A 111,237-nucleotide genomic window follows, 5' to 3' on the forward strand; every position below is an offset into this window, starting at 1 on the left:
GCGCCGGCGGTGCCCGCGCGGGCGGACGCGGCGGGGCGGAGCCGCCGCGCGGGTCTGTGGGCGCCTGTGGCGGCGCGGCGGCGGCTGGGGACGCCTCCGGTCGGCCGGGCGCCGGTTCGGGCCGCTGCGGCGCCCTGGGCGCCTGCCGGCCGGCGCCGCCGCGCGGCGGCTTGACGCCCCGGGTCCGGGTGCGGGTGGAGGGCCCGGCCACGTGCACGTCCGTCGGGACCGGCGGCGTGGGCGTGGCGCGCCTCCGGGGCTCCTCCGGTTCGAGGAGCGCCTTGGCGTCGAGGTAGCAGGCGCTCGGCAGGCCGGGGTTGACGGCGAGCTGCCATTCGGGGTGCGGCCAGTGGCGGGCCAGCTCCGCCAGCGACGCCTCCCGGTGGTGGACGGCCTGCCCCTGCAGGGAGCGGTCCATCGCCTCGGGCGAGGTGAACGCCAGGACGAACGTGCCGTCCCCGAACTGCGCCGTGGCGAACTGGTGCCCCGCCGCCGTCGGCTCGCCCGGCGACGGCAGGTACAGCGTCGCGCGCGCGAGGATCTCCAGGTAGCCGTGCTGGTCGCCGCTCTCCCGCGCGTCGGTGAGCGCGGTCTCCAGGGCGGTGCCGGACGGACGCGCGGCCCGCGCCGCGTTCGCCGCGGAACGGCGCTCGTCCTCCGGGACGGCCAGCGGGATGCCGAGGCCGGGCAGTGCGAGCGGCCCGCCGTCCGGGCCCGCCTTGCTCGCCTGGTAGACCAGCTCCAGCGGCGACTCGATGCCGTACACGTCGCGGAAGGCGCCGACCATCTGCCCGGCGAGCATCGCGCACGCCTCCAGGTACTCGGAGGTCGCGCGGCCGCCGCGGTCACGCCAGGTGAACCGGTCCCACCAGTTCTTGCGCTCCTCCTCGTCCGGCGGCTCCCAGCCGAGCGTCCTGAGGCGCCGCTCCTGCCGCGGCGCCAGCGGGCGCGGCAGGAACGCGCTGCCGACCGACTCCGCGTCCAGCACGCCCTCGGACCGCATCGCCTGGACGTAGGGCAGCCCGCTGGGGCCCTGCACGATCAGGAACGACTTGACCGGCAGCCGCGAAAGCTCCAGGGTCAGCCGTTTGGAGAAGTCGTTCCAGTCCACTCGGGATCCACTTTCACGTCCGCGGGGCGAGGATTCCGTACTTGACGGTAGCCGACTCGACGGTAGCCGAACGGCGCGTCACTCGGCCCAGGGAGCCGGAACCGCGTCCGCCCGCACCGGCGCCCAGACGCCGCCGATGGCGTCGTACACCGCGAGCGGCGTCTCGTCGCCGTCACCCGCCGACCGCCAGAGGCGCGTGCCGTGGGGCAGCCTCATCGGCGCGCCCGCGGGCCTCCGCTCGGGGACCGGGGCCCTGGACGGCGCACGGTCGGGCGCCCTGTCCGGCGTCCGCTCCGGTGCCCGGTCGCTCGGCGCCGGGACGGCCGTCAACGGGTCGGCCGTCGGCGGGCCGATCGGGGGCGGGTCGCTCGGCGGCGGGTCGTCCGGCGCCCTGCCCGCCGGCTTGTCGGCCGGCGCGCCCAGCGGCGGCGCGGGCTCGCGCGCCGCCGGCTCCGCGGACCCGGCCTCCAGCGCGGCCCTCAGGTCCGCCGCCGTGTACGGGTCGATCGCCGTGTGCGAGTCGTCGTAGGGGCCGTCCTCGCCGGGGCCCGCGCCGTTCACACCGGGGTCCGCGCCGTTCGCGCCGAACGCCGAGCCGTTCAGACCGGGGGGCGCGCCGCCCGCGACGGGGTTCGGCCCGGAGAGGGCGTGCGGGTCGACCGTCCCGTACGGGTTCGGCGCGTCCGGCCCGGCGGCGGGGGGCGCCGCGTCCCGGCCGCCGGTCAGCCGCCCGAGGACGGACGAGTCGAGCAGCACCTCGCTCGGCAGCCCCCAGTTGATCGCCACCCGCCAGGCCGGGTCCGGCCAGCCGGACGCGAGCCGCGCGAACGACGTGCGGCGGTACAGGCCGGGATGCCGGTCGCCGGTGCGCGCCAGCGCGCCCGGAGAGGTGAACACGGTGACGTAGGTGTCGCCGCCGATCGCGATGGTGGGGAACTCCGCGCGGTCGGGGTCCTCCACGGCGGAGGCGCTCGCCGGCAGCACCAGGTCGGCGCTCTCCAGCAGCGTGAAGTAGGTGGTGTTGTCGCCGTTCGCCTTGGCCTCGGCCAGCCGGGGCTCCAGGAGATCGGCGTCCGCGCCCGGCACGCCCTCCGTCGAGAGCGGCATCGGGGTCCCCGCCGGGGGGAGACCGGCCGGCAGGGGGCCCGTCCCGGACAGGGCGCCGCCGGACGTGCCCCGCCGCTGCTTCACCCGCGACGGGTCGGCGACGTCGATACCGAAGTCGAGCAGTTCGATGAGGCCGTTCCCGTGCCGGTGGAACGACTCGTACACGAGGTCGGAGGGGCGCCGGACGCCCTGGACGTCCCGCAGGGCGGTGACCATCACGTCGGCCAGCCGCGAGTAGTCGCCGTCGGTGACGCTCAGCATCCCGCCGGGGACGCCCGCCTCCGGCAGCTCCGTCCACCAGTTGCGCGGGGCGGGGTCGGCGGGCGGGCGCCAGCCCGCGTCGCTCATGACCTCCTCGTCGGCCAGCGTCAGCAGCAGCGGCCCGTCCAGGAAGTTGTTGCTCACGGCCTCGGCATAGAGCCGGTCGGGCTCGCGCATGGCCTGGACGTAGTGACGGCTCTCATCCCGCTCGCGCACGATGAGGATCGTGTCGCGCTCGAGCCCCGCCAGCTCACGTCCCAGCCGCCGGGCGAACTCGGACCACTCCAACAAGATCACTCCCTACGACCGGGGGCCGGCCCCGCGGGCCCCCGAGACCCGGCGAGACCATGCCCGGGTCCCGATGATTGTCGCAGGGGGCGCCGCGCGCAAACCGGGAGTTCACCCGGGCGGGGGTTCGTGACGCAGCACACGCAGGGCCTCGCGGAGGGCGTCCGGATCGTCCCCCGAACGGTCCATGACGCCGATGAGCTTATGCAGGATCTCGTGCCGTTCGTACCCGACGTCCAGCAGCGCCTGGGCGGTGGTCCACAGCTGCGGCGGGCGGCCGTGCCACAGCATCTCCGCGAGCGCCTCGTGCGCTTCGAGGTGCGCCTCGTCGGCCCCCGGGTGCTCGAACTCCAGGATCGCGCGGCGGTCGTCGGGATCGGCCGGGTCCAGCTTCGACAGGTTGATGAACCCGTGCCTGCCCGACCTCCGGTGGGTGCCCGACAGGAAGGGCATCGCGAACGCGCGCCGGGGGAGCGCTTCGAGGTCGCCGTCGGGGAGCAGCCGGGCGACGAGGTCGCGGTCGAGGCCGAACGCGGCCGGGTCGCGGTAGGCCTCGGCGAACTTCGCCGTCGCGTCCCACAGGGCGTCCAAGGTGGCCCTGATGCCCTCCTCAGGAAGGCCGGTGCGCTTGCCCGCCCACCGGACCCAGGCGGCCAGCACGTGGGGGACCGCTTCCTGTTCCGACGGGGACAGCAGAACCTTCCTCGGCAGCCAGTCGAGGAGGAACATCTCGCATTTGACCGGCGAGACCCGCAGCGGCCGGCCGAAGTCGTGGGTGCAGCCGTAGTCGATGATGCGGTCCGCGCACCGGCTCGCGGCCGAGAGGTCCGACAGCCCCTCGGCCTCGTCCGAGGCGAGGAACCGGGCCGCGATCGTCGCCCGCCTGTCGCGCCCGTACACCGGCGGCTGGGGCAGCCGCCCGCCCGGAGGGAGGATGTCCACCCGCGCGCGCACGAACGCGTGGTAGGACCCGAAGTTCTCGTTCACCGGCGGGTCGTCGATGCCGTCGGTGAGCTCCAGGGCGCTCTGCAGCAGCGCCTTGGCATCGCGCGGGTCGAGCTCCTCGAACCGCATCAGCGGGTTGTCGCGGCCTTCGCGCCGGCAGTTGTCGAGGAGCGTGTCGACGCGGGAGGAGACCCACGCGTCCCGGACCATCCCGCTCACCGGCGGCGGTGCGGCCGGTGCGGAGGGGCCGAACGGGTCGGCGGACGGCCGGACGGCCCCGGCCTTGGTGCGGTCGACCACGATGACCAGGGCGTGCCGCTCGGTGCCGCCGTAGGTGTAGGTGCAGACGATGGAGTCCTGGTCGCCGTAGACGTCCCTGGAGACGAAGCACCCCTCGGGCTCGACCATCCCCACGCGGTCGGCCCATCCCGGCCGCCCGACGCCGCCCGCCATCAGCTCCAGCGCCGCGCGTTCGGCCTTGGCCGCCTGCCGGGGCGTGCCCATGTAGGCCATCCCGGTGAGCAGCGCCAGCGCGGCGGGCGTCCCGGCGGCGGCCGCGTAGTCGGCGAGCGCCTCGCCGATGACCTCCTCGACGTCGCCGCCCGGGACCCGGTGGCCCCACCAGGAGCCGAGGATCTCGCTGACGATCAGTTCGGCGTCCAGGGGGCTGCGCACGGCGAGCAGTTCGCGGGCGTGCCGGAGCATGCCGTCGAAAATCGCCGAGACCTCGTCCGGGGGGTGGGAGCCGTCCCGGGCAGGATCCCCGGAGGAGCGGCTGGGGCTGCGGGGACTCACCCTCCTAGCCTCTCAGATCCCGCGCGGACGATGTCCAGGACATGGCCGAAGATCCGCATCCGCGCGGGCGGCCGCTCGGTCGCTCGGCCGCTCAGCCGTCCGCGCCTCCGCCGGGGACGCGCCCGGACGGCGGCTCCGATTTCAGGACTCCGGTGAGATGCTCGCGCGCCATCCGCTCGACTCTGGCGGGCGTGGCCTCCAGCCCCAGGTGGGCCATGCACGCCTGGACGTCGGACACGCACCGCCGGACCGCCTCCGACGGAAAGGTGGCGAACTCGTCGCAGAGCCGTTGTGCGAGCGCGTCGCGGGTCTCGCTCCGGTGATCGGCCAGTGCAGGCATCTTGCGCACACCTCCGCGCACGGGGTTCCGGCGGGCGGGGACGCCGCCGGCCGAGGCGGAGCGCGGCACGGGCCGACCCTGGCGGAAGCCTCCGTGGAAACCCCGCCTCGATGTCCCATTCCAGCGCTTTTGCGGGGAGAGTCAAGACATGTCGGGGCGGCGTTCGGCAAATTCTGGACCGGCTTCGGCCGACGTCCCGGTGCCGGACCGGTCCGCCCGGGCCCGGCCCGCCCGGCCCGCCCGGTCCTCCCAGGCGGCGTGGTGGCGCGCCGCCCAGTCGCGGCGGACCCGCCCGGTCAGCATCCCGGTGAGCGCGTCCCGGTCCCGCAGGGCCTCCCACAGGTGCCCGGCCGTGACCACGGCGATGAGGAGGAAGAGCCAGTCGTGGACGAACGTGGCGCCCGTCCGCCACCGGTCGCCCCACGGCCCGGGGAACGCCATGATCTCGCCGGTGCCGAGCATGACCAGGACGGCGCCCGCCGTGAACGCCGCGTTGAGCTTCTGCCCGGCGTTGAACTTGCCCACCGGCAGGATCCCGCGCCCGTTCCGCACGGCCCTGCGGTCGCCGCGCCTGAGCCATTCCCAGTCGTGCGGAGCGAACCTGTTCAGCCGCGACAGATCGGCCCTGAACGCCCGGGACAGCAGCCCCAGCACGATCGGCACGGGCAGAGCGAACCCGCACCACACGTGCACGGTCTTGACCATCTCCCTGCGGCCGACCAGCGTCGACAGCACCGGCAGGTAGAGCAGCGCGGCCGTCAGCAGGCAGGCGAGCATGAGCAGCGCGGTCACGTGGTGGATCGACCGCTCGGCCCGCGTGAACCGCACCAGCCACCCGTGCGTCTCCCGGCGGTGCATGTCATGTCGGGGCATCGTCACGCCCGTTCGACCGCCCGACCCAGGCGTCCACGTCGTAGCCGAGGTTCTCCCAGTAGCCCGGCTCGACCTTGTCGGTCAGTTCGATGCCGCCGAGCCACTTGAGCGACTTGTAGCCGTACATGGGCGCCACATAGAGCCGCGTGGGCCCGCCGTGGTCGTGGGTGACCGGTTTGCCGTCCATCTGGGTCGCCACGAGCACGTCCTTGCGGCGCGCCTGTTCCAGCGTCAGCGACTCCGTGTAGACCCCGTCGAACGACGTGAACTTGACGGCGGTGGCCTGCGGTGACACGCCGACCGCGTCCAGCAGGTCGGGCAGGGCGACGCCCACCCAGTGCACGTCCGGAACACGCCAGCCCGTCACGCACTGGAAGTCGCGGTCCAGGACGGTCTGGGGGAGCCGCGCCAGATCGGCCAGCCGGAACGCCCGCGGCCTCTCCACGAGGCCGCCGACGGTCACCCGGTGGGTGGCGGCGCTGTGCCGCTTCACGCCGTAGGCGACGCTGTAGTACCGGAACCCTCCGGCGGCCGGTAGCACGTCCCCGATGGGTCCTACCGGTGCCAGGGCCTTGCTCACCTTGTCCTGGACGGACGCTCCCACGGCGACCCCCGCTACGCCGAGGCCGAGCATCCCGAGCACGACCCGCCGTCCGACGGGGCTGCCCTCCGCCCGCTCTTCCTCGCTCACCGCTCCATTCGAGCACCGCGGGCCGGGCGCCGCCAGCGCCCGGCGGCGCACGTAAGACTTCTGACAGATCTCGGGGGCGCCCTAAGCTGGCCCCATGGCCACGAAGGTTCACCTCGCACAGCGTCCGGAAGCCGACGAGCTGCTCGGACGCAGCCCGCTGGCCGCGCTGGTGGGCATGCTGCTCGACCAGCAGATCCCGATGGAGTGGGCCTTCTCCGGCCCCTACACCATCGCCCAGCGGCTCGGCACCGACGACCTGGACGCGCACGAGATCGCCGCCTGCGACCCGGAGCGGTTCGCCGCGCTCCTGTCGGAGAAGCCGGCCGTCCACCGCTACCCGGGTTCGATGGCCAAGCGCGTCCAGCAGCTGTGCCAGTACCTGGTGGAGAACTACGGCGGGGACGCCGAGCGGGTGTGGAAGGGCGTCGACAGCGGCAAGGAGCTGTTCAAGCGCCTCAACGCCCTCCCGGGCTTCGGCAAGCAGAAGGCGCAGATCTTCCTGGCCCTCCTGGGCAAGCAGTACGGCGTCCGCCCGGACGGCTGGCGCGAGGCGGCCGGCGCCTACGGCGACGAGGGCTCCCACCGCTCGGTGGCCGACATCACCGGCCCCGAGTCCCTGGCCAAGGTGCGGGCCTTCAAGCAGGAGCAGAAGGCCGCGGCCAAGTCCGCCAAGTAGGGCCGCCAAGGAGCCGCCGAGGGGGAAGACACACCCGGCGTGGGCGAGTTGACGCGCCGTCACGGCCCGGGGCCGTAACATCTTCTACTCGCCGTCCCGGGCGGCCGCCTCCCGCGTCCGCCTGCGACGGTGTCCGAATCCGACGTGTTCGCCCGAGGCCGGAGGGACAAGGATGTTCAGCAGGGCTTCCGTACACGGCGAACCATCGGGATGATGAATACCTGACTCCGACCGGTGTTGTGATGGAGGCGGGAGCGCTAGCCTGCTCCCATTCACTCATAGTGATGAAAACTTGCCGCGCGGTACGGGACCCTCTGGGGCGGAGGTGTTGTCCTTGAGCACCGAGACGTCCGTCCCGCATCCCCGCGTCTCAGGGGTGGAGGGGCAGCCCATGGATGCGTCCGACGCCGCGCTGTACGCGACCTTGCTGAAGGAGGCCCCCGGCGGGCTGGCGTTCTTCGATCGCGAACTGCGCTGCCGCAGGGCCAACGACGCGCTCGCCGGGCTGCTCGGCGTGCCCGTGCGCGAGCTGCACAAGCGCAGACCGTCCGAGGTGCTGCCCGAGCCGCTGGCCGCGGCGTTCGAGACGGCCCTGCGGAAGGTGGCCGACGAGGACCGCCCGGTCAGCGACCTGGACCTCGTGGTCCCGGGCCGGGAGGCCGGGGCGCCCGAGGACGCCTCGGGCGTCGCCACGGCCGTCGAGGAGCGCATCCTGGCGTGCACGTGGCTGCCCGCCCGGAACGGGGACGGCGAGCACCTCGGCGTCGTCCTGACGGCGCTCGACGTGACCGAGCGGCGCCGCGCGGAGGAGGTCATCCGCCGCAAGGAGCAGCGCTACCGCTCGCTCGTGGAGGCCAGCGCCCAGGTGGTGTGGGTCGCGGCGCCGGGCGGCGGCGTGATCGACGACGCGCCCGAGTGGCGCGCGATCACCGGGCAGACGCCGGACGACTACGCGGTCGGCGGCTGGCTGTCGGTGGTCCACCCGGAGGACCGCCCGCGCATCGAGGCCGCCTGGCACGACTGCGTCGAGGAGAACCGGGTCTTCGAGACCAACTACCGGATCCGCACCAAGACCGGCACCTACCGGCACTTCGACGTCCGCGCCGTGCCGATCTGGCAGGGCGACGCGGTGATCGAGTGGGTCGGCGCCAACACCGACGTCACCGGCCAGCGCGAGGCCGAGGAGATGCGCGGCCGGCTGACCGAGCAGCTGTCGGCGGCCGCGCTGCGCACCGCGCGCCTCCAGCAGGCCACCTCGATGCTCGCCGAGGCCCTGACCGTCTCCCAGGTCGTCCAGGTCATCACCGAGGTCGGACGGTCCGCCATCGGCGCCGACTACTCGGCCGTGGCGCTGCTGGACGACGACAAGCTCCGCCTCAGCATCGTGGCGCCGTCCCAGCAGGGGGAGGGCGAGACCGGCCCGCCCTCCCGCGACGACATCAAGGTCAGTGACCAGACCGTGATGTCGGTGGCGGTGCGCGAGAGCCGGCCGTTCCTGGCCGAGCACCCCGACAGCCTGCGCCTGCAGCTCGGGCACGGCGAGCGCGACCTGTTCGCCCAGCACACCGAGGAGCGCGCCTGGGTGGGCCTGCCGCTGCTCGCGGCGGGCGCCCCGATCGGCGCCCTGCGCTTCTCCTTCACCCGGCCCCGGGAGATCACCGAGGAGGAGCGGGTCTTCCTGGAGGCGCTGGCCGGGCAGTGCGCCCTGGCCGTCGAGCGCGCCCTGCTGTTCGAGCGCGAGCACAAGACCGCCGAGGAGCTCCAGCGCAGCCTCCTGCCGAGCGACCTGCCGCAGCTGCCGGGCATGGTGCTGGCCGCCCGCTACAACCCCGCGACCCGGCACGTCCAGGTCGGCGGCGACTGGTACGACGTGTTCCGCCTGCCGGACGACCGGCTCGCCGTCGCCGTCGGCGACGTCATGGGCAAGGGCGTGCTCGCCGCGGCCGGAATGGGCCGCGTCCGCAACGCCCTGCGCGCGCTCGCGCTGAACGATCCGCGCCCCGCCGCGGTCCTGGCCGGCCTCGACCGGCTGTTCAGCGCGACCGAGGACGAGGAGCAGTTCACCACGGTCGCGTACGTGGTCATCGACCCCGAGACCGGGCAGGGGGAGTTCAGCAACGCGGGCCACCCGCCGCCCCTGCTGATCTCGCCGGACGAGCCCGCGCGCGTCAGCACGCTGGAGCCGGGAACGCCGCTCGGCTGGCCCAGCCAGCGGCAGCAGACAAGTTTTTCCATCGAAACCGGCAACACTGTGGTCTTCTATTCCGATGGACTTGTGGAGAACCGTAGGCGTGGGGTGGACGCCGGGCTGCACGAGCTGGTCGCCGTGGCCGCGGACGCCCCACCTGAAGTGGTAGGAGATCCCGAGAGAGTCGTCGACTTCCTGGTCGATCGGATGCTTGCCGGATATGAGCAGGTGGACGATGTGACCGTGCTCGCCCTGCACGTCCCGCCCGAGCCCGCGTGAAATCCGCCTGAGACCGCGTGAAGACGGAGTAGCACGTTCGAAGGACCGCCCGGCGCCCTCTAAGGTGGAGAGTTACCGGGTAGGACTTCAGGGTGGAACGCGCAGCAGTGCCAGAATGCTTGACCCAGACAGAGCGGGTACGCTGCGGTCCCGCACCGGTGGTCCGCTCCGTGTGTGGTCCCACCCAGTGTGAGGCCGGGCCCGTCAGGGCACTTGGGTCAACCAAGCCACACGTTCGTTCGAGAGGTATTTGTGTCGCCTGCTAGCTCGACCTCGAAAGCGTCGGATCTGCACGATCACGTCATCGCGCAACTGATCGAGCGTGGACGGTCCCAGGGTTACCTCGAAGCCGACGACGTACGCCGTACGTTCGAGGAGGCCGACATCCCCGTGTCGAAGGCCTCCAGCATTTTGCGGAGCCTCAGCAAGGAGGGTGTGACCGTCATGGTGAGCGCTGCCGACTCCGCGGCGCCCAAGCGTCCGCGCAAGCGCGCGACGCCGGCGGCGCGCAGGCCGAAGACCGCGGCCGCCGCCAAGGAGCAGCCCGACACGGTGACCGCCGTCGTCGGCGACGAGGCGCCCGAGGAGGCCGCCGCGGAGCCGCGTCCGGCCGCCGCGAGGCCCGCGGCCAAGAAGGCCGCGCCCGCCAAGGGCGCGAAGGGCGCCAAGGCCAAGAAGGCCGCGCCCGCCAAGAAGGCCGCCGCCGTGAAGGCCGCGCCCGTCAAGGCGGCGCCGGCGAAGAAGGGCGCCGACCCCGAGGTCGAGGACGAGGTCGAGGTCGACCTCGACGAGGACCTCGCCGACCTCGACGTCGAGCTGGAGGACGACACGGCCGCCGAGGTCGAGGAGTCCGAGGCCGACGAGGAGGAGGCCGCCCCGGCCGCGCCCGCCGCGAAGGCCGCCCCCGCCGGCAAGCAGGGCGCCGACGGCGCCCCGGCCGAGGAGGAGGGCTTCACCCTCGGCGACGACGACGAGGACGCGCCCGCCCAGCAGATCGCCGCCGCCGGCGCCACCGCCGACCCGGTGAAGGACTACCTCAAGCAGATCGGCAAGGTCCCGCTGCTCAACGCCGAGCAGGAGGTGGAGCTCGCCAAGCGCATCGAGGCCGGCCTGTTCGCCGAGGAGCGGCTCGCCGTCTCCGGTCCCGCGATGTCCGAGGAGGACCTCGAGGACTTCGAGTGGATCGCCGAGGACGGCCGCCGCGCCAAGAACCACCTCCTGGAGGCCAACCTCCGCCTGGTGGTCTCGCTGGCCAAGCGCTACACCGGCCGCGGCATGCTGTTCCTGGACCTCATCCAGGAGGGCAACCTCGGCCTGATCCGCGCCGTCGAGAAGTTCGACTACACCAAGGGCTACAAGTTCTCCACGTACGCCACCTGGTGGATCCGGCAGGCGATCACCCGCGCGATGGCCGACCAGGCCCGCACCATCCGCATCCCGGTGCACATGGTCGAGGTCATCAACAAGCTGGCCCGCGTGCAGCGGCAGATGCTCCAGGACCTGGGCCGCGAGCCCACCCCGGAGGAGCTGGCCAAGGAGCTCGACATGACCCCGGAGAAGGTCGTCGAGGTCCAGAAGTACGGCCGCGAGCCCATCTCCCTGCACACGCCCCTGGGCGAGGACGGCGACAGCGAGTTCGGCGACCTCATCGAGGACTCCGAGGCCATCGTCCCGGCCGACGCGGTCAGCTTCACGCTGCTGCAGGAGCAGCTCCACTCCGTCCTGGACACGCTCAGCGAGCGCGAGGCCGGCGTGGTGTCGATGCGGTTCGGCCTCACCGACGGCCAGCCGAAGACCCTGGACGAGATCGGCAAGGTGTACGGGGTGACCCGCGAGCGCATCCGCCAGATCGAGTCCAAGACCATGTCGAAGCTGCGCCACCCGTCCCGCTCCCAGGTCCTCCGCGACTACCTGGACTGACCCGGCGGGCCGACGCTCCAACGAAGAACAGGACCCTGCGCCTACGCGCGGGGTCCTGTTCTTCGTGCGTTCGGTAGCGGGTGCCGGGGCGTCAGTCGTGCAGGATGACGTCGAGGTTGGGGCCGTTCAGCTCGACCGTGTGCCCGAGGTCGGCGACGGCCTTGAGGAGTTCTTCGGGGGTGCGGGGCGCGGCACCCGCCTTGAGGAGGTCGTGCGCGATCCGTCCGCGGGCGGCCTTGGCCATGTGGCTGACGACCGTCCGTTTGGGGGCGCCGCCGACGAGGCGTTCGCGGAACACGCGGACGGCGACGGCCGGCTGCGGCGCCTTCCACGCGGACGCGTACGGCCCGGAGCGCATGTCGACGACCAGGTCGCCGTCCTGCGGGAGTGCCTTGCGCATCGCCGGGCGCCACAGCGTCCCCAGGCGGCCCGCAGGCGGCAGGGACACCGCCATGGCCAGCCGGTAGGGCGGGACGCGGTCGGTGAGCCTCAGCGCGCCCCACAGGCCCGAGAAGACGATGATCTGCTCGGCCGCGGACCCGGCGTCCAGGTCGGGGAGGTCGAGGTTGTCGTACAGGACGCCGGTGTAGAGCCGGGCGACCGTCAGCGTGGGGGCCTCGTGCAGGACCTTGTTGCGGGCCAGCGCGTCGTCCGCCTGGCCGGGCGGCAGGGCGAGGACGTCTGCCGCGTCCTTCCGCTTGCAGGCCCTGCCCAGGGCCGACAGGACGCGCTTCCGTACCGGGTTCAGCTCCGGGAAGCTCAGCGAGGCCAGGTCGAGGGGCGGACCGTCCCCGTCGGTAGCCTTCTTCTCCGACGGCGGCAGCAGGATGTGCACGATCCCCCCGAAAGCGGTGACAGATGGCGCGTTCCCTGGAAGCACGGTTGGGCGAACTCGTCGCCGGGGCATGGCCCGCGCCGTCCACCAAGGATATGGGCGGCTGGCTGCTGCGCCATGCCGACGGGGTGACCAAGCGGGCCAACTCAGTCCTGCCCTGGGGCGACCCAGGGGACGTGGGTGCGGCCGTTGAGCGCGCTGAGCGCTTCTACACCGAGCTTGGGCTCCCCACCGTGTTCTCGGTGGACGCCCAGGCGCGGCCCCAGGGAATCGACGAGCTCCTGGAGGAGCGCAGCTACGAACTGGTCGATCCGACGATCGCGATGGCGACCGAGCTGTCCGGCCCCTACGAGCGGGACGGCGTGGAGATCGCCGAGGCGCCCTCCAGCGGCTGGCTCGACCTGTGGTGGTCGGTCGACGGCCGCTACGACCACCAGTTGCCGATGGCGGAGAAGATTTTGACCGGTGTGCCGGCCGGGTACGCCTCCCTGGACGGCGTCGCCGTCGGCCGCGGCGTCCCGCAGGGGGAGTGGCTCGGCATCTACGCCATGGCCGTCGCGCCGGAGGCGCGCAGGCGGGGCCTGGGGCGCCGCGTCCTGCGGGCGCTCCTCGGCTGGGGACGCGAGCAGGGGTGCGAGTCGGCGTACCTGGTCGTCGTCGAACGGAACGCCCCGGCCAGGGCGATGTACGCGTCCGAGGGCTTCGCGGAGGCCGGGGGCTATCACTACCGAGTGAAGAATGTCACCGGCAGGTGAGAAGTGCGTGGTATCAGTGATCGGCGTCACAAGGAACGACCGGATCTAGTGACAATATGTAGTCGAACAATGACTCTGTGAAGTTGACCTGATTCGGCTCCGCAAAGGGTCGAACGGGCGAAATGCGAACGGCGGCCACCGTCTCGGGTGACCGCCGTCCCTGGGGTTTCTATTTGGGAGAACTACCGCTCCTCGGGGGACGCGGTGGCCGGGCTTTCGATGAGCCGGTCGGACTCGTCCTGTATGTCGGCCCCGTTGGCACGGAGCGCCTCTGCGTACTTGCGTCCATGGTGGGCGCAGAACAGAAGGTCGCCGCCGCCTACAAGGACAGCTCGGACGTAGGCCTGGGCGCCGCAGCGGTCGCATCGGTCGGCGACGGTCAACGGCTTGGTTGGGGCAAGGGCTCCAGTCACGGCACCTTCCTCATGCTCGGGGTCGGTACTTAGGACAACATCTAACCCGACGCTGGCGTTCCCAACCTGGTTCTTCGTACGCCCACAGCAGAATGGCCCAATTAGTGACCGAGGTCACATTAGGCGGCCTCCCATCGGAAGAGGCGCACGGCGATCAGCGCGCCGACCACCGCGACGCCCACCAGGACGCCGATCTGGGGCAGTGCGGACATGGGCCCGAGACCGCGTCCCATCACGTTCAGCATCCCCTCGTTCAGGTACCGCAGCGGGAAGATGTAGGACAGCGTCTTCATCCAGCCCGGTGCCGCGTCCAGCGGGAAGAAGGAGCCGCCGAGGAACGCCATGGGCAGGACGACGAGCTGGGTCACCGCCTGGGCGGTCTCCTGCGTCTTGGCCCACGCGCCGATCAGCATCCCGATCGACAGGAAGGCGAGCACGCCGGCGATCACCATCGGGATGGACATCCACCAGGCGCCGCTCAGTTGCAGCCCGAACATCGGGAGCTGGGCCACCAGCACGAACAGCGCGAACTGCACGAGCGCGATGGCGAGGCTGACCGCGACGCGCGCGGCGAACACGGTGGGGATCGGGGCGGGGGAGAGCTGGAGGCGGCGCAGGATGCCCTTGGTCCGCCAGGACACCAGCGTCTGGGACGCCCCGAAGACGCCGGCCGACGCCAGCGCCCACCCCAGGAGGCTGGGGGTGAAGAACTGGATGGCCTTCAGCGAGTCGTCCTCCACCTGCTGCGCGGACATCGTGTAGGTGGGCGGTTTGCCCGTCGCCTCCTGGTTCGCGGCTTGGACGATCGAGTCCATCAGCCCCCGCACCGTCCCCGACTTGACCTGGTCGGCGGCGGAGTAGTGGACGACCAGCCGGTCGCCGCGCTGCTCCACGGCCGCGTCCGCGTCGCCCTTCTCCACCTTGCGCAGGGCGGCGGCGCGGTCGGTGGTCCTGGTGACCTTCATGACCTTGCCGAGCTGCTCGGCGCCCTGCGTGACGGCCTGCTCCAGGATCGGCGCCTTGCCGACCTCCACCACGTTCACCTTGGACGTCGTCTGGTGCCCGAAGATCCCGCCGAAGATGAGCAGGAACATCAGGGGGAACAGGATGGTGAAGAACAGCGCGGTCCGGTCCCGCTTGAAGCCCAGGTACATCGCCCTGGACAGGCTCTTGAAGCTCTCGAACGTGCTCACGCCCTGTACTCCCGTCCGGTGAGCTCCAGAAAGACGTCCTCAAGGGTGGCGCCGCGGATCTGGACGCCGTCCAGGGCGTCCTTGGCCGCCATGGCCGCGACCACCGCCGACGGGTCGCGGGTCGTGATGGTCAGCGAGACGCCGTCGTCGGCTGCCTCGTCCGCACCCGGCAGCAGCCGCGCGTCCGCGAGGTCGAGGACGCCGCTCGCCACGCTGATCCGCGCCGGGGCGTCCAGGCCGCGCACCAGCACGGCCGGCGGGCCCAGCCGGAGGATGCTGCCCGCGTCCATGATGGCGACGCGGTCGCAGAGGATCTCCGCCTCGTCCATGTAGTGCGTGGTCAGCACGACCGTGCGGCCCTCGGTGTTGATCCGGCGCAGCAGGTCCCAGAGGTTGCGGCGGGCCTGCGGGTCGAGCGCCGCGGTCGGCTCGTCGAGGAACACGAGCTCCGGGTCGTGGACGAGCGCGCAGGCGATGGACAGGCGCTGCGCCTGCCCGCCCGACAGCTTCTCCACCCGGACGTCGGCCTTGTCGGCCAGCCCCACCAGCTCCATCATCGCGTCGGCCTTGCCCGAGGGGACGCCGTAGAGGGAACCGAACGTCTGCAGTTGCTCGCGGGTGGTCAGCCGCTCGAAGAACGACGACGCCTGCAACTGGACGCCGATCCTCGGCAGCAGCCTCGGATTGCGCGGCCAGGGGGAGAGCCCGAGCACCGAGACGTCCCCCTCGTCGGCCTTGCGGAGCCCCTCGACGATCTCCAGCGTCGTCGTCTTCCCCGCGCCGTTCGGGCCGAGGATGCCGAAGAACTCGCCCTCCTCGACCCCGAACGTCACCCCGTCCACGGCCTGGACGTCCCCGTAGCGTTTACGGAGGCCCGAGACCTCGATCGTTTGCACCATGCCCAGGACGGTAAGAGCGGATCAGACTCCTGCACACCCACCTAAAGGTGGACGTCAAGGTCTAGAAGTCGAAGGGCGGGAGGCCCGGCTCCGCCGTACGGGCCGCCTTCCCCGGGACGTCGGGCGGACGGGGTCACGAGGCGTCGTCGATCATCGAGGCGTACACGATGATGTTGTCGACGTAGTGGCCGCGCGCGTGGTCGAACGCCCCGCCGCAGGTGACGAGCCGCAGTTCGGGGCGGCCGCGCCCCCTGTCGTCCCCGCCGTCTCCGTAGACGGCCCGGGTGGGGAACTCGTCCTTGGCGACGCGCTGGATCCGGTCGATCCGGAACCTCGGCGCCGTCCCGTCCGTGCGGACGACCTGAACGGTTCTGCCCGGCCGGAGGGCGCCGAGTTCGAAGAATGCGCCGCGCTCCTTCTTGGAGTCGACGTGCCCGACGAGAACGGCCGGTCCGTTCTCGCCCGGAGTCGGGCCGTTCTCGTACCAGCCCACCTGGTAGACCTTGCTCAACGGCGGGACCTCGATCGCTCCGTCCGGTCGAATACCGACCGGAACGACCGGAGCATTGATTTTCACGGCCGGTATCTTTATGCGTCTCGGAGTCGATGGCGGAAGTGCGCGTTCCGCGGCATCGGCGCTCGTGTCCGCCGGCCGCGGTGCCGTGACGTCCGCCGCCGGCGGCTGGGGCGGGTGCTCGGGACGGCCGGTCCACCAGCCGACGACCAGGACGAGCGATCCGATCGCGATCAGGGCGGCGGCCACCCGGAGCCGGGCCGGGCGACCGCCGCCATTTCCTCTGATCATGCGATCAGGACTGCCCCTCCGAGCGCCGGCGCCGCGCCGTGAGCGCGATGCCGCCGCCCAGCGCGATGGCGCCCAGGCCCGCGCCGGTGGTGGCGAGCATCGGGCCGGTGACCTGCGCGGACATGCCGCCCCCGCCGGTGTCCGCGCCGCCGCTGGGCTTGATGGGGCTCAGGTAGGCCCCGTCCACCCACTTGCCCACGAGGTTCTTCGCGACACCGCCGCGGAGGCGGGTCCAGCTCGTCGGCTTGGCCTTGCAGTCGGCCGTGACGTGCTGGCCGTCCTTCACGGTCCCGACCACGCGGAACTTGACGCTCGGACCCGTGCGGACGTTCAGGTTGCGTCCCCTGGTCACGACCTTGTAGGCGCAGGTCTTCGCCACTGCCGCGTGGCCCGTGGTGGGCGCGGCGTACGCGGTCCCGCCGCCCAGGAGAGCGAAGCCACTGGCGGCCACGCCTGCGGCCGCGAGGGCGATGCCGCCGCGTGCGGTTGTCCTCATGTTCCATCCTCCAAGTGATGCTCACGGTGATGCCGGAGGTGTCCGACATCTCGCAAGACGCCTCCCCGCGTTCTCTTCGGCACATGGTTCCCGGCCAGCAAATATTGGTGCTGGCGGAAACGTCCGCTCCCAAAAGTCGATCACCTGAAGGCCAATATGAAGCGGGGCTTCAGCGGAATAAAACGTACATTGCACATCAAATGCATCAAAGGGTGTGCTGATTGCTCTATTAACGACTTACGCCCGTGGAAGCGACGATGCTCGCGGGCATCCGTTGGGTCGCGGCCGCTCGGGTCCTCGATGGCGGACCCGCCGGGCGCCGTCCGGGCACCGGGTCGGGTGGTCGCGAAGCGGCGGGAGACCGGCGGGGGGCGTGCCCCGGCGCCGGGCTCCGCCGGGTCCGGGGGCGGGGCGCGGGTCGCCCGCCGGAGGGCCTTTCGGGCGAGCCTTGCGGTGGATTGTCGGCGGCCGGGGGTACCCTGCTGCCGACTGTCCTACCCCCGAGGAGCGCACGCACGTTGACCGCCGCGACCGCCGAAGCGACAACCGAAGACCCGCACGGCTACTCCGCCCGGCACCTGTCGGTGCTGGAGGGGCTGGAGGCCGTCCGGAAACGACCCGGCATGTACGTCGGGTCGACCGACAGCAGGGGTCTCGCCCACTGCCTGTGGGAGATCGTCGACAACTGCGTCGACGAGGCCCTCGCCGGCTACTGCACCCACATCAGCGTGACGCTCCACGCCGACGGGTCCTTCGAGGTGGGCGACAACGGCCGCGGTATCCCCGTCGACCTGGAGCCGAAGACCGGCCTGCCGGGGGTCGAGCTGGTCATGACGCGGCTGCACGCGGGCGGCAAGTTCGGCGGCGTCTCCTACACCGCGTCCGGCGGGCTCCACGGCGTGGGGGCGTCCGTGGTCAACGCCCTGTCCGCGCGGCTGGACGTCGAGGTCGACCGGGACGGCCACACCCACGCGATCAGCTTCCGGCGCGGGCTGCCCGGCGAGTTCGCCGACGAGGGGCGGCCCAACGCCCGGTTCAAGAAGAAGTCGGGCCTGCGGCAGACCCGCAAGGTCGCCAAGAAGGTCACCGGCACCCGCGTCCGCTTCTGGCCCGACCTGCAGATCTTCCTGAAGGACGCCACGGTCGAACAGGAGCTCGTCCTCGACCGGATGCGGCAGACCGCGTTCCTCATCCCGGGCCTCACCATCGACGTCCGCGACGAGCGCGGCGAGGAGATCGTCGACGAGACGTTCCGGTTCGACGGCGGCATCAGCGAGTTCTGCACCTACCTCGCCAAGGACACCGCGATCGTCGACGTGCTGCGCCTGCGGGGGCGCGGCCACTTCACCGAGACCGTCCCCGTCCTGGACGACCAGGGCCACCTGACCCCGACCGACGTGGAACGCGACCTGGAGGTCGACGTCGCGCTGCGCTGGGGCAGCGGCTACGACACGATCACCAAGTCGTTCGTCAACGTGATCGCCACCCCGAAGGGCGGCACGCACCTGCGCGGCTTCGACCGCGCCGTCCTGAAGGTGCTCAACGAGCAGCTCCGCGCGACCAAGCTGCTGAAGAACGGCGACGAGGACGTCATCAAGGAGGACGTCCTGGAGGGCCTCACCGCGGTGGTGACGGTCCGGCTGCCCGAGCCGCAGTTCGAGGGCCAGACCAAGGAGGTCCTCGGCACGTCCGCGGCCACCCGCATCGTGTCGCAGGTCGTGCTGCGCGAGCTCCGGGCGGTCTTCGAGAACCCGTCGCGCGGGCAGAAGCAGCAGCTCCGGGCCGTCCTGGAGAAGGTCGTCGGCGCGGCCAAGACCCGCATCGCCGCCCGCACCCAGCGCGACAACCAGCGGCGCAAGAACGCGCTGGAGAACTCGGCGCTGCCGGCCAAGCTCGTCGACTGCCGCACCACCGACGACCGCAGCGAGCTGTTCATCGTCGAGGGCGACTCGGCGCTCGGCACCGCCAAGCTCGCCCGCAACTCCGAGTTCCAGGCGCTGCTGCCGATCCGCGGCAAGATCCTCAACGTGCAGAAGGCGTCCGTCGCGGACGTGCTGAAGAACGCCGAGTGCGCCGCGATCATCCAGGTGCTCGGCGCCGGGTCCGGCCGCACGTTCGACGTGGAGGCGGCCCGCTACGGCCGCGTGGTGATCCTCGCCGACGCCGACGTCGACGGCGCGCACATCCGCACGCTGCTCCTCACGCTCTTCCACCGCTACATGCGGCCGATGCTGGAGGCCGGGCGGGTGTTCTCCGCCGTCCCGCCGCTGCACCGCATCGAGCTGATCAAGCCGCGCAAGGGCCAGGACAAGTACATCTACACCTACTCCGACGCCGAGCTGCGCAAGCGCCTCGTCGAGCTGGAGCGCAAGGGCCAGCGCTGGAAGGAGCCGATCCAGCGCTACAAGGGCCTCGGCGAGATGGACGCCGACCAGCTCGCGGAGACGACCCTCGACCCGCGGCACCGGGTGCTCCGGCGCGTCCGCATCGAGGACGCCGAGGAGGCGGCGAAGGTGTTCGACCTGCTGATGGGCAGCGACGTCGCGCCGCGCCGCGCGTTCCTCACCGCCAGCGCCACCGAGCTGGACGTCGAGCGCATCGACACCTGACCGCACGGGTGGCGGGGGGCGGGGCCGCACCCGTGGTGGACGGCCCCGCGACGACGTGGATCAGTCGCCGATCTTGAGGTTGCGGAAGGTCTGGACGGGGTCCTGCGCGCTCCGGGCGGACAGCGTGTTCGCCGACTGGTACGGCGCGGTGGCCATGTAGAGCTGGAACGACGCCGCGTTGTTCCCGGACGCCGACGGCAGGCCGGCCTTCCAGTCGATGACCGGGCCGAAGAGGCCGCACCCGTTGGTCTTCGGCACCGCGAACGTCGTGTCCTCGGTCGGCATCCGCAGGATCGGCGGCCTGCTGAACGGGTCGTTGACGTCGCCCTCGGTCACCACGGTGATCTTGGCGAAGTCGATGCCGAGGTTCAGCTTCAGCGGGTCCTTGTTCGAGCCGATGAAGCAGCCGTTGCCGATCGCGTCGTTGAGCAGCTTGATCTTCAGGTTGATCGCGGTGGTCGGCAGGTTGAAGTCGAACCCGCCCGCGTACTTGGCCTGCACCCGCACCCGGTTGTACGGCAGGTCGTCGATCCCGCCGATCGGCAGGCCGAGCAGGCCGAGGACGCCGCCGGGCACGGTCATCGGCTTCCCGGTCATCGTCACGCTGGTGTAGACGGCCGGGTCGGACCACGACGACTGCACCGCCTGGATGACGGTCCGCATCGGCTGGGTGATCTCCTGGGTGAGGCCGCCGAGCTTCATCGAGCCGCCGGTCACGACCAGCTGGAGGCAGGTCGCGAGCTTCGGGTCCTGACCGGCGGGCAGCGGCGGGCACTGCTTCGCGAAGTCGAACGACGGGACGTCCGGCGGCAGATCCCGCGGGGCCGCCGGCGGGGCCGCCGGGGCGGCGGGGGCCTGCGGCGCGGCGGCCTGGGCCTGGGCCGGGGCCGCGGCCATGCCGAGCGCGAGGCAGGCGGGCGCCGCCGCGAGGGCGGCGCGGGAGAGGAGTTTCACAGGCGTCGAGGGCCTTTCTCGCGAGGTGGCGCGGGACCGGTGTTTGGAGCGGTCCACGCACGAACCTCGATCTAAAAACAACATCGTGTCTAATAACAAGATCGTTAAGGTGTCCACATCCGGTCAGGCCGTGCGGGGTGTCCACCCCGGGGTGGAGAGCGGGATTCCAGCCGTGCGGCGATCCGCTCCGGGGGTGCCGGTCCTTAGCGTCGGGGCATGAACACGCTGGACAACGTTCTGCTGGGCCCCGCGGCGCCGGCGCTCGTCCTCTACCGGCAGCTGCGGACGCGCCCGGTCGACGAGCGCCGGATGTACACCGTCCCGCTCGTCCTCGCCGTGGTGGCGCTCGCCCAGGGCGGGCTGATCGACAGGGGCCATCCCGCCCTCAGCGCCGCTCTGCTCGCCGGTGAGGCCGTCGCCGCCGTCGGGCTCGGCGTGCTGCGCGCGGTCACCGTCCGGCTGTGGCGGGAGGACGACGGCACGCTCTGGCGGCGCGGCACCGGCTGGACGCTCGCGGCCTGGCTCGTGTCGGTCGCGGTCCGCGCGGGGTTCGCCGGCGCCGGATACGCCGCCGGGATCAGGCCGGCGGCGGGCGGCGTCCTGCTGTTCCTCACCGCGATGCTGCTCGCGCAGAGCCTCGTCGTCGTCCGCCGGGCACACGGGCTCGCCCGGTTCGCACCGGTTAACGTCGGATCGTGAACTGCAAGGCGGGGGCCAGGGAGCGGCTCGTCCGGCTGCTCGTCATCGGCATGCTGGTGACATGGGGCCTGGTCGCGTACGTCCGGGGGCTGCTGAGGGGCGACCCGGCCCCGGCACTGCACGGCGTCGGCCTGGCCCTCGTCGTCCTCAACGTGGTGATGTTCGCCCTGCTGGGAGCCGGCATCGCGATCGGACGGGACAAGGGCTCGCCCTGGCGGGGGACGGGGATCGCCCTGCTGCTGCTGGCCGTGGCCACGGGGATGGCGCTGTACGCGATCGTGCCGCACGCGGGCGGCGGGTTCTTCTTCTGCATGGCCGGCCTGTGGGTGCTGCTGATGCGGCTGCCGCTGCCCTGGGGCATCACGGTCAGCGTGCTGACCGTCGCCGTGATCGGCGGGCTGGGGGAGGCGCTCCGGACGGGCGGGGCCGACTTCGGCCTCATGTCGGCGTTCGCGGGCCTCACGCTCGGCGCCGTCGCCAGCCGCCAGGGCGCCGCCGCGCAGGAGGCCACCCGCCGCGCCGAGGCCGCCAACGCCGTCCTCGCCGAACGGTCGCACCTCGCCCGCGAGATCCACGACATCCTGGCGCACTCGCTGTCGGCGCAGATCGTCCACTTGGAGGGAGCGCGGTTGCTCCTCTCGCGCGACGGCGACCGCGTCCAGGCCCTGGACCGCGTCGAGCGCGCGCGGAACCTGGCGCGCTCGGGCCTGGAGGAGACGAGGCGCGCCCTTGCCACGCTCCGTGGTGAGGTACCGGAGCCCAGGGAGGTGTTGGCGGAACTCGCCGAGGAGTTCTACGCCAGCACGGGCCGTCCTTGCGACGTGCAGGTCACGGGTTCACCGCGCGAACTGTCACCCCAGGCGGGGCTCGCGGTGGTGCGCACCGCTCAGGAGGCGCTCACGAACGTCCGCAAGCACGCGCCGGGCGCGCGTGCACGGGTCATCCTGCGCTATCTGCCCGGCAAGGTGGAACTTGAAGTGACCGACAGCGGCGGCACCGAATCGGTCATCGAGCTGAACGGAGGCGGATACGGCCTCGTCGGCATGCGGGAGCGCGCCGAGCTGATCGATGGGACCCTGGTCACCGGACCGGACGGCAAGGGGTTCCGGGTGTCCCTCCAAGTGCCGGCGTGACGGGAGACGCGGTGAAGACGAGGATCCTGGTCGTCGACGACCAGACCGTGGTGCGCGAGGGCCTGGTCCTCCTCCTGGAACTGCTGCCCGGCATCGAGGTCGCCGGTGCCTGCGGCGACGGCGAGCAGGCGGTCGCGATGGTGGCCGAGCTGCGTCCCGACGTCGTCCTGATGGACCTGCGGATGCCGCGCATGGACGGCGTGGAGGCGACCCGCCGCATCAAGGAGGCCCACCCGGACGTCGGGATCGTCGTCCTCACCACCTACGCCGACGACGACTCGATCTTCGCCGCCCTCCGCGCCGGCGCCCGCGGCTACCTCACCAAGGACGCCGGCGCCGACGAGATCGCCCGAGCCGTCGCCGCCGTCCGGGACGGGGCGTCCCAGCTCGACCCCGCCGTCCAGCGGCGCCTGGTCGAGGCCGTCACCGCCGACGCGCGCCCCCGCCGCGGCGGCCTGCCGGACGGCCTGACGCGGCGCGAGGCGGAGGTCCTCGCCCTCATCGCGCAGGGGCGCTCCAACGGCGAGATCGCCGGCGACCTGTTCATCTCCGAGGCCACCGTCAAGACGCACATCAACAACCTGTTCGCCAAGGCGAACCTGCGCGACCGCGCCCAGGCCGTCACCTACGCCTACAAGCACGGCCTCACCGGCTGATCATCGGTCATCGTCCGGCAAGGCATCGGTCAAACCGGGCACTGGCGTGTCGTCGCGGGCCCACGATGAGGACCGTGCTGAGAACCTGCATGATCGCGGACTACCTGCGCCCCTACGCGCAATGGCGGATCGACCGCCCCGGCCCCCGCAACGCCCGCGCCGCGATCGGCCTCATCGACGCGGCCGCCTACGTGACGCACCTGGACGACAGCTCCCGCGTCATCGTCCGGATGGCCGTCGCCGGATGCTTCGCCCTGGGCCGCTTCAACCCGGGAGCCGAGGGCGAGGAGATCATCCGCTCCTGGCACTACGACGACGCGACCGGCGGTCCGTCCGAGCTGCTGGAGGCCCTCGCCGCGTCCGCCGAACGCGGCCTGCAGCCCCGTCCCCGCGAGCCCGAAACCACGCCTGCGTAACTAGCCCGCTGTGATTCCGCGGCTGCCATTCACTCCTGTAATTACGCCCGGCTCTCCTTAACCAATCGATCGCTTGTTACGCTTCGCTCCATGCCGACACAGGAGCACATGAAGCAGGCGCTTCAGACCTACATCGACGCCTTCAACGCCGCCGACGCCGCGACCATCTCCGGCCTCTACGCCGACGACGCCGTCGTCGAGGACCCGGTCGGCAACCCTCCGATGACCGGCCGCGCCGCCATTGAGGAGTTCTACGCGAACGCGATCGCCAGCGGCGCCAAACTCACCCTGGACAGCCCGATTCGCGGCTCCCACGGTGCCCGCGCCGCCATGGCCTTCACCATCGACGTGTCCGGCATGCGCATCCGCGCCATCGACGTCATGACCTTCGACGAGGAAGGCAGGATCAGCCGCATGGAGGCCTACTGGGGCCCCGACGACATCGAATCCTGACCCTCCACTCCGTGAATAATGCACGCGGTGCGGAGACGTTCGACCTGGCCGCCAGATTCCCCGACCAGGTCTTCAGGCGAGATCTCGGAGAGTCGCTCTTCTGCGAGTTCGATGCGGTTCTCACCCCGGAATTCTGGCCGGCGCTCAGTGAGATGGCCCGACGGCATGGTGACGATCACGTCGAAGTGCTGGTCCTCGAGCCGGACTGTGATTCGTTCTACCTGCCGGAGCACCGGATGTATCCGGCGGCGTCGCTGCCGGTCGACGCCGGACCGGACGGCTACTGGGCTGCGATCGGCTACGAGCCGGGGGATGACGCCCTGGGCCCGATCGCTATATCAGCCCAGGTCATAGCCATGACCGGAGCTTCCGGGCGGTGGGGCTGCTGGGGTGAACGGGATCCTGAGATCGCGGTCTTCCAGGGATTCCCAGATGCTGCGACGAAAAATTCCTGGCGTGAGCGGTTCGGGCCTTTCGCGGCGGTGGCGGGCGCGTTGCAGACGTATCTTCCGCTGACTTTCGCCAACCGGACCGTCCCGGACGAGTACGCAGAAACCCTGACCGCCAACTATGCCTGAGTGTACCCTCTCGCTCATGGACAAAAGCATTGAGCGAGCCGCCAAGGTAAAAATCTCAACGGAAGTCGATGCGCTCTACATCCAATTGGCCGATGAAATCGATCCCGGCGAGTCGGTGAGAAACGAGTCGTTCAGGCTGAAGACCCGCGACTCCGAGATGATTCTCGATTTCTCGGCCGACAAGCGCCTGCTCGGGATCGAGATACTCGGTGTGGAAGACCTGCTGAAAGACTGAGCGTCACCCCGGGGCGTCCCATGGGAGGCTGGGACGGTGGCCAACGACCCAGTGCTCTATGTGATCGCCTGCGGCGGACGGCCCGCTGCCGACCTCCCGCCGTTCGTCGAACGGCTCAAAGCCGACGGGTGGACGGTGTGCGTGGTCTCCACCCCGTCCGGCATGAAGTTCCTGGACGCCGGACGCCTGGCCGGGTTGACGGGCTTCCCCGTCCGCTCCGACTACAAGCGACCGGACGAGCCCGACGTCCTGCCACCCGCCGACGCGTTCGCCGTGGTGCCCGCCACGTTCAACACGATCAACAAATGGGCCCATGGAACGAGCGACACCCTGGCCCTCGGCCTCCTCAATGAGGCCGTCGGCCTCGGCCGCCCCATCATCGCGGCCCCCTGGCCGAACGCGGCGCTCGCCCGCCACCCCGTCTTCGTCCGCAGCATCGCCGAACTGCGCGAGTGGGGCGTCACCGTCCTGCTGGACCCCGTCAGCCTCCCGACCCCCGACTCCGGCGACGGCCCCAAGGGCGTTTTCCCGTGGTCCGAGATCCGGCAGAACCTCGCCGAGCTTCACGCCCGCCTGAGCTGAGAGCCCGAGCCGCCCCGGTCCGGCGTGCGGTCAGACCGGCTTCGCGGTGACCTCGGTGTCGGCGGCGTAGGCCGCGTCACGGCGGGCCTCGAACGCGGCGAGCCGTTCCCGGAGCGCGGACGTCACGTTCTCGTAGGCATCGGAGTTGAGCAGGAGCCGGCGCGGCGGGTCGTCGGAGAGCGAGGCCTCGATCGTCGCGTGGACGACGCCGGACTGGCTGGCGGGCATGTCCTCCACCGGCGGTGACGGGGTGTCCGCCGGGCCGCCCCGGTACGGGGCGCTGAGGGGGACGCGTTCCGCGGCGTCGTAGAAGCTCGTCCGGACCATGCCGGGCTCGACCAGGATCGTCTTGATGCCGAAGGGCTCGACTTCCGGCGCCAGAGCTTCGAAGTACCCTTCGATGCCCCATTTCGTCGCGTGGTAGATGCCGAACTTCGGAAACGCGATGTGGCCGCCCATGCTGGACATCTGCACGAGCACCCCGCCGCCCTGCTCCCGCAGGTGCGGGACGACGCGGCGCGCGAGGTGGATGGACGCCGTCAGATTCGTGGCGATCGATCGCTCCACCTGGTCGTCGGTGAGGTCCTCGGCGGCCCCCAGCACACCGAAGCCGGCGTTCGAGACGACCACGTCGATCCGTCCGAGATCGGCGAACGCCGTGCCGACCACCGCGTCGAGCCGGGCGGTGTCGGTGACGTCGAGCCGGTACCGGCGCAACCGGTCGCCGTGTGCGGCGGCCAGATCGTCCAGTTGCTCGGGCCGCCGCAGCGTCGCGGCGACGCGGTCCCCGCGCGCGAGGATCCGCTCCGCGAGTTCGCGGCCGATGCCGCGCGAAGCGCCGGTGATGAACCAGGTCTTCGAACCGTGTGAGGTCATCCCGCAAACTTCCAACCCGGAGCGTGCTCCAGGTCAAGCCGCAGACCGCGCCCGACCCGCCCAGGCCCCGTCCGCCACCGTCGAGGCGCGACGCTACCGACAACCAAATAGTTCTTGACAAATTTTTTTGTCCAGGACATGCTGTGACCGTACCGCCGGACCCAAGGGAGACCACGATGCGCACTCTGATCAGCACCGCCTTCATCTCGCTCGACGGCGTCATGGAGGGGCCGGGCGGCGAGCCCGGCTACCGGAACAGCGGCTGGACCTTCAAGGACATCGAGTTCGTCCCCGAGGCGTACGAGATCAAGGGCCGGGAACAGGAGGAGTCCACCGCGCTGCTCCTGGGCCGGGCCAGTTACGAGGCGTTCAGCCCGGTGTGGCCCGGCATGGAGGAGTTCGCCGGCTACAAGGTGATGCCGAAGTACGTCGTCTCCACCACCCTCACCGATGACGATCTGGTCGCGGGCTGGGGCGAGACCACGATCCTGCGTTCGCTCGACGAGGTCGCCGCGCTGAAGGAGACCGAGGGCGGCCCGATCATCCTCCACGGCAGCGCGGCCCTGAACCATGCCCTGTCGGACGCGGGCCTGATCGACCGGTACCACCTGCTCGTGTTCCCGCTGCTGCTCGGCGCGGGCAAGCGCCTGTTCAGCGCCACTGACAAGGACACGCAGCGGCTCAAGCTCGTCGAGCACGAGGCATACTCCAACGGCATCCAGAAGAACGTCTTCGACGTCATCCGCTGACAGCCGTCCGTCGCCGCGTTCCAGAGGTGCTGACCAAGACCGGGTTCGTCCCGGCCGGCCCGGCGAGCACGGACTTCGGGACGATCGAGGCGGCTGGCCGGCCGCCCTCCAGGTGCATGGGGGAGCCGTACGATGATCGGCATGACGAGACATATCGCGTTCGACGGCCTGTGCAACTTCCGCGACCTCGGCGGATACCGGGGCGCCGACGGCCGCGAGGTGCAATGGGGCCGGCTGTATCGATCCGACTCACTCGGCAAACTGAAGAACGACGACTGGGAACGGCTCCGGGGACTGGGTGTCGGCACGGTCATCGACCTGCGCTACCCCTGGGAGATCAAGGCGCAGGGCCGGGCCCCGGAGCATCCCGACATGGCGTACTTCAACTTCAGCATCGAGCACCGTCCCTACGACCAGGCGGAGCTCGATCCAGAAGTCGATCCATGGAGGTTCCTGGCCGACCGCTTCGCCGAAGTGGTTTCCGATGGCGTGGACGAACTGAGCCGAACATTGGAGGTCATCGCCACCTCCACGCGGCCGACGGTTTTCCACTGCAAATCCGGCAAGGACCGGACGGGCATAGTCGCCGCGCTCGTCCTGTCCCTGCTGCATCTGGGTGCGGGACGAGACGTTCTTCGTCACCTTGCCGGGGAGGGGTGTCTGCCGGCCGGTTGGTGATGTTGTCGAGGTGGCGGAGGGGATCGTGCGGTGCAACGAAAATCTCAATGCCCGGGTTCGGCCGGGAGTGTGGAAAGGGGAGGCCCCGGGTGACGTACCCGGGGCCTCTTTGTCACTCTTCGGTTGGTTCGTCTTCCTCGGGGGGCGGGCCTATCGGGCCGCTGATGGAGACGATGGGCTTGTCCAGTTTTTCGCCGGAGCCGTCTCGGCGGCCCATCGTGACGTTCAGCATGGCCGGCTTGCCGTTGGCGGCCGCCGCGCGGAGCGGTGTCGGGGCCGCCCATGCCTGGAGCAGGACGTCCTCGCCCTTCAGGAAGCGGTGCGCTCGGACGCCGCCCGTCGCGCGGCCCTTGGACGGGAAGTCCGCGAAGTCGGCCAGCTTGATCGCGCCCGTCTGCGTGCCAGGCAGTGCCGAGGACGAGCCCGAGATCGTGATGACGCGGGCCTCGCGGTTCGGGTCCAGGGCGCCGAACCACATGACGCTCGCCCCCGCGCTCAGCTTGATGCCCGCCATACCGCCGGCGGCCCGGCCCTGAGGACGGACGAGCGATGCGGCGAAGTGCAGGAGTTGGGCGTCGGTCGTGATGAAGACGAGGTGCTGGTCTTCGGAGAGCAACTGGACGGCGCCGACGACGCGGTCGCCGTCCTTCAGGCCGATCACCTCGAACTCGTCACGGTTCGCCGGGAAGTCGGGGACGACGCGCTTGACCACGCCGTGGGCGGTGCCGAGGGCCAGGCCGCCGCCTTCCTCGCCCACGGCGGCGATGCCCACGACCGTTTCGTCCGGTTCCAGGTCGACGTACTCCGCCACCGGGGCTCCGCCCGCCAAGGAGGGCGGTGTCGCCGAGGGCGGCAGTGTCGGCAGGTCCAGGACGTCTATGCGGATCATGCGCCCGTGGGATGTCACCGCTCCCACCTGGCCGCGCGCCGTGGCGGGGACGACCGACGTCAGGACGTCGTGCTGGGCGCGGGGGCCGCTGTCCGGAAGGGGCGACGCGTCGTGCGTGCGGGCCATCAGGCCGGTGGACGAGAACAGCACCGTGCACGGGTCGTCCGCCACCTCGAGCGGGACGGCCGTGGCCGCCGTCTGGCCCGAGGATTCGAGGAGGATCGTCCGCCGGGGGGTGTTGAACTCCTTGGCGACGTCGCCGAGCTCCTTGGAGACCACGCCGCGGAGCTTGCGCTCCGACTCCAGGATCGCGGTCAGGCGGGCGATCTCCTTGGCGAGCTGCTCCTTCTCCTTCTCCAGTTCGAGCCGGTCGTACCGGGTCAGGCGGCGCAGCGGCGTGTCCAGGATGTACTGCGCCTGGATCTCCGACAGCTCGAAGATCTGCATGAGGCGCTGCTTGGCCTGGGCGGCGTCGTCGCTCTGCCGGATGACCTGGATGACCTCGTCGATGTTCAGCAGCGCGACGAGCAGGCCGTCCACCAGGTGGAGGCGGTCCTCGCGCTTCTTGCGGCGGAACATCGAGCGCCGGCGGACGACCTCGATGCGGTGGTCGACGTAGACCTGCAGCATGTCGCGCAGGCCGAGCGTGCGGGGCTGGCCGTCGACCAGCGCGACGTTGTTGATGCCGAACGTCTCCTCCATCGGCGTGAGCCGGTAGAGGTCGGCGAGGACGGCCTCCGGGTTGAACCCGTTCTTGATCTCGATGACCAGGCGGAGGCCGACCATGCGGTCGGTGAGGTCCTTCAGGTCCGAGATGCCCTGGATCTTCTTGTTGTTGACCAGTTCCTTGATCTTGGCCTTGACGCGCTCGGGACCGACGGAATACGGGAGTTCGCTGACGACGATGCCCTTGCGGCGCGGCGTGACGTTCTCGATGGAGACCGTGGCGCGGGTGCGGAAGGTGCCCCGGCCGCGCTCGTAGGCGTCCCGGATGCCGTCCAGGCCGACGATCTTGCCGCCGGTGGGCAGGTCGGGGCCGGGCACGAAGCGCATCAGGTCGTCGAGGGTGGCCTCGGGGTTGTCGATCAGGTGCCGGGCCGCCGAGATGACCTCGCCGAGGTTGTGCGGCGCCATGTTCGTGGCCATCCCGACCGCGATGCCGGACGCGCCGTTCACCAGCAGGTTCGGGAACGCGGCCGGCAGGACCTCCGGTTCGCGCTCCTGCCCGTCGTAGTTGGGACGGAAGTCGACCGTGTCCTCGTCGATCGACTCGACCATCAGCATCGCTTCGCGCGACATCCGGGCCTCGGTGTACCGCATGGCGGCGGGCATGTCGTCGCCGCCGAGCGAACCGAAGTTGCCGTGCCCGTCCACGAGCGGCATCCGCATCGCCCACGGCTGCGCCATCCGCACCATCGCGTCGTAGATGGCGCTGTCGCCGTGCGGGTGCAGCTTGCCCATGACCTCGCCGACGACGCGGGCGCATTTGACGTGGCCGCGGTCGGGGCGGAGCCCCATCTCGTTCATCGAGTACAGGATCCGGCGCTGGACGGGCTTCATGCCGTCCCGTGCGTCGGGGAGCGCCCGCTGGTAGATGACCGAGTAGGCGTACTCGAGAAAACTGCCGCGCATCTCGTCGGAGACATCGACGTCGACGATGTTCTCTTCGAAGTCCGGCGGAGGTGGAGGGGCTTGGGATCCGCGTCGTGCCATGCCCCACATTGTGGCCGGTCCCGGGGACATCTTTCGCCCGCCCCACCGAGTGCGCCGTCCAACTCGGGGGATTGGTGCCGTTCCGTCACCTTCCCGGACCTGGCAGATTGAGGGTGGACGGTTTCCATATCCCCAGGTGGAGGTTCCCGTGAGCGGGCTGGCCGACTTCCAGAACTCGATCTATCTGCAGGGGCTCGGCGACGTCGTCCCGTCGCTGCCGACGGACCTGACGAAGCTGGAGGGCCTCGCGGAGCGCGCCCTGTCGGCGCGGGCGTTCGGGTACGTGGCGGGATCGGCGGGCAGCGAGGCGACCGCGCGGGCCAACCGGGAGGCGTTCGACCGGTGGCGGATCGTGCCGCGCATGCTGCGGGACGTCGCCGACCGGGACCTGTCGGTGGAGGTGCTGGGCACCGCGATGCCGTCCCCGGTGCTGATCGCGCCCATCGGCGTCCAGTCGATCTTCCATCCGGACGGTGAACTGGCCGTGGCGCGGGCGGCGGCGGCCGAGGGGGTGCCGATCGTGCTGAGCACGGCGTCCTCGTTCACGATCGAGGACGTGGCCGAGGCCAACGGCGAGGGCCCGCGCTGGTACCAACTGTACTGGCCCAAGGACCGGGAACTCGCCGTGAGTTTCCTGGAGAGGGCCAAGGCCGCCGGCTACACGGCCCTTGTCGTCACCCTCGACACGTTCACGATGGCATGGCGCCCGCGCGATCTGAATCAGGCGTACCTGCCGTTCCTGCGCGGGATCGGTGTCGCGAACTATTTCAGCGATCCGGTCTTCCAGAAGGCCGTCGGCGGTGAGATCACCGATGCCAACAAGGACACCGCGATCCTGCACTGGGTCGCCAACTTCGGAAACCCCAGCCTCACCTGGGACGACCTCATCTTCCTCCGCGACCACTGGGACGGGCCCATCGCGCTCAAGGGCATCCAGCATCCCGATGACGCGCGCCAGGCGGTCGACGCCGGCATGGACGCGGTCATCGTGTCCAACCACGGCGGACGCCAGGTGGACGGGGCCATCGCCTCACTGGACGCACTGCCCGGCGTCGTCGAGGCCGTCCACGACCAGGCGACCGTGCTGTTCGACAGCGGGATCCGGACGGGCGCGGACATCGCCAAGGCTCTCGCACTCGGCGCCAAGGCCGTCCTGGTCGCGCGTCCGTACGCCTATGGGCTGGCGCTCGCCGGTCAGGCCGGGGTCCAGCACGTCCTGCGCTGCCTCCAGGCCGAACTGGAACTGACCATGGCGCTCTCTGGAATCAAGACTCTGGACGGGCTGACTCCCGACATTCTGGTGCGGGGGTAGGCGAAGCGTAGATGGCGTAGATCGCGGCCAAGGCCGCCTCTATGTCGCTGACGCCCTCGAAAGCAGGGGCATCGCGGTCTGGCCGAAGTACCCGTAACCCCAGTTCCCTGGGGCGAATGTTCCTGCAACAAGGGTCGCCAGGCATGTCCCGCCGGTCGCGCCAAGCGCGCGCAGCAGAGCAGCACGAACGCCGCCGCCTGCATGACGATGTCCGCACCGAGATGGGCGAGCCGTTCCAGCAGCCATGCCGAACCGAGGGCCGGGAGGACCGCCGCCATCGTGGCGGCGGAGCCCGCTCTCCCGCGCGCAATCCGACGTCGGCCCTGATCGCCTCTCGGGTTTAGTAAGTGATAGCGTAACACTGTGGACGGTGTTCCGATGGAGGCGGTTGCGGAGATCCGGCACGGGATCATGCGCATGTCGCGCCGCATGCGCGCGGCCCGCTCGCCCGACGCGCTGAGCAGCAACAAGCTCGTCGTGCTCGGCCACCTGTACCGGGACGGCTCCGCCACGCCCGGCGAGCTGGCGGCGGCGGAAGGCCAGAAGCCCCAATCGCTGACGCGCGTCTTCGCCGAACTGGAGGCCGACGGGCTCGTCTCCCGGGCGCGCGGCGAGCGCGACCGCCGTCAGGTCGTGCTGACCATCACCGAGCAGGGCGTGGAGGCGCTCCGCCGCGACACCGGGGAGCGCGACGCCTGGCTCGCGGGCGCGCTGGCCGGCCTGACGGAGACCGAGCGCGACGTCCTCCGGATCGCGGCCCGCCTGATGGGACGCCTCACGGAATAGTTCGTGAGTACGTACTACTTTTCCGGGTAGGGGAACGGGCATGCGCTGGCCCGATCACGCCATCTGGTGGCACGTCTACCCGCTCGGTTTCGTCGGCGCCGAACGCGAGGCCCCACCCGGAGGCGCGTCCACCGCGCACCGGCTCGCAAGGCTGACCGGCTGGCTCGATCACCTGGTCGGGCTCGGCTGCAACGGGCTCGCGCTCGGCCCCGTGTTCGCGTCCGAGACGCACGGCTACGACACCGTCGACCACTACCGGATCGACCCGAGACTCGGCGACGAGGACGACCTGCGGCGGCTGATCGACGAGGCGTCCCAGAGGGGAGTCCGGGTCCTGCTCGACGGAGTCTTCAACCATGTCGGGCACGGCTTCGAGCCCCTCGCCGACCTCATGGCCCACGGCTACGACTCCCCGTACCGCACCTGGTTCCACCCAGACCTGCGCACCTTCGAAGGGCACGACCGGCTCGTCACGCTCAACCACGCCGAACCCGAGGTCGCCGCCTACGTCACCGACGTCATGACCCACTGGCTGGAGCGCGGCATAGACGGCTGGCGTCTCGACGCCGCGTACGCCGTCCCGCCCCCGTTCTGGCGGACGGTCACAGACCGCGTCCGCGCGCGCTTCCCGGAGGCGTGGTTCGTCGGCGAGGTCATCCACGGCGACTACACACGCCTCGTCGAGCACACCGGATTCGACTCCGTCACCCAGTACGAGCTGTGGAAGGCCATCTGGAGCTCACTTAACGACCGCAACTTCTTCGAACTGGCCCACGCGCTCGACCGGCACAACACGATGCTCGACACGTTCGCCCCGCAGACCTTCCTGGGCAACCACGATGTGACCCGCATCGCCAGCCGCCTGGAGCGGAAGGAGCACCGGCAGCATGCACTCGTGATCCTGCTGACCCTCGGTGGTGTCCCGTCCATCTACGCCGGTGACGAGTTCGGTTTCGAAGGCATCAAGGAGGAACGCGTGGGCGGGGACGACGCCATACGCCCGGCCTTCCCGGAACGTCCCGACGAGACCCCCGGCTACGCCTCGGCCCACCACCGGCTGTATCAAGACCTGATCGGCCTAAGACGCCGTCATCCGTGGCTAGTACGTGCCCACACCACGGTCGCCACCTTGACCAACACGGCTCTCTCCTACACAGTGGGCCACGGCGCAGAGCGACTCGCGGTCGTCCTCAACCTGGACGACAAGCCGGCCACCACCGCTCTGCCCACCGCCGACTGGACGTGCGCAGCCGGTGAAGCGAGCTTCACCGCCGACGGCGCCACCATCCCGCCGACCGGATGGGCGATCGCCGAACCATGACATTTGTCATGGCCCACCCATGGATTCCTCACGACCGCCTTCTGACGCCTGTGACTGCACGCCCGCGCGCCTGGCGGCAAGCATGGATGCCATGAAGGCACCCGTGATCGAGGTACGCGACCTGGACCTGAACGAGGCCGTGCGGAACGTCTCGTTCACCGTGGCCGAGGGCGAGGTCTACGCACTGCTGGGCCGGTACGGCTCGGGCAAGACCACCCTCCTGGAAATGCTCGCCGGTCTGCGCCGCCCCACGAGCGGAACCGTCCGGTTCCGGGGCGCGGACCCCTACGACGACCGTGACTCCGCGCGCGCTGGGGTCGTGTGGCGTGACGGTGGCCTGTTCCCAGGGCTGACCGTCACCGAGGTCATCGACACGTGGCGGCGCTGGACCCTCGACCCGATCACCCGCGACGAGGCCCTGCGCCTGGCCCGCCTCACCCACGTCGCCGACGTCCCGTTCGAGCGGCTCACCGCCGGGCAGCGGCGCATGCTCGACCTCGCGCTCGCCCTGGTCGGACGGTCGGACGTCCTGTTCCTCGACGAGCCCACCGCCGGGCTCGACGCAGGCGCCGCCCGCGAGGTGTGGTCCGTGCTGCTCATGCTGGCCGCGGGCGGCGTCAGCGTCGTGATCACCACCCGCGACCCCGACGAGGCGTGCCGCGCCGACCGGGTCGGCATCCTGGATGAGGGCCGATTGGTCACCGCCCGGGACTCCGTCCGGCTCCGCGCCGCCTGACCGGCCGCGCCCCCCGGTCCGCCACCGACCCGCCGCCACCGTGTCGGCCGCATACGCTGGGCGCGTGCAGCCCGGCATCCCGCGTCCCACCGTCATCGCCGCGATCATCGTGGGGATGACGGTGCTGACGATGTCCGGGCTCCTGCTGCCGGCGCTCTGGTACGAGATCGCCGAGCGGCGGGAGGCGGGCCACCTGCTCCTCGCCCTCACCGGCGTCGGCGCCGCGTTCGGCCTCTACGGCCGGCTGCTGTGGCAGAACCTGATGCGCCGCACCGCGCCCGTCCACCGGCTCGGGCTCGCCGCGATCGCGCTGATCTGCTGGGCGCTGCCGCCGCTGCTCGACACCGGCCCCGGCTGGGGCAACGCGCTGCTCGTCCCGGCCGGGCTGATCGCCGTCGTCCTGCCGGTGCGGCAGGCGGTCGCCGTGACGGCGGCGGCGGCCGTCCTGACCCCCGCCTACGGGCTGCTGCTCGGGCTTCCCGCCCTCGGCGTCCTGTACGAGATCGCGGGGGTGCCGCTCGCCGCGTTCTCCGGGTATCTCACGGTCTGGCTGTTCCACGTCGTCCAGGAGCTCCGGGAGGCGCGGGCCGAGCTGGCCCGGTCGGCCGTGGGGGAGGAGCGGCTCCGCTTCGCCCGCGACCTGCACGACGTCCTCGGCCACAGCCTCCAGGCGGTCGCGCTGCGCGCCGAGGTCGCCGAGCGGTTCGTGGAGCGCGACGACGGGCGCGTCCGCAAGGAGCTGACCGAGATCCAGACGATGGCGCGGGACGCCGTCCGGGACGTGCGCGAGGTCGTCCGCGGCTACCGGACGACGTCCCTGCGCACCGAACTGGACGGGATGTCCGCCGTGCTGCGCGCCGCCGGGATCCGGTGCGAACGCCCCGAGGTGTCGCCGTCGCTGCCCGCGCACGTCCACGAGCCGCTCGGCTGGGTCGCCCGCGAGGCGGCCACGAACGTCCTGCGGCACTCCAGCGCCACCTGGTGCGAGATCACCGTCCGGGCCGACCGCGACCGCGTCCGGATGGAGATCGTCAACGACGGCGCCCGGCGCCGCCCCGGCACGGCCGGCAGCGGCCTGGCCGGGCTCGCCGAGCGGATCGGCGCGGCCGGCGGCGAGTTCGGCGCCGGCCCGGCCGGCGACGGGACGTTCCGGGTGACCGCCGCCGTCCCCGCGGCCGCCCCGGCGCGAGCGAAGGGTGAGGCATGATCCGCGTGCTGCTGGCCGACGACCACCTCCTGATCAGGGAGGCGCTCGTCCTGCTGCTGGAGACCGAGGACGGCATCGAGGTCGCCGCCGACGTCGGACGCGGGGACGAGGCCGTCGACCGCGCCCTCGCCCTCAAGCCCGACGTCGCCGTCCTCGACATCGACATGCCCGGCCTGGACGGGCTCGCCGCCGCCGAGCGCCTCGCCCGCGACCTGCCCGGCTGCCGGCTGGTGATCGTCACCGCGCACGGGCGCCCCGGCAACCTGCGCCGCGCCATGGCCGCCGGCGTCCGCGGCTTCCTCGGCAAGGACGCGCCCGGCCGGCGGCTCGCCGAGGTCATCCGGCAGGTCGCCGCCGGCGCCCGCTACATCGACCCGCAGCTCGCCGCCGACGCCCTCGCCGCCGAGGAGTGCCCGCTCACCCCCCGCGAGCTGGACACCCTCCGCGCCGCCGCCGACGGCGCCCCGGTCTCCCGCATCGCCCGCGACCTCGGCCTGTCGGAGGGCACCGTCCGCAACTACCTGTCCGCCGCCGTCACCAAGCTCGGCGCCGCCAACCGCCACGCCGCCGCCCGCACCGCCCGCGACCTCGGCTGGTTCTAGCGGCGGGCTACTACCAGGGAGCCGCGTTTTGTTACTGGGAGCGGGGTGTGGAGGTGTGCGGCGGCCTCGGCGGCCATCGGGCGGGGGACGTGCCGGGCGACCAGGTAGTCGCGGATCGCGGCGCGGTCGGGGAGCGTGATCAGCGGGGCGTCCCAGCGCTCCACCTCGACCTCGCCGAACACCTCGCAGACGCGGTCGGGGGCGTCCTCGGCGTCGAACGGGCCCGGTTCGGGACGCCAGACGGGCGCCAGTTCGGGGCTGTCGTCCCGGCAGGTCGCCGAGGCCAGCAGGAGCCCGCCGGGGGCGAGGACGCGGCGGGCCTCGCGCAGCGCCCGTCCCGGGTCGCCGACGTGCTGGAGCATGTTCACGGCCACGGCGGCGTCGAACGTCCCGTCCCGGAACGGCAGGCGCAGCGCGTCCGCCCGCACCCGCGCGCCCGGGTGGGCGCGCAGCAGGGCCGCGGACGCGTCCAGGCCCACGAGCCGGAGGGGCGGCGGGTGGGGGAGGGCGGCGCTGAGGGCGCCCTCCCCCGAGCCGATGTCCAGGACGAGGGAGGCGCCCGCCCTCAGCAGTTTCGCGGCGATGTGGTCGTGCAGGCTCCGCGCCCCGATCAGGTACTTCCTGACGACCCTGCCGGCGAGGCGGAAAGGCTCAGGGGCGGAGTCGTAACCGGGTTCGAGGGCCATGAAGTGAGTCTGCCCGGTGACACGCCGGGAAAAGCGTTGTCACGCGGTGGCGCCGCCGTCGATGACGAGGTCGTGCCCCACCACGTGGCTGGACGCGTCAGAAGCGAGCCATAGGACGGTCGAGGCGACCTCGGACGTGTCCGCCACGCGTCCTGCCGGGATGGCCGTACGCATGCGGGCCGCCCGGTCGGCTTCGCTCTCGTCCGGCAGGAGCGACATCGGGGTGTCGCTCGCCCCGGGGCTGACGGCGTTGATGCGGACACCGTCGGCGATGTGGTCGAGCGCCGCCGTGCGCGTCAGGGTGCTGACCCCGGCCTTGGACGCCGCGTACGCCGCCATGCCCCGACGCCGCCCGTGCGCGCCGATGTTGGACGAGACGTTGACGATCGTCCCGCCGCCGTGGGTTCGCATATGGGCGATCTCGTGCTTCATCGACAGGAAGACCCCGGTCAGGTTCACCGCGAGGACGCCGCCCCAGGCGTCGGGGTCGAGGTCGGCGACCGGCCCGACCGGGCCGAGGATCCCGGCGTTGTTGACCGCGACGTGCAGGCGGCCGTGGCGTGCGGCCACCGTCTCGACCATGCGGGCGGCGGACGCGGGGTCGGCCACGTCGGCGACCACGGTATCGGCCGTGTCCGGGCCGATCTCCTTGACGGCGTCGGCGAGCGCGGTCACGTCGCGTCCGGCGAGGACGACCGTGGCGCCGTCGCGGGCGAAGGCGCGCGCGACGGCGCGGCCGATGCCGCCCGCGCCGCCGGTGATGAGGACGGTCGTGCCGCTGAAGGCCATGGCTGGGCTCCAATTCTAGATCGATCGGTCTTGAATGAGGGCGAGAAGAAGCCCGGCCGGGTGGCCGGGCGGCGGAAGGGTCAGTCGAACAGGGCGAGCGCCTCGCGCGTCGCGTCCCGGAGGCGGCCCTCGTCGGCGGGGGCGCGGCCGAGGACCCGCATGCCCTGGAACAGCACGAGCAGCAGGCGCGCCAGGGACCGCGGGTCCTTGTCCGGCGGCAGCTCGCCCTGGGCCCGGGCCCGCGTCAGCGCCGACGTCAGTGTCCCCTCCAGGAAGGCCCAGCTCGCCTCGACGAGCCGGGCGGCCTCGGCGTCGCGCGCGGCCAGCTCGACCGCGGTGTTGACCACGAGGCAGCCGCGTCGTGCCTGGTCGCCGACCGATTCCTCGGCGTAGTGCTCGATCAGCGCGCGGACCGCCGGCAGGACGGGACCCGGCTGCGACAGCGCCTCGGCGATCTTCGGATCGGTGTCGCCGAGGTAGCGTTCGAGCGCCTTCAGGTACAGCTCGCGCTTGCCGCCGAACGTCGCGTAGATGCTGGCGCGGGCGATGCCGAGACGCTCCACGAGATCGGCCATGGACGTCGCCTCGTAGCCGCGCTCCCAGAACAGCTCGAGCGCGCGGCGCAGTGCGAGATCGGGGTCGAACTCCTTGGACCGTGCCATGGCGGCACGGTAACCCGTTCAAGAACGAACGGTCAAATATCGGCTCTGCGGGCGGGGACGGCCGGGTGGTCGAGGTCCATGGCGTCCAGCACCGAGCCGTCGGCGGCGAGGGCCTCCACGACCGGCCCCCGGCGGGCGCCCCACACCACGACGACGTGCCCGTGCTCGGGGACGTCCAGGATCCGGGTGCCGACCCGGATCCGCGCCACCTCGGCCGAGGCCCGCAGCCGCGCCTCGTTCACCCACTTGGCACCCCACGGCAGCAGCCGGTTGGAGTTGCGGACGGTCCGGCCCGACCCGTACTTCAGCAGGTGCCGGCCCATCTCCCCGGACGAGCGGCGCGACAGCGGCTCGGCCGGCGCGAACCCGCCCGCGCCGCCCAGCTCCCGCCACTCCCCGTCGCGCTTGTGGAACGTCCAGCCCTCGACGAACGCCGACGCGTCGCCCCACTGATGCAGGAACGTGACAACGGCGACGTCGCCGTCCATGTCGAGTCCGAGCGGAAGGAAGTCCCGTCCCTGCTCGAAGGCGGCGGGAGCGGGAACGGGCAGGCCGTCCCTGAGGAGCCGCATGCACTCCTCGTGCACCTCGTGGTCGTTCATGTTCGGGACCTCTGGATCATGCAGGCAGGACAAAGGGCCCTCCCGCGAGAGGGCCCCCACGTGGCACTCACTCTAGAGGTCCGGCTCGTCTGGTTTCACCCATCTGACGTACTCCCTTTCATGCTTTGCCGAGCACCGTTCACCGGAACGTCGATCAAGGCGGCACGCTGGGTGAACGCCCACGGCGGCGCGGCCGCGGCCCGGCGCGATCGACGTCACACCGTGCGGAGTTGCCGCCAGGCGCGTGAAGCGGGTTAACTGCTGACATGTCCTCCGTACGCCCGTGCCGTGAGCACCGCCCGCCGATGCCGCGGGCCATGCGGCGTACGTGTTGCCGGCGAATGTGTGACCGCTGAGGGCCCCTGCCCGAGCCTCGCGCCCCGAAGCGAGCCCGTCCTCCGCACCCCTGAGTCGCCGATGTTCTTCGAACGCCACCTGCTGAGCCACGCCCCGTTCCCGCCCGGCCGCTCCTAGACGCCCTCTCCGAGCGTCCGCGCGCCGCGCATGCCGTACGCGCATGCCGTGCCGTAGCGCTGCGCTCGCGCGCCCGCTCGCCGTCCCGCCGACCGTCGCCGCTCGTCCGGCGTCCCGTGCCCGCATGGATGTTTTCCTGTGATTCAGATCGAGAAACTAAGAAAAAGCTACCGCGACCGCGGCCGCGAGGTGATCGCCGTCGACGGGGTCGATCTGACCGTCGCCGAGGGCGAGGTCTTCGGCGTGCTCGGACGCAGCGGCGCCGGCAAGAGCACCCTGCTGCGCTGCGTCAACCTCCTCGAACGCCCCGACGCGGGCCGCGTCGTGGTCGGCGGGCAGGACCTGCTCGCGCTGCGCGGCGCCGGGCTGCGCCGCGCCCGCCAGGGCATCGGCATGATCCACCAGCACTTCGGCCTGCTCGGCAGCCGGACGGTCGCCGGGAACGTCGCGTTCCCGCTGGAGGTCATGGGCGTCCCGCGCGCGGAGCGGGCCCGGCGCGTCGCCGAACTGCTGGACCTGGTCGGGCTCGACGAGCACGCGAAGGCGTACCCGGCGCAGATCTCCGGCGGGCAGAAGCAGCGCGTCGGCATCGCCCGCGCCCTCGCCGGACGTCCCAAGGTGCTGCTGTCGGACGAGGCCACGTCCGCGCTCGACCCGGAGACGACCGCGTCGATCCTGGAGCTGCTGCGCGACCTCAACCGGCGGCTCGGCCTCACGGTCCTGCTGATCACCCACGAGATGGACGTGGTGAAGCGCATCTGCGACTCGGCCGCGGTCATGCGGGACGGCCGGATCACCGAGTCCGGGCCGGTGAACCGGCTGCTCGCGCGGCCGGGCTCGGAGCTGGCGCGGGACCTGTTCCCGCTGCCGCCGGCCGAGCCCCGCGACGGGTGGACGCTCATCGAGGTCACCTTCACCGGCGGCACCACCGACGAGCCGTTCGTGTCGGCCCTCGCCCGCAAGTACTCGCTCGACGTGAACATCCTCGGCGGCGCGGTGGAGACGGTCGGCGGCGAGCGCGTCGGACGCCTCCAGCTCGAACTGCCCGGCGACCCGGACACGAACGCCGCGCAGCTGGCCTTCCTCCGCGACTCCGGCCTGACCGTCGACGTCAGAACCCCCACCGCGGCCGGCCCGGCCGAGACGGCCGACTCCACCGCCGCGGCACCCGCCACCACGAAGTCCGCTGACGACGCGAGTCGGGAGGATGTGCGATGACCTGGGACGAAGTCGCCCCGCTGCTGTGGCCCGCCACGGTCGACACCCTCTACATGACGGGCGTCGCCACCCTGTTCACGGTCGTGCTCGGCCTGCCGCTCGGCGTGCTGCTGGTGGTCACCGAGCGCGGCGGGCTGCTGCCCGCGCAGCCGGTGAACCGGGCGCTCGGCGTGGTCGTCGACATCGGCCGGTCCCTGCCGTTCCTGATCCTGATGGTGGCGATCATCCCGTTCACCCGGATCGTCGTCGGCACCAGCATCGGCAACGCCGCCGCGATCGTCCCGCTGACGATCGGCGCGATCCCGTTCTACGCGCGGCTCGTCGAGATCGCGCTCCGCGAGGTCGACTCGGGCGTGGTCGCCGCGGCGGACGCGATGGGCGCCACCCGCCGGGAGATCGTCGGCAAGGTCATGCTGCGCGAGGCGCGGCCGGGCCTGGTGTCCGGGCTGACCGTCACCGTCATCGCGCTGATCGGCTACACGGCCATGGCCGGGACGGTCGGCGGCGGCGGGCTCGGCAACCTCGCCGTCGTCTACGGCTACGAGCGCTTCGAGACCAAGGTCATGGTCGCGACCGTCGTGCTGCTCGTCGTCATCGTCCTGCTCGTCCAGGCCGCGGGGGACCTCGTCGCCCGCCGCCTGAACCACCGCTAACCCACAGAAAGGCACTTGTCGTGCTTCGCAAGATCACTGTCGCGCTGGCCTCCGTCGGTCTCCTCGTGGGGCTCACCGCGTGCGGGAGCTCGGAGGCGTCCGACGATCCGGACGCCCCGCTGAAGGTCGCGGTCAACCCCGTCCCGCACGGCGACATCCTCGCCTACGTCAAGGACAATCTGGCCGCGAAGGCCGGGCTCAAGATCGAGATCGTGACGTTCAACGACTACCAGCAGCCGAACACCGCGCTGAAGGAGAAGCAGGTCACGGCGAACTACTTCCAGCACGTGCCGTTCATGGAGGAGTTCGAGAAGCAGACGGGGACGAAGCTGACGTTCGTCGCGCCCGTCCACCTCGAGCCGCTCGGCGTGTACTCGAAGAAGGTGAAGAACCTGCAGGACGTCCCGCAGGGCGCGGAGGTCGCCGTCCCGAACGACCCGGCCAACGAGGGCCGCGCGCTGAAGCTGCTCGCCGCCAACGGGCTGCTCACGCTGAAGCCGGACGCGCCGGCGACCGCGACCCCGCGCGACATCGCGACCAACCCGAAGAACCTGAAGTTCAAGCCGGTCAAGGCGGCGCAGCTGCCCCGGTCGCTGGACGACGTGGACCTGTCGGTCATCAACGGCAACTACGCCATCGAGGCCGGTCTCGCGCCGAACAAGGACGCGCTCGCCGCCGAGAAGGCCGAGGGCAACCCGTACGCCAACGGGATCGTCACCCTGCCGGAGAACAAGGACGACGCGCGCGTGAAGAAGCTCGTCCAGCTGCTGCAGGGCCCCGAGGTGAAGAAGTTCGTCGAGGACAAGTACAAGGGCTCGGTGCTGATCGCCTCCTGACGCACCGGTCTCCGTCCGGACGGCGCCCCGCCGCGATGCGCCGTCCGGACGGAATCCCGCGCGGTTTGTCCGCAGGTCCTGATAGGACATGTGCCGACGAACTCGCAAAAGGGGACCCATGGGTATCTACCAGCACCTTGAGGAATACGCCGGCCTGCCGGTGCAGACGTTCAACGAGGACACCCGGCCGGAGGACGAGGGCGCCGGAGCCGTCGATCCGAAGGTCGCGGAGGGCCTGCCGGCGGCGGGCGAGGCCGCCTGGTTCGTCGGCACGTCCTTCGACGAGGAGGACTTCGGCGACGTCTTCGCGCGGTTCCTCCGGGCGGTCGACACGACCGAGGTCACCGCGCTGATCATCGGCTACTGGGGCGCGGAGTACGACAGCGGGGCCGCCGACCCGGTGGCGCTGCTCACCGAGGCGGCCGCGTCCTTCCCGAAGCTGCGGTCCCTGTTCCTCGGCGACATCACCGGCGAGGAGTCGGAGATCTCCTGGATCGAGCACTCCGACATCACGCCGCTGTTCGCCGCGTTCCCCGGCCTGGAGCGCTTCGAGGTGCGCGGTTCGCAGGGTCTCGTGACCGACCCGATCAAGAGCGACGCGCTCAAGGTGCTGCGGTTCGAGTCGGGCGGGCTGCCCGCCGCGATCGTCCGGGCCGTGGGGGCGAGCGAGCTGCCGAACCTGGAGCACCTCGACCTGTGGCTCGGCGAGGACAACTACGGCGGCGACGCGACGGTCGCCGACCTCGCGCCGCTGCTCAGCGGCGAGCGGCTGCCGGCCCTGCGCCACCTCGGCCTGGAGGACAGCGAGATCCAGGACGAGATCGCCGCCGCCGTCGCGGGCGCGCCCGTCGTGGCGCGCCTGGAGTCGCTCAGCCTCGCGATGGGGGTCCTCACCGACCAGGGCGCCGAGGCGCTGCTGGCCGGGCAGCCGCTCACCCACCTGCGCAAGCTCGACCTGCACCACCACTTCCTCTCGGACGCGATGATCGAGCGGGTGAAGGCGGCGCTGCCCGGCGTCGAGGTCGACCTCGGCGACCAGGAGAAGCCGGACGGCGACTGGCGCTTCATCGCGGTCTCCGAATGAACGACGAGCGCCTCTCGACGTTCGCCGGGCTCCCCGTCCACGCCTTCGACGGGGACCCGGAGGGCGGCCCGCTCCCCGCGCCCGGGGAGGCCGCCTGGGGGATCTACCACCACGTCCACGACAACGGCGTGTGGGGGGCCGAGGTCCCGGAGAACTTCGACCGGTTCCTCCGCGAGGTCGACACGACGCAGGTCACGCACCTCGTCATCGGCTTCTGGGGGTTCGACTGCAGCGAGTTCGACCCGGTGGAGCGGCTGGTGGACGCCGCCGCCCGCCTGCCCCGCCTCCGGGCGCTGTTCCTCGGCGACATACGCGACTGGGACCTGCACCTCTCGTGGATCAAGCACACCGACGTGTCGCCGCTGTTCGAGGCGTTCCCGGAACTGGAGCACTTCGAGGTCCGCGGTTCGGACGGGCTGTCGTTCGCGCCGCTGACCGGTGACGCCGGCGCGCGGCTGCGGACGCTGCGGTTCGAGGCGGCCATGCTGCCCGCCGAGATCGTCCGGTCGGTGGCGGACAGCGATCTGCCGGGGCTGCGCCACCTCGACCTGTGGATGGGCGGCGTCCCGGTGGACGGGCCCGCCTTCCTCGACGACCTCGCGCCGATCCTCGCGGGGGAGCGGCTGCCGGCGCTGCGCCGGCTCGGACTGGAGAACGCCGCCCGCCACGACCGGATCGCCGAGGCCGTGGCGGACGCGCCCGTCGTCGCGCGGCTGGAGTCGCTGAGCCTCGCGCTCGGCACGCTCACCGACGCGGGCGCGGAGGCGCTGCTGTCCGGCCGTCCGCTCGGCCACCTCGCCGAACTCGACCTGCACCACCACTACCTGACCGAGGAGATGGGCGCGCGGGTGCGGGACGCGCTGCCGGGCGTCCGGGTGAACCTGGACGATCCGCAGGGCCGTCCCGAATGGCTGAAGCCCGAGTGGCTCCGGTTCGATTTCGACATGAGCGGCTCCTACATCGCGGTCGCCGAATGAGCCTCGTCGTGGTGGGGACGCCCGGCGACCGGCGCCCCGCGCTGTTCGCGGCGGCGTGCCGGTCCGCCGGGCTGCCCGAGCCGCGGCTCGTCCCGTGGACGGACGTGCTGCGCGGCATGCCCCTCGACGCGCGGGCGGGCGACGTCGTGCGCATCGACTCGCCTGGGGAGGACGGCGCGGCCGACGCGCTGCTGCGCGGCCCCGGCGACCCTTCCCGGGTGGGCGGCGGCGCACGCTGGTACCGGACGTTCACGGCGGCCCTGCGGCGGCTGTCCGCGGAGGCGTCGGCGGCAGGGGCGCGGGTCCTCGGCGACGTCGAGGAGATCGCGGTCATGTTCGACAAGCGGCTGACCCACGCGCGCCTCCAGGCCGCGGGGGTGCCCGTTCCGGCCGCGCTAGCGGGAATCGACTCCTACGGGGCGCTCCGGTCCCGGATGGACGAGTCGGGGGAGCGCCGGGTGTTCGTCAAGCCGGCGCACGGCTCGTCCGCGTCCGGGGTGGTCGCCCTGCAGACCGCGCCGGGCGGCCGGGTGCGGGCCGTGACCTCGGCGTCCATGACGGGCGGCCGGTTGTTCAACTCGCTGCGCGTGCGCTCCTACGAGACCGAGGAGGAGGTCGCGGCGCTGGTCGGCCTGCTCGCACCGGACGGCCTGCACGTGGAGCGGTGGCTGCCCAAGGCCACACTGGACGGCCGCGTGTTCGACCTGCGGGTCGTCGTCATCGGCGGCGAACCCACGCACGCGGTCGTCCGGACGAGCCGCACACCGATGACCAACCTGCATCTGGGCGGAGCCAGGGGAGACCTGGAGGCCGTGCGGCGCGCGCTCGGCGAGGACCGGTGGCGGCGCGCACTCGACGTGTGCGCGCGGGCCGCAGCCTGCTTCCCGGGCAGTCAGATGGTCGGCGTCGACCTGCTGGTCGGGGCCGGCCTGAACCGGTTCGCGGTGTGCGAGGTCAACGCGTTCGGTGACCTGCTCCCCAGGCTGACCGGTCTGCCTGGTAGTCCCGCCGAGGGGCTCGACACCTACGCCGCGCAGGTCGGGTTGCTGCAATGCACGATATGAACGCGATCATCGGCAGCCACGATCTGCTGCTGGTGACGCTCGACACGCTGCGCTATGACGTGGCCGCCGAACTGGCCGCCTCCGGAGAGACGCCCACGCTGACCGGCCTGCTGCCGGGGGGCGCCTGGGAGCGGCGGCACACGCCGGGCAGCTTCACCTACGCCGCGCATGCCGCGATGCTGGCCGGGTTCATGCCGACGCCCGCGTCCCCTGGGCCGCACCCTCGCCTCTTCGCGGGAGCGTTCCCGGGGAGCGAGACGACCGCGTCCGGTACGTGGACGTTCGACGCCGCCGACCTGCCCTCCGGGCTCGCCGCCGCCGGGTACCACACGGTGTGCGTGGGCGGCGTCGGGTTCTTCAACAAGCTGACGCCGCTCGGGTCGGCGCTGCCGTCGCTGTTCGCCGAGAGCCACTGGGAACGCGAATTCGGCGTGACCGACCCTGAGGCCCTGCCCAACCAGATCGACCGCGTCGCCCAGATCATGGGGCGGCTGCCCTCCGATCGGCGGCTGTTCCTGCTGGTGAACGTCGCGTCCCTGCACCAGCCCAACTGGTTCTACCTGCCCGATGCCACGCGGGCGGACGGGGACACGCGGGCCAGCCACGCCGCCGCCCTCCGCCACGTCGATGCCCACATCGGCCGCCTGTTCGCACTGATGCGCCGCCCGTGCTTCGTCATCGTCTGCTCCGACCATGGGACGGCCTACGGCGAAGACGGCCACACCGGGCACCGCATCGGCCACGAGGTCGTCTGGACCGTTCCGTACGGGGAGTTCGTTCTGCCGTGAAGCCTTACCAGGGATACGTGTACGCGTACCCGCACAAGACCGCCTACCGTCCGCTGGAACCTTCCCCTCCGCTGAGCGATGTGTGGGCCGGGGAGTCGCTGGATTCGCTCTTCCTCTACCTCCACGTCCCCTTCTGCGAGATGCGGTGCGGCTTCTGCAACCTCTTCACCCGCACTGGCGCACCCGAAGAACTGACCCGTGCCTACCTGGACGCCCTCGACCGGCAGGCGACCGCCGTGCTCGACGCACTGGACGCTCCCGTCTTCGCCACGGCCGCGTTCGGCGGCGGCACACCCACCTACTTCACCGCGCCCGAACTGGAACGCCTCTGCGACATCGCAGGACGGTTCCGGGGGTTCGGCTCCATCCCGCTCGGCGTGGAGACGTCGCCGGCGACCGCCACCACCGACCGGCTGACCGTCCTCGCCGAACGCGGAACCACCCGGATCTCCATCGGCGTGCAGAGCTTCCTGGACGACGAGGCGCGCGCGGCCGTCCGGCCCCAGAAACGCGCCGAAGTGGAGGCCGCGCTGGACCGCATCCGTGCCGTGGGCTTCCCGACCCTCAACATCGACCTCATCTACGGCATCGACGGCCAGACGGCCGCGACATGGATGCATTCCCTGGACGCCGCTCTCGCGTGGTGCCCGGAGGAGATCTACCTGTATCCGCTGTACGTCCGTCCGCTGACCGGTCTGGGACGGCGCGCCCAAGACTGGGACGACCAGCGCCTCACCCTCTACCGCATCGGCCGTGACCACCTCCTGGCCGAGGGCTACGAGCAGGTGTCGATGCGGATGTTCCGGCGGCAGGGAGACGCCGCCAACGGCACCGAGTACTGCTGCCAGACCGACGGCATGGTCGGCCTGGGGTGCGGGGCGCGTTCCTACACGTCCTCACTGCACTACTCGTTCGAGTACGCGGTCGGCGCGAGCCAGGTGCGCTCCATCATCGACTCGTATGTGAGCGAGACCGACTTCACGACCGCCCGCGTGGGCTTTTCCCTGGACGGTGACGAACAACGCCGTCGCCATTTGGTCCAGTCGCTTCTCCAGGCGGCGGGCGTCGACCGAGCCGCGTACCGCGCGCGCTTCGGCACGGACCCGCTGGACGACTTCGCCGCCGTTCTCGCACCGTTCGGGGAGCGCGGCTGGCTGGAGACGTCCGACACCGTCCTGCGGCTGACGCCGGAGGGGCTCGCCTACTCCGACGCCATCGGCCCCGCGCTCTTCTCGTCACGCGTCCAGAGCCTCATGGACGCCTACGAGGCCCGCTGATGGACCACCTCACGATCCTCTACCGGGGCCCGCTGGCGAGCTGCGACTACGACTGCCCCTACTGCCCGTTCGCCAAGCGCCGCGATACACCGACCCAGCTACGGGCCGACCGTGCCGCGCTGGAGCGCTTCACCGCATGGGTCGCCGCCTGCGAGCATCCGGTCTCCGTCCTGTTCACGCCGTGGGGCGAGGGGCTGGTGCGCTCCTGGTACCGGCAGGCGCTGACGACGCTGAGCCACCTGCCGCACGTCGAACGGGTCGCGATCCAGACCAACCTCAGCCACCGCGTGTCCTGGACGGCCGATGCCGACCTCACCCGGCTCGCGCTGTGGGCGACCTACCATCCGGGCCAGGTCCCCTACGAACGCTTCCTCGGCAAGTGCCGCGACCTGGCCGACCGCGGCGTCCGCTTCAGCGTCGGGATCGTCGGGCAGCCCGACCACCTCGACGCCGCCCGACGCCTGCGCGCCGACCTGCCCGCCGGCACGTACCTGTGGGTCAACGCCGCCGAAGGCCGCGTCTACGACGACGCCGAGGCCGCCTCCTGGACGGAGATCGACCCGCTGTTCCCGCTCAGCCGCCGCCCGCACGCCAGCCGCGGGCTCCCGTGCCGGACGGGTGAGACGGTGGTGTCGGTGGACGGCGACGGCACGGTGCGCCGCTGCCACTTCGTCCCGTCCGTCTTGGGCAACCTCTACGACGGGACGTTCCGCGACGCCCTGGCCCCGCGCCCTTGCCCTCTGGACACCTGCGACTGCCACATCGGCTACGTCCACTTGGAACCCTTGGGCCTCTACGAAACCTTCACCAACGGCATCCTGGAGCGAATCCCCACCCTCCGGGCCCTCACCCAGGCCTCCAACAAACCAACCACCCCGTCTCCCTTTCGTTGATCTGCGGCGTGTTGTTGTTATGAGCGCGCCGGAAGCAACAACACGCCGCAGATCAACGAAACCGGTGAGCCCTGGTGGGCGTCGCGCTCGATCGCGGAGGCTGCCGGGCTGATCGGTGTTTGACCGAGGGTGGTCACTCCGGCGGAGTTTCGTGATGCGGCAGGTGGCGAGAGACGGGAACGGGGTACGGCAGGAGCCGGACACCGGAGTGCGAGCGGAGGCCGTGCAGGGCGGGCGCTGAGAGCGCATGCTTGCGTTGGCCGGCGAACTTAGGCGGTTCCGTGGAACATCGACATCGACCCCGTTGCGTCCTCGCGCTGGAACCGGTCGAGGGCGCGGTGCGCGCCGCGCGCGACACGGTCCGCGCGGCGCTGGAGGGCTGGAACCGCCAGGACGTCCACGGCGACGTCGAACTCATCACGAGCGAACTGGTCACGAACGCGATCCGCCATGCGAACTCGGTCACGCTCGTCCTGTACCTGCCCGACGACAAGACCGCGATGGTGGAGGTGTGGGACGACAACCCGGAGGGGCCGTCCGTGCCCATCGTCGACGCGCAGGCCGAGGGCGGCCGGGGCCTCCTGCTCGTCGGCGCCCTGTCGAACTCGTGGGGCTGGCGCGCCACCGCCGGCGGCAAGGTCACCTGGGCGCAGGCCCCGGCGCCCGGGTGACGGCGGGCGTCCCTTGGTGACTGGGGAAGTGCGACCAAGGGACGCCCGCGGGCTCAGGTCTGCTTCTCGGGGGCGTAGTCGGCCTCGTCCACACCGAACGTCCAGGCGACGCCCGCGCGCGCGGTGCGGGTGCCGGGCGGGACGCGCAGGTAGTAGGTGCGATGCGTCCCGTCGGGCTCGGGCGTGGAGTTGACGACCTCCACCATGACCACGGGCTCGTCGCCGGGAAGGTCGATCGACCACAGGACGCCCGTCTCGTCGCGGTGCAGGGGGCGCGCACCCGTTTCGGCCAGGTAGCGGTCGTATCCGAAGATCTCCAGCATCACCCGGCGCAGCTCGGCGTTCGCCTCCGACGAGATGCGGGCCGCGGTCAGGTCGGTCAGTGAGGAGACGAAATCGGGCGGGATGGGCATGCCGCGCCAGGCGTGCAGCGCGAACCCGTCCGGATACGCCAGCGCGGGGCCGTCGCCCCGGTGCAGCCGTCCGGGCTCGTCCCGGTGCAGCTCGCTGGGACGTTCCGACAGGATCACCAGCCGCTCGTAGGGCCACCACCAGCCCGCCGAACGGGCGGCCTCGGCGAGCCCGGCGAGCGGGCCGTCCAGCCGTCCGAGCGACTCGAACAGCGCCAGCCACGGCGCGTCGTGCTGGCCGAGGACCGCGTCCAGGGCGGCGGCGCGCAGGAGCGACGCGACGCGCTCCTGGTCGGGGGCGGGGGAGAGGTTCCCGGCCGCGAGGGAGCGGGTGTGGGCCTGCTCCCCGACGGCGGCGCGGACCCTCGTCACCAGCGACTGGACCTGGGTCCAGAGCAGGCCCCCGGTGTCGGCCCAGGTGCGCGGCCACTGCTCCGGCCCCTGTTCGGAGCAGGCCGCCGCGCGTTCCGCCTCCCAGGGGCGGGTCCGCACGTCCGCGAGGACGCTCCGGCCCGCGGTTCCGTCGCCCTGATCGGCGCGGGCTTGCCCGACCAGGTCGCCGAGCCCGGCCTCCTCCAGGGCGCCGCCGTGCCCCGCCAGGACGGCCGCCGCGACGGCGCCGCGCGCGGGGGACGGAACCCAGAGGTACCGCTCCGGGGCATCCAGGCCCGCGGCCGCGTAGGCCGCGGCCACGCCCGCCTCGGCGCGGGCGCGGTCGGCGGGGCCGGTGCCGAACGCAGCCGACTGCCAGTCGCCGACCACGTAGTGGGTCTCGCGTACCGTTCCGGTGAGCATCCCGTCCCCCTAGTCGGCCACGACGCGGACGGCGCCGGGCACGTACTCGCGCTGGCGGATCACCCGGTACCACCCCTTGGGCAGCGTGATCGCCGCGTGCTCCTCGTGGACCAGCCGCCCGCCGGACGGCAGGTGCAGGTGGTCGGGGGAGAGCGGGTCGGGGACGCGCAGCAGCGAGCCGGGCGCGGACAGCGCGTGCGCGTGCCCGGTCGCCTCCCCGAGCGCCAGCACCATGCGGCCGCGGCCGTCGCGCGGGGCCGGCGGCAGGTCGCGGACGGCCCGCGGGACGGCCTCCTCGGGCACGGGCAGGATCAGGATGTCTCCCTGTCGGTACATGCGGCGAACGTAACCTCCGCCACCGACAAAATGCGGAACCGCGAGAAGCCCCAGGTCGGCGCGGTAGAGGGGCGTCAGAAGCCCCGGGTGCGGCGGGCCGCCGGGCGGGCCCACCGGCCGGATCCGCCGAGGCCCACGTGCTGGAAGGCGCGGACGAACTCGCCGCCGAGGTTCACGCCGGCGCCGAGCGCCAGCGCCACCGAGACGGCCCCGATGAGGCTCAGCACCCCCGTGTTCGGCGAGCCGGTGTTGAGCTCGACCATGCCGCGGTAGAGCGCCGTCCCCGGCAGGAGTGGGCCGATGGCGGGCACGACGAACGGCATGACCGGCTGGTTGTGCCGCCGGGCCAGCCAGTTCGCCAGGACGCCGACCACGATCGCCGCGATCGCCGCCGCCAGCACGGGCGGAACGTCCCACCCCCGCGCGAGGACGTACAGCACCCAGATCAGCGCTCCGCCCAGGGCCGCGGCCGTGAGGACGTACCTCGGCGCGGCGAGGGAGATCGCGAACGTCACCGAGATGGCGGCGGCCGCGATGACCGCGACCGGCCGCAGCTCCGCCGCCGGTGTGGGCAGGTGCTTGACGTCGATCGGCACGCCCAGGTTGACCGCGAGGTAGACGATCGCGCCGAGCCCGGCGACGATCGCGGCGATCATGAAGAAGACCTCCAGCACCCGGGCCCCGGCGCTGACCAGGTCGCCGGTGATGCCGTCCTGGATGCTGGCGACGAGCGGGCGCCCGGGCAGCAGCGCCAGGATCGCCCCGGTGACGATCGTGGCGGCGTGCCCCGGGTTGCCCATGGCCACCACCAGGGCCGCGGCGCCGGCGCCTATCGCGGCGGCGACCGTCAGCTGGAAGAACTCCGCGATGCCGCGCCGTGCGAGCGCGGCGGCGGTGCGGTCGCCGAGCAGCGTGGCGATGAACGCGGTGGTCGCCACGAGCGGACCGCCACCGGACAGGACACTGCCGGACGCCGCGATGAGCCCCAGCGACACGACCATGAGCCAGGCCGGGTACGGGGCGCGGCCCGCCTTGATCTCCTTGAGCCGGTTGTGCGCCTCGTCCAGTTCCAGCATGCCGATGGAGGCGTCCTGGACGAGCTGGTGCAGCGCGGTGAGCCGCCAGTAGGCGGGGGTGCGGCGCCGGATGGCGCGCGTCCCCGTCATGGGCGGCGCACCCTTCCCCGGGTGGGCGGAGACCAGAAGGCTGGTCAGTGTGACCTGCACCTCGCAGCGGGGAAGCTCATAGGCCACGGCCAAGCTGAGCATCGCCTCGTTGACGCGTTCCGTGGTCTCGCCACTGGCCAGCAGGAGCTCGCCCACGCGCAGCACGAGGTCGACCGCTCGGGGGTCGACGGTTTCACCGGGTTCTTCTTCGGGCGGTTCCGGGGGAGACCCGTCCATCAGGACCTGCCATGTCCGCCGCAAGCGTTCGGCCGCGCGCATCCCCCCGCTCGTGCCCCCTTTCCCGCCTTGTCGCCCTTGTCGCCGATCTTGCTTGGCAGGCTACCCACGGCCTGCCTGCTCCAACGTCCCGGCTCCCTACCCGGTTGTCCACAGAACGCGATTCTGGTGCGGGCTCTTCCGCGGCGCTGGTACGAAGGACGCATGAGCACTCCAGACGGGCTACGGGACGATGCCGAGCGGTGCCTGCGCGCCCTCGCCGGCGACCACGCGCGCCTCCGCGACGACCAGTGGACGGCGATCCGCGCGCTCGTCGTCGAGCGGCGCCGGGCCCTGGTCGTGCAGCGCACCGGCTGGGGCAAGTCCGCCGTCTACTTCGTGGCGACCCGGCTGCTGCGCGAGCGCGGCGCCGGCCCGACCGTGATCGTCTCGCCGCTGCTGGCGCTGATGCGCAACCAGATCGAGGCCGCCGACCGGGCCGGCATCCACGCCCGCACGATCAACTCGTCCAACACCGACGACTGGGACCAGATCTTCGCCGAGGTCGAGCAGGGCGCGGTGGACGTCCTGCTCGTCAGCCCGGAGCGGCTCAACAACCCCGACTTCCGCGACCTCGTCCTGCCCAAGCTCGCCGCCGGCGCCGGGCTGGTCGTCGTCGACGAGGCGCACTGCATCTCCGACTGGGGCCACGACTTCCGCCCCGACTACCGGCGGCTGCGCACCCTCCTCGCCGACCTGCCGCCCGGCATCCCGGTGCTCGCCACCACCGCGACCGCCAACGCCCGCGTCACCCAGGACGTCGCCGAGCAGCTCGCCGGCGACGACGCCCTCGTCCTGCGCGGCCCCCTCGAACGCGAGTCCCTGCACCTCGCCGTCGTCACCCTCCCGACCGCCGAGCAGCGCATCGCCTGGCTGGCGGAGCACCTCGCCGACCTGCCGGGCTCCGGCATCATCTACACGCTCACCGTCGCCGCCGCCCACGAGATCACCGGCCACCTCCGCGACCGCGGCCACGAGGTCGCCGCCTACTCCGGCCAGACCGAGCAGGCCGAACGCCTCCGCGCCGAGCAGGACCTCCAGGACAACAAGCTCAAGGCCCTCGTCGCCACCAGCGCCCTCGGCATGGGCTTCGACAAACCCGACCTCGGGTTCATCGTCCACGTCGGCGCCCCGCAGTCGCCGGTGGCCTACTACCAGCAGATCGGACGCGCCGGGCGCGGCGTCGACCGGGCCGAGGTCATCCTGCTCCCGGGCCGCGAAGACCGCGACATCTGGGCCTACTTCGCCAGCCTGGCCTTCCCGCCGGAGCCCACCGTCCGCGCCACCCTGGAGGTCCTCGAAACGGCCGACCGCCCGCTGTCCACCGGCGCCCTCGAACCGATGGTCGACCTGACCCGGTCCCGCCTGGAGATGATGCTCAAGGTCCTCGACGTGGACGGCGCGGCCCGCCGCGTCAAGGGCGGCTGGACGTCCACCGGCGAACCCTGGCCCTACGACCGCGAACGCTACGAGCGCGTCACCGCCGAACGCCGCCGCGAACAGCAGGCGATGCTCGACTACATCGCGACCCCGTCCTGCCGCGAGGAGTACCTGCGCCGCCAACTGGACGACCCGGACGCCGCCCCCTGCGGCCGCTGCGACAACTGCACCGGCCGCCACTGGCCGACCGACGTCACCCGGGAGAGCACCGCCCAGGCCCGCGACCGCCTGCACCGCCCCGGCGTCGACATCGCCCCACGCCGCATGTGGCCCACCGGCGTCAAGGACGACCTCGGCGTCTCCGGCCGCATCAAACCCGACCTCCAGGCCGAGACCGGCCGCGCCCTGGGCCGCCTCACCGACATCGGCTGGGGCAACCGCCTCCGCGAACTGTTCGCGGCCCCCGACACCGACGTCCCCGCCGACCTGGTCGACGCCGTCGTCAAGGTCCTGGCGGCCTGGGACTGGCCGGCCCGCCCCACGGCGGTGGTGACGATCGGGTCCCGCTCCCGCCCCCGCCTGGTGACGACCTTCGGCCGGCGCATAGCCCAGATAGGCCGCCTGACCTACCTGGGCGAACTGACCCCTCTGGGCGACCCCGCCCCCCGCCGCCACAACAGCGCCCAGCGCCTCCGCTCCGTCTGGCACACCCTCGCCGTCCCCGAAGACCTGGCCACGGCCCTCCGCACCACCCCAGGCCCCATCCTCCTGGTAGACGACCGCATAGAGACCGGCTGGACCATGACAGTGGCCACCCGCCTCCTCAAGGAAGCAGGCGCCGAAACGATCCTCCCCCTAACCCTCGCAACCCCCAGCTGACGAACCCCGCGGACTCCGGCCGCCGGGGGCCTGCCGAACTGGAGTCCGCCCAGCTCAGGAGACATACCGCCGGGGCGTAGTGTGGTGCGCGATATCGACCACGCCGCCAGCGCCTGCGGTCGTCGGGCGGCTTTCCCGGCAACGGCATCATCAGCGACTCGGGTCGATCGCCGAACCCGCACCGGCTCCCGGTGCCTCGGACCGGCTCCGTCGCGGGCAGCGGTGGGGGCGGCCTTAGACACACTCGTCTCAGCCGCCGCCGTGGGCGTTCGGCATGTGATCCGCCCATCGCCGAAGGCGGCCGGCAGGTGGCGACGTGGCGTGGGCGGACGGAGCGCGGCTACTCGGCAGGCGTGTAAGTGGTCTGGGAGAAGGCGCCCTTGGTGAAGGCGAGGATCTTGGCCGGACGCACCGCGAAGACCAGCGCGACACCCCCATCGGCATGGGAGAAGCCTTCCTCGGTCGCTCGGAACTGCCATTGGCCGTCCCACTTGCCTGCCCAGGCGGCGGCGAGCCGTTCGAGGACGGCGCGCTCGGTGACACGCTCGGCGACGCCCTCGACGACCACATCGAGCCCCTCGTCCCACCGGCTGCAGCCGGTGGTCAGGGCCACCCGCGGGTTGCCGTCGAGGTTCACGGCCTTCTGCTCCTCGGGACCTGTCGTGAAGTAGAGCGCCTCATCGAGCCACACGGCCACGAGGGGCGTCACATGGGGGCGCCCGTCGGAGCGGACGGTCGTGATCCAGGACAGTTGCGCGGACTCCAGCGCCTCCCGGGTCGTCGCCCAGGGCACCGCTCGGGCAGCGGGAGCGCTGAAACGCTCGTCGAGCCGGGACATGGGTTCCTTCATGATCACTCCGATCGGTCGTGTGTGGACGAGAAGTCGCCGACGATGCGGTCGATACGGGACGCCGCCGCCATGTCGGGAGTGAAACGGTTGCGCATCACCGCGACGGCCACGCCGGAGTCGATGTCGGCGTAGGCGGCCGAGCCGTTCATGCCGACCATGCCGAGAGTCGATCCGGACCGGGTGAGGACGCCGCCGGGACGGAAGGTGCTGAAACCAAAGGCCCACGTCGCCGCCACGCCCATGACCTCGTCCATGCCCTCGTAGTGCACTGCGGCCATATCGGCGAGGCGAGCGGGCGAGACCAATCCGACCCCGTCGGCATGGCCCAGGAGGGCGGCGTAGACACGGGCCGCGCCACGCGCGGTCATGGTGCCGCCCGAGGGAATGTCCGAGCGCAGGACCTCGGCCCGATTGGCGAAGCGGGCATCAGGCCGGATACCCGGCGGAACAGCCTTGTCCTGCGGCGACCCTGGCTCTGGTTCGCCCGGAGGTTCACCGGTTGCTTCCTGATGTGCCACCCGATCCAGCAGGGTCTCGGGCACGCCAAAGTGGACTTCGTCCTCAACACCGAGCGGACGCGTGACGGCCTCCCGGAGCCACCACGCAAGGCCATGCCCCGTCGCCCGCCGCACGATCTCACCAAGCAGGAAGCCGAACGTCTGCGCGTGGTAGCCGAAGCGTGTCCCCGGTTCCCACCACGGCCTGGACGCGGCGAGCACCGCGCACATGTGCTCCCAGTCGCACAGATCCTCAACCGTGGTGCCGTAAGGCGGCGCAGGGACACCCGCGGTGTGCATCAGGACGTGGCGGAGCGTAACCCCACCCTTCCCATGGACGCCGAACTCCGGCCAGACATCGACCACCCGCATGTCGTACGCGAGTTCCCCGCGCTCCACGAGCACATGAGCCACCACCGACGCGATCCCCTTGGCAGTGGACGCCGCGTAGAAAAGCGTGTCCGCCGCAACGGCCCGCCCAGATGAACGATCAGCTACGCCGGCGACGACGTCCGCAACCACCCGCCCCCGCTCCAAGACCGCGACCTGCAGCCCGACCTCGCCCCCCGAAGCCACCAACTCATCGACCAGGCCCTGAACACGCCCTTGCAGCGACCTCACAATCCACCCCCACCCCTAATACGCGACACCAAGAAACCCATCACGCAAGCCCCACCCCCGAACCCAAGGAGCCCCGCCACCCACACACCCACCGGCCCCATGCCCGACCCTCGCGTCCCTCCACCTCCACGTCCCCCAGCACACTGCCCTGTGCCCGCGCTGCCCCGAGCCGCGCTGGCCCGAGCCCCGCTGGCCCGCGCTGCGCCGAGGGGCATGCGCCACGAAGGGGGCGTGCCACGGTGGGCGTGTGCCACGGGCTTTCGTGTTGGACGTGCGCGGTTGCATTGCCAAGGGCGCCGTCCCGCGCTGTCCCGGGCCTGGGCTGGTCCGCGCTGTGCCAGGGGCATGCGCCGCGAAGGGGGCGTGCCATGGTGGGCGTGTGTTGGGGGCGCCTGTGTCGGGTGTCTGCCGCCGTGTTGCGGGAGCTGGCGCTGCGGGCCTTCGCGTTGGACGTGTGCCGCTGCGTTGCCGAGGGCGGCGTCCATCGCTGCACTGCCAGGCGGACACGGCATGGTGAGTATGGGCGCGGAGTTGCCGCTGTGAGTTCGTGTTTTGGGCATCTGCCGCCGTACTTCGCAGCATGGCCGCGACGAGGACGTGTCGCCGTGAGCAACCATGGTGGCGCCGCCGCTGCATTGCCTCGAGTGCACGCCATGGTGAGTTCGCGGCTCAGGCGTGTGCTGCGGGGTGGGTGGTTTGGCGGGCACGCTTTTGGCTCCTCTGGTTGGTAGGGCGTGAGGTGCCTGGTTGGTGCGGTCTTCGTATGGACCTGCGTGGCCCGAGATATTCATCGGCCGGTCTTCGGGTTCTTGGACCGTGGCTGGTGGCTTGGGTGTTTGTGGCGAGTGGGGTGCCGAGGCGTGCGCGGGCGGCATGCCCGAGGGGTTCGTGCTCGGGGTGGGGATCGTCGGCCGCCCGCGCGCCCCCGCCGGGCGCGGGCGGGACGATCGTGCCGGCCCGTGCGCGCGGCCCCGCGCACGGGCCGGCGGCCTGGCCCGGCGCCGCGGCGGAGAAGGGCCGCGGCGAACGGGAGTCGGGGCGCCGAGCGGCGGCCCCGGCGGCCGGCACCGCCGGGGCACGCCCGGAGCGCCGCCGTCCTGGGTGGGACGGATGACGGCGGCGGGGAGCGGCTCGGGAGAAAGTGTCCTAGAGATTAGAAAACTCTGTCCACTTGTTTGCAAGAACATCTTGAGATAAGTTCAGGGGGAAATGTCATCATTTCCCGCTGAGTTGGCCGTACGGCCATTTCCGCGGGACGGCGGAACGGGTAGTAATGTCCCTCAGCGTGTCACCGAGTCTCGATGCCCTTGTGGACTGCCCGTCCGGGCTGCTCGACATGACGTTCGATCAGCTGCGGACCCTCCTGGTGGTGCACGAGACGGGGTCGGCGCTGCGGGCCGCGCGGGTTCTCGGGCGCGAGCAGTCCAGCGTGCAGAAGCAGCTCGACATCCTGAACCGCAATAGCCAGATGCTGTGCGGTGAGGTGCTGACCGTCCGGCAGGGGCGCGGCAAGGACTACCTGTTCACCCCCACGGGCGAGACGACGGTCGAGCGGGCGCGCATGACGTTCGACAAATGGCTGGAGTCCATTCATCTGAGCCGCCGGCGCCTCGGGCGGATGCTGACCGTGGGCACCACCGAGTTCACGCTGCCGATCGTGTCCCGGGCCTGGAACCGGGTCTCGGAGGAGTTCCGGCAGCGGGAGGTGGAGTTCAAGGTCGCCCACGTCCGCACCAAGGACGTGTGGTCGCGCCTGGAGAACCGGCAGGTCGACCTCGTGTGCGGCAGCATCGTCAGCACACTGGAGGGCGACCTCCGCCTGAAGGAGTACGAGGTCATCGAGTACGCGCGGGGCCAGGCGCTGCTGCTGACCAACCTGCCGGAGAACGAGCTGCCGGACAGGCCGGTCGAGACGAGCGGGCTCGGGCGCGTCCCGCTGGTGCTGCCGCCCGCCGGCCTGGTCGCCGATCTGCTCGCCACCTGGTACGGGACGAACTTCCGGGAGCGCCTCAACGTCGTCGCCGACATCGACGACGTCCACTACGGGCTGTCGCTGCTGCGGTCGGGGTTCGTGCGCGGCTGCATGGTCGTTACCGGGTCGATCGGACGCGGCATGGCCGCCCAGGACGACCCCGATGCGGCCCCCCTGCGCGCCATCCGGCTGCATGACGATCTGGAGCCCAAGGCCGAGCTGATGACCGGCGCGTTCGTCCGGCGCGCCGACCTGGAGCGCTACGACGCCGGCCACCCTCTCAACCGCCTCTGGGCGGCGGTCAAGGAAGACGTCCGCACCTACACCCCACTCGCCTGACCTGGCAGCCGACGGGCCGGTTCTCCGGTGTCGTGGATCTCCGGTGACGGCGGCCTATGAGGATCGCTGAATGGGCTCCAGGGGTCGCCCCCTGGAGCGGCACATCCTCTACTTGATCTGGTTGTCGACCACGTCGAGCGTGGGGCGGGCGCCCAAGTGCTTCATGGCCTGGGCGGCGAGGCGGCAGCCGGCGGTGAGGGCGTCGGCGGGCTGTTTGCCGTCCAGCCAGGGCGGCAGGAAGCCCGCGACGAACGCGTCGCCGGCGCCGGTGCCGTCGATGACCTTGTCGACGGGCTCGGCGGCGACGGTGACGGGCTCGGGGCGGCCGTTGGTGTACCAGAGGGCGCCGTCGGCGCCGTTCTTGATGACGACCTGCGGGTACCAGGCGGTCAGCACCTTGGCGGCCTGCTCGGCCGTGTCGCGGCCGGTGAGGATCTCGGCCTCTTTGGCGTTCACGACGAGGAGGCGCGCGCCCTGCGTCCACTCCAGGAAGGGCTCGGCGCCCATCCGCTTGAGCGGGGAGGACGAGCCGCCGTCCACGGAGACGGACATCTGCGCCTTGCGGGCGAGGTCCAGGGTGTGGATGGCGGCCTTCCGGGAGCCCTCGTTGATCAGCGAGTAGCCGGAAAGGTGCAGGTGGGTGCCCTGCGTGAACAGGTCCTTGCAGCGCTCGATGTCCTCGGGGAGGAGCGCGCCGTTGGCACCGGGATCGGACAGCATCGTCCGGTCGCCTTTGTGCGTGACCATCACCACGCAGGTGCCGGTGGGACGCTCCTGGTCCATGACGAGGCGGGCGTCGACGCCGTACCCCATCATCTCCATGTCCCGGTTCCGGCCCGCGATGTCGGAGCCGCGGCGTCCGACGAAGGCGGTGTCGACTCCTTCCAGGGCGAGCCAGGCGGCCACGTTGGCGCCCGAGCCGCCCCCGTGGGTCGTCACGGCGGCGGGCGTGTCGCTCCCCTTTGCCAAGGGGTACGCGGCACGCGCCACGGTGTCTGTCATAAGATCGCCGACCACGACCACGCGCGTCATGGAGTCATCACCTCGATCAACACGGCCCGCGCGAGCGGCAACACTGGGCGTGTGGTCGACCGTAACAGCTCTTGAGCCCGGATTAGGTCTCGAACGCGCAGCGAAACCCGGGGAAGCCCGTTTTTTCCCCACGCGGGGCCTGAAGGGTCCGTGCCTTACCCTCGGGTACGTGACCGAGCGTTATCCGGATCAGTGGGAGGCCGACGTCGTCCTGAGCGACGGCGGGACGGCCCATCTGCGTCCCATCCGGCCCGATGACGCCGACCTGCTGCGCGCGTTCCACGCGCGGCTGTCCCCGGAGTCGATCTACTACCGGTTCTTCTCGCCGCGCCCGCACCTGTCGGACCGTGACGTCGAGCACTTCACGACCGTCGACCACGACCGGCGTGTCGCGCTGATCGCCACGATCGCGGGGGTGATGGTGGCGGTCGTCCGCTATGACCGGCTCGGTGAGCGGCCCGAGACGGCGGAGGTCGCGTTCCTCGTGGAGGACGCGCACCAGGGCCGCGGCCTCGGCGCGGTGCTGCTGGAGCACATCGCGGCGGCGGCGCGGGAACGCGGCGTGCGGCGGTTCGTGGCGAGCGTGCTGCCCGACAACCGGCGGATGACGCGGGTGTTCCGGGAGGCCGGCTACCGGGCGGAGCAGCGGTTCGAGGAGGGCGTGATCGAGCTCGTCCTCGACCTGGAGCCGACCGAGACCTCACTGGAGGTCATGACGGCCCGCGAGCACCGGGCCGAGTCGCGGTCGATCCAGCGGCTGCTGTTCCCGGGCTCGGTCGCGGTGATCGGGGCGAGCCGCGCGGAGCACAGCGTCGGGCAGACCGTCCTGCGCAACCTGCTCGGCGGCGACTTCACCGGGCCCGTCTACCCGGTGCATCCGACGGCGGTGGCGGTCGCGGGTGTGCGGGCGTACGCGTCGGTCCTGGAGATCCCGGACGATGTGGACCTCGCGGTCGTCGCCGTCCGCGCCGACGCCGTCCACGAGGTCGTGGAGCAGTGCGCGGGCAAGGGCGTCCGCGGGCTGGTCGTGGTGTCGTCCGGCTTCGGCGAGGTCGGTGAGGAGGGGCGCGCCGCCCAGAAGGAACTGGTGAGCCTGGCCCGCGCCTACGGGATGCGCGTCGTCGGCCCCAACTGCCTCGGCATCGCCAACACCGACACGGACGTGCGGCTCAACGCGACCCTGGCGCCGACCATGCCGGGACGGGGGCCGGTGGGCTTCTTCTCCCAGTCCGGCGCGCTGGGCATCGCCATCCTGCAGCGGACGGCCGAACGCGGCCTCGGCCTGTCGACGTTCGTGTCGGCCGGCAACCGGGCGGACGTCTCCGGCAACGACCTCATGCAGTACTGGGAGGAGGACCCGGCGACCAAGGCCGTCCTGCTCTACCTGGAGTCGCTGGGCAACCCCCGCAAGTTCGCGCGGCTGGCGCGCAGGCTCGGCCGCCGCAAGCCGATCGTGGCGGTGAAGAGCGGGCGCAGCACGCAGGGCGTCCCGCTCGGGCACGCCGCGCAGGCCCTCACGCTGCCCGACCACGCGGTCAGCGCGCTGTTCGAGCAGGCCGGCGTCATCCGGGTCGAGGACCTGGCGGAGCTGTTCGACGTGGCGCAGGTGCTGGCCTACCAGCCGCTCCCGGCCGGCGACCGCATCGCGATCATCGACAACTCCAACTCGCTCGGGCTGCTCGCGCAGGACGAGGCGGTCGCGCTCGGCCTGGACGTCCGGCCGCGCATCGACCTCGGCCCCCGCGCGGACGCCGACGACTACGAGGCCGCCCTCGCCGGCGCGCTCGCCGACGACACGGTCGACGCCGTCGTGGCGCTGTTCACGCCGCCGACGATCGGCGGGTACGACGTCCGCGTCCCGCAGAAGATCCTCCGGCTGGCCGGCGGCAGCGGGAAGCCGATCGTGGCGACCTACCTGGGCAGCGAGGGCATGCCCGCCGAGCTGCGCGTCCCCGGGCCGGACGGGATGCCCGCCGAGGGCTCGGTACCGTCCTACACCGCGCCGGAGGACGCCGTCCGGGCGCTGGCGTACGTGATCAGGTACGCCCAGTGGCGGCAGCGCCCCGCGGGGCGGACGCCGGTGTTCGAGGACGTCGACCGCGCCCGCGCGCGCGTCCTCGTCGCGGACTGGCTCGGCGACGGCGACGGCGGCCCGGTGGACGTCCCGCCGAAGCAGGCCGCGGAGCTCCTCGCCTGCTACGGCATCGAGGTCGCCGACGCCGGCGACGGCGTGCCGACCCGCATCGTGGTCCGGGAGGACCGCTCGTTCGGCCCGCTGATCTCGTTCGGCATCGCCGACGAGACCGCCGAGCTGCTGGACGACCGCGCCTACCGCCTGTCGCCGCTCGCGGACGTGGACGCCGCCGAGATGATCCGCGCGATCCGCACCGCCCCGCTGCTGCTCGGCCACCGCGGCGCCGAACCCGTGGACGTGGCGGCGCTGGAGCAACTGCTGCTGCGCGCGTCCCGCCTCGGCTACGACCTGCCCGAGGTGGCGCGCCTCGAACTGGACCCAGTCATGGCGGACGGGAGCGGCGCCACCGTGTGCCAGGTGGCGCTGACGCTGGAGCGCCCCCTCGGCCCCCGCACCGAAATGGGCCCCCGCCGCCTCTGACACCGGCCCGGCGGCCCGGGCGGCCCGGTGCGAGATCAGCCAGGCGGGCCCGGCGGGCGCGGTTCCGGAGTGGGCGGGACGGGGTCAGGCTCGGGCCCCGGCGGGATCGGCTCCGGCGGCGGCGCCGGAGGCGTCGGATCCGGGGCCGGACCGGGCGGCGTGGGCTCCGGCGGCGGGCCGGGCGGGACGGGCTCGGGCGACGGGCCCGGCGGGACGGGCCCCGGCGGCCGCGGCGGGGGCCCCGGGTACGGGCCGGGCGGCGGCTCGGGAGGCACCGGCGGCTGCGGCGTCGGGGCCGGGTCCGGAGTGGGCGGCGGCACCGGCGGCGGGGTCGGCAGTGGATGCTCGTCCATGCCCTGCCCCTACCCCGCGGGCGCGCGGCTGACCGCGCGGCCGGGCGGTCATGTGCGCGGCCGCCCCGGACAGGGCAGGATGGGGCCATGAGGGAAACCCGAGCGACCGCAAGCGGGTTGCGCACGGCGATCGAGCGCAGCGGTTACTACCCGGCCCTGGTCGCGGACGCGGTCGAGTCGGCCGTCGGCGACGAGCGCGTCGTCGCGTACGTCGTTCACCACGAGGCGACGTTCGACCCCGCGATGGAGGTGCGGCGCCACGTGACGGTGCTCGTGCTGTCCGCGACCCGGCTGCTGGTATGCCACACCGACGAGCATCCGCCCGGAGAGGGAATGGCCCAGCCGCACGCGTCCACCACCACCGAGGCCGTCAAGCTGGAACGCGTCCAGTCGGTCGCGGTGACGCGCGTCGTCCCGGACCCCGCGTCCTACGTGCCGGGGGTGCCGCCCACCGAGGTCGTGCTGACCATCGGCTGGGGCGCCATCGCCCACATCGACCTCGAACCGGCGACCTGCGGCGACGAGAACTGCGAGGCCGACCACGGCTACACCGGCAGCGTCACCGCCGACGACCTGTCCCTGCGGGTCAGCGAGGCGGCGGACGGCGCGGACGCGGTGGCCCAGGTGCTGGCGTTCGCCGAGGAACTGTCCGCCGCGACCGCCCGGTGACCGGAGTGGCACGACCCTCCGTTCCGCGGTACGGGGCCGGGGCGCTCTCCGATGTGCCCACGTCGGTGCTGGCGGGGATGGGCGTTCCGGACGAGGTCAACGTGCTGGGCGTGCCCGAGGTGCCCCGTGCGTGCGTCCTGATCGTCGACGGGCTCGGCTGGGAGCAGCTCAAGGCGCACCCCGACGAGGCGCCGTACCTGAACGCGATGGACGGCGGTCCGATCACCGCCGGGTTCCCGGCGACGACCGTCACCAGCCTCGCCTCACTGGGGACGGGCGCGCCGCCCGGCGGGCACGGGCTGCTCGGCCTGCAGGTCGCGATCCCCGGCGCGGGCCGGCTGCTGAACTGCCTGCACTGGAAGGGCGACGACCCCGACCCGGCGACGTTCCAGCCCGTCCCGACCGCCTACGAGCGGGCGGCGGCGGACGGCGTCGAGGCCGGCTACGTCTCGCTCCGCCAGTACAAGAGGTCGGGGCTGAGCCGCGCGACCGCCCGCGGCGCCGAGTACCTGTCCGCCGACGGGCTCGGGCAGCTCGTCGGCCGCACCGAGGCGGCCCTGCGCCGCGGCGACCGCGCCTACGTCACCGCCTACCACGCCGACCTCGACGGCACCGGGCACCGCTTCGGCGTCGACTCGGCCGACTGGCGGCACCAGCTGCGCTTCGTGGACATGCTCGTCCAGCAGATCGCGGCCGTCCTGCCGCCCGGTTCCGCCCTGCACGTGACCGCCGACCACGGCATGGTCGACCCGTCCGAGCGGGTGGACGCCGACACCGTCCCCGACCTGCGGGACGGCGTCGCCCTCCTCGGCGGCGACGCCCGCTGCCGCTACGTCTACAGCGAGCCGGGCGCCCACGGCGACGTCCTCGCCGCGTGGACGGCCCTGCTCGGCGATCGCGCCTGGGTCGTCGAACGCGAGCAGGCGGTGGCGGACGGCTGGTTCGGCCCGCTCGGCGACGGGATGGCCGACCGCATCGGCGACGTGATCGCCGTCCCGCACGGCGACCTCGCGATCGTCGCGTCCGAGCGGGAGCCGTGGCTGAACCGGATGGTCGGCATGCACGGCTCCCTCGTCCCGGCCGAGCAGCTCGTTCCGCTGCTCACCGCGTCCCGCCCCTGACACCCCGCCCCTGACACCCGCGGATGTGAGATGAACCAGGCTTCGCCCCTCCCTAATCCGGGCATCGGCGGTCAAACTGGCCGTGTGCACCCTCTCATCGAAGTGCCCGCACTGGACCGGCTGCTGCGACGCCAGACGCCCGTGATCCTGCTGGACGTCCGATGGCACCTGGCGGGACCGCCGGGGATCGAGTCCTACCGCAAGGGGCACCTGCCCGGCGCCGTCTTCGTCGACCTCGATCGCGACGTGGCCGGGCCGCCCGGCCCCGGCGGCCGCCATCCCCTCCCCGAACCGGTCGTCTTCGAGTCGGCGATGCGCCGCGCGGGCGTGTCGCAGGACGGCCTGGTCGTGGTCTACGACGACGCCGACTCCATGTCCGCGGCCCGCGTCTGGTGGTCGCTGCGCTACTTCGGGCACGAGCGGGTCCGCGTCCTGGACGGCGGCTACCGCGCCTGGACGGAGGCGGGCCACCGGGTGGACACCGCCGAACCCGAGGTGAAACCGGGCGACTTCATCGCCAACCCGGGCCGCCTGCCCGTCCTGGACGCGGAGGGCGCCGCCGAACTGGCCAAGGCGGGCGTCCTCCTCGACGCGCGCGCCGCCGAACGCTACCGCGGCGACCAGGAACCGGTCGATCCGGTCGCCGGGCACATCCCGGGCGCCCGGAACGCCCCGACGTCCGGCAATGTCGGCGTCGACGGCCGCTTCCTGCCGCCCGAACTGCTGCGCGAGCGCTTCGCCCAACTGGGCGCGACCGACGCCCTCGACGTCGGCGCCTACTGCGGCTCCGGCGTCACCGCCGCCCACGAGATCCTCGCCCTCAACCTCGCCGGCATCCCGGCCGCGCTCTACGTCGGCTCCTGGTCCGACTGGGTGACCGACCCGTCCAACCCCGTAGCCACCGGCGACACCTGACCCTCCGACCCGACCACACCAACCTCCGCCTGCGGGGGCTGCGGGCATTAGTCGGCGCCCATGGCGAGGAAGCCGAGGGTTGCCGGGGTGCGGGGGACGGCCGCCAGGGCGCGTGATGGGGGCTCACCGGACGCGACGGCGGCATGGAAGGCCGACATGAACTCCGGGGTCGCCTCATCGCGGACGGGAGTGACGCTGGCGACAACCGCGGCGGTTCCGAGGGCGAGGAGGGCGCCGGCCATGCCGAGGACGGCGTCGCCCCCGTCCGCGCGGCCGATGTCGCAGGCGGACAGGACGACCAGGCGCGGCGGGGCGGTCAGCTCGTCGAGGTCGTGCACCATCAGCGGCCCGTCGGCGAGGCGCAGCCGGGAGAACAGGGCGTTGCCCTCGCGGAACTCGCCGTGGGCGGCGATATGGGCGAGGGCCGCGCCGTCCAGGGCGTCCCGGACGGACACGGCGCGGGCGGCGGGGCCGGCGAGCAGGCGCGCCTGCGGGTGCAGGACGTGGAGGGCGGCGACCTCCCGTTCGGCATGATCCAGGTCGGGCCCTGCGACGAGCACCGTGTGCCCGCCGGAGGGCGTGGCGGCGTGGGCCTGGAGCCACGCACCGGCGGACGGGACGATGGTGAACGGGCGCCCGTCCAGTGACGGGAGCGCCGCCCACGGGAGGCCGTGCAGCGCGCCTGTCGGGGCGATGACGAGTTCCCGGTCGCCGAGCACGGCGTGCAGCGGGGCGAGGAGGAGGCGGTCGAGGCGTCCGGCCGCGCCGGTGAGAGTGGCCAGTGCCTGTGGGCAGTCCTCCTCGGCGAGGCGGCGTGCGGCGAAGCGGATCAGGCCGCTCTCGTGGTCGATGCCGTCGCATGACCCGAGGCGGTGGCGGCTGGGGCGGCCTTCCGCGACGGTGACGGCGTGCAGTTCGCCGCCGATCGCCACCATCTCGACGAGGGCGCGGTCGCCGAGCGCGGCGGCGATCTCGGTGGCCTCGGCGGAGCGGGGAGGCGCCGCACCGGACGGGCGGCGCCGCGTCCGGGAGCGGATCCGCGCCTCCAGGCCGGCCATGTCCGGCACCAGCACCGACGGGACGCCGCTCCGCGCGGTGTCGGCCGTGTGGTCGACGCTCAGGGCGCGGAGCGCGGCCAGCGCGGCGGCCCGCTCCGGATCCCTCGGCGGACGGACCCGCACCGGCCGCGCGATCGCCCGCCGCCGCTCCTCCACGGCGAGCAGCTCCCGTGCCGACCGGGCCAGGCCGAGACCCAGCTCGGCCAGCTCGGCGGCGAAACCGGCCGCGCGGGCGCGGAGGTCGAGCGCACCGAGTGCCTCCGCGTGCTCCTCGGTCACCTCCAGGCCCGCTCTGACCGCAGCCACCGCGCCCCCGTGATCGTCCCGCGCCGCGCGTTCGAGGGCGAGGGCGTGCCAGGCCGCGATCTGGGCGGACGCATGCCCGCGCGACCGCCCGACCGAGGACAGGAGATGCCCGGCAGGCCGGCCCAAGGCCAGCGCCACCCGCGCTGCCACGATGCGGGCCTCGTCGGCGGCGTCGGACCAGCCGCCGTGCTCCAGCCGTTCGGCGGTGGCCACCGCCGAACGGAGCAGGACGGGAGAGCGTTCACCGGACGCCCACCTGGCCTTGAGCAAAGTGTGCTCGGCGAGGAGCATCCATCCCGTTCGTTCCTGCTTGGCGAACATGGTGCTGGCGTGCTCGGCCGCTTCCGTCGCCTGCTCGGGGTTCCCGTCGGCCAGTTCGGCGTTGGCGAGGAGTAGGAAACCGTCCGCGACATCGCATCTGTAGCCGTTCGCCATGGCCTCGTCCAAGGCGGCGGCGAGGACGGGACGTGCCTCACCGGGCATGCCCGCCATGATGAGGGTCTCCGCCTGGTCGAACCGGCATTGGGCCAGGCGTTCACCGGTCAGGCCCGGTTCGGCCTCGGCGAAGAGGCGAAGCGCGCGCGGGACGTCCCCACGCCGCGAAGCCACGAACGCCAGGTTCCCCTTGGCCATGGCCGTCTGGTGACGCAGCCCGGACGCCTCGCCCACCGCGACGGCCTCCGACAGGGCGTCCTCTGCACGCTCGTAGTCACCGCGGAAGGCCAGCGCCAGACCCAGGTTGGTGAGCAGGCCATTCAACACGGCCGGGTCATGGCCTTGGCGAAGCCGGGGTAAGGCGTCCGCGGCCACCTCGCGTGCCTCGTCCAGGCGCCCCGCCCGCGCCAGGGCGCACGCCTTGTTCGCGGCAAGGCGGTCTGCGTCGGGGCCGTCCAGGATGGGCTCGGCCTCACTGGCACGGGCGAGCGCTCCGTTGACGTCACCTCGTGCAGTGAGCAGTCCGACAAGGTTCATCCGCACCTGTGCCGCCGCATAACCCTCGGCTAGGCGCAGCGCACGGTGGAGGAAGGCGAGGCCCTCGTCCAACCGCCCCAGCTCCTTGGCTGCCAGCCCGGCCACGCGAAGGGCCAGCACGCCGTCGCCGCGCTCCAGCAGCCCGCTGTCTTCCAGCATGTCGCCGCCGTCAAGCAGGCCGTCACTATGCAGCGCGTCGGCGTCCTCCAGCAGGCCGCTGCACTCCAGCAGATCGTGTGCGCGGGCGTAGGCGGTCGCCGGGTCCATCGCCGCCATCCACAGCAGGGCGCGCTCGTCCCGCCCGGTCAAAGGCGGATCCAGCTCGTCACGATCGAGGAGCCGTCCTCCATCTGGAACACGAGGCTGACCAGGCCCTGCGGCACGCGCGGGACGCGGAACAGCCCGGCCGGCTCGGCGTGCGCGGTGATCCCGTCCGGCGGCAGGTCACGGTGCCGGACCTGGACGACCGCCGGCGAGGACGGGACGAGCCGCCCGCTGATCTCCCGTTCCCGGCCGTGCTCGGCCACCTCGATCTCCACCGCCCGGCCCGGGCATGTGAACGTCAGCGTCCGGCCCGCCGCGCCCCGCACGCCCGCCGCCGCTCGCGCGGCCCGGTCGTGCGACAGCTCGGCCAGCTCCGCCGACGGCGTCCGCCACGCGATCGACGCGCGGGCGGCCGCCAGCACGTCCGCGGGCACGGGGTCCAGGACCTCGAACGCGTCCCGGACCCCGGACATCAGCTCGTCGTCGTTCACGGGACGAGCCTCCGCAGCGCCTCCAGGCACCGCGCCCGCGTCGGGGCGACGCTGCCGACCGGGATGCCGAGCGCGGCGGCCAGCTCGGCGTGGCTCGGCGCCAGCGCGAACAGCCGCAGCAGCGTCCGGCAGCGCTGCGGCAGCGTGTCGAGCGCCGTGCCGACCCGGCCGAGCCGCTCGCGCGCCGCGGCGACCCGGTCGGGGCCGGGCTCCGGCCGCCGGGGCGCGGGCACCAGCGGCATGTCGCGGCTGCGCCGCCGCACCAGCCGCAGGCTCTCGTTCCGCGCCGTCGTGGCCAGCCAGCAGCCGATCGCGGACGGCTCGCGCAGCCCGTCGATCCGCTCCACCAGCCGCAGCCACGTGGTCTGCACCACGTCGCCCGAGTCGGCGTCGTTCAACCCGTGCGAGCGGGCGATCGACCACAGCAGCGCGCTGTGCCGCTCCACCAGCCGGGCCCACGCGTCACCGTCGCCGTCGCGCGCCCGGACCACCAGCTCGTCCGTTCCGTCCCTCTGGGCCACCGAAGTCTCCTCCCGAGGCCCCCCGCTTTGCTCACCCTATGCCATCGCATGCTGACAGTCAGTACCTTTGGCGGAGTCGACGGCCACGCCCAGATCCGGCAGGACGCGATGAGAGTCCGGATCGAGGACGCGGTCCGCCGCCGCGGGCGCGTCGACGCCCTCCTCCGCCGCCCGTCCGGCGATCAGGCCCGCGACCCTCGGCGCCGCGAACGACGTCCCGCTCCACGTCGCATAGCCCTGGAAACGGTCGGGGTCGGCGCCGTCCACGGGCGGACGCGTCCCGTCGAACGACACGAACGTGCTGGCCACGTCGACGCCCTGCGCGCACGCGTCCACCCACCAGCCGTGGTTGGAGAACCAGGCCCGGTCGGCGCCGTCCAGCGCCGCGACGCCGATGACGGGCTTCATCGCGGCCGGCCAGAACGGGCGGTCGGTCGCCGCGTTGCCCGCGCACGCCACCACGACCGTCCGGCGGCCGAGGGCGGCGATCGCCCGCCTGAGCACCGGCGACGGGCGGTCGTCGTACGTATGGCAGCCGAGGGAGAGGTTTCATCTATCTCACGAAGACGGCCCCGCCCGGTGCTGCGAACACCAGAACGGGGCCTAGGAACCGGACCTACACAGGAGGCCGACCCCATGGCAACGGAGCCTACCGACCGCAACGGCCTGTCCGCCGAGACCCGCGCCATCATCGACGTCGTCCTCGAAACGCTCGACATCCCGTACGCGGCGACCGTCGGACACGAAGAGACCCGCGGCCGGATCCTCGATGAGCGGATCATGCAGATGAAGGTCAGCCTTCAGCACCTCGCCGAGGCCGCCGACCGGGGCGACCAGTACATGGACGAGAAGTTCGCCGACGGCCTGACCTACCTGCGGGAGCGGCTCGCCGAGATGCCGCCGACCGGGTACGTCACCGCCGATCAGGCGCGGGCCCGGTGCGACGCGGGCGCCACGTGGACCGAGGCCGTCAGCCTCGACTACGACGGCCCGGACGGCGACGAGGGCGACGGCCCGGCGCCGGACGAGGACGAGCAGGACGCGCACGTCGTCAAGCTCGCGGAGAACATCATCGCCCTGAGCCGTCGGGCCCCGTTCTACGGCGACCTCGCCGAGCAGGCCCGCCACGACGGCGACGAGCAGGCGGCCACCGTGTTCGACACGGCGCGGGCCGCGCTGGAAGCGATCGGCACCGGCAACGGGCTGGAGGCCGACCTGACCGCGTCCGGGGCGGCCCTGCGGGACGCCGTGACCGTCCTGCGCGCCCGGGAGGCCGCCGACGTGCCGCCGGTCGTCGTCGAGCGCGACGAGGGCCGGTCGGGCGGGTTCCTGATCCCGCCGCCGCCGGACCCGGTCGAGCGCGCCGAGTGGGAGGCCGGTGTCGCGGCCCGCGAGGCGGCCGGCCTGCCCGGATTCGTCGGCGAGGACTACCCGAACGGCGGCCGCCGGTGACCGGCGACCAGTACGCCGCGGCGGGCCGTCTCGACCCCGTTCAGGGTCGGGGCGGCCCCCGCCGCGGGGACGGCACGGGCCGCGGCTGGGCGACGGTGGCGTTCGGGCTCGGCGTCGCCGTCTCGGTGGCGGCGAACGTCGCACACACCTACTACATCCCCGGAGCGTCCGGCCGTCCGCCGGTCGGCGCGCAGCTCGCCGCCGCGTTCTACCCCCTCGCGCTGCTGCTCGTCGTCGAGATCCTCGCGCGCGTCCCCTGGCCCTCGTCGCCGTGGTGGACGGTCGCGCGGTTCGGGGGTGCGTCGGTGGTCGCCGGGGTCGCCGCGGTGGTCTCGTACCGGCACATGGCGGCGCTGCTCGCCGCGTACGGCGAGGACGCGTTGACGGCCGCGATAGGGCCTCTCGCGGTCGACGGGCTCATGGTCGTGGCGTCGTTCGCGCTGCTCGCGATCGGCCGCACCGCGCACGCTGAGGCCGCGCCCGCGCCGGCCGGGTTGACGTGGTGGCCGCCCTTTCCCGCGGTGACCCCGCTCGCGAGCGCTCCCGGCCCGGACGGTCCGCAGGTCAACGGCAGCGCACCCGCCGTCGAGCCCGAAGACGATCCGCAGGTGATCGCGACCGCCCGCGACCGGTTCGCCGAGGTGCTCGCGACCGGTGACCTCCCCTCGGTCCGGGCGATCCGCCGGGAGCTGCGGATCGGGCACCCCCGCGCCGTCCGCGTCCGCCAGGCGCTCAACGAGTACACAGGTCTCGAGCCGTCCCCGGGTGGGACGGTGGAGCGGTGAACCTGGCCGACTGCGTGCGCGCTGTCATCGCCGGCCGGGCGGCTGCCCGCGCGGGCGAACCCGTGACCGCGTGCCCGTACGACCCGGACGGGTCGACGGCCGTCGAGCGAGCGCAGGCGCGTCTCTGGCTACGCGGGTACGACCGAGAGAACCCGGCGAACATCGACTACAGCGAATGATGTCGGCACACAGATGAGGAGAAGGACGAATGACGTTCTACGATGACGCGGAACTGCGGGCCCTAGCTGTGGTCAGGGAGTCGCTCGCGGAGGACGAGGACGGCGACAGCCGCACTCAGGCCATGCACCGGCACGCGGTGGAGATGTTCGAGCAGCACGGCTCGGATGGGTTGACGGCGCTGGTTGTGGCGCTTGGACGGTTCGGCGGCAACGCCTTGACGGTGCTGGCGCGGCGAGACAACCGGGACCCGGTGTCCATGCTGGAGGAGTTCGAACTGCACAAGCTGGAGCAGCACGCCGAAGACGACGAGTTCGGAGACTGACGCCTCTTGCTCCTCGTCGAGGGCCTCGTTCCGGTCACGCGCCGGCGGGGCCCTCGATGCCGTTCCCGGGCCGGGCGCACAGCTCCCGGTACGCCTCGTTCAACTCGCCCGCGGGAACGTTGCGTGCCTCCACAGCGGCGATCACCTCGGCCGCACGCCAGTAGTTCGACGGCACCAACCGCCCGCTCGTGACCGCCTCCAACGCCGTGTGCGCGGCCTCGTCCGGCTGATCAGCGGCGAGCAGCGCAAGCGCCAGGTCGAGCCGTGCCGACGCTGCCCGCCGGGGCCGGGCCGGGCCGGTGGACGGCTGCTCCAACCGTGCCAGCACCCCCCGCGCATACGGCGCGGCGGCGGGGTCCCCGACCCATGCGAGCGTGGTCGCGGTGTAGGCGTCGCTCTTGGCCGGGTCGTACCGGTAATGGTGCTCGGGACGGTCCGGCATCGGGAGAGGCTCAACGAGCCGCTCGACGCGCGCCAGGGCATCCCGTGTCTCCGGGGCGGCGCCGACCCGGGCCCACGCACGCCCCTCCTGCGCAGTCGCCTGGATGTACGCCGAGCTGCCGCGCGGCGCGATCTCCTGCGCGCCCCGGGCGAGCGTGACCGCCTCGCCGTACTCGCCATCGGTGAGGCGCTGCCAGGCGCGGGTCTCCAGTGTCCACGCGAGGATCTCGGGATGGTCGGCGTGCTCGGCGAGCTGCGCGGCGGTGCGGAGCCGGGCGGCGGCGGCCGGGAGCTGCCCGAGGTCGATGTTGCAGGTTGCGGCGAGCAGCGACAGCCACCCTCCGACGACGATCAAGCGGCGGCGCTCGGCGAGGGTCATGCGGGCGTCCATGAGCGCAGAGACGTGGCTGAGGTGCCGCCTGACGCGCGTCAGCAACTCGCCCGGCGGGGTCTTCGGGTAGGCGGACGCCATGTCGTCCACGGTCATTTCCAACGCGGTGAGGGTGTCGTCTCCGACGTCGCTCGCGGCGACGCGGCGCACCAGCTCCAACGCCTCGATCTCGTCATCGAACGGCACGGCGGCGACCGGCTGAGGTGGGGGCGGCGGGAGGAGCGCGGCGAGGCGCCCGCCGGCGTCGAGGATCTCATCGAATCTGGCCGCCATCCCCGGTGACGGGGCCTTGAGATCGCGGGCGACCCGGGACACGTACCCGTCGTTGCAGGGTACGAGCGCCGCGAGCTTTCGTTGGCTGATGCCGCGCTCGGTCATGAGCCGGCGGAGTTCCTCACCGAAGGTCATCGCCTCACCCGTTTCGCCCCGGGTTGACCTGCTGTCTGGCGCTGCCTGGCCGGGGAGGCAGCAGGCAGCACCTTCCAAGCTAACGCCCGGCGGGGTCGAGTGGAGAGCGAAAGGTGTCACCAGACACGAAGACGGCCCCGGACGGTGGGCGAACACCGCTACCCGGGGCCTGACCGGAAACGAGGTCCGGCTATGGAAACCGTACCGAACCCGACGAACGCGCCCGCCCCGAAAGCGCGCCCCGCCTCGCCGAGCAGACCGCGGCCGGCAGTGGGCGAGGACACGGCCCGGCTCGACGTCACCCCCATTCAGCGGTCCGAGGTCGCCGAGCTCCAAGCCCGGTACGGGGTGACGGCATGGTTCGGGTTCCACACCCGCGAGTGGTGGGCCCTCGTCGACGGGACCCGGCTCGTCGAGGCGCCGACCCCCGCCCGGCTCGGTGAGGCGGTCATAGCGGCGCGCAGGTGGACGCAGTGAGCGCGCCCGTCGAGGTCGGCTCCTACCTGCTCGTTGAGCAGGGCGGCGTGTGGTTCTTGGAGCAGGACGGCCGGATCACGGCGACGCTCATCGACATGGGCGGCGGGACGTGGCGTGCCCGGACGCCGGAGGGGAACGTCCGGACCGTCACCGTCCCGCCCGAGGTCGAGGACCCGCCGCTGTACGTGGCGAAGTTGATCGCCTAGACCAGGGGCGGCGCCGCCGGTGGACTGCCCCCGTTGTCCCGGCCGCCGCCCCTCCCAGACGCCACGACCCCGGTGCCCCGGGACGCGCGACACGGGGCCCGGGGTCGTGGCCTGTACGCGATGAGGGCGTGCCCGCCGGGAGGGGACGGCGGACACGCCCTCACAGTTGGCAGGGATCGATCACCCCTCCCCACGGTAGTGGGCGAGGGCGTGAACGACGTGGTCGACCGGCGCCGACCCCCCCAAGATGGCGAGCGGCATGGCCGTGCTACCGGTCATCGACGACGGCCAGCGGAGCGCGACCGTGAGCCCGGGCTCCCGCTCGATCACCCGGTCACGGGCGAACCGGCGCGCCTGGCTCAGCCACGCCTGACGGTGCGCCGTGGTGTCGAGCGCGGCCAGCACCCGCGGCAGCTCCTCCAGCAGCTCGGCGAGCCGGGCCCGCGCCGCGGTCTCGTCGGCGTCGAGAGCGGCCGCCAACTCGCCCATGACGGCGTTGTCGGCGGTGCGGGTGACGACGTCCGTCCACACCGCGCGGAGCGCGTCAGCGGCGCCCTGGGCGGCGCGCCGCGCGGTCTCCTCGTCCGCCTGCCACTTGCCGAGCGCCACCGGACCGGGGTCGGGCTTGCCGGCGCGGATCGCGTCGGCGTGTGCGTCCCGGTCCGCCTGGATCGCGGCCTGACGGGCCCGGTCGTTGGCGATGGCCCGGTGCGCGGCGGCGGCATCGGCGTACACGCGCCTGACGCGGTCGTGTTCGGCGGCCAGGGTCCCGAACGCGGCGCCGAACCACTCCGGGAGCGGCTGACCGGCCGACAAGTCGACGGCGGGGGTGGCGGGGATGGGGGCCTTGACGGTGGTCATGGGCGGTGGGTTCCTTCCGCGACGGCGAGCCCGAGGGGCTCAAGGTGGTGGTGGTTGATGAGGCGCAGCGCGGCGCGCCAGTCGCCGTCGGCCTGGGCCTGGGCGATCTGCTGCGGGATCGTGGGGCCCGGCAGGGTGGGGGCGCCGTGGAACGCGGCGCCGGACGTGGGCGGGATCGGCGGCGGCCCGGCCGGGACGGGCGCCGGCGGCTGCTCGATCGGCGCCGGGATGGGGTGGCCGTTGTGGTCGACGCGGGCCCGGTAGGTCTGGAGTTGGCCGGTCGCCTGCCGGAGCGCGTCGCGCACGGTGCGGTGCCGGACGGCGGGGTCCGGGAGTTCGTCGCTCATGGGGGTTCCTTCCTGGTTGTGGGCGGGTTCGGAGAGGTGATCGGGGAAGTCAGCGGCCCCCTTCCTCGTCGGCGGCGCGTAGCGCCATGCCGCGGACGGTGGCGAGGGCGGCGGCGCGGGGGTCGCCGTGCCCGGCCTGCTTGGCATCGGAGACGAGCAGCCCGGCGACGGTCGACAACACCCCGGTGAGAACGAAGTCGAGTTCGTCGCGGTCGAGTGGCGCGAGCAGCTCGTGTAGCCCGTCGGCGTCTTCGGCGAGTTCGGCGGCGAGGACGGCGTAGACGCGCTGCCCGATCTCGGCGTTGGTCATCACGTCGCCTCGCCCCCGTTCCCGCCCTGCGTGAAGTCCTCGCCGGTGTGGCTGATCCGTAGGGCGTCCATCAGGTTGCCGAGCACGGACTTTGCAGCTTCAAGGCCGGGGTCGTCGCCGTCGTGGCGGACGAGCATCACGTGCGCGTGCGTGAGCGCGGCGACCGAGCGCGCCAGGTGGAAGAAGTCCCGTGCCGAGTCGGAGTCGTGCATCCGGGCGCGTGCCTCGCCGACGTCGCCGAGCAGGTCACCCGACAGGGAGACGCGCATCGCCTTGAGGTCGACGAGCCGGGCCGCGGTCGCCTTGATGGTCTTGGTCCGGTCGAAGGTGTGGCCGGCGGCCTTGCAGATCCGCGAGACGGATGCGGTGGAGACGCCGGTGCGGCGCGCCACCTCGTTCCGCGACGCGCCCGCCCGCGCTTCCTCCAACACCCGCTTGCGGGTCTCGTCATCGATCGGAACGGCCATTCCGTTCCCCTTCCTGAGGCTGTACCGCCTCGCACGCGGGGGCCGTACCGGGACCCGGCCGCGCGGCGGTTTCGTTGTCCGGGGTCGAGGGCTCGTCGTCCGTCCTGTCCCCCTCTATAGAGAGGGGGACGGGGACAGGTCGCCGCGGTTGCCCTGGGGTGCTGTCCCCGACCTGTCCCCGACCTGTCCGGGACAGGTCGGCAACGCCGTGACGTGTGGGAACACGGTTCGGCGTGGTGACCTGTCCCGGACAGGTGGCGGTCATTGGTCGGAAACCTGTCCCCGACCTGTCCCGGACAGGTCCACGGTGTCGGCGGCGACGTTGCCGCGTTCCCGGCGGACCTTGAGGGCGGCGGAGAGGACCTCGTTACGGACCTTGTAGGCGTTCGCTCGGAGGACCTCGGCGGCGCGGTCGCGGCCCCATCCGGGCGGGACGTCGCACTCATCGAGCTTGGCGACGCACGCGCGGACGTCTGGGGTGAGGACGTCGGTCGGCTTCGCCTCGGTGTGCTCGTGGCGGAGCGGGTTGGTGAGGCGGGTCAGTTCGACGAGGTCGGGGCCGCGGCCGGTGCGGGACTTCTTGCGCTCCAGCCGTAGGCGGCCGTTGCTCTTGACGGTGAGGAGCCACAGCACGTCGACGTTGTCGACCTTGCTGGATCCGCCGCGGGGGCCCCGGCCCAGTTCCTTGCCCGCGTGGTCGATCGCGATGACGGTCACGCCCTTGCGCCGTAGCGGCACGATCGCGAGGTTGTACGCCTCCGTGTGCGTCGACGGGGAAGCCTCGTCGCCGGCGAGGAACTTGGACCAGGTGTCGAGGATGATCACGTCCGGCTTGAGATTGTCGGCGAGGGCGTGGAGCTTGGCGGCGCCGTCGGGGGTGTCGAGGGCGGTCACGGGCGGGAAGCTGAGGTAGGTGAGGGTGTCGGGTGGGGCGCCGTGGTGGCCCATGTCGCGGCGGCGCTTCTTGACCTCTGCGGCGGGGTTCTCGTGGTCGAGGTAGAGGACGCGGGCGCCGCCCGCAGCGAGGCGGAACGCGTTGTCTTGCGCCCACAGGCTCTTTCCGATGCCGGGGGGCCCGTAGAGGTCGGCGAACTGGCCGCGCTCGATGAGAGGCTCGATCAGCCACGTTGCGGGGGCCTCGTCGGCGTCCCAGTCGATGGCACCGTGCGACTCCTGTAGGGAGTGCTCGGTGACGATGCCGAGGGCGGGCAGCGGGTCGTGCGCCTGCTCTGTGCATATGACCCGGAGTTGTCCGAATGAGGTGTCTCCGCTGGGTCGGGCGGGATCGAAGGCGCTAACGAATGCCTCAAGGTGGTGCTTGGTGTCGCCTTTCCCCAGGCAGAGGGGGCATTGCGCTTGCACCGCCATGTCTCCCCATGCCTCAGCGCCTGCGTCGAGGCGCGGGAGGTCGTAGGCGAGGTTCTGAGTTCGGATGGCCTTCCATACGCGGTCGAAGTCGCGGCGGCCTCTGTCGATTGCGTCCATGAGCTTGGTCCTTACGCCCAGCTCGGCGCCGATCGCGTACAGGACGTGTTGTCCCGCCACGCAGTAGACCCCTGCACTTCCCCACAGTCCGGAGTAGATGACGAGTTCGCTCGGCGTGCCGTTGGCGGCGCACAGCGGGCACACGCTCAGGCAGTTGGAGGCCGGCGCGTCCGGGTCGATGTAGACGGGGTAGCCGCGGGCCGCGAGTGCGGCGGCGAGCTGGGTGAATTCGGCGACGCCTTGCGGGCTGTAGCCGTGTTCGGGTGGAGGGTTCGCGATGTGGCGCCCGGTCGCAACCGGGTCGTCTACCATCGTGGTCATCCGGTACTTCCTTCCTGTCGCGGGTGAGGGGTGCGGGTTGTGTCGGCGGCGGCCTGGTCGGGCGAGGACCAGGCCGTTCGCGCGTTCGGGGGTGGGTCAGGCTGCGGGGGGGGCGCTTGGCGCGGGCGCGCTGCGGTGGTGCCGTGGCGAGGATCGCGGCAGCCTCTTGCCGATCGGCGTCAGTGAGCGGCGGTAGTTTGCCGAGCAGCTCGTCGATCCGCCGGTCTATGGCGGTGGGGGGCGGTGCGTCAGGCTGCATCGCTCACGCTCCGCAGCTCGAAGAGATCGTCGGTCGCGCAGCCGAGAGTGTCGGCCAGGCGTGCGAGCACGTCGACTGAGGGAATGACGCGTCCCCGCTCGTACTCGCGGACGGAGAAGGCGCTACGCCCCACCATGTCGGCGAGGCCGTCCGGGGTGATGTTGGCCGCGGTACGCAGTGTGCGGAGGCGGCGGCCGGAGAAATGCCGAGCCATTCGTTAGACCCATTCCGGGAGGTACGGACACCGGACTAAGCAATGGGTCGGGTCTGGCCGGGTCGGGTCTGGCCGGGGGGATCTGGCTGGGTCGGGTCGGGGCCCGCAACGCGGGGGGAGTCTGCCTACATCATCGCATGATGATCACGGCGTTGGGGCGGCGGCGCGCCCCGGGGAGGCGATCAGGTGCGGGAGATCGGCACCAGGTCGACCCGGTCGGGATCGAACCTCCCGCGGAGCTTGGTCGGGTTGATGACGACCCGCTCGATACCGGCCACACGGAGAAGCCCGGCTTTCTGGGGGAGGTCGATGCGTTCCCAGCGGTCGGCGAGGTCGTCGACGTCGACACCGATGAAGGGTTCGGCGCCGGCGAGGCGGGACAGTTCGTCTCGGCGGTCCTTGATGCGGCTCCGGACCTTCCGGATCGCGGCGCGGGTATCAAGGATGTCGTCGGGATCGGTGTCCTCGTCTTCGAGGTCGGCGCGGAGCGCGACGAGGCGGCGCTCGTCTCGCTCGATGGCGTCGAGCAAGGCTTTGGATTCGCCCTGGCTGGCGCTTTCCCGCCGGGCGAGGTCCGCGAGGATACCGGGGTCTTGGAGTCGCTTGATGACGAGTTTGCTGATCATGCGGTCGAGCTCGGCCAGGTCGACGACGCGGGCTCCGCACCCGCCTTCAAGGCGGGGGCGGCATACGTACCGGCGACGGCCATTCTTGGCCTTCCCTACTTGCATGGAGACACCGCACGAGCAGTAGACGTGTCCGGTTAGCCAGAACTTGCGTGCATTGCTGCTGCCACCTGGCCGGCCGCGTTTGGTCAGCAGGGCATGGAGTTGTTCGTGTGTTTCGCGGTCGAGGATTGCGGGCCATTGTGCTGTGACGCCGTCGACGACCTGGCGGTTGTGCATTAGGAGACCGGCGAGGCGCCCGGAGGTCATCATCTGGCGGAACGAGGTGATGGACCAGCGGTTGCCCCTGCTCGTGAGTAGTCCGCGCTCGTTCCATTCGCCACTGATCGAGCGCATCGACTCGCCGCGGAGGAGACGCTCGGCGGCGTCCCGGATCGCGGCGGCCTCCTGCTCGTTGATCGTCTCCTTGAGGATGCGGCGGCGGGGGCTGTCGGGGTCGTCGTAGTGGCGGTCATAGCCGAACGGGCGGGGCCCGCCGCATGGCCGTTTCCCATCTGCGATCATCTGCGCCGCCTTCGCCTTAAGCCGCTCCGACTTCCGTCCGCTCTCGAACCTAGCGACGCTGCCCGTGATCCGGGCGCGGAGCTGTCCCTCTTCGGTGTTGAGGTCGAGTTCCCCGCCGGTGACGGTCTGCACGGCTACGCGGTGCGACACGAACACCTCGACGACCCGTTCCAACTCCATGGGGTGCCGGGTGAGCCGGTCGAGCGCGAAGCACAGCACGGCGTTGACGCGGCCGGACTGCACGTCGACGAGCATCCGCTCGTACTGCGGACGTGTCTTCCGCCGGTCGTATGCGCTCTTGCTGTTGTCGGGGTAGACGTCGATGACGGTCCAGCCGACGCGTTCGGCGAGTTGGCGGCAGGCGGCTACCTGCCGGGTGATGCCGAGTCCTTCGCCCTCGTCGTCGCGGCTGATGCGGGCGTAGATGGCTGCCCGGCGTCCGTTGCTCTCCATAGTGTGAATAGAGTACGTTACCGAGGGAGAGGTTGACGACGTCGGCGCGGCCCCATTCGGCGAGCCAGTGCAGCGCCCGGACCACCTCCAGCTCGTCGCCGACCCCGTCCCCGCCGATGACCCGGCGGGCCCGCAGCCGCGCCGCCGGCGCCTGGGCCAGCACCACGCCCGCGATGAACGTCCCGTGCCCGGCCTGCGCGTCCAGTTCGAAGTCGAGATCGGCGTCCAGGACCTCCGCGACCTCGGCGCGCTGCTCGCGGTACCAGTCGGCGTCCGCGTACCAGGGGTGCGGCGACAGGCCCGTGTCCAGGATCGCGACCGTCACGTCCCGGCGTGCGGGGGCGGCCCGCGGCGCCGGCAGGGGCGCGGCCGGACGCGGCCGGTCCGCGGGCCCGCTCCACCACATCGGCTGGCCGAGGACGAGATGGTTCGGCGCCGCGCCCACCCGCCGCGACCGCCCGCCCGCGGTGAGCCCGCCGCCGGTCAGCAGGGCGGTGAGCTCGCACACGTCCACCTTCGCGGCGGGACGCAGCCGCAGCCGGGCGACGCCCCGGCCCTCGTCGCGGGAGTCGTACCAGCGGCGGACGAGGTCCCCCGCGACGCCCGCGTCCCGCCCCGCGACCAGGATCTGGTCCCGCCGGATCAGCGCGGGCCGTCCCGGCAGCGGCTCCACCACCACCGCGTCGGGGTGGCGCGCCAGCACCCGGTCGAGCCGGGCCTGTTGATCGAACATCGTCCTCGCTCTCGCCCGTGACCGCCCCCGCGGACATGGTGCCGGATCGCCGACGTTCCGTCACCGCCATCGAACGGAAAGTCGCCGCCCCCGCCGTCCGGCCGGGGCCGTGCGCGCTCGTGCGCTTTCGGCGCCGAACCCGCCGATGAGGGCCTACTCTTGTCGGTCGGGCCCGGGTGAACGACGTGCATCGCATGGTCAAGCGTTCAATAAACCACCGCCTCCCGGTGGTGCGAGACGGGCCGATGATGCACAATGAGGGACGCGGACGCCGACTTGGGACGTACGAGGCCGTAGGGGAAGACGAGCCTCGGTACAGATCCAGGAGGTCCGGTGACCGCACGTGGCGTCTTTTACGTCCACTCCGCGCCGCCTGCGCTGAGCCCGCACATCGAGTGGGCCGCCGCAGGTGTTCTAGGTGTGCCCGTTTCCCTTGAGTGGGCGGACCAGGCGGCCGCGCCGGGAACGCTGCGCGCCGAACTCCATTGGGAGGGCAGGCCCGGCACCGCCGCGGGGATCACTTCCGCGCTGCGCAATTGGAAGCTCGTGCGGTTCGAGGCCACCGAGGACCCGACGCCCGGCACCGACGGCGTCCGCTTCAGCTTCACCCCGTCCCTCGGCGTCTTCTCCGGCGTCATCGGGGCCAACGGCGACATCCTCGTCCCCGAGGACCGGCTCCGCTCCGTCATGGCCAACGCCGCCGTCGGCAAGACCACGCTGGAGCACGAACTCGACCGCCTCCTCGGCACCCCGTGGGACAACGAGCTGGAGCCCTTCCGCCGGGCCGGCGACGGCGCCCCCGTCCGCTGGCTCCACGCCGCCGTCTGACCCGGGGCGCCCGGCCCCCGAGCGTGCCCGCCCCGCAACGCGCACGCCCACCGGCCGCCCCACCCCGTCCCACGCCGCCCGCCCGTTCCGGCACCGGGCGGCCCGATGCCGCCCGGCCGCCCCGCCCCGGCGGTGCTGACGCTGTGCGGGCGCGCTGATGCTGCGCGGCGGCTCCGGCGCTGCGTGGGGGCGCCGCACGGCGGTGTCGTCGTGGTCGTGGCGACCGGTGGCTGTGGGCTTGGTCGGTGCGGTGTTGAGGGGACGTGGGAGTGCGGAACGGCCCGGCGAGTCGTCCTCGCCGGGCCGTTCCGTTGCTCGTGTCGGGCCGTGGGCGGCCCGGAGCGTGTCAGAGGGGCATGTGCCGCTGGAAGGCCACCGAGACGTTGTGGCCGCCGAAGCCGAACGAGTTGTTCAGGGCCGCGGCGGGGCCGTCGGAGATCTTGCGGGGCTCGTCCCGGACGATGTCCAGGTCGGCCTCGTCGTCGAGGTCCTCCAGGTTGGCGACGAAGGGGATCAGGCCCTCCTTCAGCGCGAGGACGGTGAAGACCGACTCCAGCGCGCCGGCGCCGCCGAGCAGGTGGCCGGTCATCGACTTGGTGGCGGTGACGGCGACCTGGCGGGCGGCGTCCTCGCCGAGGCCCGCCTTGATGGAGGCGAGCTCGGCCACGTCGCCGGCCGGGGTCGAGGTGGCGTGCGCGTTGATGTGGACGATGTCGGCGGGCTCCAGCCCGGCGTCCTTGAGGGCGCGCTGCATCGCCTTGGCCTGGCCCGCGCCGGACGGGTCGGGCAGGACGATGTCGTAGGCGTCGCCGGAGTAGCCGCAGCCGGCCGCGACGCCGTGGATGCGGGCGCCGCGGGCGACGGCGTGCTCCTCCGACTCCAGGATCAGCGCGGCGGAGCCCTCGCCGAGCACGAACCCGTCGCGGTTCTTGTCGTAGGGCCGGGACGCGCGCGCCGGGTCGTCGTTGCGGGTCGACATCGCGCGCATGGAGCCGAACGAGGCCATCTGCAGCGGGTGGATGCACGACTCGGTGCCGCCGCAGATCACCACGTCGGCGCGGCCCGCGCGGATCATGTCGATGGCGTAGCCGACGGCCTCGCCGCTGGACGCGCAGGCGCTGACGAGGGCGTGCGACCCGGCCATCGCGCCGAACTCGATGCCGACGTGCCCGGACGCGCCGTTCGGCATCAGCATCGGGACGGTGAACGGCGAGACCCGCGCCCAGCCCTTCTCCTTGAACACGTCGTAGCTGTTGAGGGCGGTGTGCAGGCCGCCGATGCCGCTGGAGAACACGACGCCGAGGCGCTCACCGTCCACGGTGAAGCCGCCGTCCACGCCGGCCTTCTCCATGCCCTTCTGCGGCTTGCCGCCGGTCGACGGGGCGAACCCCGCGTCGGCCCACGCCTCGCGCGCGGAGATCAGCGCGATCGCCTGGTTGCGGTCGAGGCGGCGCATCGACTGCCGGGGGACGACCTCCTCCGGCTGGACCTTCAGCGTGGCGGCGAACCGGACCGGCAGGTCCTCGACGCCCTCCCAGTCCAGGGGGCGGACCCCGGACTCTCCTGCGAGCAGGGCGGACCAGGTCGACGGAAGGTCTCCGCCGAGAGGGGTCGTTGCACCGAGACCGGTCACCACGACTCTGGTCTGGCTCTTGCTCATAGTGGGTGCTCCTTGCGGACTGTGAGGGGGAGGAAAGGTCGGACGCGCCGCCTCCGGCCGGAGCGGCGGCGCGCCCTCCCCGCGGATCTAGCTCTTGGCCGTGGTCTGCAGGTTCTGGACGAAGTTGATGACGTCCTTCACCGTCTTCAGGTTGCGCAGCTCGTCGTCGGGGATCTCGACGCCGAACTGGTCCTGCGCGGCGACGGCGATCTCGACCATCGACAGCGAGTCGATGTCGAGGTCGTCGATGAAGTTCTTCTCGGGGGTCACCTCGGACTTGTCGATGCCGACGATGTCGTCGATGATCTCCGCGAGGCCGTCCAGGATCTGCTGTTCGGTGGCGACTTCTGCCATGGTCTGCGTTTCTCCTTCGGTGGGTTGGTCCAGAGCCTGCGAGAGGCGTGACGGCCTACGGGATCTGGATGACTTGGGCAGCGTAGGACAGTCCGGCGCCGAATCCGACCAGCAGGGCCGGGGCGCCGGACGGCACGTCGCCGCGTTCGATCATGCGGGACATCGCCAGCGGGATGGAGGCGCCGGAGGTGTTGCCCGAGTGCACGATGTCGTCGGCCACGACGGCGTTGGTGGCCTTCACCTTGCGGGCGATGGCCTCGATGATGCGCAGGTTCGCCTGGTGCGGGACGATCGCGGCGAGGTCCTCCGGCTTCACGCCGGCGCGCTCGCAGGCCTGCAGCGCGATCGGGGCGATGGCGGTGGTGGCCCAGCGGAACACCGCCTGCCCCTCCTGCCGGATGAACGAGTGCCGGTCCTCAATGATGATCTTGTCGTACTTGTCGCCGGCGCTGCCCCACACCACCGGGCCGATGCCGGGGGAGTCGCTGCCCGCCACGACCGCCGCGCCCGCTCCGTCCGCGAAGATGATGCAGGTGGAGCGGTCGGTCCAGTCGATCCACTGGGACATCTTCTCGGAGCCGATGACCAGCACGTTGCGGGCGCTGCCGGCCTGGACGGCGGCGCTGGCGGTGGCGAGCGCGTAGCAGAACCCGGCGCACGCGGCGTTGAGGTCGAACGCGCCGGGCGCCTCGATGCCGAGGCGGTGCGCGACGAGCGCGGCGTGGCTCGGCATCGGCGACTCCGCCGAGCAGGTCGCGAGGATCACGAGGTCGATGTCGGACGGGGCGAGGCCGCTGCCCGCGAGGGCCTTGCGGCCCGCGTGCACGCCCAGCTCGACGATGCCCTCGTCGTCGCCGGCGATGCGCCGCTCGGTGATGCCGACGCGGCTGCGGATCCACTCGTCGTTGGTGTCGACGGTCTGCGCCAGCTCGTCGTTGGTGACGACGCGGGACGGCCGGTAGTCGCCGAACGCCAGGACACGGGTCCCGGCGGTGGCCTGGGGGATCTGCAGCGCGGCGGTCATGACGCGTCCGCCTTGATCAGCTCGCGGGCCTTGTCCAGGTCGGCGGGGGTCTTGAGGGCCACCAGCTCGATGCCCTTCAGCTCGCGGCGGGCGAGGCCGGTGAGCGTCCCGGCGGGCGGCAGCTCGATGATCGCGGTGACGCCGAGGTCCCGCATGGCGGCCATGCACGAGTCCCAGCGGACGGGTGCGCTGACCTGGTCGACGAGCCGCGCCACGAAGTCGCGCCCGTCGGCGACGACGGCGCCGTCGCGGTTCTGCAGCAGTGTCGTGCGCGGGTCGGCGACGGGCGCGCCGGGGGCGAGCCGGCGGAGCGTCGCGACGGCGGGCTCCATGTGCTCGGTGTGGAACGCGCCCGCGACCGACAGCGGACGGAGCCGCGCCTTGGCGGGCGGCTCGTCGGCGAACTTCGCGAGCTGCTCCATCGTCCCGGCGGCGACGATCTGGCCGGCGCCGTTGACGTTCGCGGGGGTGAGCCCGTGCTTGTCGATCGAGGCGAGGACCTCGTCGGGGTCGCCGCCGAGGACGGCGGTCATCCCGGTCTCGGTGACGGCGGCGGCCTCGGCCATCGCCCGGCCCCGCTCCCGGACGAGCACCAGCGCCGCCTCCGGCGACAGCACCCCGGCGATCGCGGCGGCGGCGAGCTCGCCGACGCTGTGCCCGGCGACCGCGTCGGGGACGGAGTCCTCGTAGAGCACCTCGTAGGCGGCGAGCGCGGCGGCGACCAGCAGCGGCTGCGCCACCGCGGTGTCGCGGATCTCCTCGGCGTCCGCCTCCGTCCCGTACCTGACCAGGTCCAGCCCGGTGACGGCCGACCACCACGCGAGACGGTCGGCGACTCCGGGTATCTCTAGCCATGGCTTCAGGAAGCCGGGGGTCTGGGCGCCCTGGCCGGGCGATGCGAGGAGAATCACAGCGTCCAGCATTCCGTCAATGTCCGGTGACCTCGATACCGATCAGCACGAACTTTGGTGAGCGGCCTTTGTACGACCCCTACAAGGGGGCCTCGGCGCTTCTTGGATCTCAGCGCTTCTCGAAGCGGCCCAGGACGAGGGCGATGCGGAGGGTGAAGGCGTTGCGGCCGTCGGTGGGCGCGAGGCCGGTGAGTTCGGTGACCCTGCGCAGGCGGTACCGGACGGTGTTCGGGTGGACGAACAGCAGCCGCGCGGTGGCCTCCAGCGACGACCCCTGCTCGAGGTAGGTGGTGAGCGTGTCGAGGAGGGGCGCGCCGGCGGCGAGCATGGGGTTGTAGACGTTCTCGACCAGGTAGCGGCGGGCGTCGTCGTCGCCGTCGAGGGCGCGTTCGGGCAGCAGCTCGGTCGCCTGGACGGGACGGGGCGCGTCCGGCCACCCGGCGGCGGCGCGCAGCCCGGCGACGGCGGCCTGCGCGGAGTGGGTGGAGTCGTACAGGTCGGCGACCTGCGGGCCGACGACCACCGGACCCGGGCCGCACTTGGCGGCTATGGGGCGGGCCGCCTCCATGGGGTCGGTGTCACCGCCCACGATGACGATGACGCGGCGCCCCTGGACGCCCGCCAGCACGTCGGCGCGCGCGCGGCGCGCGGCCAGCTGCATCTGGTCGATGGTGACCTCGGGCTCCTCGTCCTCAGGGGTGAACCCCGCGATGACGGTGACGGGCTTGGACGTCCAGCCGAGGGCGGCGGCCCACGAGTGCATGCCGTCGTCGACCTCGCCGCGCAGAACCGCGTTGACGACGAGGGCCTCCAGCCGGGCGTCCCACGCGGCGCGGGTCTCGGCGGCACGCGCGTAGACCTGGGCGGCGCCGAACGCCACATCCCGCGTGTAGCGGAGGATCGCCTCGCGGAGCTGGGCCTCGCCGCCGGGCGCGGCGAGCTCGTCCAGCCGGGTCTCCACCACCTCGATGATGACGCGGATCATGTCGATGGTGTGGTGCAGCTTGATCGAGCGCAGCAGCTCGCGGGGGGCGGTGCCGAACACCTCGCCGGCGATGGCCGGGCGCGTCTTCTCGTTGTTCTTGAACCACTCGACGAACGCGGCGATGCCCGCCTGCGCGACGAGGCCGATCCAGGAGCGCTGGTCGGCCGGCATGCGCCGGAACCAGGGGAGTTGCTCCTCCATGCTCGTCAGGGCCGCGGTGCCGAACGTCCCCATGGCCTTCTCCAGGCGCTGGGTGGTGCGGTCGCGGATTTCGGCCTCGTTCGCGGTGTCCACCCCCCCAGGGTGCCACCACCTCGGCCGTGACCCGGTCCCAAGCGGGCGATCCGGCGCGGTCGCGGGCCGCCGGCGGTCAGCCGTGGGTGACCTCGGACGGGCGGCCGAGTGCGATGCCGGTGAGGTTGCGCAGGGACGTCGAGCCGGGGGCGAGGTAGTCGCTGTGGCCGCCGGAACCCGCGTCGAACACCCGCGCGCCGAACTCGCGGGAGACCGGGTCGGGGCCGAGGCCGAGGCCGAAGATGCGCACGTGGGGGACGTCCTCCATCCAGTCGGTCGCCCCTCGTCCCGCCCAGATGCGGGCCGTTCCGCTGAGCTTGGACGCCGACCACGCCGTCGTGCCCGGACTTCCGTAGAGGGCGATGTCGGTGACTTGGCGCCAGGCCGCGCTGTCGGGGCCGTCCAATGCCGCACGGCCGCACACCACCGAGCCATAGCTGTGGCACAGCAGACCCACGCTCGCGTTGGGGTTGACCCTGTGCAGACCCTTCAGGAAGTGGCGCAGCCTCCCGGCGCCTTCGGACGCCCTTCCGTCGGTGAGGACGTCACTGCTGAACGTCTTGGGCGCCGCGTACCCGAGCCAGGCGACGACCGCCAGCCCGGAGCCCGGTGCCATGGACCGGGCCTGCGCGTAGACGGCGCGCGCGCCGCCGCCCGGCGTCGACCACGGCTTGCCGCCCCGCCGGTCGAACGCGGACAGCGTGGTGTCGGCGCCCGGGACGAGGACCGCGATCCGCCGCGCCCTGGTGATGTCGCCGACGACCTCGATGGCGCGCCCGCCGCCGCGCGGGTCGAAGTAGAGGAAGCGGCGTCCGGGCTGGAGGAACGCGCCGAGCGCCTTGCCCCGGTCGGTGTCGCCGACGTCCTGCGCCGTCCGCAGCGCCTTCTCGATGGCCCGGCGTTCGGTGGCGTAGCGCGCGTCCAGCGTCGACGGCGCGAGCGTGGGGAGCGCGACGGGCGCGGCGTAGGGGTCGGCGTGCCCCGTCCCGGCCGTCGTCAGCATGATCACCCCGATGGACGCGGCACCGGCGAGGAGTCGCCGCGGCCGCCGGGAACGCCGCCATCCGGCGGGCGCGTCCGGCATCGCATGCTGCGGCGGCTTCCTGCGTATCTCGACCATCCACGATCTCTACGGGGCCGGCGCGGCCCGCGTTCGAAGCGGCCCGCCAGGACCGTGATCACGGTCAGCGCGGCCGCGCAGACGGCCAGCCACGGAAGGCGCATCATGATCCATTCCGGCCGGCCGGGTGCGGTGTGCACCCCCTGCAGGCTACCCAACGTGAGCAGTGACACAGCGGTGACACCCATCAGCGCGGTCTGGTGCCAGAGGAACACCGTCATCGCCGACCGGCCGAACGCGCCGATCACCGACCGTGTCCGGGCGTGCCGCGTCCAGCGGGTGAGCGGCCCGTGCAGCAGCACCGCGAGGCCCGTCTGGGCGAGGCCGAACGCGACCGCCGCGAGGGTCGGCGGGCTGAGGTTGGAGACCGCGGCACCCGGCACGCCGACCATGCTCGCCGGATACCCGGCGAAGACGATCAGCAGCGCGGTCGCGGCGCCGCCGCCGGCCAGCAGGGCGGCTCCGGCCCGCCGGGAGCGCAGCGCGCCGCCCGCCCAGCCGATGCCGAGGTAGAACGGCAGGAGCCAGGCGGTGAGGACGGTGGCCCAGCCCGTCCAGCCGGGCGTGTCGAGCGCGAAGCGGCCGAGGTCGACCACGGCGGTGGCGGCGGCGAGGACGGCGGCGCCCCGCAGCCCGAAGCGGTCCCAGGCGGCCGCGATCAGCGGTGTGCACGCCGTCAGCACCACGTAGACGCACAGGAACCACAGCGGGCTGAGGACCAGTTCGATCATCGTCCGGACGGTGTCCGCCGAGAACCCCGCCCACCGCAGTGCGGCGGCGGCCGGCACCCAGGCGACGGCGAGGACGGGCAGCGGCCGCGCGAACCGGGTCAGGCGGCGGCGCATCAGCGACGTCCACGCTTCGCCGGGACGCCGCGCCTTCGCCGCCGAGTAGCCGCCGACCAGGAAGAACACGGCGAGCGTCTGGAAGACCGAGGAGATCGGCGTCAGTTCCGGCATCGTCTTCAGCGGGCTGGTCACCTGCAGGTCGCGGCCGGAGGCGTCCGCGACGAAGGCGGTGACGAGCCAGTGCCCGAGGACGACGCCGAGAATCGCGAACACCCGCAGCGCATCCACCGCATGGTCACGGCCTGCGGCAACCCCGGGCCGAGCGCCACTTTCCCGCGTTGCCGACGCCTCCCGCGCTTCCCGCCGTTCCCGCGTTTCGTGCAGTTCCCGCGTTTCGTGCAGTTCGCGGGTTTCGTGCAGTTCGCGGGTTTCGTGCAGTTCTCGTGGTTTCCGAGCTTCGTGCGGTGCCCGTGCTTCGTGTGGTGCCCGTGCTTCGTGTGATTTTCGTGCTTTGCGTGGTTTTCGTGCTTTGCGTGGTCTCTGGGGTTCGGTGTCAAGCACGGGAGACCTCCGCGGTGCGGCCGAGGGCGATCAGGGAGAGGTTGCGGAGCGCGCGGGTCCCGGGCTTGAGGTAGGCGCTGTGCGGGCCCGTCCCGGCGTCGAAGCGGAGGGCGCCGAAGCCGGGGGAGACGGGGTCCGCGCCGAAGCCCACACCGGTGAAGCGGACGTTCGGCACGAAACGCATCCAGTCGCCGTTCGCCCGCCCCGCCCAGACGCGCGCGGACGTCCTGAGATCGGCGGCCTTGTCCTTGGTGGTGCCGGGACTGCCGAAAAGGGCGATGTCGGCCACGGGGAGCGGGGTCAGGCGCGGGGCGGCCTTCGCGCAGACCACCGAGCCGTAGCTGTGGCAGAGCAGGGCGAACCGGGCGTGTCCGTTCACCCGGTGGACGCCCGCGAGGAGGGTCCGGAGGCCGCGGGCACCGTCCTCGGCGCCGCCGTCGGTCAGGACGGAGGCGCTCAGCGTCGAGGGCGAGTCGTAGCCGAGCCAGGCGATCACCGCGAACCGAGCGCGCGGTGCGGCGGCCCGTGCCTCCAGGTAGAGGGCGTGGGCGCCGCCGCCGACGAACTTGGGCGAGTCGTAGTTGGCCAGCGTGTTGTCCGCGCCCGGCACGACAACGGCGATCCGGTCGGCGTGCTCCAGATCGCCGATGACCTCGACGGCCCGTCCGCCACCGCGCGGGTCGAACGCGAGGAACCGCCTGGCCGGAGCCAGGAAGGCGGACAGCGCCGGCGCGCGGTCCTCGTCGCGGAGGCGCTCCGCGGTGGCGAGCGCCCGGCCGATGTCCCGGTCGGCGGCCTGGTAGCGGGCGTCGAGGGTCGCGGACGACAGCGCGGGCGCGGGCACCGGGGCGGCGTACGGTTCGGCGGTCCGGGTCGCCGGCGCGGCGGCGCCGACCGCGAGCAGCGAGACGGCGGCGACGATCTTGCGGGCGCGCGGCATCCGGCACGTCCTTCCTGGTCAATGGCTTGCGGCACTGACCAGGACGCTAGAAACCGAACGATGCCCCGGAGATCAACCGGCGGAGTGAACTTGGGAGGTGCGACCTGGATCCGACATCTCGCGCGCAGGTATCAGGGCGGCCGTCAGTCGCCGGGCCGGACCAGCCCCACCTCGTAGGCGTAGACGATCGCCTGCGGCCGGTCGCGGAGCCCGAGCTTCATCAGGATCCTCCCGAAATGGGTCTTGACGGTCTGCTCGGCGACGACGAGCTTCCCGGCGATCTCCCCGTTGGACAGCCCCCGCGCGACCAGCGTCAGGACCTCGGTCTCCCGCTCGGTCAGCTCGTCGAGCCGCTTGCGGGACGGCGCGCGCGGCCCGCCGAGCCGGGAGAACTCCGCGATGAGCCGGCGGGTGACCGACGGCGACAGCAGCGCGTCGCCCGCCGCGACGACCCGCACCGCGTCGGCCAGCTCGGTCGCGGACGCGTCCTTCAGCAGGAACCCGCTGGCCCCCGCCCGCAGCGCCGCGTACACGTACTCGTCCAGGTCGAAGGTCGTCAGCATGAGGATCTTCGGGACGCCCTCGCCCGCACCACCACCGCCGGCGCCGTCGAGGATGCGGCGCGTCGCCTCCAGGCCGTCCAGCACCGGCATGCGGACGTCCATCAGCACCACGTCGGGGCGCAGCTCGCCGACGCGGCGCACGCCCTCCTCGCCGTTGACGGCCTCGCCGACGACCTCGATGTCCGGCTGCGCGTTCAGCAGCACGCCGAACCCGGCGCGCACCATGCCCTGGTCGTCGACGATCACCACCCGGATCGTCACGTGGTCTCCCGCGCCCTCACCGGCAGCGTGGCGGTCACGGCGAATCCTCCCTCGGACGTGGGACGGGCGGTCAGCTCACCGCCCAGCGCGGCGGCCCGCTCCCGCATCCCGAGCAGCCCGTGGCCGCCGCCCGGCAGCGGGGGGCGCGGCACCCGCCCGCCGCCCGGCGGGCCGTTGACCACGCCCAGCCATACGATGCCATCCTCCCCGGCATCCCGGGAAACCTGGACTTCCACCTGCGAACCGGGCGCATGCCGCATCGCGTTGCTCAGCGCCTCCTGCAGGATCCGGTACGCGGTGAGGCCGACGCCCGGCGGCAGCCCGGCGAGGTCGCCGTCCAGCCGCGTCGCCACCCGCAGCCCCGCGCCGCGCGCGTGGCCGATCAGCTCGTCCAGCCGCTCCAGGCTCGGCTGCGGCGCGGTCTCGGCGCCGTCCTCCGCGCGCAGGACGCCGAGGACGCGGCGCAGCTCGGTCAGCGCGTCCAGCGCGGTCGCGCGGATCTCGGCGAGGTCGAGCCGGGTCTCCTCGGGCATGGCGTCCACCTTGTAGGGGGCCGCCTCCGCCTGGATCGCGATCATCGACATGTGGTGGGCGACGACGTCGTGCAGCTCCCGCGCGATCCGCTGCCGCTCGGTCAGCACCGCCTCGGCGTCCTGGTGCCGCCGCTCCTGCTCGGCCAGCTCCCGCTTCGCGGTCCGCCGGACCCGGACGGCGTAGCCCACCGCCAGCGGCACCAGGATCAGCACCGACGCGCCGGGCGCCGAGTCCGCGTCCTTGATCCACACCCCGGCGAGCGAGAGGACCGCGACGCCCAGGGTGACGTCCCGCGAGCAGCGCACCGTCACCGTGAAGAGGCACATGAGCGCCGCGAAGGCCCCGCCCTCGGTGTACTCGATGCCCGGCGGCCACGGGCTCAGTGCGAGTACCGCGAGGCCCGCGAAGCTCATCCGCCAGGCCGCGAGCGGGTGCCGGTCGCGCAGCGCGAGCGGCGCGGTCACCAGGACCGCGACCAGCAGGGCCGTGCCGTCTCCTGGGTAGCCGGCGGCGTCGGCGCGCACGGGCTCCCTGAGCATCGAGCTGGTCCCGCTGATGATCAGCAGCGTGAGGAAGGACCAGAACAGGTTCACGACGAGCCCGAACGGCAGCCGTCCGATGCCGAGGAACCGCGTCCACCGCAGCCCCGCCGGCCAGGGCCGGTCGAGTGGTGGCGCGGGCTCGGCCCGGCCCGTCACGAGGGCGGCCAGGATCCCGTCGCGCAGCACCGCGCGCAGCAGGTTCGGCTCGTTCCCGATCCTGCCGTCGGTCGCGTCCACGGTCTTCTCCCCGGCCATGACGACCAGGCTAGAGACCTGGCGGGCAGGGCGGATGGGACCGTGGTGGGACACGTCCCGTCATACCTGGGTACGGTGCGATGCGTGGAGCCCGTCGAAGCGCTGCGCCGCATCGCGTTCCTGCTGGAGCGCGCCCACGAGCCGACCTACCGCGTCCGGGCCTTCCGCACGGCCGCCGGCCTCGCCGAGCGGACGCCTCGGGACGAGCTGGCCGGCCGGGCCCGCGACGGGACGCTGACCGCGCTGCCGGGCATCGGCAAGGTCACCGCGCTGGTGATCGAGGAGGCGCTGCGCGGTGAGACCCCCGTCTACCTGCGGCGCCTGGAGGCGACCGAGGGCGAGCCGCCGGACGAGGCCGCGGCCGCGCTGCGCGCCGCGCTCAAGGGCGACCTCCACACCCACAGCGACTGGTCGGACGGCGGCTCGCCCATCCGGGAGATGGCCGAGACCGCCCGCGGCCTCGGCCACGAGTACCTGGCGCTGACCGACCACTCACCGCGCCTGAAGGTGGCGAACGGCCTGTCCGCCGACCGCCTGCGCCGCCAGCTCGACGCCGTCGCCGAGCTGAACGCGGAGCTGGCGCCGTTCCGGATCCTCACCGGCATCGAGGTCGACATCCTGGACGACGGCACCCTCGATCAGGACCCCGACCTGCTCGAACGCCTCGACGTCGTCGTCGCCAGCGTCCACTCCAAGCTCCGCATGGACCGCGTCGCGATGACGAAGCGCATGGTCGCCGCGATCGCGAACCCGCGCGTGAACGTCCTCGGGCACTGCACCGGACGCATCGTGAAGGCGGGCGGCAGGCGCGGCGGGCTGCGCCCCGAGTCGGAGTTCGACGCCGCGCTCGTCTTCGACGCCTGCGCCGCCTACGACGTCGCCGTGGAGATCAACTCCCGTCCGGAGCGCCTCGACCCGCCGAAGCGCCTGCTGCGCCTCGCCGTCGAGGCCGGCTGCCGCTTCTCGATCGACTCCGACGCCCACGCGCCGGGCCAGCTCGACTGGCAGCCCTTCGGCTGCGAGCGGGCCGCCCGGTGCGGGGTGCCGGCGTCCCGCGTCGTCAACACGCTCCCGCCCGACGACCTCCTTGCCTGGACGCGTCCCTGACCTGCGCCGGGACGCCTTTCCGCGGCGCCGCCCGCTCCCTCAGGAGGTGAGGGAGCAGGTGTTGACGAGGTCGCCGGACGCGGGGCGGGGGAGCGTGGCGCTCGGCGGCGGGGGTGTGCCGTTCCGCGTCCAGGATTCGAGGGCGGTGAAGGCCGTGCGCATGCAGGGGAGAAGGGGCCGGAGGCGGTCCGGGTAGGTGTCGTAGAGGCCGTCGACGTGGTTGGCGGCCTCCAGGCGGTAGTAGCGGTAGGGGGCCTTTCCGCGGTCGCGGACGAGTTTCGCGTAGACGTCGGAGTCGGTGCTGATCGGCAATAGCGAGTCGTAGGTCCCCTGGAGTGTGATCAGGGGCTTGCCGATTCGGCCCGTGAGGGAGATCCGGGCGACGGCCCGGTGCACCTTCTTCGGGCGGGCCGCGTAGTCGTAATCGGCCTCCGCCCCCGTGTACGTGGGGTCGAATTCCTCGCGGTAGATGCGCTGGGTGAGTTCCCAGTAGACCTGGTCGTGGAACGGCCAGAGGAATTCCGAGCCGGGCGCGAGCCCCGCCTTCAGGAGCGCCTTGTGCGCGGACGGGTCGCCGGTGGCCGCGTACGGCGGGTAGGCGCGCAGGATGGGCGGCAGGTAGGTGAACAGGTTGGGGCCGTTCGCACGCCAGAGCGTGCCTTCCGCGTCGATGCCGCCGTCGTAGAGCTCCGGACGGTTCTCCAACTGCCAGCGGACCAGGTAGCCGCCATTGGAGATGCCCGCCGCGAAGGTACTGCGGGGGGATTTCCCGTAGTGCTCGCGGACGGCCTTCTTGGCCGCTCGGGTGAGCTGGGTCAGGCGCTGGTTCCATTCGGCGACGGCGTCGCCGGGGCGGCGGCCGTCCTTAGAGAACTCCAGGCCGCTGTTTCCCTTGTCCGTGGCCGCGTAGGCGTAGCCCTTGCCGAGCGCCCAGTCGGAAATGGTGACGTCGTTGGCGTACTGGCGGCGGTTGCCGGGGGAGCCGGCGACGACGAGCCCGCCGTTCCAGCGGTCGGGCAGGCGGATGACGAACTGCGCGTCGTGGTTCCAGCCGTTGTTGGTGTTGAAGGCCGAGGTGTCCGGGAAATAGCCGTCCACCTGGATTCCGGGGACGCCGGCCGGATTGCGCGTCCCGGCGGCGTGCAGGCCGGCGAAGTCGGCGGGGACGGTGTGCCCGGACGCGATCGTGCCGGCGGTCGTGAGGTCGTTCAGGCGGGCCGACACCTGCTTCTCCGCGCCCGGCACGGCGGGCCCGCGCTCCCGCGCGTGCGCCGGCGCGGCAAGGGCGGCCGTGACCGCGGCGGCGGCCGCGGCGGCGGTAAGGACGGTGCGGACGGGCATTCCGCCTCCTCGGGAAGGGGACGTCGGGTCGCCCGCTATGGTGAGCGGCCCCTGTGACCGCGACCACGTGGCCGGTCCACATATCGCGGAAGTCCGGCATGTGTCGATGGGCGTGACCTGCGCGTGATGTGGATCACAGCCGTATCGGCCGGTCCGAATGTGGGGTCGGCTCACATGGTTCGCCTCGCGGGCGCGACCTAGCGTTCCCGGTCACGGCGACCCGGATGTGGTTCGGGTCACCTGCGACGAGCGTGAGGAGGGCGCATGGGCGGTCCCGTCCCGGAGGCGCCGGTTCCGGAGGCCCCGGTTCGCGAGGCACCGGTTCTTCGAGCACGGGGGCTGGTGCGGGAGTTCCGCGGCTTCCGGGCCGTGGACGGCGTCGACCTCGACATCGGGGAGGGCACCGTGCACGCGCTGGTGGGCCCGAACGGCGCCGGCAAGACCACGCTGTTCAACCTGCTCACCGGCTTCCTGAAGCCGACGGCCGGCAGCGTCCGGCTGGGCCGGCACGAGCTGGCGGGCCGGAGCCCGGAGCGGATCGCCCGGCTGGGGCTCGCCAGGTCGTTCCAGATCACGAGCCTGTTCGCGGAGCTGACGCCGCGCCAGCACGTGGAGCTGGCGCTGGCCGGGCGGACCGGGCTCGGCTGGCGGTTCTGGCGGTCGGACCGGGCGCTCGGGCGCTACTCCGACCGCGCCGCCGAACTGCTCGGCCAGGTCGGCCTCGGCGACCACGCGGACATCGCCGCCGGCGCGCTGGCCTACGGCCGCAAGCGGGCCCTCGAACTGGCGCTGGCCCTCGCGCTCGACCCGAAGGTCCTGCTGCTGGACGAGCCGACCGCCGGCATGGGCGTCGAGGACGTCGGCCGGACGGTCGACCTCATCAAGAAGGTCCGCGCCGGACGTACCGTCGTGCTGGTCGAGCACAACATGAGCGTCGTCTCCAGCCTCGCCGACCGCGTCACGGTGCTCCAGCACGGACAGGTCCTCGTCGAGGGCCCCTACGCCGAGATCCGCCACGACCCCCGCGTCGTCACCGCCTACCTCGGAGACTCCGATGCTGCGCATTGACGGACTGTCCGCCTGGTACGGCGAGGCCCAGGCCCTGCGCGACGTGTCCCTGCACGTCGATGAAGGCGAGATCGTCACGCTCGTCGGCCGCAACGGCGCCGGCAAGACCACGCTGCTGCGCTCCCTGATGGGCCTCCATAAGGGGACGTCCGGAACGATCCATTTCCTGGACGAGGACATCTCCGCCATGAGCTCCCACAAGCGCGCGCGGCGCGGCCTCGGTTACGTCCCTGACGACCGTGGCATCTTCGCGACGCTCTCCGTGGAAGAGAACTTGACGCTCCCGCCGCGCATGGGCCCGGATCCGTGGTCGCTGGACCGGGTGTACGAGACGTTCCCCCGCCTCAAGGAACGGCGCCGGTTTCCCGGGACGAAGCTGTCGGGCGGCGAGCAGCAGATGCTCGCGCTGGCCCGGGTGCTGCGGACCGGTGCCCGGCTGCTGCTGTGCGACGAGCCGACCGAGGGCCTGTCGCCGCTGATCGTCCAGCAGATCGGCGCGATCCTCCGCGAGGTCAAGGCGGCCGGGGTGACCGTCCTGCTCATCGAGCAGAACGTGCACTTCGCCGCCACCGTCGCCGACCGCCACCACCTGCTCGCCGAGGGCCGGGTCGTCGAGTCCATGGACAACGACGAGGTCCGCGCCCGCGAGAGCGAACTCCTGCAGTACCTCGGAATCTAGGGAGAACCCCCATGAGAACAATCGGACGCACGGCCGCGCTCGCGACCGCCGGAGCGCTGCTGGCCGGCTGCGCGGGCGGACCCGGCGGGGGCGGGGGCAAGATCAGCGACGACAAGATCGTCCTGGCGGTGCTGACCGACCAGTCCGGCGTGTACGCCGACCTGTCGGGCAAGAACGCCGTCGAGGCGGTGAAGATGGCGGTCGCCGACTTCAAGGCCAAGTACGGCGACAAGGCGGTCACCACGAACATCGAAGTGGTCTCCGCCGACCACCAGAACAAGCCGGAGATCGCCAACTCCAAGGCGCAGGAGCTCTACGACCGGCAGAAGGCCGACCTGATCGTGGACGTCCCGACGTCCTCGGCCGCGCTCGCCGTCGCCACCGTCGCGAAGAACAAGAAGAAGGTGTTCATCGACGTCGGCGGCGCGACCACCGAGCTGGAGGGCAAGCAGTGCAACAAGTACACCTTCCACTACGGCTACAACAGCTACATGCTCGCGCACGGCACGGGCACTGAGGTCACCAAGGACGGCGCCAAGAACTGGTACATCGTCTACCCCGACTACGCGTTCGGGCAGGACATGCAGAAAACGTTCACGGCCGCCGTGAAGGGCGCCGGCGGGACGGTCGTGAAGAGCGACCCGACGCCGTTCCCCAACGACAACTTCTCCACGTTCCTGCTCAAGGCGCCCAACCTCGACCCCAAGCCGCAGGTCATCGGCGCCATGCAGGCGGGCGGTGACCTCGTCAACCTGGTGAAGCAGTACAACGAGTACAAGCTGCGCGACAAGGGCGTCGGGCTGGCGGTCGGCCTCATGTTCCTGACCGACATCCACTCCCTCACCCCGGACGCGCTGGCGGGGACGTACTTCACCGACTTCTGGTACTGGAACGCCAATGCCGGCAACCGCGCGTGGGCCGACAAGTTCCAGGCCAAGACCAACACCCGCCCGACGGCCGTCCACGCGGGCGACTACTCCGCGGCGCTCCAGTACCTGGAGGCGGTGCAGCGCGGCGGCACGGACAAGTCCGACGACGTGGTGAAGCAGCTCGAAGGCCACAAGGTCGACGACGTCTTCACCTCCACCGGGACGATCCGGGCCGAGGACCACCTGCTCGTCCACGACGCCTACATCGCGCAGGTGAAGCCGGCCGGCGAGGTCAAGGAGCCCTGGGACTACGAGAAGATCGTCAAGACGATCCCGGCGGCGGAGGCGTTCCAGCAGCCGGACGCGTCCTGCACCCTCTGAGGCGGGTCTGACGTGCTGCAACAGGCGTTCAACGGGCTGGTGGGCGGGGCGTTCTACGCCCTGCTCGCCCTCGGCCTGGCCGTCATCTTCGGGATGCTCGGCGTGGTCAACTTCGCGCACGGCGCGTTCTACATGCTCGGCGCGTTCGGGGCGTTCATCGCGCTCGACTCGCTGGGCCTGAACTTCTGGCTGGCGCTGCCGATCGTCCCCGTCGTGCTGGGCGCGGTGGGAGTCGTGCTGGAGCGGCTGTTCATCCGCCGGCTGGCGCCGCTGGACCCGCTCTACAACTTCCTGTTCACCTTCGGGCTGGCACTCATCCTGCAGGACCTGGTCAAGCGGCAGTACGGCGTGCAGTCGCAGCCGTACCCGCGCCCGTCCGCGCTGGGCGGGTCGGTCGACCTGGGCCTGTTCACCTACCCCGCCTACCAGGTGTTCGTGCTGGCGGTGTCGGTGCTGGTCTGCGGGGCCGTGTGGGTGATCCTGACCCGCACCCGCGTGGGCATGATCGTCCGGGCGGCGACCGAGAAGCCGGAACTGTCGCGGGCGCTCGGCATCGACGTCGGCCGGTGGGTGACCCCCGTGTTCGGCTTCGGCATCGCGCTGGCCGCGTTCGCCGGGGTGCTGGCCGCGCCGATGCGGGCGGTCAACCCGCTGATGGGCTCCGACCTCATCATCACCGTCTTCGCGGTCGTGGTGATCGGCGGGCTCGGGTCGGTGTTCGGCTCGGTCGCCGCCGGGTTCGCGGTCGGGCTGGTCTCGGCCCTCGGCAACTACTACGTCCCGTCCCTCTCGCAGACGCTCGTGTTCATCCTGATGGCCGCCGTGCTGCTGTGGCGTCCGGCCGGCCTGTTCGGACGCGAGGAGGCCCTGTGATGGAGGAGAAGCCGTGATCCTCAGCAAGCTCGCCGGACGGCCGATCCTGCTGGCCGTCGGCCTGGTGGCGGCGCTGGTCCTGCCGTGGTTCATCTACCCGCCGGTCGCCCTGGACATCGTCTGCTGGGCGCTGTTCGCCGCCGCCGTCGACCTGCTGCTCGGCTTCACCGGGCTCCTGTCGTTCGGGCACGCGGCGTTCTGGGGAGGGTCCGCGTACGTCACCGGACTGATCGCGCTGCACTCCGGGCTGCCGTTCTTCGTGGCCGTCCTGGGCGGGGCGCTGTTCGCCGCCGCCCTCGCCGTTCCGATCGGGTTCCTGTCGGTGCGGCTGCGCGGCATCTACTTCGCGATGGTCACCCTGGCCTTCGCCCAGATGGTCTACTTCGTCGCCAACCAGTGGCGGGACGCGACGGGGGGAGAGAACGGTCTCCAGGGCATCCCCAGGGAGTTCTTCGGAGTCGACCTCTCCGACCCGTTCTTCTTCTACTACGCGGCCCTGCCGTTCGTGCTGGTGGGAATGTTCGTGGCCTGGCGCATCGTCCGCTCACCGTTCGGACGGGTGCTGGTGTCCATCCGCGACAACCCGAACAGGGCGCGGGCGCTCGGATACAGCATCGACCGCTACAAGCTGGTCGCCTTCGTCCTGTCGGCGGCCCTGTCGGGCCTGGCGGGCGGGCTGTTCACCGTCGGGCACGGCTTCGCGTCCCTGCAGGGCGTCTACTGGACGACCTCGGGCCAGGTCGTGATGATGGTCGTCCTCGGCGGCATCGGCACCCTGTGGGGCGGCGCCATCGGCGCGGCCCTGGTCGTGGAGCTGAACGACTACCTGGCGACGGCCGGGTTCGAGGAGACCGGGATCATCACCGGCGCGATCTTCATCATCGTCGTGCTGCTGTTCCGCCGCGGCGTCTGGGGCACGGCGCGCGACCTCATCGCCGCCCGGTCGTCCCGCGGGCGCCCGGCGCCCGAGCCGGACGAGGCGAAGGTGGGCGCTCCCGTCTGAGAGGCCGGTGTGCGGAAAGCGGCGTGCCGCCCGCGGTCGCGCGGGCGGCACGCCGTTGCCTTCCGGCGGTTGCCTTCCGGCGCCGTGCCTTCAGTGGGAGAGGCGGTTCAGGCGCAGCGCGAGCTGGAGTTCGAGGGCGCGTTCCGGGGTCTGCCAGTCGTCGCCGAGCAGGCGGGCGATGCGGTCCAGGCGCTGGCTCACGGTGTTCACGTGGATGTGCAGGCGCTCGGCCGTGCGCGACAGGCTCCCGCTCGTCCCGAAGTACGCCTCAAGGGTCTGGACGAGGGACGTCCCGCGCCGCTCGTCGTAGTCGAGGACGGGACCGAGCGCGCCGGTGAGGAAGCCCGTCACGTCCCGGTCGTCCCCGATGAGCAGGCCGACGAAGCCGAGCTCGGCCGCGCTCGCGCCGTCGCCGCGGCGGCCGAGGGACAGCAGGGCGTCCGCGCAGCGCTGCGCCTCCCGGTGCGCGTCCGCGACCGCGGCGGCCGCGTGCACGGGACCGGCCGCGCCGACCGTCGCCGGCCCGCCCAGCGAGGCGCCCAGCTCCTTCGCGACCCGCCGCGCCGCGTCGCCGGGGCGGTCGCCCGGCAGGAACAGCACGATCTCCTCCGCGCGGTCGGCGGCGAGCCCGTGCTCCACGGCCGCGTAGGACGACGCCCAGAACGCGGCCCGCTGCCGGTGCTCGAGCGACTCGTACTTCGCGCACAGCACGACGTGCGGGGCGCTCAGGTCCACGTTCACGCGCCGGGCGCGGGCCGACAGCGCCTCCGCGCCCGTCCGGCGGCCGGAGAGCAGGTCGTCGAGCAGCTCGCCGCGCACCCGCCCCTCCGCCTCGGTGACGCTGCGCTGGAACAGCAGCAGCAGGGCGGTGACGAGCGCGGCCCGCTCCAGGATCCGCTGGTCGGCGTCGTCGACCTCGTCGGAGGTGCGCAGGACGAGCGTCCCGAGCATCTCGTCGCCGGTCGACACCGACGCGATCCACAGGTCGCCGCGCCGGACCGTCCTGCCCTGCGCGCGCGCGGAGTGCGCGGAGGCCGACACACCGGCCAGTTCGTCATCGGTCAGGCCCGGCGACACGGCACCCGTCGTGGCCAGCTGCCGGCCGTCCGCGTCGAGCACGTGCAAGGTGCCGCCGAGCAGCTCCGTCACGATCGCGCCGACGTCTTCCACGCCGCCGCCGCGGACCACGACCGCCGTCATCCGGTCGTGCGCGCGCGCCGCCCGCTCTACGGCCGCGCTACGCGCCTTGACCTCCTCGTTGGCGGCGCTCAGCTCGTCCAGGGCGGTACGGGTCTCCTCCAGGAGGCGCGCGTTGTCGATGGCGATCGCGGCATGCGCGGCCAGCGACCCCAGCAGCGCGACCTCTTCCTGGTCGAACGGGCGCTCGCTGCGGTTCGCGGCGGTCAGGACGCCGATGACGCGGCTGCCCAGCCGCATCGGCACGCCGAGGATGGCGACCAGGCCCTCTTCGGTGACCGCGTCGTCGATGTAGCCGCGGTGCTGGAACTGTCCGTCCCCGAGGTAGTGGTCGCTGTTGTAGGGCATGGCCGTCTGCGCGACCAGCCCGACGAGCCCGGTGCCCATCGGCAGCCGCAGCCGCCGGAACGCCGCCGACACCGACCCGTCCGTCACCCGCATGTAGGTGTCGCCGTGCTCGTCGTCGTTCAGCGTCAGGTAGGCGATGTCGGCGTTGAGCAGCCGCCGGGCGCGGCGGGTGATCGCCTCCAGCACCGCGTCGAGGTCGCGCAGCCCGGCGAGGTCGCCGGCGGTGTCGAACAGCGCCGCCAGCTCGGCCTCCCGCCGGGCGTGCCGCCGCATGATCATCCGGACCCGGAGCGCGGCCAGCTTGGCCGCCTCCAGCTCCTCCAGCACGGCGGGCGGCGCGCCGTCCGCCCGCGCCTGGACGAGGGGACCCTCGAACTCGACGGGGGAGGCCTCTCGGGCCAGCAGTTCGAGGAAGACGCCGCAGGACATACGGGCCATTCTCAATGGGCCGTCCAGCCGCCGTCGAGTGCGAGGGACGCGCCGGTCACCATGGACGCCGCCGGCGAGCACAGGTAGCCGACCAGTTCGGCGACCTCGTCCGGCTCGATCAGCCGCTTCAGGGCCGCGTGGTCGAGCATCACCCGCTCGACGACCTCGCTCTCCGGCATGCCGTGCGCGCGCGCCTGGTCGGCTATCTGGCTCTCCACCAGCGGCGTCCGGACATAGGCCGGGTTCACGCAGTTGGACGTCACGCCGTGCGCGGCGCCCTCCAGCGCCACGACCTTGGACAGGCCCTCCAGCCCGTGCTTGGCCGTCACGTAGGCCGACTTGTAGGGCGAGGCCCGCAGCCCGTGCACGGACGAGATGTTGACGATGCGTCCCCAGCCCCGCTCGTACATGCCGGGAAGCGCGTCCCGGACCAGCCGGAACGGCGCCTCCACCATCAGCCGCAGGATCCGCGCGAACATGTCCGGCGGGAACTCGTGGACGGGCGCCACATGCTGGATGCCCGCGTTGTTGACGAGGATGTCGACGCCGGACGCCAGCCCGTCGAGCGCGTCCATGTCGGCCAGGTCGGCGCGCAGCGGGACGCCGCCGAACTCGGCCGCCGTCCGCTCCGCCGCCGCCCCGTCCAGGTCGGCCACCACCACCTCGGCGCCCGCCGCCGCCAGCCGCCGCGCGCAGGCCCGGCCGATGCCGCCCGCGCCGCCGGTGACCAGGGCGCGCCGCCCCGACAGATCCAGCGTCCCCGAAGTCCCCGCGCCCGGCCGGGGTGTCACGCTCGTCATGGGCAGAACCTACGGAGCGCGACCCCGCCCTCCCATGTGTCCCGGGCACACAATCCACCACCGGGCGGTATGGGCGGAGGGGACCGGTGATTTTCGGCCGTCCCGGCGCACGGACCGGAACTGGTGGGGCTACCGTTGGCCTCGCACGGTCCCGCCCACCGCGAGGGGTTCCGATGACCGAGATCACGCATCGTTCCGTCCAGTCCGAGAGCGGCCTGCGCATGCACGTCGCCGAGGCGGGCGAGGGGCCGCTCGTCCTGCTCCTGCACGGCTTCCCCGAATGCTGGTACTCCTGGCGGCACCAGCTCACCGCGCTCGCCGAGGCCGGGTTCCACGCCGTCGCCCCCGACCAGCGCGGCTACGCCCGGACCGGCGGCCCGGCGGAGACCGACCAGTACACGATCCTGCACCTGGCCGGGGACGCGGTCGGGCTCATCGACGCCCTCGGCGCGGACCGGGACCACGGTGCGAACCGGGCCGTGGTCGTCGGCCACGACTGGGGCGCGCCCGTCGCGTGGGCCGTCGCGCAGATGCGCCCCGACAAGGTGCGCGGCGTGGTCGGCATGTCCGTCCCGCACCGCCCGCGCTCCAGCAGGCCGCCGGTGGAGTCGATGCGCCGCCTGTTCGGCGACGGCTTCTACATGGTGCGATTCCAGCAGCCGGACGCCCCCGAAGCCGAACTCGACCGCGACCGTGCCGCCACCTTCCGCCGCATGCTGGCCGGGATGTCCGGCGACGGCCCCGCCCCGCCGCTGATCGCCCCCGAGGGCGGCGCGTTCCTCGACACGCTCCCCGAGCCGGAGAAGCTGCCCGGCTGGCTCACCGACGCCGACATCGCCGCCTACGTCGAGGAGTACGCCGAGAGCGGGTTCACCGGGCCGATCAACTGGTACCGCAACCTGGACCGCAACTGGGAGCTGACCGCCGCCTGGCACCGCGCCCCCATCGGCCCGCCCGCGCTCTACATCGCCGGCGACCGCGACATCGTCGCCGTCGGCGCCCGGAACGTGATCGACTCGATGACCGACTTCGTGCCGAACCTCCGCGACACCGTCTGGCTGCCCGGATGCGGCCACTGGACGCAGCAGGAGCGCCCCGCCGAGGTCAACGAGGCGATCCTCGCCTTCCTCCACGCCCTCTGACCCACCCCCGCCGGGTGCGCCCGCCGCGCGAGCAGCACGAGTACCTTGCGGTGCTCCGTCACGCGTCCGGTGGCTGAGTGGGGCGGGTGGGGGACTGCGGGAGTCGTTCTGTGCGGACCCAGCCGTTCCAGCCGCGTTCGCGCATCAGTTCCACCATGCGCACGGCGCGCGGGTCCGATTCGACCGCGAGTGCCTCCAGGAGGTCGAACGGCAGGTCCTCGTCCGCCATCTCGCCGAGGTCGACCTCGCCGGCGGCGCAGGCCTCCTCGGCCAGGTCGGCCATGATGTCGGCGGCCTCCTCCAGCAGTGGCGAGTCGGCCGCGTCGGTGTCGACGAGCTCCGACAGGACCCGGTAGAGGCGGACGACCCGCGGGTCGTCGAGCTGCGCGAACTTCCCGGGCATGAGCTCGCGGACGCGATCGGGCCAGCGGGCCGTGACGAGGATCCACCCGTCCCGCTCGCCCTCCACCATCCGCTCCGACACCCCGAGTTCCCGCAGCCGGTCGAGGTAGGAGACGATCTCCGGCGGGAGCACCAGGCCGTCCCCCGCGGCGAGCCGCGCGATGTTCTCGCGGCCGGCCTCCAGCCGCGCGATCTCGTCGCGCAGCCGGGCGTCGATCCGCCGGACCGCCTCGGCGAAGGTCGCGGCGTCAGCCGCCAGCAGGTCGTCGATCCGGGAGAGCGGCACGCCGGCGTCGGCGAGGGTGCGGATCTTGATGAGGGACACGACCGCCGTCGCGCCATACCTTCGGTACCCCGAGGCGTCCCGCTCCGGCTCCGGCAGCAGCCCGATCTGGTGGTAGTGCCGCACCGCACGCACCGTCACGCCGGCGTAGGCCGCCAGTTGACCGATCGTCAGCATGCTTCGATCCTGCCCCGTCCGGGCCCGGGCCGGCACCGGTTCAGGACGTCCGGCGGCGGTGGCAGGCACCGGCGAGGACGTAGGCGGCGGCGAGGATGCCGGCGCACCAGGCGAGCGCGGTCCACACGCCGGTCCCGACCGGCTGTTGCGTGAGCAGGGCGCGGAGCGTGTCGACGATGGAGGTCACCGGCTGGTGCTGCGCGAAGGCGCGCACGGGGCCGGGCATGGTGTCGGTCGGCACGAAGGCCGAGCTGATGAACGGCAGGAAGACGAGCGGGTAGGAGAACGCGCTCGCGCCGTCCACGCTCTTCGCGGTGAGGCCGGGGATGACGGCGATCCAGGTCAGCGCGAGGGTGAACAGGGCGAGGATGCCGGCGACCGCCAGCCAGGCCGCCACGCCCGCGCCCGAGCGGAAGCCCGCGAGGAGGGCGACGCCGACGACCGCGGCGATCGAGACGGCGTTGGCGGCCAGCGAGGTCAGCACGTGCGCCCAGAGGACGCCCGACCGGGCGATCGGCATCGACTGGAACCGCTCGAAGATCCCGCTCTGCATGTCGGTGAAGAGCCGGAGCGCGGTGTAGGAGATGCCCGACGCGATCGTGATGAGCAGGATGCCGGGAAGCATGTAGTCCACGTACGAGACCGGTCCGGTGTCGATCGCGCCGCCGAACACGTAGACGAACATCAGCATGATCACGATCGGCGTGATCGCGGTCGTGATGATGGTGTCGAGGCTGCGGGTGACATGGCGCATCGTCCGTCCCGTGAGGACGGCGGTGTCGCCCAGGAAGTGCGCGTCCATGGCGGTTCCTACTCCTTGCCCGTGAGGGTCTCGGGGTCCTGGCGGTCCTCGCCGACGACCGCGAGGAAGATGTCTTCGAGAGAGGGCTGCTTCTCGACGTACTCGACCTCGGCGGGCGGCAGCCGCCTGAGTCCGGCCAGGGTGTCGTTGACGATGATCCGGCCCCGGTGGAGGATCGCGATCCGGTCGGCGAGGTGCTCGGCCTCGTCCAGGTACTGGGTGGTGAGCAGCACCGTCGTGCCGCCCTCGGCGAGCCCCTTGACGGACTGCCACACCCCGATCCGGGCCTCCGGGTCCAGCCCGGTCGTCGGCTCGTCCAGGAAGACGACGGGCGGGTTCCCGATGAGGCTCATCGCGATGTCCAGGCGGCGGCGCATGCCGCCGGAGTACGCCGCCACCCGCCGGCCGCCCGCCTCGGTCAGCGAGAAGCGCCTCAGCAGGCCGTCGGCGATCGCTCCCGGGTCCTTGAGATGCCTCAGCCTGGCGACCAGCACGAGGTTCTCCCGCCCGGTGAGGCTCTCGTCGACCGCCGCGAACTGCCCGGTGAGACTGATGGACGCGCGCACGTCGGCGGCCCGCGCCGCGACGTCGAAACCGTTGACGCGGGCCGTCCCCGCGTCGGCCTTGAGCAGCGTGGACAGGATCCGCACCATCGTGGTCTTGCCCGCCCCGTTCGAGCCGAGCAGGGCGAGGACCTCGCCCCGTCCCACGTCGAGGTCGACGCCGCGCAGCACGCGCAGCTCCTTGTAGGACTTCTCAAGGCCCCGCACGTGGATCGCGGGCCCTTGGACCTGATCGGTGCCGGTGGCCGGGGGGATGCTCATGGCGGCCAGCATGGAGGGCTGACGCTGCGTCAGGGTCAACCCGGCGACGGCGCGGAAATGTCGGAGGCGCCGCGTACGGTCGGCGCGTGAACCGCACCGACCGTCTGTACGCCCTGGTGGAGGAGTTGCGCGCGTGCGCGCCGCGCCGCCTCGCCGCGCGCGAACTGGCCGCGCGGTACGAGGTGAGCGTCCGCACGATCGAGCGCGACATCAGCGCGCTCCAGCAGGCCGGCGTGCCGATCTTCGCGGACGTCGGCCGGGGCGGCGGCTACACCCTGGACAAGAGCCGCACGCTGCCGCCGCTGAACTTCACCCCCGCCGAGGCCGTCGCCGTCGCGATCACGCTGTCGCGCGCGGGCGGCTCGCCGTACTCCCGCTCGGCCCGCACCGCCCTGCACAAGATCGTCGCCGCGATGTCGGCGGACGACGGCGCCTCGGCCCGAGAACTGGCCGCCCGCATCCGCTTCCTGGCCCCCGCCGGGGACGGCGACCCGGCCGCGTCCGTGCCGGCCGTGCTGGAGGAGGCCGTCCTGGCCCGACGGGTGGTCCGCCTCACCTACGTCGACCGGACGGGCACCGAGACCGAGCGCGACGTCGAGCCCGTCACCTTCACCGCGTCCGGCAAGGGCTGGTACCTGACCGCCTGGTGCCGGATGCGGGGCGGCTGCCGCGTGTTCCGCACCGACCGCGTCCGCCGCGCCGCCCTCCTGGAGGAGACCGCCCCCGACCGCTCCACCGAGGCCATGCACGACGACATCCCCGCCGACTACGTCGTCCGCCCTCTGGAATTCGTCTGACAACCCCGACACGGGGCTGTCGCCTGCTCCGCCCAGCGTCGGTCCACGACACCGACAGGGAGGACACCATGAGCATTCCCGCCCACAACACCGTCGCCTGGTTCCAGATCGGCACCGGCGCGCCAGGGGAGGCCCGCCGCTTCTACGGCGACATGTTCGGCTGGCGTTTCGCGGACGACACCGCCGACGAGGGCTACGAGCTGATCACCTACGCGGGCGCGCAGGCCCCGAGCGGCGGCCTGGCCTCGCAGGGCGGCGACCACGCCGAGTTCTTCGTCCTGGTGGCGGACGTCGACGCCGCCTGCGCCGAGGCCCAGCGCCTCGGCGGCAAGGTCGCCGTCTCCCCGAAGACCGCCGCGAGCGGCCTCCGCTTCGCCCACCTTCAGGACCCGGCGGGCAACCGCTTCGGCGTCTTCACGGAGCCGTCCGCCTGACGGCCACGGCCGCGCGGGCCGCCTCACCAGCCGGTACGCGTTCAGGCGGGCTGGTGAGGCGCCGCGCGACCCGGCCGGGCGGCGCCATGCCCGGTCAGCCGACCGCGCTCGGAGCAGGGGCGGCCGGCCGGACGTGGGGGAGCAGGAAGCCGGCGAGGGCGGCGAGCAGGCCGAGGGCGACCACGACCCAGGCGGCGACGCCGAACGCGCCGCCCAGGTCGCGGCCGGACGCGGCCGAGTCGAAGAACACCGTCCCGACGATCGCGATGCCGAGCGCCCCGCCGGCCTGCTGGAAGGTCGAGAGCGTGCCGGACGCCGACCCGGCGTCGCCGACGGGCACCGCGGCGAGGACGACATCGGTCAGCGGGACCAGGACCAGGCCCAGCCCGGCGCCCGCGACGGCCATCGGCCCGATGAGCCCGGCCACCGTCGGGTCGGAGCCGCCGGCGACGACCGCGATCGACCAGCCGGCGCCGACCGCCTGCAGCAGCGCCCCGGCGCCGACCAGCGTCCGGCCGGCCTTGGCGACCAGCGCGGCCGCGGCCCCGCTGGTCATCGCGGCCGCGATGCTGAACGGGAGGACCACGAGCCCGGCCTCCCAGGCGCTGAAGCCGAAGCCCGACTGCACGGTGATGCTCAGGACGAACAAGAACCCGATCACGCTGGCCTGGAAGGACAGCTGGACGATCAGCCCGGCGCTGAACCCGCGGTCGGTGAACAGGCGGAGCGGCAGCAGGAGGGCGCGTCCCCTGCGGGCCCGGCCGCGTTCGTGGACGACGAAGGCGGCGAGCAGGACCGGCGCGAGCACGAACAGGGCCGCCGTCCACCAGGGCCATCCCGCCTGGCGGCCCTCGATGAGCGGATAGACCAGGGCCACGACGCCGCCGACGGCGAGCACCGTCCCGAGGACGTCCGGGGAGAGCGGGTGGTCGGACTTCGTCTGCGGGATCAGCGCGAGGGCGCCTGCCACCACGAGGACGCCGACCGGGACGTTGACCAGGAAGATCGCCCGCCAGCCGAGCCCGAGCACGTCTCCGGACACGAACGCGCCGCCCAGCAGGGGCCCGGCGACGGCCGCCAGCCCGGTGACCGCCCCGGCGATCCCGTACACGCCCGCACGCTCCTTGGGCGCGTACAGGGCCTGGACGGTGCCGAGCACCTGCGGCACCATCGCCCCGGCGAACAGCCCCTGCGCGAGCCGCACCACGACCAGCTCGGTGCCCGAGCCGGCGACCCCGGCCCACAGCGACGCCAGCGTGAACCCGGCCGTGCCGGCGATGAACACGGTGCGCCGGCCGAGCATGTCGCCCAGCCGGCCGCCGGCGACCAGCATCGCGGCGAAGGTCAGCACGTACCCCGACACGACCCACTCCAGCTGGGCCGCCGTGGTGTGCAGCGAGTGCTCGATCGACGGCAGCGCGACGTTGACGATCGTGCTGTCCATCAGGTCCATGAACGACGCCAGCAGCAGTACCACCACCGCCGCCGTCCGACCGCGTCCCGTGCCTTCCATGGAGCCACCTCCAACTACAATCGATGTGCGACTTTCCCAAGGCGGGTTAGTTGCGTACTGCGATTATCCCACTGTGGGACGATAATGCAAGGGGGTCCGATGGCGAATCCGCACGGCGACCGCATCCAGCGCGCCTTCCAGGTGGCCCTGGTGAACGCGGTGCTCGGCAACGACCGCATCGCCAGGGAGTTCGGGCTGACGGTCACCGACACCCAGGCCCTGCACCTGCTCGTGCTGCGCGACGACATCCGCAACGCCAAGCAGCTCAGCGACGCCACCGGGATCTCCACCAGCACCGTCAGCCGCGCCATCGACCGGCTGGAGCGCGCCGGATACCTCCAGCGCGTCCCGGACCCCGACGACCGCCGCAGCGCGCGCCTCGACGTCGACATGGCCAAGGTCAAGCCGCTGTTCGACCGGTACGCCGGGTACGTCACCCACCTGGAGAAGGTCAACGCCGACTACACCGACGAGCAGCTCGACCTCATCGCCGGCTACCTGGAGAAGACCAACGGCCTGTTCTGAGCGCGGGCGGGTGCCGGCGGGCGCGGGCGGGCGACTCCGGGCACGCGGGTGGCAAAACGTGCGGAAACCCCGACAGGGGGCTGTCGGCATGCTCCCCGACGCTGGTGCCCGCAGCGTTCGAAGGAGGAGATCGATGAGCGTTCCCGCGTTCAACACCGTCACGTGGTTCCAGGTCGGCACGGACGCCCCGGAGGAGGCCCGCCGCTTCTACGGCGACATGTTCGGCTGGCGGTTCGCGCTCGACCCGGACGCCGACGGCTACGACCTCGTCAGCTACCCGGGCGCCGCCGCGCCGAGCGGCGGCATCTCGCACGAGCCGGACGCCTCCCGCAACCACGCGATGTTCCTCGTCCTGGTCGAGGACGTCGAGGCCGCCTGCGAGCAGACGGTGAAGTGCGGCGGCAAGGTCGCCATGCCGGCCCTGAGCACCGCGAACGGACTCACGTTCGCCTACCTCCAGGACCCGTCCGGCAACACCTTCGGGGTGTTCACGCCCCCGGCGCCCTGAACGCGAGCGTCCTGAACGCGAGCGTCCTGAACGCGAGCGTCCTGAACGCGAAGGGCCCCGAGGCGAACCTCGGGGCCCTTGCGGTCATCGCGGCCTACACCTCCGCGATCACCGCGTCATTCCGATGTCAGGCGTCTCCGCCCGTGTTGCTCTCCGCGCTGCCGACGCCGCCCGCGAACACGTCGCTGACGGCCGCGTCCAGGCGATAGCGCTCGATCGCCAGCGGCAGCGTCTCCGGCTTCACCTCGCCGTGCCGGGCGAGCCGGGTGAGCACCGCGAGGACGATCGACGCGGCGTCCACGTGGAAGAACCGGCGCGCGGCGGCGCGGGTGTCGGAGAAGCCGAACCCGTCGGTGCCGAGGGCGGTGAAGTCGGCGTGCACCCACGGGGCGATCTGGTCCGGGACGGCCCGCGTGTAGTCCGATACCGCGACGATCGGCCCGGCGACGTTGTCGAGCGTCCGGGTGACGTACGGGACGCGCTGCTCGCCCTCGGGGTTCAGCAGGTTCCACTCGTCGCACGCGCGGGCCTCGCGGGCCAGTTCGTTCCACGAGGTCGCCGACCAGACGTCCGCCGCGACGCCCCAGTCCTCGGCGAGGAGGCGCTGCGCCTCCAGCGCCCACCGTCCGCCGACGCCCGACGCGAGGATGTTCGCGCGCGGCGCCTCCCCGTTGCCGGACTCGGCCGCCTTGTACCGGTACAGGCCCTTGAGAAGGCCGTCGACGTCGAGGTCCTCCGGCTCGGCAGGCTGCTGGTAGGGCTCGTTGTAGACGGTGAGGTAGTAGAAGACGTCCTCGCCGTTCGGGTGCTCCTCGGACGTCCCGTACATGCGGCGCAGCGCGTCCCGCACGATATGGCCCAGCTCGAACGCCCACGTCGGGTCGTAGTGGACGCAGGCGGGGTTGGACGCCGCGAGCAGCGGGGAGTGGCCGTCGGCGTGCTGCAGGCCCTCGCCGGTGAGCGTGGTGCGGCCGGCGGTGGCGCCGAGCAGGAACCCGCGGCCCATCTGGTCGCCGAGCGCCCACATCTGGTCGCCGGTCCGCTGGAACCCGAACATCGAGTAGAAGATGTACACCGGGATCATGTGCTCGCCGTGCGTGGCGTACGCGGTGCCCGCCGCGATGGCGGACGCCATCGAGCCGGCCTCGCTGATGCCCTCGTGCAGCATCTGGCCGCTTTCGGACTCCTTGTACGACAGCAGCAGCTTGCGGTCGACCGCGTCGTAGGTCTGCCCGTGCGGCGAGTAGATCTTGGACGTCGGGAACAGCGAGTCCATGCCGAACGTGCGGTACTCGTCCGGGGCGATCGGGACGAACCGGGCGCCGATGTTCTCGTCCTTGATCAGGTCCTTGAGCAGCCGGACGAACGCCATGGTGGTGGCGACGTTCTGCTTGCCCGAGCCCTTCTTCATCTCGCTGTAGACCGGGTCGCCGGGCAGCTTCAGCGGCTTGGCCCGCACGACCCGCTTCGGCAGGAACCCGCCGAGGGCGGCGCGGCGCTCGCGCATGTACTGGATCTCGTCGGAGTCCTCGCCCGGGTGGTAGTAGGGCGGCAGCGGCTCCTCCAGCGCCGAGTCGGGGATGTCCAGGTAGAGCCGGTCCCGGAACTCCTTCAGCTCGGCCTTGGTGAGCTTCTTCATCTGGTGGGTGGCGTTGCGGGCCTCGAAGTCGGAGCCGAGCGTCCAGCCCTTGATGGTGTGCGCGAGGATCACGGTCGGCTGCCCGACGTGCTCGCGGGCCGCCTTGAACGCCGCGTAGACCTTGCGGTAGTCGTGCCCGCCGCGCGACAGCTTGCGCAGCTCGTCGTCCGACAGGTGCTGGACGATCTTGCGCAGCCGGGGGTCGGCGCCGAAGAACGTCTCCCGGATGTACTCGCCGGACTCGACGCTGAACGTCTGGAACTGGCCGTCCGGGGTGGTGTTCATCTGGTTGACGAGCACGCCGTCGACGTCCTGCGCGAGCAGCGGGTCCCAGTCGCGGCCCCAGATGACCTTGATGACGTTCCAGCCGGCGCCGCGGAAGAACGACTCCAGCTCCTGGATGATCTTGCCGTTGCCGCGCACCGGGCCGTCGAGCTGCTGCAGGTTGCAGTTGACGACGAAGGTGAGGTTGTCGAGCTCCTCGCGGGCGGCGAGGCCGATCGCGCCGAGCGACTCCGGCTCGCCCATCTCGCCGTCGCCGAGGAACGCCCACACGTGCGAGCGGGACGTGTCCTTGATCTTGCGGTTGTAGAGGTAGCGGTTGAACCG

110 protein-coding genes and 2 pseudogenes (1 of these 112 only partly in view) are annotated in these 111,237 nt (G+C 72.2%); 56 read left to right on the forward strand and 56 right to left on the reverse strand.

The genetic code is table 11. The features are described 5' to 3' along the window. The 6 genes from ABFX46_RS30480 to ABFX46_RS30505 all read right to left on the reverse strand — a co-directional run. Window positions 1–1,111: SseB family protein (locus tag ABFX46_RS30480; protein ID WP_346047372.1), on the reverse strand; the 1,111-nt coding region annotated here is incomplete at its 3' end. Window positions 1,112–1,189: 78 nt separating this feature from the next. Then, window positions 1,190–2,770, reverse strand: a complete 1,581-nt coding sequence (locus tag ABFX46_RS30485; RefSeq protein WP_346047373.1) for a TY-Chap domain-containing protein — start codon at window positions 2,768–2,770, stop codon at window positions 1,190–1,192. A 108-nt stretch (window positions 2,771–2,878) separates the two neighbouring features. Next, window positions 2,879–4,417, reverse strand: coding sequence for a hypothetical protein (locus tag ABFX46_RS30490; RefSeq protein WP_346047374.1), 1,539 nt, complete (start codon window positions 4,415–4,417; stop codon window positions 2,879–2,881). 181 nt (window positions 4,418–4,598) lie between these two features. Continuing rightward, complete coding sequence (locus ABFX46_RS30495) at window positions 4,599–4,847, reverse strand: hypothetical protein (RefSeq protein ID WP_346047375.1); 249 nt, start codon at window positions 4,845–4,847, stop codon at window positions 4,599–4,601. A 141-nt stretch (window positions 4,848–4,988) separates the two neighbouring features. After that, on the reverse strand, window positions 4,989–5,720 hold the full coding sequence (locus ABFX46_RS30500; protein ID WP_346047376.1) for a cytochrome b/b6 domain-containing protein: 732 nt from the start codon (window positions 5,718–5,720) through the stop codon (window positions 4,989–4,991). Beyond that, the gene (locus ABFX46_RS30505; protein WP_346047377.1) at window positions 5,707–6,411 is read right to left on the reverse strand and encodes a molybdopterin-dependent oxidoreductase; all 705 of its coding nucleotides are present in this window, start codon (window positions 6,409–6,411) and stop codon (window positions 5,707–5,709) included. Before ABFX46_RS30505 ends, ABFX46_RS30500 begins: the two co-directional genes overlap by 14 nt. A gap of 94 nt (window positions 6,412–6,505) precedes the next feature. Here ABFX46_RS30505 and ABFX46_RS30510 point away from each other — a divergent pair, with 94 nt between their 5' ends. From ABFX46_RS30510 to ABFX46_RS30520, 3 genes are all read left to right on the forward strand, one after another. Beyond that, the gene (locus ABFX46_RS30510) at window positions 6,506–7,087 is read left to right on the forward strand and encodes an HhH-GPD-type base excision DNA repair protein (protein ID WP_346047378.1); all 582 of its coding nucleotides are present in this window, start codon (window positions 6,506–6,508) and stop codon (window positions 7,085–7,087) included. 334 nt (window positions 7,088–7,421) lie between these two features. Beyond that, entirely contained in the window at window positions 7,422–9,554 is a 2,133-nt protein-coding gene (locus ABFX46_RS30515; protein ID WP_346047379.1) for a SpoIIE family protein phosphatase, read from the forward strand. Between the two features lie 252 nt (window positions 9,555–9,806). Continuing rightward, complete coding sequence (locus ABFX46_RS30520; protein WP_346047380.1) at window positions 9,807–11,474, forward strand: RNA polymerase sigma factor; 1,668 nt, start codon at window positions 9,807–9,809, stop codon at window positions 11,472–11,474. Between the two features lie 91 nt (window positions 11,475–11,565). Here ABFX46_RS30520 and ABFX46_RS30525 read toward each other — a convergent pair whose 3' ends face one another. Further along, window positions 11,566–12,309, reverse strand: a complete 744-nt coding sequence (locus ABFX46_RS30525; RefSeq protein ID WP_346047381.1) for a YaaA family protein — start codon at window positions 12,307–12,309, stop codon at window positions 11,566–11,568. Between the two features lie 47 nt (window positions 12,310–12,356). Here ABFX46_RS30525 and ABFX46_RS30530 point away from each other — a divergent pair, with 47 nt between their 5' ends. After that, window positions 12,357–13,064, forward strand: a complete 708-nt coding sequence (locus tag ABFX46_RS30530) for a GNAT family N-acetyltransferase (protein ID WP_346047382.1) — start codon at window positions 12,357–12,359, stop codon at window positions 13,062–13,064. Window positions 13,065–13,246: 182 nt separating this feature from the next. Here ABFX46_RS30530 and ABFX46_RS30535 read toward each other — a convergent pair whose 3' ends face one another. From ABFX46_RS30535 to ABFX46_RS30555, 5 genes are all read right to left on the reverse strand, one after another. Beyond that, window positions 13,247–13,477, reverse strand: coding sequence for a DUF7455 domain-containing protein (locus ABFX46_RS30535; RefSeq protein ID WP_346047383.1), 231 nt, complete (start codon window positions 13,475–13,477; stop codon window positions 13,247–13,249). A 119-nt stretch (window positions 13,478–13,596) separates the two neighbouring features. Further along, the gene (locus tag ABFX46_RS30540; protein WP_346047384.1) at window positions 13,597–14,670 is read right to left on the reverse strand and encodes an ABC transporter permease; all 1,074 of its coding nucleotides are present in this window, start codon (window positions 14,668–14,670) and stop codon (window positions 13,597–13,599) included. Then, window positions 14,667–15,569, reverse strand: coding sequence for an ABC transporter ATP-binding protein (locus ABFX46_RS30545; protein ID WP_346047385.1), 903 nt, complete (start codon window positions 15,567–15,569; stop codon window positions 14,667–14,669). Before ABFX46_RS30545 ends, ABFX46_RS30540 begins: the two co-directional genes overlap by 4 nt. Window positions 15,570–15,702: 133 nt before the next feature. Beyond that, window positions 15,703–16,374: a class F sortase gene (locus ABFX46_RS30550; protein WP_346047386.1), complete on the reverse strand. Its 672-nt coding sequence runs from the start codon at window positions 16,372–16,374 to the stop codon at window positions 15,703–15,705. 4 nt (window positions 16,375–16,378) lie between these two features. Further along, window positions 16,379–16,870: an SH3 domain-containing protein gene (locus ABFX46_RS30555; RefSeq protein ID WP_346047387.1), complete on the reverse strand. Its 492-nt coding sequence runs from the start codon at window positions 16,868–16,870 to the stop codon at window positions 16,379–16,381. Window positions 16,871–17,388: 518 nt separating this feature from the next. On the opposite strand from ABFX46_RS30555, the gene ABFX46_RS30560 reads away from it, so the two are divergent. Beyond that, window positions 17,389–19,479, forward strand: a complete 2,091-nt coding sequence (locus ABFX46_RS30560) for a DNA gyrase/topoisomerase IV subunit B (RefSeq protein ID WP_346047388.1) — start codon at window positions 17,389–17,391, stop codon at window positions 19,477–19,479. A 60-nt stretch (window positions 19,480–19,539) separates the two neighbouring features. On the opposite strand, the gene ABFX46_RS30565 is transcribed toward ABFX46_RS30560, so the two are convergent. Beyond that, window positions 19,540–20,433 (reverse strand): hypothetical protein, encoded by an 894-nt coding sequence (locus ABFX46_RS30565; protein ID WP_346047389.1) that lies wholly within the window; start codon window positions 20,431–20,433, stop codon window positions 19,540–19,542. Between the two features lie 216 nt (window positions 20,434–20,649). On the opposite strand from ABFX46_RS30565, the gene ABFX46_RS30570 reads away from it, so the two are divergent. The 8 genes from ABFX46_RS30570 to ABFX46_RS30605 all read left to right on the forward strand — a co-directional run bounded on the left by ABFX46_RS30570 (window position 20,650) and on the right by ABFX46_RS30605 (window position 25,185). Then, entirely contained in the window at window positions 20,650–21,132 is a 483-nt protein-coding gene (locus tag ABFX46_RS30570; RefSeq protein WP_346047390.1) for a hypothetical protein, read from the forward strand. Next, window positions 21,129–22,265: a sensor histidine kinase gene (locus tag ABFX46_RS30575; RefSeq protein WP_346047391.1), complete on the forward strand. Its 1,137-nt coding sequence runs from the start codon at window positions 21,129–21,131 to the stop codon at window positions 22,263–22,265. Before ABFX46_RS30570 ends, ABFX46_RS30575 begins: the two co-directional genes overlap by 4 nt. An 11-nt stretch (window positions 22,266–22,276) precedes the next feature. Next, a complete protein-coding gene (locus ABFX46_RS30580) occupies window positions 22,277–22,921 on the forward strand; it encodes a response regulator (protein WP_346047392.1) in 645 nt (214 codons plus the stop codon). A gap of 74 nt (window positions 22,922–22,995) precedes the next feature. Next, on the forward strand, window positions 22,996–23,337 hold the full coding sequence (locus ABFX46_RS30585; RefSeq protein WP_346047393.1) for a hypothetical protein: 342 nt from the start codon (window positions 22,996–22,998) through the stop codon (window positions 23,335–23,337). 90 nt (window positions 23,338–23,427) lie between these two features. Continuing rightward, window positions 23,428–23,790, forward strand: coding sequence for a nuclear transport factor 2 family protein (locus tag ABFX46_RS30590; protein WP_346047394.1), 363 nt, complete (start codon window positions 23,428–23,430; stop codon window positions 23,788–23,790). 11 nt (window positions 23,791–23,801) lie between these two features. Continuing rightward, window positions 23,802–24,368, forward strand: coding sequence for a hypothetical protein (locus ABFX46_RS30595; RefSeq protein WP_346047395.1), 567 nt, complete (start codon window positions 23,802–23,804; stop codon window positions 24,366–24,368). Window positions 24,369–24,384: 16 nt separating this feature from the next. Next, a complete protein-coding gene (locus tag ABFX46_RS30600) occupies window positions 24,385–24,603 on the forward strand; it encodes a DUF2283 domain-containing protein (protein ID WP_346047396.1) in 219 nt (72 codons plus the stop codon). A gap of 36 nt (window positions 24,604–24,639) precedes the next feature. Continuing rightward, the gene (locus ABFX46_RS30605; RefSeq protein WP_346047397.1) at window positions 24,640–25,185 is read left to right on the forward strand and encodes a flavoprotein; all 546 of its coding nucleotides are present in this window, start codon (window positions 24,640–24,642) and stop codon (window positions 25,183–25,185) included. A 30-nt stretch (window positions 25,186–25,215) separates the two neighbouring features. On the opposite strand, the gene ABFX46_RS30610 is transcribed toward ABFX46_RS30605, so the two are convergent. Next, window positions 25,216–26,061 (reverse strand): SDR family oxidoreductase, encoded by an 846-nt coding sequence (locus ABFX46_RS30610; protein ID WP_346047398.1) that lies wholly within the window; start codon window positions 26,059–26,061, stop codon window positions 25,216–25,218. 176 nt (window positions 26,062–26,237) lie between these two features. On the opposite strand from ABFX46_RS30610, the gene ABFX46_RS30615 reads away from it, so the two are divergent. After that, window positions 26,238–26,810, forward strand: coding sequence for a dihydrofolate reductase family protein (locus tag ABFX46_RS30615; RefSeq protein WP_346047399.1), 573 nt, complete (start codon window positions 26,238–26,240; stop codon window positions 26,808–26,810). Between the two features lie 132 nt (window positions 26,811–26,942). Further along, on the forward strand, window positions 26,943–27,488 hold the full coding sequence (locus tag ABFX46_RS30620; protein ID WP_346047400.1) for a tyrosine-protein phosphatase: 546 nt from the start codon (window positions 26,943–26,945) through the stop codon (window positions 27,486–27,488). A 112-nt stretch (window positions 27,489–27,600) separates the two neighbouring features. On the opposite strand, the gene ABFX46_RS30625 is transcribed toward ABFX46_RS30620, so the two are convergent. Further along, a complete protein-coding gene (locus tag ABFX46_RS30625) occupies window positions 27,601–30,090 on the reverse strand; it encodes a DNA gyrase/topoisomerase IV subunit A (RefSeq protein WP_346047401.1) in 2,490 nt (829 codons plus the stop codon). Window positions 30,091–30,238: 148 nt separating this feature from the next. Between ABFX46_RS30625 and ABFX46_RS30630 the strand changes: the two genes are divergently transcribed. From ABFX46_RS30630 to ABFX46_RS30655, 6 genes are all read left to right on the forward strand, one after another. Further along, window positions 30,239–31,402: a lactate 2-monooxygenase gene (locus tag ABFX46_RS30630; RefSeq protein ID WP_346047402.1), complete on the forward strand. Its 1,164-nt coding sequence runs from the start codon at window positions 30,239–30,241 to the stop codon at window positions 31,400–31,402. Window positions 31,403–31,780: 378 nt separating this feature from the next. Then, window positions 31,781–32,188, forward strand: a complete 408-nt coding sequence (locus ABFX46_RS30635; RefSeq protein ID WP_346047403.1) for a MarR family winged helix-turn-helix transcriptional regulator — start codon at window positions 31,781–31,783, stop codon at window positions 32,186–32,188. Window positions 32,189–32,228: 40 nt separating this feature from the next. Beyond that, window positions 32,229–33,509: an alpha-amylase family glycosyl hydrolase gene (locus ABFX46_RS30640; RefSeq protein ID WP_346047404.1), complete on the forward strand. Its 1,281-nt coding sequence runs from the start codon at window positions 32,229–32,231 to the stop codon at window positions 33,507–33,509. A 91-nt stretch (window positions 33,510–33,600) separates the two neighbouring features. After that, window positions 33,601–34,245 carry an ABC transporter ATP-binding protein gene (locus ABFX46_RS30645; RefSeq protein ID WP_346047405.1) on the forward strand — a complete coding sequence of 215 codons (645 nt, stop codon included), beginning with the start codon at window positions 33,601–33,603 and terminating at the stop codon, window positions 34,243–34,245. Window positions 34,246–34,309: 64 nt separating this feature from the next. Continuing rightward, on the forward strand, window positions 34,310–35,452 hold the full coding sequence (locus ABFX46_RS30650; protein ID WP_346047406.1) for a sensor histidine kinase: 1,143 nt from the start codon (window positions 34,310–34,312) through the stop codon (window positions 35,450–35,452). Beyond that, the gene (locus ABFX46_RS30655; protein ID WP_131940195.1) at window positions 35,449–36,054 is read left to right on the forward strand and encodes a response regulator transcription factor; all 606 of its coding nucleotides are present in this window, start codon (window positions 35,449–35,451) and stop codon (window positions 36,052–36,054) included. The genes ABFX46_RS30650 and ABFX46_RS30655 overlap by 4 nt, the downstream gene beginning before the upstream one ends. Here the strand turns inward: ABFX46_RS30655 and ABFX46_RS30660 are convergent. The 4 genes from ABFX46_RS30660 to ABFX46_RS30675 all read right to left on the reverse strand — a co-directional run bounded on the left by ABFX46_RS30660 (window position 36,051) and on the right by ABFX46_RS30675 (window position 38,793). Beyond that, window positions 36,051–36,740, reverse strand: coding sequence for a class I SAM-dependent methyltransferase (locus tag ABFX46_RS30660; protein WP_346047407.1), 690 nt, complete (start codon window positions 36,738–36,740; stop codon window positions 36,051–36,053). The two genes, ABFX46_RS30655 and ABFX46_RS30660, sit on opposite strands and share 4 nt — an antisense overlap. Before the next feature lie 39 nt (window positions 36,741–36,779). Then, window positions 36,780–37,529 carry an SDR family NAD(P)-dependent oxidoreductase gene (locus ABFX46_RS30665; protein WP_346047408.1) on the reverse strand — a complete coding sequence of 250 codons (750 nt, stop codon included), beginning with the start codon at window positions 37,527–37,529 and terminating at the stop codon, window positions 36,780–36,782. A gap of 80 nt (window positions 37,530–37,609) precedes the next feature. Continuing rightward, window positions 37,610–38,191, reverse strand: coding sequence for a TetR/AcrR family transcriptional regulator (locus ABFX46_RS30670; RefSeq protein ID WP_346047409.1), 582 nt, complete (start codon window positions 38,189–38,191; stop codon window positions 37,610–37,612). Between the two features lie 32 nt (window positions 38,192–38,223). Beyond that, on the reverse strand, window positions 38,224–38,793 hold the full coding sequence (locus ABFX46_RS30675) for a hypothetical protein (RefSeq protein WP_346047410.1): 570 nt from the start codon (window positions 38,791–38,793) through the stop codon (window positions 38,224–38,226). A 612-nt stretch (window positions 38,794–39,405) separates the two neighbouring features. Between ABFX46_RS30675 and ABFX46_RS30680 the strand changes: the two genes are divergently transcribed. The 10 genes from ABFX46_RS30680 (at window position 39,406) to ABFX46_RS30725 (ending at window position 48,728) form a co-directional block, all read left to right on the forward strand. After that, window positions 39,406–40,485: a methionine ABC transporter ATP-binding protein gene (locus tag ABFX46_RS30680; protein ID WP_346047411.1), complete on the forward strand. Its 1,080-nt coding sequence runs from the start codon at window positions 39,406–39,408 to the stop codon at window positions 40,483–40,485. After that, window positions 40,482–41,138 carry a methionine ABC transporter permease gene (locus tag ABFX46_RS30685; protein ID WP_346047412.1) on the forward strand — a complete coding sequence of 219 codons (657 nt, stop codon included), beginning with the start codon at window positions 40,482–40,484 and terminating at the stop codon, window positions 41,136–41,138. The genes ABFX46_RS30680 and ABFX46_RS30685 overlap by 4 nt, the downstream gene beginning before the upstream one ends. A 20-nt stretch (window positions 41,139–41,158) precedes the next feature. Further along, window positions 41,159–41,974 (forward strand): MetQ/NlpA family ABC transporter substrate-binding protein, encoded by an 816-nt coding sequence (locus ABFX46_RS30690; protein ID WP_346047413.1) that lies wholly within the window; start codon window positions 41,159–41,161, stop codon window positions 41,972–41,974. Between the two features lie 118 nt (window positions 41,975–42,092). Then, window positions 42,093–43,058, forward strand: a complete 966-nt coding sequence (locus ABFX46_RS30695) for an STM4015 family protein (RefSeq protein WP_346047414.1) — start codon at window positions 42,093–42,095, stop codon at window positions 43,056–43,058. Beyond that, on the forward strand, window positions 43,055–44,035 hold the full coding sequence (locus ABFX46_RS30700) for an STM4015 family protein (protein WP_346047415.1): 981 nt from the start codon (window positions 43,055–43,057) through the stop codon (window positions 44,033–44,035). Before ABFX46_RS30695 ends, ABFX46_RS30700 begins: the two co-directional genes overlap by 4 nt. Beyond that, window positions 44,032–45,099, forward strand: coding sequence for an STM4014 family protein (locus tag ABFX46_RS30705; protein WP_346047416.1), 1,068 nt, complete (start codon window positions 44,032–44,034; stop codon window positions 45,097–45,099). Before ABFX46_RS30700 ends, ABFX46_RS30705 begins: the two co-directional genes overlap by 4 nt. Then, window positions 45,087–45,887 carry an STM4013/SEN3800 family hydrolase gene (locus ABFX46_RS30710; RefSeq protein WP_346047417.1) on the forward strand — a complete coding sequence of 267 codons (801 nt, stop codon included), beginning with the start codon at window positions 45,087–45,089 and terminating at the stop codon, window positions 45,885–45,887. Before ABFX46_RS30705 ends, ABFX46_RS30710 begins: the two co-directional genes overlap by 13 nt. Continuing rightward, the gene (locus ABFX46_RS30715; RefSeq protein ID WP_346047418.1) at window positions 45,884–47,164 is read left to right on the forward strand and encodes an STM4012 family radical SAM protein; all 1,281 of its coding nucleotides are present in this window, start codon (window positions 45,884–45,886) and stop codon (window positions 47,162–47,164) included. Before ABFX46_RS30710 ends, ABFX46_RS30715 begins: the two co-directional genes overlap by 4 nt. After that, complete coding sequence (locus ABFX46_RS30720) at window positions 47,164–48,057, forward strand: STM4011 family radical SAM protein (protein WP_346047419.1); 894 nt, start codon at window positions 47,164–47,166, stop codon at window positions 48,055–48,057. Before ABFX46_RS30715 ends, ABFX46_RS30720 begins: the two co-directional genes overlap by 1 nt. A 281-nt stretch (window positions 48,058–48,338) precedes the next feature. Further along, entirely contained in the window at window positions 48,339–48,728 is a 390-nt protein-coding gene (locus ABFX46_RS30725) for an ATP-binding protein (protein WP_346047420.1), read from the forward strand. Window positions 48,729–48,781: 53 nt separating this feature from the next. Here the strand turns inward: ABFX46_RS30725 and ABFX46_RS30730 are convergent, their stop codons facing one another. The 3 genes from ABFX46_RS30730 to ABFX46_RS30740 form a co-directional block, all read right to left on the reverse strand. Continuing rightward, a complete protein-coding gene (locus tag ABFX46_RS30730) occupies window positions 48,782–49,933 on the reverse strand; it encodes a DUF6745 domain-containing protein (protein WP_346047421.1) in 1,152 nt (383 codons plus the stop codon). 9 nt (window positions 49,934–49,942) lie between these two features. Then, window positions 49,943–50,269, reverse strand: coding sequence for a hypothetical protein (locus tag ABFX46_RS30735; RefSeq protein ID WP_346047422.1), 327 nt, complete (start codon window positions 50,267–50,269; stop codon window positions 49,943–49,945). A 74-nt stretch (window positions 50,270–50,343) separates the two neighbouring features. Further along, entirely contained in the window at window positions 50,344–51,672 is a 1,329-nt protein-coding gene (locus ABFX46_RS30740) for a threonine/serine exporter family protein (protein WP_346047423.1), read from the reverse strand. Between the two features lie 204 nt (window positions 51,673–51,876). On the opposite strand from ABFX46_RS30740, the gene ABFX46_RS30745 reads away from it, so the two are divergent. After that, window positions 51,877–53,970 carry a RecQ family ATP-dependent DNA helicase gene (locus ABFX46_RS30745; RefSeq protein ID WP_346047424.1) on the forward strand — a complete coding sequence of 698 codons (2,094 nt, stop codon included), beginning with the start codon at window positions 51,877–51,879 and terminating at the stop codon, window positions 53,968–53,970. A gap of 340 nt (window positions 53,971–54,310) precedes the next feature. On the opposite strand, the gene ABFX46_RS30750 is transcribed toward ABFX46_RS30745, so the two are convergent. Both ABFX46_RS30750 and ABFX46_RS30755 read right to left on the reverse strand, forming a co-directional pair. Further along, on the reverse strand, window positions 54,311–54,820 hold the full coding sequence (locus ABFX46_RS30750; protein WP_346047425.1) for a pyridoxamine 5'-phosphate oxidase family protein: 510 nt from the start codon (window positions 54,818–54,820) through the stop codon (window positions 54,311–54,313). A 2-nt stretch (window positions 54,821–54,822) separates the two neighbouring features. Further along, window positions 54,823–55,938, reverse strand: coding sequence for a serine hydrolase domain-containing protein (locus ABFX46_RS30755; protein WP_346047426.1), 1,116 nt, complete (start codon window positions 55,936–55,938; stop codon window positions 54,823–54,825). A gap of 1,285 nt (window positions 55,939–57,223) precedes the next feature. On the opposite strand from ABFX46_RS30755, the gene ABFX46_RS30760 reads away from it, so the two are divergent. Then, a complete protein-coding gene (locus ABFX46_RS30760; protein ID WP_346047427.1) occupies window positions 57,224–58,249 on the forward strand; it encodes a LysR family transcriptional regulator in 1,026 nt (341 codons plus the stop codon). Window positions 58,250–58,357: 108 nt separating this feature from the next. Here the strand turns inward: ABFX46_RS30760 and ABFX46_RS30765 are convergent, their stop codons facing one another. Continuing rightward, complete coding sequence (locus ABFX46_RS30765; RefSeq protein WP_346047428.1) at window positions 58,358–59,281, reverse strand: carbohydrate kinase family protein; 924 nt, start codon at window positions 59,279–59,281, stop codon at window positions 58,358–58,360. Between the two features lie 169 nt (window positions 59,282–59,450). Between ABFX46_RS30765 and ABFX46_RS30770 the strand changes: the two genes are divergently transcribed. From ABFX46_RS30770 to ABFX46_RS30785, 4 genes are all read left to right on the forward strand, one after another. Then, complete coding sequence (locus ABFX46_RS30770; RefSeq protein WP_346047429.1) at window positions 59,451–61,895, forward strand: bifunctional acetate--CoA ligase family protein/GNAT family N-acetyltransferase; 2,445 nt, start codon at window positions 59,451–59,453, stop codon at window positions 61,893–61,895. Between the two features lie 440 nt (window positions 61,896–62,335). Then, entirely contained in the window at window positions 62,336–62,917 is a 582-nt protein-coding gene (locus ABFX46_RS30775) for a DUF5998 family protein (RefSeq protein WP_163055610.1), read from the forward strand. Window positions 62,918–62,922: 5 nt separating this feature from the next. Next, window positions 62,923–64,038: an alkaline phosphatase family protein gene (locus tag ABFX46_RS30780; protein WP_346047430.1), complete on the forward strand. Its 1,116-nt coding sequence runs from the start codon at window positions 62,923–62,925 to the stop codon at window positions 64,036–64,038. An 84-nt stretch (window positions 64,039–64,122) separates the two neighbouring features. Continuing rightward, on the forward strand, window positions 64,123–64,953 hold the full coding sequence (locus ABFX46_RS30785) for a sulfurtransferase (RefSeq protein ID WP_346047431.1): 831 nt from the start codon (window positions 64,123–64,125) through the stop codon (window positions 64,951–64,953). A 47-nt stretch (window positions 64,954–65,000) separates the two neighbouring features. Here ABFX46_RS30785 and ABFX46_RS30790 read toward each other — a convergent pair whose 3' ends face one another. The 4 genes and pseudogenes from ABFX46_RS30790 to ABFX46_RS30805 form a co-directional block, all read right to left on the reverse strand. Beyond that, window positions 65,001–67,598: a CHAT domain-containing protein gene (locus tag ABFX46_RS30790; protein WP_346047432.1), complete on the reverse strand. Its 2,598-nt coding sequence runs from the start codon at window positions 67,596–67,598 to the stop codon at window positions 65,001–65,003. After that, window positions 67,595–68,044 (reverse strand): hypothetical protein, encoded by a 450-nt coding sequence (locus tag ABFX46_RS30795; protein WP_346047433.1) that lies wholly within the window; start codon window positions 68,042–68,044, stop codon window positions 67,595–67,597. The genes ABFX46_RS30790 and ABFX46_RS30795 overlap by 4 nt, the downstream gene beginning before the upstream one ends. After that, window positions 68,041–68,565: an RNA polymerase sigma factor gene (locus ABFX46_RS30800; protein ID WP_346047434.1), complete on the reverse strand. Its 525-nt coding sequence runs from the start codon at window positions 68,563–68,565 to the stop codon at window positions 68,041–68,043. Before ABFX46_RS30800 ends, ABFX46_RS30795 begins: the two co-directional genes overlap by 4 nt. Window positions 68,566–68,601: 36 nt before the next feature. Next, window positions 68,602–69,102 (reverse strand): annotated as a pseudogene (locus tag ABFX46_RS30805) (S8 family serine peptidase); the annotation flags it as partial. Window positions 69,103–69,201: 99 nt separating this feature from the next. Between ABFX46_RS30805 and ABFX46_RS30810 the strand changes: the two are divergent. The 4 genes from ABFX46_RS30810 to ABFX46_RS30825 are packed head-to-tail and all read left to right on the forward strand — an operon-like array spanning window position 69,202 to window position 71,304. Further along, on the forward strand, window positions 69,202–70,017 hold the full coding sequence (locus ABFX46_RS30810) for a hypothetical protein (protein WP_346047435.1): 816 nt from the start codon (window positions 69,202–69,204) through the stop codon (window positions 70,015–70,017). Next, entirely contained in the window at window positions 70,014–70,802 is a 789-nt protein-coding gene (locus tag ABFX46_RS30815) for a DUF2637 domain-containing protein (RefSeq protein ID WP_346047436.1), read from the forward strand. Before ABFX46_RS30810 ends, ABFX46_RS30815 begins: the two co-directional genes overlap by 4 nt. Further along, window positions 70,799–70,981 carry an Rmf/CrpP fold protein gene (locus ABFX46_RS30820; RefSeq protein WP_346047437.1) on the forward strand — a complete coding sequence of 61 codons (183 nt, stop codon included), beginning with the start codon at window positions 70,799–70,801 and terminating at the stop codon, window positions 70,979–70,981. Before ABFX46_RS30815 ends, ABFX46_RS30820 begins: the two co-directional genes overlap by 4 nt. Before the next feature lie 29 nt (window positions 70,982–71,010). Next, a complete protein-coding gene (locus ABFX46_RS30825) occupies window positions 71,011–71,304 on the forward strand; it encodes a hypothetical protein (protein ID WP_346047438.1) in 294 nt (97 codons plus the stop codon). Window positions 71,305–71,338: 34 nt separating this feature from the next. Here ABFX46_RS30825 and ABFX46_RS30830 read toward each other — a convergent pair whose 3' ends face one another. Then, on the reverse strand, window positions 71,339–72,544 hold the full coding sequence (locus ABFX46_RS30830) for a helix-turn-helix domain-containing protein (protein WP_346047439.1): 1,206 nt from the start codon (window positions 72,542–72,544) through the stop codon (window positions 71,339–71,341). A gap of 270 nt (window positions 72,545–72,814) precedes the next feature. On the opposite strand from ABFX46_RS30830, the gene ABFX46_RS30835 reads away from it, so the two are divergent. Together ABFX46_RS30835 and ABFX46_RS30840 are read left to right on the forward strand one after the other, a co-directional pair. After that, entirely contained in the window at window positions 72,815–73,021 is a 207-nt protein-coding gene (locus ABFX46_RS30835; protein ID WP_346047440.1) for a hypothetical protein, read from the forward strand. After that, window positions 73,018–73,227, forward strand: a complete 210-nt coding sequence (locus tag ABFX46_RS30840) for a hypothetical protein (RefSeq protein WP_346047441.1) — start codon at window positions 73,018–73,020, stop codon at window positions 73,225–73,227. The genes ABFX46_RS30835 and ABFX46_RS30840 overlap by 4 nt, the downstream gene beginning before the upstream one ends. 180 nt (window positions 73,228–73,407) lie before the next feature. Here the strand turns inward: ABFX46_RS30840 and ABFX46_RS30845 are convergent, their stop codons facing one another. From ABFX46_RS30845 to ABFX46_RS43605, 8 genes and pseudogenes are all read right to left on the reverse strand, one after another. Then, window positions 73,408–74,088, reverse strand: a complete 681-nt coding sequence (locus ABFX46_RS30845; RefSeq protein ID WP_346047442.1) for a hypothetical protein — start codon at window positions 74,086–74,088, stop codon at window positions 73,408–73,410. After that, the gene (locus ABFX46_RS30850) at window positions 74,085–74,435 is read right to left on the reverse strand and encodes a hypothetical protein (RefSeq protein WP_346047443.1); all 351 of its coding nucleotides are present in this window, start codon (window positions 74,433–74,435) and stop codon (window positions 74,085–74,087) included. Before ABFX46_RS30850 ends, ABFX46_RS30845 begins: the two co-directional genes overlap by 4 nt. 49 nt (window positions 74,436–74,484) lie before the next feature. Continuing rightward, on the reverse strand, window positions 74,485–74,745 hold the full coding sequence (locus ABFX46_RS30855; RefSeq protein WP_346047444.1) for a hypothetical protein: 261 nt from the start codon (window positions 74,743–74,745) through the stop codon (window positions 74,485–74,487). Next, entirely contained in the window at window positions 74,745–75,212 is a 468-nt protein-coding gene (locus tag ABFX46_RS30860; RefSeq protein ID WP_346047445.1) for a hypothetical protein, read from the reverse strand. Before ABFX46_RS30860 ends, ABFX46_RS30855 begins: the two co-directional genes overlap by 1 nt. Window positions 75,213–75,473: 261 nt before the next feature. Then, window positions 75,474–77,018: an AAA family ATPase gene (locus tag ABFX46_RS30865; RefSeq protein ID WP_346047446.1), complete on the reverse strand. Its 1,545-nt coding sequence runs from the start codon at window positions 77,016–77,018 to the stop codon at window positions 75,474–75,476. A gap of 248 nt (window positions 77,019–77,266) precedes the next feature. After that, a complete protein-coding gene (locus tag ABFX46_RS30870; protein ID WP_346047447.1) occupies window positions 77,267–77,491 on the reverse strand; it encodes a helix-turn-helix transcriptional regulator in 225 nt (74 codons plus the stop codon). Between the two features lie 182 nt (window positions 77,492–77,673). After that, window positions 77,674–79,134 carry a recombinase family protein gene (locus ABFX46_RS30875; RefSeq protein ID WP_346047448.1) on the reverse strand — a complete coding sequence of 487 codons (1,461 nt, stop codon included), beginning with the start codon at window positions 79,132–79,134 and terminating at the stop codon, window positions 77,674–77,676. Between the two features lie 49 nt (window positions 79,135–79,183). Continuing rightward, window positions 79,184–79,867, reverse strand: a pseudogene (locus ABFX46_RS43605) (S8 family serine peptidase); the annotation flags it as partial. 333 nt (window positions 79,868–80,200) lie between these two features. On the opposite strand from ABFX46_RS43605, the gene ABFX46_RS30885 reads away from it, so the two are divergent. Continuing rightward, window positions 80,201–80,695: a DUF3145 domain-containing protein gene (locus ABFX46_RS30885; RefSeq protein ID WP_163057090.1), complete on the forward strand. Its 495-nt coding sequence runs from the start codon at window positions 80,201–80,203 to the stop codon at window positions 80,693–80,695. Window positions 80,696–81,041: 346 nt separating this feature from the next. On the opposite strand, the gene ABFX46_RS30890 is transcribed toward ABFX46_RS30885, so the two are convergent. The 7 genes from ABFX46_RS30890 to ABFX46_RS30920 form a co-directional block, all read right to left on the reverse strand. Beyond that, the gene (locus tag ABFX46_RS30890; protein ID WP_346047450.1) at window positions 81,042–82,355 is read right to left on the reverse strand and encodes a beta-ketoacyl-[acyl-carrier-protein] synthase family protein; all 1,314 of its coding nucleotides are present in this window, start codon (window positions 82,353–82,355) and stop codon (window positions 81,042–81,044) included. 87 nt (window positions 82,356–82,442) lie between these two features. After that, the gene (locus ABFX46_RS30895) at window positions 82,443–82,709 is read right to left on the reverse strand and encodes an acyl carrier protein (RefSeq protein WP_131943374.1); all 267 of its coding nucleotides are present in this window, start codon (window positions 82,707–82,709) and stop codon (window positions 82,443–82,445) included. Between the two features lie 55 nt (window positions 82,710–82,764). Beyond that, window positions 82,765–83,733: a beta-ketoacyl-ACP synthase III gene (locus ABFX46_RS30900; protein WP_346047451.1), complete on the reverse strand. Its 969-nt coding sequence runs from the start codon at window positions 83,731–83,733 to the stop codon at window positions 82,765–82,767. After that, a complete protein-coding gene (locus ABFX46_RS30905) occupies window positions 83,730–84,644 on the reverse strand; it encodes an ACP S-malonyltransferase (protein ID WP_346047519.1) in 915 nt (304 codons plus the stop codon). Before ABFX46_RS30905 ends, ABFX46_RS30900 begins: the two co-directional genes overlap by 4 nt. Before the next feature lie 109 nt (window positions 84,645–84,753). After that, on the reverse strand, window positions 84,754–85,923 hold the full coding sequence (locus ABFX46_RS30910; RefSeq protein ID WP_346047452.1) for a PucR family transcriptional regulator: 1,170 nt from the start codon (window positions 85,921–85,923) through the stop codon (window positions 84,754–84,756). 76 nt (window positions 85,924–85,999) lie between these two features. Continuing rightward, a complete protein-coding gene (locus ABFX46_RS30915; protein ID WP_346047453.1) occupies window positions 86,000–86,926 on the reverse strand; it encodes an alpha/beta hydrolase in 927 nt (308 codons plus the stop codon). 2 nt (window positions 86,927–86,928) lie between these two features. Next, window positions 86,929–88,104, reverse strand: a complete 1,176-nt coding sequence (locus ABFX46_RS30920) for an acyltransferase family protein (RefSeq protein ID WP_346047454.1) — start codon at window positions 88,102–88,104, stop codon at window positions 86,929–86,931. Between ABFX46_RS30920 and ABFX46_RS30925 the strand changes: the two genes are divergently transcribed. Then, entirely contained in the window at window positions 88,072–88,332 is a 261-nt protein-coding gene (locus tag ABFX46_RS30925) for a hypothetical protein (RefSeq protein ID WP_346047455.1), read from the forward strand. The genes ABFX46_RS30920 and ABFX46_RS30925 overlap by 33 nt on opposite strands. A gap of 52 nt (window positions 88,333–88,384) precedes the next feature. On the opposite strand, the gene ABFX46_RS30930 is transcribed toward ABFX46_RS30925, so the two are convergent. The 3 genes from ABFX46_RS30930 to ABFX46_RS30940 all read right to left on the reverse strand — a co-directional run bounded on the left by ABFX46_RS30930 (window position 88,385) and on the right by ABFX46_RS30940 (window position 91,487). Next, a complete protein-coding gene (locus ABFX46_RS30930; protein WP_346047456.1) occupies window positions 88,385–89,332 on the reverse strand; it encodes an alpha/beta hydrolase in 948 nt (315 codons plus the stop codon). 143 nt (window positions 89,333–89,475) lie between these two features. Beyond that, complete coding sequence (locus tag ABFX46_RS30935; RefSeq protein ID WP_346047457.1) at window positions 89,476–90,156, reverse strand: response regulator; 681 nt, start codon at window positions 90,154–90,156, stop codon at window positions 89,476–89,478. Then, complete coding sequence (locus ABFX46_RS30940; RefSeq protein ID WP_346047458.1) at window positions 90,153–91,487, reverse strand: sensor histidine kinase; 1,335 nt, start codon at window positions 91,485–91,487, stop codon at window positions 90,153–90,155. Before ABFX46_RS30940 ends, ABFX46_RS30935 begins: the two co-directional genes overlap by 4 nt. 84 nt (window positions 91,488–91,571) lie before the next feature. Here ABFX46_RS30940 and ABFX46_RS30945 point away from each other — a divergent pair, with 84 nt between their 5' ends. After that, on the forward strand, window positions 91,572–92,594 hold the full coding sequence (locus tag ABFX46_RS30945; protein WP_346047459.1) for a PHP domain-containing protein: 1,023 nt from the start codon (window positions 91,572–91,574) through the stop codon (window positions 92,592–92,594). 39 nt (window positions 92,595–92,633) lie between these two features. Here ABFX46_RS30945 and ABFX46_RS30950 read toward each other — a convergent pair whose 3' ends face one another. After that, entirely contained in the window at window positions 92,634–93,935 is a 1,302-nt protein-coding gene (locus ABFX46_RS30950) for a 3-hydroxybutyrate oligomer hydrolase family protein (RefSeq protein WP_346047460.1), read from the reverse strand. A gap of 264 nt (window positions 93,936–94,199) precedes the next feature. Here ABFX46_RS30950 and ABFX46_RS30955 point away from each other — a divergent pair, with 264 nt between their 5' ends. From ABFX46_RS30955 to ABFX46_RS30975, 5 genes are read left to right on the forward strand one after another with little or no spacing between them, the layout of a single operon-like run. Beyond that, on the forward strand, window positions 94,200–95,003 hold the full coding sequence (locus ABFX46_RS30955) for an ABC transporter ATP-binding protein (protein WP_346047461.1): 804 nt from the start codon (window positions 94,200–94,202) through the stop codon (window positions 95,001–95,003). Next, a complete protein-coding gene (locus ABFX46_RS30960) occupies window positions 94,990–95,682 on the forward strand; it encodes an ABC transporter ATP-binding protein (RefSeq protein WP_346047462.1) in 693 nt (230 codons plus the stop codon). Before ABFX46_RS30955 ends, ABFX46_RS30960 begins: the two co-directional genes overlap by 14 nt. Window positions 95,683–95,693: 11 nt before the next feature. After that, a complete protein-coding gene (locus ABFX46_RS30965; RefSeq protein ID WP_346047463.1) occupies window positions 95,694–96,932 on the forward strand; it encodes an ABC transporter substrate-binding protein in 1,239 nt (412 codons plus the stop codon). Window positions 96,933–96,944: 12 nt separating this feature from the next. Beyond that, complete coding sequence (locus ABFX46_RS30970; RefSeq protein WP_346047464.1) at window positions 96,945–97,805, forward strand: branched-chain amino acid ABC transporter permease; 861 nt, start codon at window positions 96,945–96,947, stop codon at window positions 97,803–97,805. A 13-nt stretch (window positions 97,806–97,818) separates the two neighbouring features. Further along, window positions 97,819–98,808, forward strand: coding sequence for a branched-chain amino acid ABC transporter permease (locus tag ABFX46_RS30975; protein ID WP_346047465.1), 990 nt, complete (start codon window positions 97,819–97,821; stop codon window positions 98,806–98,808). A gap of 90 nt (window positions 98,809–98,898) precedes the next feature. Here ABFX46_RS30975 and ABFX46_RS30980 read toward each other — a convergent pair whose 3' ends face one another. Both ABFX46_RS30980 and ABFX46_RS30985 read right to left on the reverse strand, forming a co-directional pair. Next, window positions 98,899–100,782: a helix-turn-helix domain-containing protein gene (locus tag ABFX46_RS30980; RefSeq protein ID WP_346047466.1), complete on the reverse strand. Its 1,884-nt coding sequence runs from the start codon at window positions 100,780–100,782 to the stop codon at window positions 98,899–98,901. A gap of 11 nt (window positions 100,783–100,793) precedes the next feature. Beyond that, window positions 100,794–101,582, reverse strand: coding sequence for a 3-hydroxybutyrate dehydrogenase (locus tag ABFX46_RS30985; protein ID WP_346047467.1), 789 nt, complete (start codon window positions 101,580–101,582; stop codon window positions 100,794–100,796). A gap of 173 nt (window positions 101,583–101,755) precedes the next feature. Here ABFX46_RS30985 and ABFX46_RS30990 point away from each other — a divergent pair, with 173 nt between their 5' ends. Further along, window positions 101,756–102,724 carry an alpha/beta fold hydrolase gene (locus ABFX46_RS30990; protein ID WP_346047468.1) on the forward strand — a complete coding sequence of 323 codons (969 nt, stop codon included), beginning with the start codon at window positions 101,756–101,758 and terminating at the stop codon, window positions 102,722–102,724. A 58-nt stretch (window positions 102,725–102,782) separates the two neighbouring features. Here ABFX46_RS30990 and ABFX46_RS30995 read toward each other — a convergent pair whose 3' ends face one another. From ABFX46_RS30995 to ABFX46_RS31005, 3 genes are read right to left on the reverse strand one after another with little or no spacing between them, the layout of a single operon-like run. Further along, window positions 102,783–103,586 carry a MerR family transcriptional regulator gene (locus ABFX46_RS30995; RefSeq protein WP_346047469.1) on the reverse strand — a complete coding sequence of 268 codons (804 nt, stop codon included), beginning with the start codon at window positions 103,584–103,586 and terminating at the stop codon, window positions 102,783–102,785. A 40-nt stretch (window positions 103,587–103,626) separates the two neighbouring features. Beyond that, a complete protein-coding gene (locus ABFX46_RS31000) occupies window positions 103,627–104,388 on the reverse strand; it encodes an ABC transporter permease (protein ID WP_346047470.1) in 762 nt (253 codons plus the stop codon). Window positions 104,389–104,396: 8 nt separating this feature from the next. After that, window positions 104,397–105,212, reverse strand: a complete 816-nt coding sequence (locus tag ABFX46_RS31005; RefSeq protein WP_346047471.1) for an ABC transporter ATP-binding protein — start codon at window positions 105,210–105,212, stop codon at window positions 104,397–104,399. An 86-nt stretch (window positions 105,213–105,298) separates the two neighbouring features. Between ABFX46_RS31005 and ABFX46_RS31010 the strand changes: the two genes are divergently transcribed. Continuing rightward, complete coding sequence (locus ABFX46_RS31010) at window positions 105,299–106,009, forward strand: WYL domain-containing protein (protein WP_163055306.1); 711 nt, start codon at window positions 105,299–105,301, stop codon at window positions 106,007–106,009. A 68-nt stretch (window positions 106,010–106,077) separates the two neighbouring features. Further along, entirely contained in the window at window positions 106,078–106,443 is a 366-nt protein-coding gene (locus ABFX46_RS31015; protein WP_346047472.1) for a VOC family protein, read from the forward strand. Between the two features lie 94 nt (window positions 106,444–106,537). Here the strand turns inward: ABFX46_RS31015 and ABFX46_RS31020 are convergent, their stop codons facing one another. Further along, window positions 106,538–107,956: an MFS transporter gene (locus ABFX46_RS31020; RefSeq protein ID WP_346047473.1), complete on the reverse strand. Its 1,419-nt coding sequence runs from the start codon at window positions 107,954–107,956 to the stop codon at window positions 106,538–106,540. A gap of 99 nt (window positions 107,957–108,055) precedes the next feature. On the opposite strand from ABFX46_RS31020, the gene ABFX46_RS31025 reads away from it, so the two are divergent. Both ABFX46_RS31025 and ABFX46_RS31030 read left to right on the forward strand, forming a co-directional pair. Next, complete coding sequence (locus ABFX46_RS31025; protein ID WP_346047474.1) at window positions 108,056–108,481, forward strand: MarR family winged helix-turn-helix transcriptional regulator; 426 nt, start codon at window positions 108,056–108,058, stop codon at window positions 108,479–108,481. A 133-nt stretch (window positions 108,482–108,614) separates the two neighbouring features. Further along, window positions 108,615–108,989, forward strand: a complete 375-nt coding sequence (locus ABFX46_RS31030) for a VOC family protein (RefSeq protein ID WP_346047475.1) — start codon at window positions 108,615–108,617, stop codon at window positions 108,987–108,989. Window positions 108,990–109,116: 127 nt separating this feature from the next. Here the strand turns inward: ABFX46_RS31030 and aceE are convergent, their stop codons facing one another. Then, on the reverse strand, window positions 109,117–111,237 hold the 3' portion of the coding sequence (aceE, locus tag ABFX46_RS31035) for a pyruvate dehydrogenase (acetyl-transferring), homodimeric type (protein ID WP_131943268.1). The gene runs 660 nt beyond the window's last position; 2,121 of the gene's 2,781 nt are visible here — the last part of the coding sequence; its start codon lies beyond the right edge, outside the window; the stop codon is at window positions 109,117–109,119.

The organism is Actinomadura chokoriensis, assembly GCF_039529475.1.
Taxonomy (GTDB): domain Bacteria; phylum Actinomycetota; class Actinomycetes; order Streptosporangiales; family Streptosporangiaceae; genus Spirillospora; species Spirillospora bangladeshensis.

Bases quoted from the DNA above. Each gene is read 5' to 3' on its own strand.
- ABFX46_RS30670 (WP_346047409.1), bottom strand. From the start codon at position 38,191: ATGGCACGGTCCAAGGAGTTCGACCCCGATCTCGCACTGCGCCGCGCG.
- ABFX46_RS30960 (WP_346047462.1), top strand. From the start codon at position 94,990: ATGCTGCGCATTGACGGACTGTCCGCCTGGTACGGCGAGGCCCAGGCC.
- ABFX46_RS30965 (WP_346047463.1), top strand. From the start codon at position 95,694: ATGAGAACAATCGGACGCACGGCCGCGCTCGCGACCGCCGGAGCGCTG.
- ABFX46_RS30825 (WP_346047438.1), top strand. From the start codon at position 71,011: ATGACGTTCTACGATGACGCGGAACTGCGGGCCCTAGCTGTGGTCAGG.
- ABFX46_RS30550 (WP_346047386.1), bottom strand. From the start codon at position 16,374: ATGATCAGAGGAAATGGCGGCGGTCGCCCGGCCCGGCTCCGGGTGGCC.
- ABFX46_RS30830 (WP_346047439.1), bottom strand. From the start codon at position 72,544: ATGACCTTCGGTGAGGAACTCCGCCGGCTCATGACCGAGCGCGGCATC.
- ABFX46_RS30720 (WP_346047419.1), top strand. From the start codon at position 47,164: ATGGACCACCTCACGATCCTCTACCGGGGCCCGCTGGCGAGCTGCGAC.
- ABFX46_RS30915 (WP_346047453.1), bottom strand. From the start codon at position 86,926: ATGCTGACGACGGCCGGGACGGGGCACGCCGACCCCTACGCCGCGCCC.
- ABFX46_RS30655 (WP_131940195.1), top strand. From the start codon at position 35,449: ATGATCCGCGTGCTGCTGGCCGACGACCACCTCCTGATCAGGGAGGCG.
- ABFX46_RS30775 (WP_163055610.1), top strand. From the start codon at position 62,336: ATGAGGGAAACCCGAGCGACCGCAAGCGGGTTGCGCACGGCGATCGAG.
- ABFX46_RS30615 (WP_346047399.1), top strand. From the start codon at position 26,238: ATGCGCACTCTGATCAGCACCGCCTTCATCTCGCTCGACGGCGTCATG.
- ABFX46_RS30625 (WP_346047401.1), bottom strand. From the start codon at position 30,090: ATGGCACGACGCGGATCCCAAGCCCCTCCACCTCCGCCGGACTTCGAA.
- ABFX46_RS30900 (WP_346047451.1), bottom strand. From the start codon at position 83,733: ATGACCGCCGCGCTGCAGATCCCCCAGGCCACCGCCGGGACCCGTGTC.
- ABFX46_RS30645 (WP_346047405.1), top strand. From the start codon at position 33,601: ATGAAGGCACCCGTGATCGAGGTACGCGACCTGGACCTGAACGAGGCC.
- ABFX46_RS30750 (WP_346047425.1), bottom strand. From the start codon at position 54,820: ATGAAGGAACCCATGTCCCGGCTCGACGAGCGTTTCAGCGCTCCCGCT.
- ABFX46_RS30735 (WP_346047422.1), bottom strand. From the start codon at position 50,269: ATGTACCGACAGGGAGACATCCTGATCCTGCCCGTGCCCGAGGAGGCC.
- ABFX46_RS30810 (WP_346047435.1), top strand. From the start codon at position 69,202: ATGGCAACGGAGCCTACCGACCGCAACGGCCTGTCCGCCGAGACCCGC.
- ABFX46_RS30865 (WP_346047446.1), bottom strand. From the start codon at position 77,018: ATGACCACGATGGTAGACGACCCGGTTGCGACCGGGCGCCACATCGCG.
- ABFX46_RS30590 (WP_346047394.1), top strand. From the start codon at position 23,428: ATGCCGACACAGGAGCACATGAAGCAGGCGCTTCAGACCTACATCGAC.
- ABFX46_RS30685 (WP_346047412.1), top strand. From the start codon at position 40,482: ATGACCTGGGACGAAGTCGCCCCGCTGCTGTGGCCCGCCACGGTCGAC.
- ABFX46_RS30705 (WP_346047416.1), top strand. From the start codon at position 44,032: ATGAGCCTCGTCGTGGTGGGGACGCCCGGCGACCGGCGCCCCGCGCTG.
- ABFX46_RS30600 (WP_346047396.1), top strand. From the start codon at position 24,385: ATGGACAAAAGCATTGAGCGAGCCGCCAAGGTAAAAATCTCAACGGAA.
- ABFX46_RS30995 (WP_346047469.1), bottom strand. From the start codon at position 103,586: ATGCTGACGATCGGTCAACTGGCGGCCTACGCCGGCGTGACGGTGCGT.
- ABFX46_RS30500 (WP_346047376.1), bottom strand. From the start codon at position 5,720: ATGCCCCGACATGACATGCACCGCCGGGAGACGCACGGGTGGCTGGTG.
- ABFX46_RS30890 (WP_346047450.1), bottom strand. From the start codon at position 82,355: ATGAGCAAGAGCCAGACCAGAGTCGTGGTGACCGGTCTCGGTGCAACG.
- ABFX46_RS30930 (WP_346047456.1), bottom strand. From the start codon at position 89,332: ATGCCGCGCGCCCGCAAGATCGTCGCCGCCGTCTCGCTGCTCGCGGTC.
- ABFX46_RS30855 (WP_346047444.1), bottom strand. From the start codon at position 74,745: ATGACCAACGCCGAGATCGGGCAGCGCGTCTACGCCGTCCTCGCCGCC.
- ABFX46_RS30570 (WP_346047390.1), top strand. From the start codon at position 20,650: ATGAACACGCTGGACAACGTTCTGCTGGGCCCCGCGGCGCCGGCGCTC.
- ABFX46_RS30740 (WP_346047423.1), bottom strand. From the start codon at position 51,672: ATGGACGGGTCTCCCCCGGAACCGCCCGAAGAAGAACCCGGTGAAACC.
- ABFX46_RS30695 (WP_346047414.1), top strand. From the start codon at position 42,093: ATGGGTATCTACCAGCACCTTGAGGAATACGCCGGCCTGCCGGTGCAG.
- ABFX46_RS30980 (WP_346047466.1), bottom strand. From the start codon at position 100,782: ATGTCCTGCGGCGTCTTCCTCGAACTGCTGGCCCGAGAGGCCTCCCCC.
- ABFX46_RS30860 (WP_346047445.1), bottom strand. From the start codon at position 75,212: ATGGCCGTTCCGATCGATGACGAGACCCGCAAGCGGGTGTTGGAGGAA.
- ABFX46_RS30870 (WP_346047447.1), bottom strand. From the start codon at position 77,491: ATGGCTCGGCATTTCTCCGGCCGCCGCCTCCGCACACTGCGTACCGCG.
- ABFX46_RS30620 (WP_346047400.1), top strand. From the start codon at position 26,943: ATGATCGGCATGACGAGACATATCGCGTTCGACGGCCTGTGCAACTTC.
- ABFX46_RS30555 (WP_346047387.1), bottom strand. From the start codon at position 16,870: ATGAGGACAACCGCACGCGGCGGCATCGCCCTCGCGGCCGCAGGCGTG.
- ABFX46_RS30675 (WP_346047410.1), bottom strand. From the start codon at position 38,793: ATGAACGACCACGAGGTGCACGAGGAGTGCATGCGGCTCCTCAGGGAC.
- ABFX46_RS30635 (WP_346047403.1), top strand. From the start codon at position 31,781: ATGGAGGCGGTTGCGGAGATCCGGCACGGGATCATGCGCATGTCGCGC.
- ABFX46_RS30955 (WP_346047461.1), top strand. From the start codon at position 94,200: ATGGGCGGTCCCGTCCCGGAGGCGCCGGTTCCGGAGGCCCCGGTTCGC.
- ABFX46_RS30545 (WP_346047385.1), bottom strand. From the start codon at position 15,569: ATGGTGCAAACGATCGAGGTCTCGGGCCTCCGTAAACGCTACGGGGAC.
- ABFX46_RS31030 (WP_346047475.1), top strand. From the start codon at position 108,615: ATGAGCGTTCCCGCGTTCAACACCGTCACGTGGTTCCAGGTCGGCACG.
- ABFX46_RS31025 (WP_346047474.1), top strand. From the start codon at position 108,056: ATGGCGAATCCGCACGGCGACCGCATCCAGCGCGCCTTCCAGGTGGCC.
- ABFX46_RS31020 (WP_346047473.1), bottom strand. From the start codon at position 107,956: ATGGAAGGCACGGGACGCGGTCGGACGGCGGCGGTGGTGGTACTGCTG.
- ABFX46_RS30495 (WP_346047375.1), bottom strand. From the start codon at position 4,847: ATGCCTGCACTGGCCGATCACCGGAGCGAGACCCGCGACGCGCTCGCA.
- ABFX46_RS30660 (WP_346047407.1), bottom strand. From the start codon at position 36,740: ATGGCCCTCGAACCCGGTTACGACTCCGCCCCTGAGCCTTTCCGCCTC.
- ABFX46_RS30510 (WP_346047378.1), top strand. From the start codon at position 6,506: ATGGCCACGAAGGTTCACCTCGCACAGCGTCCGGAAGCCGACGAGCTG.
- ABFX46_RS30950 (WP_346047460.1), bottom strand. From the start codon at position 93,935: ATGCCCGTCCGCACCGTCCTTACCGCCGCCGCGGCCGCCGCCGCGGTC.
- ABFX46_RS30990 (WP_346047468.1), top strand. From the start codon at position 101,756: ATGACCGAGATCACGCATCGTTCCGTCCAGTCCGAGAGCGGCCTGCGC.
- ABFX46_RS31000 (WP_346047470.1), bottom strand. From the start codon at position 104,388: ATGGACGCGCACTTCCTGGGCGACACCGCCGTCCTCACGGGACGGACG.
- ABFX46_RS31005 (WP_346047471.1), bottom strand. From the start codon at position 105,212: ATGAGCATCCCCCCGGCCACCGGCACCGATCAGGTCCAAGGGCCCGCG.
- ABFX46_RS30850 (WP_346047443.1), bottom strand. From the start codon at position 74,435: ATGAGCGACGAACTCCCGGACCCCGCCGTCCGGCACCGCACCGTGCGC.
- ABFX46_RS30940 (WP_346047458.1), bottom strand. From the start codon at position 91,487: ATGGCCGGGGAGAAGACCGTGGACGCGACCGACGGCAGGATCGGGAAC.
- ABFX46_RS30875 (WP_346047448.1), bottom strand. From the start codon at position 79,134: ATGGAGAGCAACGGACGCCGGGCAGCCATCTACGCCCGCATCAGCCGC.
- ABFX46_RS30710 (WP_346047417.1), top strand. From the start codon at position 45,087: ATGCACGATATGAACGCGATCATCGGCAGCCACGATCTGCTGCTGGTG.
- ABFX46_RS30845 (WP_346047442.1), bottom strand. From the start codon at position 74,088: ATGACCACCGTCAAGGCCCCCATCCCCGCCACCCCCGCCGTCGACTTG.
- ABFX46_RS30640 (WP_346047404.1), top strand. From the start codon at position 32,229: ATGCGCTGGCCCGATCACGCCATCTGGTGGCACGTCTACCCGCTCGGT.
- ABFX46_RS30700 (WP_346047415.1), top strand. From the start codon at position 43,055: ATGAACGACGAGCGCCTCTCGACGTTCGCCGGGCTCCCCGTCCACGCC.
- ABFX46_RS30895 (WP_131943374.1), bottom strand. From the start codon at position 82,709: ATGGCAGAAGTCGCCACCGAACAGCAGATCCTGGACGGCCTCGCGGAG.
- ABFX46_RS30985 (WP_346047467.1), bottom strand. From the start codon at position 101,582: ATGACGAGCGTGACACCCCGGCCGGGCGCGGGGACTTCGGGGACGCTG.
- ABFX46_RS30490 (WP_346047374.1), bottom strand. From the start codon at position 4,417: ATGCTCCGGCACGCCCGCGAACTGCTCGCCGTGCGCAGCCCCCTGGAC.
- ABFX46_RS30745 (WP_346047424.1), top strand. From the start codon at position 51,877: ATGAGCACTCCAGACGGGCTACGGGACGATGCCGAGCGGTGCCTGCGC.
- ABFX46_RS30765 (WP_346047428.1), bottom strand. From the start codon at position 59,281: ATGACGCGCGTGGTCGTGGTCGGCGATCTTATGACAGACACCGTGGCG.
- ABFX46_RS30610 (WP_346047398.1), bottom strand. From the start codon at position 26,061: ATGACCTCACACGGTTCGAAGACCTGGTTCATCACCGGCGCTTCGCGC.
- ABFX46_RS31015 (WP_346047472.1), top strand. From the start codon at position 106,078: ATGAGCATTCCCGCCCACAACACCGTCGCCTGGTTCCAGATCGGCACC.
- ABFX46_RS30730 (WP_346047421.1), bottom strand. From the start codon at position 49,933: ATGCTCACCGGAACGGTACGCGAGACCCACTACGTGGTCGGCGACTGG.
- ABFX46_RS30665 (WP_346047408.1), bottom strand. From the start codon at position 37,529: ATGGCCTTCAGCGGCACGACCGTCCTCATCACCGGCGGCGCGGGCGGC.